This is a genomic window from Psychrobacter sp. JCM 18900, from assembly GCF_904846625.1.
In the GTDB taxonomy this organism is placed as follows: Bacteria; Pseudomonadota; Gammaproteobacteria; order Pseudomonadales; family Moraxellaceae; genus Psychrobacter.
The window spans coordinates 519044-634386 of the sequence record NZ_CAJHBL010000001.1; the positions used below are offsets into that span (position 1 = coordinate 519044).

General features: G+C 42.9%; 88 protein-coding genes and 3 tRNA genes (1 of these 91 cut by a window edge). 22 read left to right on the forward strand and 69 right to left on the reverse strand.

Annotation, left to right across the window (positions count from 1 at the left end; translation table 11 throughout):
- From JMX96_RS02060 to JMX96_RS02145, 18 genes are all read right to left on the reverse strand, one after another.
- A protein-coding gene (locus JMX96_RS02060; protein ID WP_227676852.1) for a metallophosphoesterase crosses the window boundary here: on the reverse strand, positions 1 to 307 show its start. Its footprint begins 491 nt before the window's first position; 307 of the gene's 798 nt are visible here — the first part of the coding sequence; the start codon lies at positions 305 to 307; its stop codon lies beyond the left edge, outside the window.
- 225 nt (positions 308 to 532) lie between these two features.
- Positions 533 to 1231, reverse strand: a complete 699-nt coding sequence (gene pyrF, locus JMX96_RS02065; RefSeq protein ID WP_201566986.1) for an orotidine-5'-phosphate decarboxylase — start codon at positions 1229 to 1231, stop codon at positions 533 to 535.
- Between the two features lie 104 nt (positions 1232 to 1335).
- Positions 1336 to 1749, reverse strand: a complete 414-nt coding sequence (locus tag JMX96_RS02070) for a lipopolysaccharide assembly protein LapA domain-containing protein (protein ID WP_201566988.1) — start codon at positions 1747 to 1749, stop codon at positions 1336 to 1338.
- Positions 1750 to 1811: 62 nt separating this feature from the next.
- The gene (locus JMX96_RS02075) at positions 1812 to 2117 is read right to left on the reverse strand and encodes an integration host factor subunit beta (protein WP_057759195.1); all 306 of its coding nucleotides are present in this window, start codon (positions 2115 to 2117) and stop codon (positions 1812 to 1814) included.
- Positions 2118 to 2441: 324 nt separating this feature from the next.
- On the reverse strand, positions 2442 to 4130 hold the full coding sequence (gene rpsA, locus JMX96_RS02080; protein ID WP_057759193.1) for a 30S ribosomal protein S1: 1689 nt from the start codon (positions 4128 to 4130) through the stop codon (positions 2442 to 2444).
- A 307-nt stretch (positions 4131 to 4437) separates the two neighbouring features.
- Positions 4438 to 5205, reverse strand: a complete 768-nt coding sequence (cmk, locus tag JMX96_RS02085; protein WP_201566990.1) for a (d)CMP kinase — start codon at positions 5203 to 5205, stop codon at positions 4438 to 4440.
- 189 nt (positions 5206 to 5394) lie between these two features.
- Positions 5395 to 5919, reverse strand: coding sequence for a tRNA adenosine(34) deaminase TadA (gene tadA / locus JMX96_RS02090; RefSeq protein WP_227676853.1), 525 nt, complete (start codon positions 5917 to 5919; stop codon positions 5395 to 5397).
- Positions 5920 to 5946: 27 nt separating this feature from the next.
- A complete protein-coding gene (locus JMX96_RS02095; RefSeq protein WP_201566994.1) occupies positions 5947 to 6684 on the reverse strand; it encodes a uracil-DNA glycosylase in 738 nt (245 codons plus the stop codon).
- 179 nt (positions 6685 to 6863) lie between these two features.
- Positions 6864 to 9389 carry an ATP-dependent Clp protease ATP-binding subunit ClpA gene (gene clpA, locus JMX96_RS02100; protein WP_201566996.1) on the reverse strand — a complete coding sequence of 842 codons (2526 nt, stop codon included), beginning with the start codon at positions 9387 to 9389 and terminating at the stop codon, positions 6864 to 6866.
- A gap of 636 nt (positions 9390 to 10025) precedes the next feature.
- Entirely contained in the window at positions 10026 to 10421 is a 396-nt protein-coding gene (locus tag JMX96_RS02105) for an ATP-dependent Clp protease adaptor ClpS (protein WP_101206289.1), read from the reverse strand.
- A gap of 166 nt (positions 10422 to 10587) precedes the next feature.
- Complete coding sequence (locus JMX96_RS02110; RefSeq protein ID WP_201566998.1) at positions 10588 to 11454, reverse strand: hypothetical protein; 867 nt, start codon at positions 11452 to 11454, stop codon at positions 10588 to 10590.
- Positions 11455 to 11557: 103 nt separating this feature from the next.
- Entirely contained in the window at positions 11558 to 12625 is a 1068-nt protein-coding gene (argC, locus tag JMX96_RS02115) for an N-acetyl-gamma-glutamyl-phosphate reductase (protein ID WP_201567000.1), read from the reverse strand.
- 120 nt (positions 12626 to 12745) lie between these two features.
- Positions 12746 to 13882, reverse strand: a complete 1137-nt coding sequence (gene hemE, locus JMX96_RS02120) for a uroporphyrinogen decarboxylase (protein WP_191114928.1) — start codon at positions 13880 to 13882, stop codon at positions 12746 to 12748.
- Between the two features lie 92 nt (positions 13883 to 13974).
- Complete coding sequence (gene proB, locus JMX96_RS02125) at positions 13975 to 15147, reverse strand: glutamate 5-kinase (protein WP_057759177.1); 1173 nt, start codon at positions 15145 to 15147, stop codon at positions 13975 to 13977.
- Between the two features lie 78 nt (positions 15148 to 15225).
- Positions 15226 to 16431 (reverse strand): Obg family GTPase CgtA, encoded by a 1206-nt coding sequence (gene cgtA / locus JMX96_RS02130; protein ID WP_101206151.1) that lies wholly within the window; start codon positions 16429 to 16431, stop codon positions 15226 to 15228.
- Positions 16432 to 16721: 290 nt separating this feature from the next.
- Complete coding sequence (locus JMX96_RS02135; RefSeq protein WP_201567002.1) at positions 16722 to 18164, reverse strand: glyceraldehyde-3-phosphate dehydrogenase; 1443 nt, start codon at positions 18162 to 18164, stop codon at positions 16722 to 16724.
- Positions 18165 to 18508: 344 nt separating this feature from the next.
- The gene (locus JMX96_RS02140) at positions 18509 to 19741 is read right to left on the reverse strand and encodes a lipocalin family protein (RefSeq protein WP_201567004.1); all 1233 of its coding nucleotides are present in this window, start codon (positions 19739 to 19741) and stop codon (positions 18509 to 18511) included.
- Between the two features lie 449 nt (positions 19742 to 20190).
- Positions 20191 to 21327: an NUDIX domain-containing protein gene (locus JMX96_RS02145; RefSeq protein WP_201567006.1), complete on the reverse strand. Its 1137-nt coding sequence runs from the start codon at positions 21325 to 21327 to the stop codon at positions 20191 to 20193.
- Positions 21328 to 21626: 299 nt separating this feature from the next.
- Between JMX96_RS02145 and hemP the strand changes: the two genes are divergently transcribed.
- On the forward strand, positions 21627 to 21785 hold the full coding sequence (gene hemP / locus JMX96_RS02150; RefSeq protein ID WP_227672156.1) for a hemin uptake protein HemP: 159 nt from the start codon (positions 21627 to 21629) through the stop codon (positions 21783 to 21785).
- Positions 21786 to 22108: 323 nt separating this feature from the next.
- Here hemP and JMX96_RS02155 read toward each other — a convergent pair whose 3' ends face one another.
- Complete coding sequence (locus JMX96_RS02155; RefSeq protein ID WP_201567008.1) at positions 22109 to 27103, reverse strand: translocation/assembly module TamB domain-containing protein; 4995 nt, start codon at positions 27101 to 27103, stop codon at positions 22109 to 22111.
- Positions 27104 to 27205: 102 nt separating this feature from the next.
- Complete coding sequence (locus JMX96_RS02160) at positions 27206 to 30727, reverse strand: BamA/TamA family outer membrane protein (protein WP_227676855.1); 3522 nt, start codon at positions 30725 to 30727, stop codon at positions 27206 to 27208.
- Between the two features lie 504 nt (positions 30728 to 31231).
- On the opposite strand from JMX96_RS02160, the gene JMX96_RS02165 reads away from it, so the two are divergent.
- The 7 genes from JMX96_RS02165 (at position 31232) to JMX96_RS02195 (ending at position 40758) form a co-directional block, all read left to right on the forward strand.
- A complete protein-coding gene (locus tag JMX96_RS02165; protein ID WP_201567012.1) occupies positions 31232 to 32563 on the forward strand; it encodes an MFS transporter in 1332 nt (443 codons plus the stop codon).
- 235 nt (positions 32564 to 32798) lie between these two features.
- Positions 32799 to 33437: a 2-polyprenyl-3-methyl-6-methoxy-1,4-benzoquinone monooxygenase gene (gene coq7, locus JMX96_RS02170; RefSeq protein ID WP_201567243.1), complete on the forward strand. Its 639-nt coding sequence runs from the start codon at positions 32799 to 32801 to the stop codon at positions 33435 to 33437.
- Positions 33438 to 33673: 236 nt separating this feature from the next.
- On the forward strand, positions 33674 to 34798 hold the full coding sequence (locus tag JMX96_RS02175) for a tetratricopeptide repeat protein (RefSeq protein ID WP_201567014.1): 1125 nt from the start codon (positions 33674 to 33676) through the stop codon (positions 34796 to 34798).
- A 306-nt stretch (positions 34799 to 35104) separates the two neighbouring features.
- Positions 35105 to 37579, forward strand: coding sequence for an esterase/lipase family protein (locus JMX96_RS02180; RefSeq protein WP_201567016.1), 2475 nt, complete (start codon positions 35105 to 35107; stop codon positions 37577 to 37579).
- Between the two features lie 454 nt (positions 37580 to 38033).
- Positions 38034 to 39530, forward strand: coding sequence for a cytochrome ubiquinol oxidase subunit I (locus tag JMX96_RS02185; protein WP_227676857.1), 1497 nt, complete (start codon positions 38034 to 38036; stop codon positions 39528 to 39530).
- On the forward strand, positions 39530 to 40546 hold the full coding sequence (cydB, locus tag JMX96_RS02190; RefSeq protein WP_201567018.1) for a cytochrome d ubiquinol oxidase subunit II: 1017 nt from the start codon (positions 39530 to 39532) through the stop codon (positions 40544 to 40546). Before JMX96_RS02185 ends, cydB begins: the two co-directional genes overlap by 1 nt.
- Positions 40547 to 40641: 95 nt before the next feature.
- Positions 40642 to 40758, forward strand: coding sequence for a DUF2474 domain-containing protein (locus tag JMX96_RS02195; RefSeq protein WP_101206161.1), 117 nt, complete (start codon positions 40642 to 40644; stop codon positions 40756 to 40758).
- A gap of 182 nt (positions 40759 to 40940) precedes the next feature.
- On the opposite strand, the gene murU is transcribed toward JMX96_RS02195, so the two are convergent.
- Together murU and JMX96_RS02205 are read right to left on the reverse strand one after the other, a co-directional pair.
- Positions 40941 to 41678 carry an N-acetylmuramate alpha-1-phosphate uridylyltransferase MurU gene (gene murU, locus JMX96_RS02200; protein WP_201567020.1) on the reverse strand — a complete coding sequence of 246 codons (738 nt, stop codon included), beginning with the start codon at positions 41676 to 41678 and terminating at the stop codon, positions 40941 to 40943.
- A 46-nt stretch (positions 41679 to 41724) separates the two neighbouring features.
- Entirely contained in the window at positions 41725 to 42828 is a 1104-nt protein-coding gene (locus JMX96_RS02205) for an aminoglycoside phosphotransferase family protein (RefSeq protein WP_227676858.1), read from the reverse strand.
- A 381-nt stretch (positions 42829 to 43209) separates the two neighbouring features.
- Between JMX96_RS02205 and JMX96_RS02210 the strand changes: the two genes are divergently transcribed.
- Together JMX96_RS02210 and JMX96_RS02215 are read left to right on the forward strand one after the other, a co-directional pair.
- On the forward strand, positions 43210 to 46293 hold the full coding sequence (locus tag JMX96_RS02210; protein WP_201567022.1) for an LPS assembly protein LptD: 3084 nt from the start codon (positions 43210 to 43212) through the stop codon (positions 46291 to 46293).
- A gap of 156 nt (positions 46294 to 46449) precedes the next feature.
- Positions 46450 to 47841, forward strand: a complete 1392-nt coding sequence (locus tag JMX96_RS02215; RefSeq protein ID WP_201567023.1) for a peptidylprolyl isomerase — start codon at positions 46450 to 46452, stop codon at positions 47839 to 47841.
- A gap of 473 nt (positions 47842 to 48314) precedes the next feature.
- On the opposite strand, the gene JMX96_RS02220 is transcribed toward JMX96_RS02215, so the two are convergent.
- On the reverse strand, positions 48315 to 49445 hold the full coding sequence (locus JMX96_RS02220; protein WP_201567024.1) for an endonuclease/exonuclease/phosphatase family protein: 1131 nt from the start codon (positions 49443 to 49445) through the stop codon (positions 48315 to 48317).
- 439 nt (positions 49446 to 49884) lie between these two features.
- On the opposite strand from JMX96_RS02220, the gene asd reads away from it, so the two are divergent.
- The gene (gene asd, locus JMX96_RS02225; protein ID WP_201567025.1) at positions 49885 to 51018 is read left to right on the forward strand and encodes an aspartate-semialdehyde dehydrogenase; all 1134 of its coding nucleotides are present in this window, start codon (positions 49885 to 49887) and stop codon (positions 51016 to 51018) included.
- Positions 51019 to 51082: 64 nt separating this feature from the next.
- Here asd and JMX96_RS02230 read toward each other — a convergent pair whose 3' ends face one another.
- Complete coding sequence (locus JMX96_RS02230; protein WP_201567026.1) at positions 51083 to 51733, reverse strand: SOUL family heme-binding protein; 651 nt, start codon at positions 51731 to 51733, stop codon at positions 51083 to 51085.
- Positions 51734 to 52095: 362 nt separating this feature from the next.
- Here JMX96_RS02230 and tgt point away from each other — a divergent pair, with 362 nt between their 5' ends.
- Positions 52096 to 53247 (forward strand): tRNA guanosine(34) transglycosylase Tgt, encoded by a 1152-nt coding sequence (gene tgt / locus JMX96_RS02235; RefSeq protein ID WP_057759140.1) that lies wholly within the window; start codon positions 52096 to 52098, stop codon positions 53245 to 53247.
- Between the two features lie 142 nt (positions 53248 to 53389).
- On the opposite strand, the gene JMX96_RS02240 is transcribed toward tgt, so the two are convergent.
- The 12 genes from JMX96_RS02240 to rimO form a co-directional block, all read right to left on the reverse strand.
- The gene (locus JMX96_RS02240) at positions 53390 to 54742 is read right to left on the reverse strand and encodes a sodium-dependent transporter (protein WP_201567027.1); all 1353 of its coding nucleotides are present in this window, start codon (positions 54740 to 54742) and stop codon (positions 53390 to 53392) included.
- 318 nt (positions 54743 to 55060) lie between these two features.
- Complete coding sequence (lpxA, locus tag JMX96_RS02245; RefSeq protein WP_201567029.1) at positions 55061 to 55840, reverse strand: acyl-ACP--UDP-N-acetylglucosamine O-acyltransferase; 780 nt, start codon at positions 55838 to 55840, stop codon at positions 55061 to 55063.
- A gap of 173 nt (positions 55841 to 56013) precedes the next feature.
- Positions 56014 to 56550 (reverse strand): 3-hydroxyacyl-ACP dehydratase FabZ, encoded by a 537-nt coding sequence (gene fabZ / locus JMX96_RS02250; RefSeq protein WP_057759133.1) that lies wholly within the window; start codon positions 56548 to 56550, stop codon positions 56014 to 56016.
- 52 nt (positions 56551 to 56602) lie between these two features.
- Positions 56603 to 57619 (reverse strand): UDP-3-O-(3-hydroxymyristoyl)glucosamine N-acyltransferase, encoded by a 1017-nt coding sequence (lpxD, locus tag JMX96_RS02255; protein WP_201567031.1) that lies wholly within the window; start codon positions 57617 to 57619, stop codon positions 56603 to 56605.
- Positions 57620 to 57765: 146 nt separating this feature from the next.
- On the reverse strand, positions 57766 to 60183 hold the full coding sequence (gene bamA / locus JMX96_RS02260; protein WP_201567033.1) for an outer membrane protein assembly factor BamA: 2418 nt from the start codon (positions 60181 to 60183) through the stop codon (positions 57766 to 57768).
- A 262-nt stretch (positions 60184 to 60445) separates the two neighbouring features.
- Complete coding sequence (rseP, locus tag JMX96_RS02265; protein WP_201567035.1) at positions 60446 to 61822, reverse strand: RIP metalloprotease RseP; 1377 nt, start codon at positions 61820 to 61822, stop codon at positions 60446 to 60448.
- A 96-nt stretch (positions 61823 to 61918) separates the two neighbouring features.
- Positions 61919 to 63127, reverse strand: a complete 1209-nt coding sequence (gene ispC / locus JMX96_RS02270; protein WP_201567037.1) for a 1-deoxy-D-xylulose-5-phosphate reductoisomerase — start codon at positions 63125 to 63127, stop codon at positions 61919 to 61921.
- 58 nt (positions 63128 to 63185) lie between these two features.
- The gene (locus JMX96_RS02275) at positions 63186 to 63995 is read right to left on the reverse strand and encodes a phosphatidate cytidylyltransferase (RefSeq protein WP_201567038.1); all 810 of its coding nucleotides are present in this window, start codon (positions 63993 to 63995) and stop codon (positions 63186 to 63188) included.
- Positions 63996 to 64184: 189 nt separating this feature from the next.
- Positions 64185 to 64943 (reverse strand): polyprenyl diphosphate synthase, encoded by a 759-nt coding sequence (uppS, locus tag JMX96_RS02280; RefSeq protein WP_201567039.1) that lies wholly within the window; start codon positions 64941 to 64943, stop codon positions 64185 to 64187.
- 389 nt (positions 64944 to 65332) lie between these two features.
- Positions 65333 to 65887: a ribosome recycling factor gene (frr, locus tag JMX96_RS02285; RefSeq protein WP_057759123.1), complete on the reverse strand. Its 555-nt coding sequence runs from the start codon at positions 65885 to 65887 to the stop codon at positions 65333 to 65335.
- Positions 65888 to 65999: 112 nt separating this feature from the next.
- Entirely contained in the window at positions 66000 to 66725 is a 726-nt protein-coding gene (pyrH, locus tag JMX96_RS02290; RefSeq protein WP_057759121.1) for a UMP kinase, read from the reverse strand.
- A 172-nt stretch (positions 66726 to 66897) separates the two neighbouring features.
- Complete coding sequence (gene rimO / locus JMX96_RS02295; RefSeq protein WP_201567040.1) at positions 66898 to 68484, reverse strand: 30S ribosomal protein S12 methylthiotransferase RimO; 1587 nt, start codon at positions 68482 to 68484, stop codon at positions 66898 to 66900.
- A 135-nt stretch (positions 68485 to 68619) separates the two neighbouring features.
- On the opposite strand from rimO, the gene JMX96_RS02300 reads away from it, so the two are divergent.
- From JMX96_RS02300 to JMX96_RS02310, 3 genes are all read left to right on the forward strand, one after another.
- Positions 68620 to 69984, forward strand: coding sequence for a two-component system sensor histidine kinase NtrB (locus tag JMX96_RS02300; protein ID WP_201567041.1), 1365 nt, complete (start codon positions 68620 to 68622; stop codon positions 69982 to 69984).
- Between the two features lie 99 nt (positions 69985 to 70083).
- Positions 70084 to 71865, forward strand: coding sequence for a sigma 54-interacting transcriptional regulator (locus JMX96_RS02305; RefSeq protein ID WP_201567042.1), 1782 nt, complete (start codon positions 70084 to 70086; stop codon positions 71863 to 71865).
- Positions 71866 to 72083: 218 nt separating this feature from the next.
- Positions 72084 to 72168, forward strand: a tRNA-Leu gene (locus tag JMX96_RS02310).
- Positions 72169 to 72381: 213 nt separating this feature from the next.
- Here JMX96_RS02310 and JMX96_RS02315 read toward each other — a convergent pair.
- The 3 genes from JMX96_RS02315 to JMX96_RS02325 all read right to left on the reverse strand — a co-directional run bounded on the left by JMX96_RS02315 (position 72382) and on the right by JMX96_RS02325 (position 74609).
- Positions 72382 to 72780 (reverse strand): ribbon-helix-helix domain-containing protein, encoded by a 399-nt coding sequence (locus JMX96_RS02315; protein ID WP_201567043.1) that lies wholly within the window; start codon positions 72778 to 72780, stop codon positions 72382 to 72384.
- 57 nt (positions 72781 to 72837) lie between these two features.
- Complete coding sequence (locus JMX96_RS02320) at positions 72838 to 73398, reverse strand: DJ-1/PfpI family protein (RefSeq protein ID WP_305080051.1); 561 nt, start codon at positions 73396 to 73398, stop codon at positions 72838 to 72840.
- 167 nt (positions 73399 to 73565) lie between these two features.
- Positions 73566 to 74609, reverse strand: a complete 1044-nt coding sequence (locus JMX96_RS02325) for a protein kinase domain-containing protein (RefSeq protein WP_201567045.1) — start codon at positions 74607 to 74609, stop codon at positions 73566 to 73568.
- A 192-nt stretch (positions 74610 to 74801) separates the two neighbouring features.
- On the opposite strand from JMX96_RS02325, the gene JMX96_RS02330 reads away from it, so the two are divergent.
- Complete coding sequence (locus JMX96_RS02330) at positions 74802 to 75773, forward strand: ATP-binding protein (RefSeq protein ID WP_201567046.1); 972 nt, start codon at positions 74802 to 74804, stop codon at positions 75771 to 75773.
- A gap of 56 nt (positions 75774 to 75829) precedes the next feature.
- Here the strand turns inward: JMX96_RS02330 and JMX96_RS02335 are convergent, their stop codons facing one another.
- The 8 genes from JMX96_RS02335 to JMX96_RS02370 form a co-directional block, all read right to left on the reverse strand.
- Positions 75830 to 76978 (reverse strand): ribonuclease Z, encoded by a 1149-nt coding sequence (locus JMX96_RS02335; protein WP_201567047.1) that lies wholly within the window; start codon positions 76976 to 76978, stop codon positions 75830 to 75832.
- Positions 76979 to 77082: 104 nt separating this feature from the next.
- A complete protein-coding gene (locus JMX96_RS02340) occupies positions 77083 to 77394 on the reverse strand; it encodes a hypothetical protein (RefSeq protein ID WP_201567048.1) in 312 nt (103 codons plus the stop codon).
- Positions 77395 to 77488: 94 nt separating this feature from the next.
- Positions 77489 to 78157, reverse strand: coding sequence for a glutathione S-transferase (locus JMX96_RS02345; RefSeq protein ID WP_201567050.1), 669 nt, complete (start codon positions 78155 to 78157; stop codon positions 77489 to 77491).
- 194 nt (positions 78158 to 78351) lie between these two features.
- On the reverse strand, positions 78352 to 79422 hold the full coding sequence (gene rarD, locus JMX96_RS02350; protein WP_201567052.1) for an EamA family transporter RarD: 1071 nt from the start codon (positions 79420 to 79422) through the stop codon (positions 78352 to 78354).
- A 240-nt stretch (positions 79423 to 79662) separates the two neighbouring features.
- Positions 79663 to 80733 carry an EamA family transporter RarD gene (rarD, locus tag JMX96_RS02355; protein WP_201567054.1) on the reverse strand — a complete coding sequence of 357 codons (1071 nt, stop codon included), beginning with the start codon at positions 80731 to 80733 and terminating at the stop codon, positions 79663 to 79665.
- Between the two features lie 175 nt (positions 80734 to 80908).
- Complete coding sequence (gyrA, locus tag JMX96_RS02360) at positions 80909 to 83701, reverse strand: DNA gyrase subunit A (RefSeq protein ID WP_201567056.1); 2793 nt, start codon at positions 83699 to 83701, stop codon at positions 80909 to 80911.
- 302 nt (positions 83702 to 84003) lie between these two features.
- Positions 84004 to 84183 (reverse strand): hypothetical protein, encoded by a 180-nt coding sequence (locus JMX96_RS02365; RefSeq protein ID WP_201567057.1) that lies wholly within the window; start codon positions 84181 to 84183, stop codon positions 84004 to 84006.
- Positions 84184 to 84291: 108 nt separating this feature from the next.
- Positions 84292 to 85986, reverse strand: a complete 1695-nt coding sequence (locus JMX96_RS02370; protein WP_201555874.1) for an alpha/beta hydrolase family protein — start codon at positions 85984 to 85986, stop codon at positions 84292 to 84294.
- Positions 85987 to 86410: 424 nt separating this feature from the next.
- On the opposite strand from JMX96_RS02370, the gene JMX96_RS02375 reads away from it, so the two are divergent.
- On the forward strand, positions 86411 to 86692 hold the full coding sequence (locus JMX96_RS02375) for a hypothetical protein (RefSeq protein ID WP_201567058.1): 282 nt from the start codon (positions 86411 to 86413) through the stop codon (positions 86690 to 86692).
- 323 nt (positions 86693 to 87015) lie between these two features.
- Entirely contained in the window at positions 87016 to 87879 is an 864-nt protein-coding gene (locus JMX96_RS02380) for a methyltransferase domain-containing protein (protein ID WP_201567059.1), read from the forward strand.
- 33 nt (positions 87880 to 87912) lie between these two features.
- Here JMX96_RS02380 and JMX96_RS02385 read toward each other — a convergent pair whose 3' ends face one another.
- From JMX96_RS02385 to JMX96_RS02415, 7 genes are all read right to left on the reverse strand, one after another.
- Positions 87913 to 89238 carry an ABC transporter ATP-binding protein gene (locus JMX96_RS02385; RefSeq protein ID WP_201567060.1) on the reverse strand — a complete coding sequence of 442 codons (1326 nt, stop codon included), beginning with the start codon at positions 89236 to 89238 and terminating at the stop codon, positions 87913 to 87915.
- Between the two features lie 124 nt (positions 89239 to 89362).
- Entirely contained in the window at positions 89363 to 91039 is a 1677-nt protein-coding gene (locus JMX96_RS02390) for an ABC transporter permease (protein WP_201567061.1), read from the reverse strand.
- A 199-nt stretch (positions 91040 to 91238) separates the two neighbouring features.
- A complete protein-coding gene (locus JMX96_RS02395) occupies positions 91239 to 92363 on the reverse strand; it encodes an extracellular solute-binding protein (RefSeq protein WP_201567062.1) in 1125 nt (374 codons plus the stop codon).
- Positions 92364 to 92630: 267 nt separating this feature from the next.
- Positions 92631 to 93353, reverse strand: a complete 723-nt coding sequence (locus JMX96_RS02400) for a 16S rRNA (uracil(1498)-N(3))-methyltransferase (protein WP_201567064.1) — start codon at positions 93351 to 93353, stop codon at positions 92631 to 92633.
- Positions 93350 to 94906: a 3-deoxy-D-manno-octulosonic acid transferase gene (locus tag JMX96_RS02405; RefSeq protein ID WP_201567066.1), complete on the reverse strand. Its 1557-nt coding sequence runs from the start codon at positions 94904 to 94906 to the stop codon at positions 93350 to 93352. The genes JMX96_RS02400 and JMX96_RS02405 overlap by 4 nt, the downstream gene beginning before the upstream one ends.
- 132 nt (positions 94907 to 95038) lie before the next feature.
- Positions 95039 to 96493 (reverse strand): tetratricopeptide repeat protein, encoded by a 1455-nt coding sequence (locus JMX96_RS02410; RefSeq protein ID WP_201567068.1) that lies wholly within the window; start codon positions 96491 to 96493, stop codon positions 95039 to 95041.
- Between the two features lie 116 nt (positions 96494 to 96609).
- Entirely contained in the window at positions 96610 to 98247 is a 1638-nt protein-coding gene (locus tag JMX96_RS02415) for a cardiolipin synthase (protein WP_201567071.1), read from the reverse strand.
- A gap of 283 nt (positions 98248 to 98530) precedes the next feature.
- Between JMX96_RS02415 and JMX96_RS02420 the strand changes: the two genes are divergently transcribed.
- A tRNA-Val gene (locus tag JMX96_RS02420) sits at positions 98531 to 98606 on the forward strand.
- Between the two features lie 37 nt (positions 98607 to 98643).
- Positions 98644 to 98720, forward strand: a tRNA-Asp gene (locus JMX96_RS02425).
- A 354-nt stretch (positions 98721 to 99074) separates the two neighbouring features.
- Here the strand turns inward: JMX96_RS02425 and JMX96_RS02430 are convergent.
- The 14 genes from JMX96_RS02430 to surE all read right to left on the reverse strand — a co-directional run bounded on the left by JMX96_RS02430 (position 99075) and on the right by surE (position 110444).
- Positions 99075 to 99581 carry a hypothetical protein gene (locus JMX96_RS02430; protein WP_201567073.1) on the reverse strand — a complete coding sequence of 169 codons (507 nt, stop codon included), beginning with the start codon at positions 99579 to 99581 and terminating at the stop codon, positions 99075 to 99077.
- A gap of 9 nt (positions 99582 to 99590) precedes the next feature.
- Complete coding sequence (locus JMX96_RS02435; protein WP_201567075.1) at positions 99591 to 99821, reverse strand: hypothetical protein; 231 nt, start codon at positions 99819 to 99821, stop codon at positions 99591 to 99593.
- 54 nt (positions 99822 to 99875) lie between these two features.
- Positions 99876 to 100577 carry a molybdate ABC transporter permease subunit gene (gene modB / locus JMX96_RS02440; protein ID WP_201567084.1) on the reverse strand — a complete coding sequence of 234 codons (702 nt, stop codon included), beginning with the start codon at positions 100575 to 100577 and terminating at the stop codon, positions 99876 to 99878.
- Positions 100578 to 100623: 46 nt separating this feature from the next.
- Entirely contained in the window at positions 100624 to 101496 is an 873-nt protein-coding gene (gene modA, locus JMX96_RS02445; protein ID WP_201567086.1) for a molybdate ABC transporter substrate-binding protein, read from the reverse strand.
- Positions 101489 to 101980 carry a molybdenum cofactor biosynthesis protein MoaE gene (locus tag JMX96_RS02450; RefSeq protein WP_201567088.1) on the reverse strand — a complete coding sequence of 164 codons (492 nt, stop codon included), beginning with the start codon at positions 101978 to 101980 and terminating at the stop codon, positions 101489 to 101491. The genes modA and JMX96_RS02450 overlap by 8 nt, the downstream gene beginning before the upstream one ends.
- A gap of 77 nt (positions 101981 to 102057) precedes the next feature.
- Positions 102058 to 102339: a MoaD/ThiS family protein gene (locus JMX96_RS02455; protein WP_201567090.1), complete on the reverse strand. Its 282-nt coding sequence runs from the start codon at positions 102337 to 102339 to the stop codon at positions 102058 to 102060.
- A gap of 89 nt (positions 102340 to 102428) precedes the next feature.
- A complete protein-coding gene (gene moaC / locus JMX96_RS02460; protein ID WP_201567092.1) occupies positions 102429 to 102935 on the reverse strand; it encodes a cyclic pyranopterin monophosphate synthase MoaC in 507 nt (168 codons plus the stop codon).
- Positions 102936 to 102965: 30 nt separating this feature from the next.
- Positions 102966 to 103679 (reverse strand): molybdenum cofactor guanylyltransferase, encoded by a 714-nt coding sequence (locus JMX96_RS02465; protein ID WP_201567094.1) that lies wholly within the window; start codon positions 103677 to 103679, stop codon positions 102966 to 102968.
- Positions 103680 to 103736: 57 nt separating this feature from the next.
- Complete coding sequence (gene moaB / locus JMX96_RS02470) at positions 103737 to 104267, reverse strand: molybdenum cofactor biosynthesis protein B (protein ID WP_102078147.1); 531 nt, start codon at positions 104265 to 104267, stop codon at positions 103737 to 103739.
- A 129-nt stretch (positions 104268 to 104396) separates the two neighbouring features.
- Entirely contained in the window at positions 104397 to 105509 is a 1113-nt protein-coding gene (moaA, locus tag JMX96_RS02475; protein ID WP_201567095.1) for a GTP 3',8-cyclase MoaA, read from the reverse strand.
- A 122-nt stretch (positions 105510 to 105631) separates the two neighbouring features.
- Positions 105632 to 106927: a gephyrin-like molybdotransferase Glp gene (glp, locus tag JMX96_RS02480; protein ID WP_201567096.1), complete on the reverse strand. Its 1296-nt coding sequence runs from the start codon at positions 106925 to 106927 to the stop codon at positions 105632 to 105634.
- Between the two features lie 406 nt (positions 106928 to 107333).
- Positions 107334 to 108632: a lytic murein transglycosylase gene (locus tag JMX96_RS02485; protein ID WP_201567097.1), complete on the reverse strand. Its 1299-nt coding sequence runs from the start codon at positions 108630 to 108632 to the stop codon at positions 107334 to 107336.
- Between the two features lie 69 nt (positions 108633 to 108701).
- Complete coding sequence (locus JMX96_RS02490) at positions 108702 to 109490, reverse strand: LysM peptidoglycan-binding domain-containing M23 family metallopeptidase (RefSeq protein WP_201567098.1); 789 nt, start codon at positions 109488 to 109490, stop codon at positions 108702 to 108704.
- 135 nt (positions 109491 to 109625) lie between these two features.
- Complete coding sequence (surE, locus tag JMX96_RS02495) at positions 109626 to 110444, reverse strand: 5'/3'-nucleotidase SurE (protein ID WP_201567099.1); 819 nt, start codon at positions 110442 to 110444, stop codon at positions 109626 to 109628.
- A gap of 539 nt (positions 110445 to 110983) precedes the next feature.
- Here surE and JMX96_RS02500 point away from each other — a divergent pair.
- Together JMX96_RS02500 and JMX96_RS02505 are read left to right on the forward strand one after the other, a co-directional pair.
- Positions 110984 to 111418, forward strand: a complete 435-nt coding sequence (locus JMX96_RS02500) for an MCR_0457 family protein (protein ID WP_057759051.1) — start codon at positions 110984 to 110986, stop codon at positions 111416 to 111418.
- A gap of 500 nt (positions 111419 to 111918) precedes the next feature.
- Entirely contained in the window at positions 111919 to 113085 is a 1167-nt protein-coding gene (locus tag JMX96_RS02505; protein ID WP_101206208.1) for a D-alanyl-D-alanine carboxypeptidase family protein, read from the forward strand.
- Between the two features lie 185 nt (positions 113086 to 113270).
- Here the strand turns inward: JMX96_RS02505 and JMX96_RS02510 are convergent, their stop codons facing one another.
- Complete coding sequence (locus JMX96_RS02510; RefSeq protein ID WP_201567100.1) at positions 113271 to 115241, reverse strand: sensor histidine kinase; 1971 nt, start codon at positions 115239 to 115241, stop codon at positions 113271 to 113273.
- Positions 115242 to 115343 lie beyond the last annotated feature (102 nt).

The window sequence follows — 115343 nt, forward strand, 5'->3', positions numbered from 1 at the left end:
CGATATGCTGACATTGTAAGACGCGAACCCCTTTTTTAGACGCAGTATCATAGTTATCCCAAGTTGCCAGTTTATGGTCAAAGCTCAATACGTCTTCATCAAAGTATTCATGATTACCAGCGATAGTAATCAGGGGAACTTCTAAGCGCGCCGCTTGTTCTTGCAGCCACGGCATGCCTTTGTCGCTATTAGCAGTATCTCCTGCTACTAATACTAAATCTGCATCAGTTTTAGGAATATGTCCAACGGGGTGCGACTGACGTGCATAACTATCAATATGTAAGTCACTCAATATCTGTAATTTCATATTATCCAACATCATTTAGTGGCGTTATTATTAAAAATCTAATTAGCGATAAACACTCATAGCAGTACTACTGATATTTAGCTACATGAGCGTCTTTAATATAGTTATTATATTTTAGAAAGGTTGTAAGAATAAATTTAAGTAGTGTAGCAGCTTTTTCTATACCGTCAAAAAGTAAAAAGACAGCCATTTAGGCTGTCTCTTTTTCTCAACATCTATTCAAACTTAAATACTTTGAAGTATTGTCTGTAGTTTAGCAGCAGGGTCTGAGGCTTGAGTGATCGAACGGCCAATGACTAAATAATCAGAACCGTCTATTAGCGCCTGACTTGGTGTACAGATACGTTTTTGATCATCTGCATTGTCTTCAGCTAAGCGAATACCAGGCGTTACCAGTTTGAAGTCTTGACCACATAATGCTTTGAGTGCCTTTGCTTCTTGAGCCGAACAAACTACCCCATCAAGACCAGCTTGCTTGGTCAATTGTGCTAGTCGGCTTACTTGGGTATCTAAGCTATCAGTGATGCCTGTTTGCATCAACGCTTCACTATCCATAGAGGTTAATACAGTGACTGCGATAAGTAAGGTATCAAGATCTCTATCTAGCAAACGCTGTTTTGCCAACGACATGGCTTCTAGACCTGCGCTAGCATGGACATTCACCATCCAGACACCAAGTTCAGCGGCAGCCAATACTGCTTGAGCAGTAGTATTAGGAATGTCATGGAATTTTAAGTCTAAGAACACTTCAAAATCACGTTGATGCAATGCCTTGATGATATCAGGACCACAACGGGTAAACAGCTCTTTACCGACTTTCAATCGACATTGAGACGGATCTAACTGGTCAGCTAACGCTAGAGACGCCTCTACCGTCATATTATCTAGAGCGACGACAATTGGAGAGTTAATTACATTATTCATGGTTTTACCATATATTTTGAAGTTATCAAAGTATTGTATTTGAGGTCAGTACTGCGATTTTTGAGCTATTACCTAGCAGATCACATAAAAGATTACCTAACGACTTAATCTCGTCTACGCTTAGACAGAGTAGAGCCTTCAGTTAGGCTAGTTGCGTCACTACTTTGACTTTGCACATTGGCAGCAGAAGCACCATAAACAGCTTCATCTACTGTTGGCGCGCTTGCTTGACGATCGATAACTGTATTAGCTTGAGTCAATTGCTCTTGCAGGTTTGCGTTTGCTTTTTGCAGACGTGAGATTTCCCACTTATTCTGTAGCACACGAAAGATAAGCAATGCCAGTAAAATACCAATAACAATACCTAGCATCAAACACAAAATAAGTAGCAACCCTAGATTCATCGTAGGTGCTTGTGAAAACAGCAGGTTGACTCCGACCTCAGTATTATTTGCCAATACCAAACCAAGTGAATAGGCAAAGCTCAAGAATAGCAATACAAATAGTAGAAAGCGCATGAGACAGTTACCTCAGTTTGGAATGATAAATTTTGACGGTTCGATAGTGGGTGCTGGTTTAATTAACCGTTTGCTACCGTATCGTTTACTGCTTCGCGTAGAGCCTTACCTGGCTTAAAATGCGGAATCGCTTTAGCCGGTACAGGTACGCTTTCACCTGTCTTAGGATTGCGTCCCATACGGGCACGGCGGTGATGTAGACAAAAACTACCGAATCCGCGAACTTCGACTCGGCCATCATTGGCTAAAGTATGGGTCATCAAGTTTAAGATTTCACGCACTGCGTCATCAACCACGGTATCTGCCATGTTGTCACAGTTTGCACTCAAATTACTAATAAATTCGGATTTGTTAATCGCTTGCTGCATTATTACGCTTGCCTTGTTGATTGATGGATAAGCTGATGATAAGTCAACGCTCTATAGTACGTAAATGCGTTTGGATAACTAAACTATATATACTGAATCTTTGGAAACTAACATTCAGAATCATATTATGACTATAAAAAGCTTATAACTATCATCTCGTTACTCAATGGTGCAAATGATAGCGGATATTAGCGTAAATGGGAATAAGAGTTTGCCCATTTGGCTAAAAACCTCTATTACTAACTGTGTTAATAAAATCTAATCATAAAAAAAAGCGACCGAAGTCGCTTTTTTTATATTACTTTTATATCAATAGTTTGCAGCTTACTGCATTTGCTCTTTGATCAAATCACCAATAGTTTTTGGTTGTGCATCAGAACCTGGAGCAGCAGTAGTGTTCGTGCTACCAAGATCTTTAATCGCTTGACGCTCTTCAGCTTCGTCTTTCGCTTTGATAGACAAGTTGATGTTGCGTGTTTTACGATCAACACTGATGATTTTCGCTTCAACGTCATCACCAACAGTCAGATGCTTAGTTGCATCTTCAACGCGGTCACGTTGGATTTCAGAAGCACGTAGATAAGCTTCAACTTCGTCAGCAAGTTCGATAGTAGCACCTTTAGCGTCTACTTCTTTTACTTTACCATTAACGATAGCACCACGGTCATTGTTGACTAGGTATTCGTTGAATGGATCAGAGCTTAACTGCTTAACGCCTAGGCTGATACGGTTAGCTTCTGCATCTACAGACAATACCATTGCTTCAACGGTGTCACCTTTGTTGTAGTTACGGATAGCATCTTCGCCAGTTTCGTTCCAAGAGATATCAGATAGATGAACAAGACCATCAATACCACCGTCTAGACCGATAAAGATACCGAAGTCAGTGATTGATTTGATAGTACCAGTGATTTTATCACCGCGCTCATGTTTCTTATCAAACTCATCCCATGGGTTAGCTAGAGTTTGTTTGATACCTAGGCTAATACGACGACGTTCTTCATCGATATCAAGAATCATTACTTCAACTTCATCGCCCACTTGAACCACTTTAGATGGGTGGATGTTTTTGTTGGTATGATCCATTTCTGATACGTGTACTAGACCTTCAATACCTTCAGAAATCTCAGCGAAACAACCATAATCAGTCAAGTTGGTTACGCGAGCTTTTACAACACTACCTACTGGGTAAGTGCCGCCAACGTTATCCCAAGGATCAGTACCAAGTTGTTTTAGACCTAGGCTAACGCGGTTGCGTTCACGGTCAAACTTCAGTACTTTAACTTTTAGGTCTTGGCCAACTTCAACAACTTCAGATGGATGCTTGATACGGCGCCATGCCATGTCAGTGATGTGCAATAGACCATCGATACCACCTAGATCAACGAACGCGCCGTAATCAGTAAGGTTCTTAACGATACCTTCGATCTCGATGCCTTCTTCAAGCTTGTTCAATAGCTCTTCGCGCTCAGCTGAGTTTTCAGCTTCCATAACTGCACGACGGCTAACAACAACGTTGTTGCGTTTCTGGTCAAGTTTGATGACTTTGAATTCTAGCTCTTTGCCTTCAAGATGCGTTGTATCACGGATAGGACGTACATCTACCAATGAACCTGGTAAGAACGCGCGTACTGAACCGATATCTACAGTGAAACCGCCTTTAACTTTGCTTGAAATGATACCTTTAACGATTTCATCGTTATCAGCGATTTTTTCAAGGAAGTTCCAAGTTTCAACACGTTTAGCTTTCTCACGTGACAGCAAGGTTTGACCCATGCCGTTATCAACCGCTTCAACTACGACATCAACGCTATCGCCAACTTCAACTTCAAGTTCGCCTTCTTCGCTTAAAAACTCTTCACGAGCGACGATACCTTCAGATTTAAGACCAGTATCTACTGTGATCCAATCGCTATCGATGGCCACAACAGCACCTGTAATAACCGAGCCACGCTCGATATCTAGGCCCTGCTCTTCAATGCTCGCTTCAAATAGTTCAGCAAATGATTCCATTATGTCTACCTTTGTATAGCCGTATCCTGTCCAGCACAGTACGGATCAAATTTATGATTGTATAGAACGAAATACTGGTTTTATATCCCATGCAATCATATAAAAAAACGTTTGTTGATAGCGAGCTCATCGTAATTAAAACTGACTAACAACAACTGTCTTATATCGAATGCAATATCTTGAATAAACTAAGTTTTTCTTATTGCTTCAATAAAATTTAACTTAACCGTATTATTTTATACTAAAACAATGATTAATAGGAAACTTTTTAGTACTTAATATGTTGTTTTTACTAGCTATTAAATGACTAACTAGTGAAAAATACACCTTTATCTTGGCAATGCTTTTTGACCTGCTCATAAACTGCATCGGCATTAAGCGCTGAACTATCAAGTAATAAAGCATCTGCCGCAGGCTTCGACGGCGCTGTACTACGATTTTCATCACGGTCATCACGCTCTTTTATCGTCGCTAAAATTGCCTCAAAATCTGCTGTTTGACCAGCGTTCAACAACTGAGTCACACGGCGCTCTGCACGTGCCTCAGCACTGGCCGTCAAAAACACCTTAACATCAGCATCTGGGAAAACAACCGTACCCATATCGCGACCATCAGCAACCAAACCAGAACGAGTGGCCATATCTTGTTGTAGCTTGAGCAATGCTTGGCGAACATGTGGAAAGACAGCTATCTGTGACGCATAGCCTCCAACCGTTTCATTGCGTACTTGCTCACCTACTGCTTGTCCATTAACAATGATATCTACACGCCCTGAGTCATTGTTCGGTACAAACGCTATCTCCAAGCTTTCAGTCAATGCTAATACAGCATCTTCGTCAATTGGTTGGCTAGCATCTGCGCTGATTAGACCCGCCTCAAAGGCTTTTAGCCCAACAATCCTATAAAGCGCACCAGAGTCTAACAACTGATAACCCAGTACTTGTGCCAGACGCCATGTAACAGTGCCTTTACCAGCGCCACTAGGACCATCGATACAAATAACAGGATAGCGCACTGATGAGGTGTGGCTATTCTCTGTATTGAGTAAAACATTATCAGGTGTAGAACTAGTCATAATACTTACTCAATAATATGCGTTACTTATATCGCTTATCGTATGTCATTAATAAAACAATATTTATTCGTATGTTAAGTCTTTAATAGCCTATTAAGATGGGTGCTATCAAATAGGGCAATATTATAGCAAAAAATCATCGTGACCACTAGCACCAAGACTGATATCTTGTTTATTAGTATTTTGAGTTTACATATTAGTCTTATTCTTTTTTGCCGCTTGCCTACGCTCACGAAAAAACGTCTTGAGTATTTGACTGCTATGCTCGCTGCATAACCCGCTATAGGCTTGAATACTGTGGTTGTAGAAAGGTTGTAATGATAAGTCCATTTGACTACCAACCATCCCAGCACGCGGTTCACTCGCTGCGTACACCAACTTGTTTACACGCGCATGGATTAATGCACCGATACACATCGTACAAGGCTCTAAAGTGACATATAGAGTAGTCTGTAGCGGTAGTCGATAGTTTTCTAAACGCGTACAGGCGTCTCTCAATGCAACTATCTCTGCATGAGCAGTAGCATCATGGCTAATAATGGGTTGATTAAATCCTTGGCCTATAATCTGCTGATCATGTACCAATACCGCACCTACCGGCACCTCTCCTCGCTCAGCACCTTGCTTAGCAAGTTCGATTGCTTGTTGCATGCATTTGACGTCGTCAGCTGACCAAAAGGTGCTGGCCTGAATATCTAAAGGTTGATACGGCATTAAGCTTATATTCTGTGTATTTTGCATTTATTGTGGTAATTGCCAGTCAATTGGAGTTTGGCCATACTGCACCAAGTAGTCATTTGTTTTAGAAAAAGGTTTAGTGCCAAAGAAGCCGCCACGGTTTGCCGCCAGTGGTGACGGATGTACCGCTGTCAGGATTAAATGCTTATCCGTATCGATATACTTACCTTTCTTCTGGGCTTTACTACCCCACAGAATAAACACGGTATGCTTTGTCTGTTCATTGACGGCATCGATGACGGCATCAGTAAACTGCTCCCAACCTTTATTTTGATGACTATTTGGCTCGCCTTCTCGTACAGTTAGTGAGCTATTGAGCAGTAGAACGCCTTGCTGCGCCCAGTATGTCAAATCGCCATGCGTTGAAGGCCGAATGCCAATGTCATCTGCCATTTCTTTAAGCAAATTATTTAATGATGGTGGCTTTGGAATGGCTTTAGGAACAGAAAATGATAGCCCCATAGCCTGACCTGGACGATGATAAGGATCTTGGCCCAAGATTACCACTTTGACTTGTGATAATGGCGTAAGATTAAGCGCATTGAACATTAATGGTGCAGGCGGATAGATACTATCATCCGACTGATACGCCTCTTTTAAGAACGCGCGTAGATTGTCCATATTCTCAGACGTTAATTCATCTGCTAATGCCGTTTTCCAATCCTCTGGTAAACGGACATTGTCTAAAATCGCTTGTTTTTGTTCTGGAGTCTTGGTTTTCGGTTTATCAAACAGTTCCATAGTGTGTCCTTTTTATACTTGTTATCTTGTTATAAGTTTCATAGCTTTGTTAAAGCTAGTTTACTGTAAATAATCATACTAACAAAAAATGGTGTGCGCTTTGTTGATGAATTATAGCAATAAAAAAACGGCTACCGCAGTAATACGGTAGCCGTTTTTGTCATATTAACACCAGTAACTTAGCTAGCTAGAGACTCAGAATGCGGTTCATGAGTTTCAACGACTGTCAGAATAATACGGCTGTCAACTGAGCCTTTGTCTGATACCTTATCAAGCTTCATCGTATCACTCTCTTGAGAATCATCGACTTTAGGCTCTAAGGTCAGATGCACAACCCCGCCATTGACCAAATCACCAAACAAAATCATACTTGCCAACGGTTTTTTTATTTCATCTTGAATCAGACGTTGCATCGGACGTGCACCCATTAGACGGTCATAGCCTTTATCCGCCAAATAATCACGTACATCATCATCAATCTCTAATGTCACTTGCTTATCATCAAGCTGTACTTGCAGCTCAACTAAGAACTTATCGACAACCGATACAACAACTGACGTATCTAGAGGATTGAACTGAATTATAGCGTCTAAACGATTACGGAACTCTGGCGTAAAGACACGTTTCAATGACTCTGTATTATCACGACTATGGTCTTGTTGAGTAAAGCCCATTGACGAGCGACTGATACTATCAGCACCAACGTTCGTTGTCATAATAACGATGACCTGTTTAAAGATGGCCACACGACCGTTGTTATCGGTCAACGTACCATGATCCATCACTTGTAGTAACAAGTTGAAGACATCTGGATGCGCTTTTTCAATCTCATCAAGCAACAATACACAATGTGGATGCTGATTGATTTTTTCGGTGAGTAAGCCGCCTTGATCATAGCCAACATAACCTGGAGGCGCACCGATCAAGCGTGATGCCGTATGCGCTTCCATATACTCTGACATATCAAAGCGTACTAACTCTACACCTAACAGGTTCGCTAGCTGACGTGATACTTCTGTTTTACCTACACCAGTTGGACCTGCAAACATAAATGAACCAATTGGCTTATCTGGCGCTTTTAATCCTGCACGTGATAGCTTGATGGCATCAGCCAACGTGGCAATTGCCTCATCTTGACCAAATACCAAGTGCTTCAGATCTCGATCTAAATGCTCAAGGATACTCTTGTCATCACTCGATACAGATTTGGGTGGAATACGTGCCAGTTTAGCAATGATAGCTTCGATATCAGCAACATCGATTTTCATCGGTGGCTTTTGACCTTTTGATAACTTCACACCATCTGCTGAGTTAGCACTATCGCTTGCTTTCGCAGTCGCTGCTTCATTCTGCATTTCATTATCTGTATCGCCATCGATATCAGCATCAATCTGCGCATCAAAATCTTGCTCTAAATCAGCAATGAAACTTTCTTCCGCTTCGATATCATCGACATCAGGCACCACACCTAAGCGCTTATATGCACCTGCTTCATCAATTACGTCAATGGCTTTGTCAGGTAAAAAACGCTCATGAATATGCTTGGCTGATAACTGTACCGCTGTGACCAACGCTTCATCCGTATACTCAACATTATGGAACTCTTCATAACGAGGTTTCAGACCACGCAGGATATCGATAGTGTCATCCACACTGGGTTCTTTAACATCGATTTTTTGGAAACGACGCGACAATGCATGGTCTTTTTCAAATACTTGGCGATATTCAGTAAAGGTTGTTGAACCGATACAACGCAGCTCACCGTTAGCAAGCGCTGGCTTGATAAGGTTCGATACATCCATATTGCTGCTCATAGATGAACCAGCACCAATAATCATATGAATTTCATCAATAAAAAGAATAGCATTTGGTTTTTTCTTTAACGCATCAAGCAATGACTTCATGCGTTTTTCAAAGTCACCGCGATACTTAGTTCCCGCAATCAATGAACCGATATCAAGGCTATAAATCACGCAACCATTAAGTGGCTTCGGTGCTTTGTCATTAATGATTAACCACGCCAAACCTTCAGCGATGGAGGTTTTACCTACACCAGGCTCACCTACTAGCAATGGGTTATTTTTACGACGGCGGCACAATACTTGGGCAGCACGTTCAATCTCAGAGGCACGACCAATCAAAGGATCTGTTTTACCTTCAGCGGCTCGCTGATTTAGATTGGTTGCAAATTCAACCAATGGATCTTTACTAGTCTTTTCAGAGGCACTACGACGCTCAGTACCTGCAGAACCGCGTGATTCAGAAGGCTCTTCTTTGTCTTGGCCGTGTGATAAATACTGGGTTAGCTCAAGGCGACTGATGCCTTGCTTTTTAAGCAGGTAGACAGCATAAGTATCATGCTCTGAAAACATAGAGACTAAAATATCAGAGCCTTCTACCAAACGACCACCACCGATCGACTGCACATGAAAAATAGCACGTTGCAAGATACGATCAAAGCTTTGAGTCGGCTGCGGTGACTGTTCTGTATCAGCATCGATGGTTGGCGTGTGTTTATTAATATAAATCTCAAGCTCAGTACGCAACGCCGAGACATTAGCATTACAAGCAGTCAACGTATTGGCAGCATGAGTGTTTTCTAATAAGGCCAAAAGCAGGTGTTCAACAGTGAGATACTCATGCGATTTTTGGCGCGCAAGCGTCATTGCTAAACGTAGAGAAACTTCAAGATGACGACTTAACATAACAACTTCCTACGGTTATATCTATCTTTATAATTGATAGTTTTATGAATGAGTTAGTAAGTAAATCAGGGCGGTAGATGAATTGTTCAAGGGCTATATTCGTATTATTAGAAGTCATGAATAAATGAGGTAAGCGGTAGACTATTGATTAAATACTATAATCTCGCTATCAGCCAACAGTAATCACAACTATCAATGGCCGCTTTTCTTTATATCAACACGATACTTCGACGGAGTCAATCTATTAACACAGACTAAAATGTATCAAAGCGTGCTACAAGCTAGTAGCGACAACCTTAATAACGAATATTAAATGTTGAAAAACTGATTAGATAGAAAGAGAGATTGATATTTGAGAAGCTAGTAATGACATAGTTTTAGCAGGTTCAACGGAGATACTTAGTCTAAAACTATTGGACAGGCTGTTTAATAGATAGGGTTATTAGCTATAAAAATCAATGCTATATGGATAATAAAACTATTTTAAGAGGCAAAGTTCATATATAAGAGGAGTGACTGAAAAGTCAAAAAAGCTCACTATAAAGGTGAGCTTTGATATAGATTACTTAGAAATACAAAATATTAGATAAAGCTTTGATAGAGCCATATATCAGTATAAGAAATTAATAAATTGCTCTACTCGCCTTGGTGTGGTTCAATTTGGGTCAATAACGGATAACCTTCACGATGTGCCAGACTATTTACTTTTTTGGCCTTGGTCTCGGCGATATCTTTGGGATAAATGCCAGCAATACCTTTGCTGCTATTATGAATAGTCAGCATAATCTCGACTGCAGAATCCATACTATGACGAAATTCTGACTGCAATATGTATACAACAAACTCCATCGGCGTGTAGTTGTCATTATACATAACGACCGCATACATAGGCGGTTTGGCTACTTCAGGCTCTGCGACCAATACATCTGCTTGCGGTGAGGTTTCACCATCGGTATCACCGTCTTGTGCACGATGAGCAGGCATATTGGGAAAGTGCCAATCAGCAACCGTTGGCGTGGCTTGTGATATCATTTTTTTCATCATAATCAAAATATAATTATAAGGTAAGTTTAAGATAGAAGAGGTTGTTAAGGCAGGCGATAAGGCATGGTATAAAGCACAACCACTAATTAAGGTCATTGTGCTTTGATTTCAACCACAGCATCGTCACTGAGTATTTCATTAAGACATGAGGTAATTAAGGTACGATAGGACTTTCATCAACTTCTGGTAAATCTAGGAGCGATGGTAGCATGTTATCCACACTATCACCGAGCTTCCAGTCATACAACTGCTCTACTTTCTGACCACCAGCTTGCAAAGTCAGTTTGGCTTGCAATGGTCTAAAGCCTGATGGCATTACAAAGCGACCACGTATCCGAACGATACCTTCGATCATATGGTATGCAGGGTCAAGAGGTACTTCTACAAGATCATCATTGTTAAGTAGCGTCAATACAGGCCTCAAGCGTTTGGCCTGACCATCGCTACTGAGCATCCCAATATCAAAACCATACTCAAAAGCATTTTCAGGTAGTGGAGAAATTTTGGCACCTAATACCTGTAAAGGCATACCACCTTTCTTACGGATGACATCTGAATATAGCTCATTGAGCTGTGACACTTGTTTATTTTCTACCGTTAATTCTTGCTGGCTTTCACGCAGTTCTTTTAAATTAGCCAAACTGATAGCCAGCTCTTGTTTGGCAGTTGCCGCTTGGTTAGTGGCTATCTTATTGCTAAGGCGCAAATCTTCTAGCGCTTGTGTCGCTTCAGTGCTATCGATGATTGCTTGCTTGGCTTCTGTTTCCATCGAATGAAGGCCACGTTGGTAACCAAGCTTATGACCGAATACCAGCCCAACCACCGCTGTCACTAATACGGCTACAACGAACAGTGCCAATACCAATGTAGAAGCGCCGCGTTGTGAGCTAGCAATACCACTTATAGGGACATTATTATTTCTAAAGGAATGCTGTTTGCGCTCCAAGCTAGGTATAACCGAGTCTTTGCACGATAGACGTGCTGGCTGTGAGCAAAAGCGTAGTACGAGCTGAACACGCATTTAGACAGTATCTCTTAAGGGTAAGGGCAAGTCATTATAGCCGAATTTATAATCAATACCTAGCACCGTAAATGTGAATGATTGGAATATGAAGTCGTTGATATTAAGGAACAATCGGTGCAAAGTTCAGCCCCATTGACTCATCAAAACCGAACATTACGTTCATGTTTTGCACAGCCTGCCCAGCAGCACCTTTGACTAAATTATCTTGAACGACAATAACCGTTAGCTCAGCGCGCTCATTGTCCTGATGTACCGCAATGCGTAGACGGTTACTAGCACGAACACTGCGCGTATCGGGATAAAGACCTTTTGGCATGACATCAACAAACAATTCTGACGCATAGCTATTCTCAAACGCTTGCTGCCAATCGATAGCAGCACCAGCATCGGTCAGCTCCATATGAATAGAGCTTAGCATGCCACGAATCATCGGTACTAAATGCGGCAAAAAGCGAATACGATGCGCGAACTGACTGTCTAATAACTGTGCGACACCCTGCTCAATCTCTGGTAAATGACGATGGCCTTCGACGCTATAAGCCTTAAAGCTATCTGTTGTCTCAGCATAGTTAAGTGCAAGTGATGCTTGACGACCTGCACCAGACACGCCAGATTTTGCATCGATAACGATACGAGACTCGATCAAACGCTCTGCTTGCTTATTCTGAGCCTCTATAATTGGTTTTAGACCCAAAATCGCAGTAGTTGGATAACAACCTGGGTTGCCTACTAGTAACGCATTCGCAAGCTTGTCACGATTGATTTCTGGTAGACCGTAGACTGCTGTTTTCAACAATTCAGGGCAAGCATGTGACTGCTTGTACCAATGCTCAAAGTCAGTCAATGACTGCAAACGAAAATCAGCAGCCAAATCGATGACCTTGACGCCAGCTTGAGTAAGCGCTTCAGCTTGTTTCATCGCTACACCATGCGGAGTCGCAAAAAATACAACATCACATTTTTGCAATGCAGCAAGCGTATTATCACCTAAGTCGCTAAAAACGATGTCAGACACACCGCGTAAGCTTGGGAAGATTTCATCAGCACGAGTGCCAGCTTCGCTACGAGAAGTTAATAAATCAATAGAAACCTCAGGATGAGCAGATAATAAGCGAATAAGCTCAATACCCGTATAGCCTGTACCACCGACGATCGCTGCTGAAATCATAAAACACCCTTTTCTTGGTAAATACTAAATATGCACTGATAGATTCTATGTTTGCCTGTAATGCGTGCAATTCTACAAATACAGAACAAAGATAGAATCAGTCTCTAAATATTCTGACTCTTAAATTTTATAATCGTGTACTGCATCCACAAACACTTTGGCATTGTCAGGATTGACCCATTGGGTGATACCATGACCTAAGTTTGCTATGTAACCAGTCTTTTCACCATCAGCGTAAGCACGGTCAAGCATCGCATTGACTTCAGAACGAATTGTCGCAGGCGAGCCATATAACGTCGCTGGATCTAAGTTACCTTGGATAGCCTTGCTGCTTTGCAATTTCTTATGCTTTTTGGTCAATTGACGCTGGCTCTCAGTCAATACTTGACGCGCACGATCAATCGGCATCGTCCAATCTAAACCTAACACATCTGCTTCGCTGTCAGCCTGAATATCAAGCCATAACCCACCACCTTTAGTGAATAGCACTACAGGTACTTGTGGATGACGTTCTTTTAGTTCAGCGACAATACGTTTATTATAAATGTGTGAAAATTCGATAAATTGACGATGGCCTAACGCCCCACCCCAACTATCAAATATCTGAACGATTTGAGCACCAGCGACGATTTGGGCATCTAAATAGTCAATAACTGACGTCGCAAGCTTGTCTAATAACTGATGTAAAAAGTCAGGGTTACTATACAAAAAGCCTTTGGTATAACGATAATCTTTCGAGCTACCGCCTTCTATCATATAAGTAGCCAATGTCCACGGACTGCCAGAAAAACCAAATAGTGGAACTTGACCGTTCAATGCTTTACGAATACTGGTTACAGCACGCATGACATAGTCTAGAGAATCATTAGGCTCAAGCACTGGCAATCTATCAAGATCAGCCTGCTCACGGATAGGATGTTTGAACTTAGGGCCTTCACCCGTTTCGAAATACAAGCCCAATCCCATCGCATCAGGAATAGTTAGAATATCACTAAATAAAATGGCAGCATCTAAATCATAACGGCGCAATGGCTGCAGAGTCACTTCAGTAGCGCGATCTGTATCTTTGCACAGGCTCATAAAGTCACCAGCTTCAGCACGAGTGGCTTTATATTCTGGCAAATAACGACCAGCTTGGCGCATCATCCATACCGGTGTGGTATCGATGGGCTCAAAACGTAATGCACGTAGCAATCTATCATTTTTTAAAGGTGCAAACTGTTGCTGAACCGAGTTACTACCGTCTGAAGCACTCATGTACAAATCTCCAAAACAGCACAATATCCATATTTATAAATGGATATTGTGCTGGATAAAATAAGTTGAATAAAAAAGGTTATATAAAAGCGCTATACAGTTAATGCAAGATTGTCACGGTGTACCATGACGACACGTTCTTCGCTACTGCCAAAGATCTTATCGAACTGTTCGGTACGCTCACGAGCGACGCGGCGCGCATCATTCGATGAAAAGTTTACCTGCCCAACGGCAATACGCTCACCTGTATCTTGATGAATGATTTCTACCACATCACCTTCATCAAATCCGCCCTGCACTTCTACAACACCCACTGGCAATAAACTTCTATTGTGCTCAGTCAATGCTCTTGCAGCACCTGCATCGACGACCAAGCTACCTGACATGCGTAGATGCGCAGCTAGCCACTGTTTACGTGCGATGATTTTATCTTCGTCATTGGTCGTCAACAACGTACCTACAGCTTCGCCTGATACCACACGGGTGATAACGTCATCGATAGCACCGCTGACGATGACGGTAGGACAGCCACCCATAGCAGCAAGGCGTCCAGCACGGATTTTGGTCAACATACCACCACGTCCAAGCTTACCGCCATCTCCTGCAATATCAAATAAATAATCAGCCATTGCACGTTCTTGGCGAATCATCTTGGCGTCAGGGTTATCACGTGGGTTATCAGTGAAGACACCTTCTTGATCGGTTAAGATAATGTACAAATCAGCATTAACCATCGCGGCTGCCATCGCACCCAAGGTATCGTTATCGCCAAATTTAATCTCATCAATCGTGATAGTATCGTTTTCATTAATAACAGGTAGTACGCGCCATTCTAATAACTGTGTCAGCGCCCCAGTCGTATTGAGGTAACGACTACGATTAGACAAGTCATCATGAGTTAGCAGTAGCTGTGAGCTTTGAATGCCATGCTGAATCAAAGCTGACCACCATGTTTCAATCAACCCCATTTGACCAATAGAAGCACAGGCTTGTAGTGCTGCTAGTTTCTTAGGACGTTCCTCAAGGTTCATACGTACCACACCTTCAGCAACAGCACCTGATGATACTAGCAGTACCTCAACGCCTTTTTTGTGCAGCTTAGCAATTTGCTTTGCCCACTCATATATGGCAGTACGATCCAGCCCTCGACCGTTATTGGTTAATAGTGATGAACCAATTTTGACAATAACGCGCTGAATATCAAAGTTGCGAGTTTGCTTAACAAATCTTGCTTCTTCCATCGTGTTTGCTATGTCATCTGCCATATAAACTCCTTTTTTTCATATCAATTGATTGTAGGGATTAAATTCACAATTCAAGTATAACTGCTCAAGCATACTAGCTTAAGGAACGTACATTACCTCAACGCCATCGTCATCATCGTCGTCAAAATCAGACGTATCCAAGCCTTCACGTGCTGCTTTACGAGCTGCACGATATGCCTCACGCTGTGCTTCAGTGTTAAGACGTACTTCAGCTTCTAAACGCTCGAAACGTTCTTTTTGTGCTTCAGCGAAGATAGGATCTTCTATTTCACGCTCACGCTCAAGTTCGATATCATTCATTAGATGATATTTGACCGCATCAACGCCTTCACCAGTTAGCGTTGCCGTACGGAAGACCATACCAGTCCAACCAAGCTCTGCGACGATATGAGTACAAAGCGCATTCAAATCTTCATCATTGACCTGATCGATTTTGTTTAATACCAAAATCTGCGGCAAGTTGGCCAATTCAGGAGAAAAACGCTCAAGCTCATTTAAAATAACGCGAGCATTCTCAACTGGGTCGCTGCCATCAACAGGCTTAACATCAACTAAGTGTAGCAGACGACGCGTACGCGCAACATGCTTCAAGAAGCGAATACCAAGTCCTGCGCCTTCTGATGCACCCTCGATAAGACCAGGAATATCTGCCATCACAAATGAGCGATGACGACCAATATCGACCACACCCAAGTTTGGTACTAGCGTGGTAAACGGATAGTCAGCCACTTTTGGTCTAGCAGCAGAGACTTGACGGATAAAGGTCGATTTACCAGCATTCGGCAAACCAATCAAACCAACATCAGCCACTACTTTTAGCTCAAACTTAAGAACTTTTAGCTCACCTTCAAAACCTGACGTCGCTTTACGCGGCGCTTGGTTGGTCGAGCTTTTGAAATGGGTATTACCCAGACCACCATCACCACCTTTGGCAATCAGTAGTGTCTGGCCGATCTCAATCAAATCGCCCAATACTTCGTCTGTCTCGGTATCAACTACCGTCGTACCAACTGGTACTGGTAAATAAAGATCATCAGACCCTTTACCTGAACAGTTTCTACTATGGCCGTTCTCAGCACGCATGGCGTCATGACGACGCGTATAACGATAGTCAACTAGGGTGTTGGTGTTGTCTTCTGCAATGACATACACATCTCCGCCCTTGCCGCCATCACCACCATCAGGTCCACCACGCGGGACATATTTCTCTCGGCGAAAACTGGCGATTCCGTTACCACCGTCACCTGCTTTTACCGTTACGACGGCTTCATCAATAAATCGCATCTTACGTTCCTTAATTCACAATCCAGTCTATAAACTGGTTACAACCAACGGTTGTATTTTGGGGTTTTGCTATGTTGTTGCGTCGCAACGAGCACTATATAAATACTACTTTTACTTAGTGCCCATTATGACAATAACACCCGATAATCAATCGGACTATCGGGTGTTTAAGTATGACAGTTAAAATCCTACCAAGCTATTCAAAGTAGCATCTGCCACAGCGCCATTCTTATGACACGATAGCGCTACTATACTTGGTATGACGTTATTGCTCTACTGTATTTAGTAATCTATGCTGGAATCTGAGCGTAGCTGATTCCGGCCATTTGCGTCGCCAAACGCAATACCTGAGTACTATAACCTACTTCGTTGTCATACCAAACATATACGATAGCTTGGTTGTCAGTCAAAATAGTAGCTTGAGCATCGATAATACCAACATGAGTCGTACCAACGAAATCCGTTGATACCGCTTCTGTAGAATCTGTATAAGCAATCTGCGACTGCCAAGTGCTGCTGTTAGCCGTTTTGCGCAAGAACTCATTCAACGCATCAGCGCTTGCTGGTGCAGTTTTTAGATTCACGTTCAAGATGGCTAGGCTGACGTTTGGTGTTGGTACACGAATAGCGTTACCCGTTAGCTTACCGTTTAGTTCTGGCAAGGCTTTACCAACAGCTTTTGCAGCACCAGTGCTAGTGATAACCATGTTCATTACAGCACTACGACCACGGCGGTCTGCTTTATGATAGTTATCAACCAAGTTCTGATCGTTAGTAAATGAGTGAATAGTTTCTACATGACCATTTACAATACCGTACTCATCATTCAATACATTCAGCGTTGGCGTAATCGCATTGGTCGTACAGCTAGCAGCACTAACGATCGTATCATCACCAACGGTGTCATTGTTGACGCCATAAACGACGTTTTTGATATCGCCGCCAGCAGGTGCTGTTAGTAGCACTTTTTTCACGCCAGTAGACTGTAAGTGCTTGCCAAGGCCCGCTTCATCTTTCCAGATACCTGTGTTATCGATAACAAGAGCATTGTCGATTCCATAAGCAGTATAGTCGATTTCGCTTGGGTCTTTGGCATAGATAACTTGTACAAAACGACCGTTAACGATCATGCCGTTATTATCATCATCAATGCTGATGCCGCCTAAGAATCTACCATGGATTGAGTCACGCTCAAGCAATGAAATACGCTTAGCCAAGTCACCAGCAGCGGCTGGACGTACAACAATCGCTTTTAGTTGTAGACCTTTCGCGCTTGACGCTTGTGACAATAGCAGACGAGTCAAGATACGACCGATACGGCCAAAACCATACAGCACAACATCCGTCGCGCCGTTTACAGCACCAACGTTGTTGATAGACTGTAGCGCGGTCTGTAAGTCAGTGTCATTAGCAATTAATTGACCAACATCAATACGAGTGGCTTGGATATCAGTATTTTCTGAAATAGCTTTTACCATCGCTAGAGTATCAGCGATATCGATAGCTTTGGCGCCATGGTCGCGTAGTGCTACTTTTTGATGTAAAGCAAGTATTTGACCAACTGAGGTAGAGTCTAGCGTTTCGCCAAACAAAGTCACTTGTACGTCTTGCTTGTTATAGAGCTTGTTTAGTAGCCCCATAAGCTCAATCGCTTGTTGCTCTTGATTGTTGTAGTTGTTCAAGTGGTCTTGATGTAATTGGCGTAAGGTATCAGCGTTGCTCACGAGAAACATCCTTATGGTCAGTAATGTATGATCAATAAAATATGAAGAAGTGTAAAATAGATAGGTCGTGTATGCTCTAAATGGCGACTCTAATATGATAATCAACCACTATCAATATGGGTTATTGACGCTAGAGTATTTGAATCGCCTAGATTTTAGCCTAAAACGCCTCATTTTGCCAGTAGTAACCGATTAGCTAGCGTGCATAATAGGTTTCATTCTCTTATATAGTTCTTATATACAGCTAGTAATGAAAATAAAGGCAGCTATATAGGCTGCCTTATCGAGACGTAATTTAAATGATAATTGCTATAACTCTGAATTAATTAAAGCAGTAATTTCAGTTACATCTATTATGGTGCTAGATTTACTGTTTGGTTGCTCTGTGACGTCAATGTAAACTCTTTTAAGTCATAACCTTGCTGCTGAGCAATTTGACGATATTTGGTATACGTTTCTTGACTAATATTTGGCGAGCGTGCTAGTAGCCATAAGTATTTTTTATCAGGCGTCCCTACTAGCGCAGTTTTGTACTCTGCATCACGTGCCAGCACCCAATAATCAGCACGGCCGACTGGAATCCAACGAATCCACTTCGGTAAAAACGTCACTTTTAGTTTGCTGCCGCTCTCATCAACTGGCTTAGCCAAACCTTCTGCCACAATACCTGAACCGTCCTCGCTCACACATTTATTAGTAACCGTGATTCCTGAGCCGTCACCTTTCTGAGCATAGTTGGCGGTCACATCACCAGCACACTTGCGCTGGAAATACATCGGCAAGCGGCCAATCTCATACCAAGTACCTGCGTAGGTATTTAGATCTACGCTATCTACGGTAGTTGGCGTGCTTGCAGATTTATGAATAATATCGCTTGGCTGAACCGATAGTATATCGGTTGTGGTCTTCTCACTCATCGCATCATCAGACATTCCATTAGTTGCCGAGTTATTAGTCCCCATGTTCACTGGCGGCGTGGCCGCATAGGCTGAGAACGCTGCTAACGGTATAATAATCGCTAAGGCAATGCCTGTATGTTTGATCAGTCCATTCATAAATATGCGCTCCGGTATTTCTTTGTAAAATGAATTATTTGTTGATGCATCACTCATTTGCTCAGCGTCGATGGCGTGTTTAGAACCACTGTTTAGATTATCTATTTGATCCTCTAACAGTCCCGACATTAATGGCTCATCTTCATTTAGCTTTTGTGGCTGCTTATTTTGCGCTGACTTGTAGCCAGATGATTTATAGCCACTAGCCGCGTCATAACTGTCCTCATTGCTATTTTTTAGATCTTTGCTTATTTCATTGTTACTCATAGCTGACTCTTTTGCCCTAGGGCTTTTGTCGGCGCTTTTGTATCCAAAATAGCTGTCTTGCGAAGACGTGTCTTTTGCCAGATGGTGCGAATATTCGCCATTCGAGCTGTCGTGATTATAGCTAGCATCGTTACTAGCTTGGTTTGTCTGTTGCGTGTCATCGCCATATTCATTGTCATTGAGCGATTGCTTAGGCTGCTGAAGTTGAGAACCAGCTGCCTGTGAATCAGTCCATGCTGACTCAGGTAACTTATTGGTTTTCATAGAAGTACCATTCTTAAATAGTGATTGTTAAAAACGCTTTATGTACGGCATCTATTTGGTCTCGTTTTCTAAAAGCCATTTGCTTTGGTATAAATTATTTGTGCAAAACTTGACTCTACAAAAGCTTTTTTATTATTGTATTCTGAACATCACTTTTGATCAGTCACTCGTCTATAGAAATAAGATCAACGTATCGTAGATATGCAATATATATTAAGGACAACTGGACTATTAAAACAGTAGTGCAATGTAGGAAAACGCAACGGTTTGTAAGTAACTATGGGGTTTGAGTGTTGTTTGAACACATCATAACCACACAGTTACTTGCTGGATAACTAAGTTAAAAATCAGTTATTTGAACTTACTAAGCTTAATACGCACGTCTAATACGGGTCACATTCAGGCAAATGGCACGATGGGTTCCCTATAGCTTTCTTGAGTCATGCGGATTATATAAACTGACGAATACCTGCCACACTGATACCGCCATACTGCAATGCTTGATTGAGCATAGCAGGTTCCAGTCCGCCTAACCCAATGACAGGCATATCAGCTAAATTTGCCAACGCTGACCATGCTTCCCAGCCAAGCGGTGTGTCATCAGGATGCGTTTGGGTAGCGAGCACAGGCGATACGAAAGTACCAATCACTGGTGGTAATGCATTCTGTATGCGCATGCTAGCAAGTTGATTGGCTGCCGTTATGCTCGCGATGTCATGGCAGCTAACAATGAGCGGATCGTCTTTAGATAACGACTGTGAGAGAGCTGTAGGATTGCCATCCTTATCAAAGCACTGCATCAGTGTCGTTTGTGTCAGATGCTCGGCAACTATTCGCTGGCCCATTTCTGTCTCATTAGCGGTTAGTGAGCCCTCAACATCTAAAAGTTGCTCATTACCATTAGGTAAAATCGCTAAAATATCTGGACGTGCCGTTATCAATTGCTCAGCAAGATGCTTAGAATTTGCGTCCTTCAAGCGGATATATACCCATGACTCTGATGCTAACTTTTCTTGATGATGCTGTAGCCATGTTGCCGCTGCATCAGTGTGTGTGCCAAAATGTGCCAGAGGATAAGTAATCGCTATCTTCGATGGGAGTTTCAACCATTCAAGGATTGTCTTATTAGCAGCAGGCAGATGATATGCTCCTGCCAAAAGCTGTGATTTGCTTACCCAAGTCAGTGCCTGCCCTTCTAAACCCTGCTCACGGTGTTTGTGCTGCTCGTACTGCTCTGCTATCAACTCAATCTTATAAACCTGTAAGCTGACCTGCTTATCGCCATAATCATGATGCAAACGCCCAAGCTTAACGATAGTGTTATCCTCAAGTAGGATACCAGTCTCTTCCGCTACTTCTCTTATCAACGCCTGCGCTGCTGACTCATTCGCTTCTATCTTTCCGCCGACGAACTCGTAACGATTTCCCTGATGCTGAGTAGAATCTCGAAACCCAAGCAAATACTGATCTTTATAATGAATAACAGCCACTGCAACATTTACAATACTGGGTTTGTCAGTTTGTGCCTTACTATTTGTCTTACTTTCCGGCTTCGTCTCTGATTGTTGATTCGACCCGTTCAACATACTTATATCCTTTATTTCGGTGTTTACTCTGATTATGTTTGATAATTTAATAGTTTTTATAGACTAGATTATTTATTTAGATTTACTACCTAACTTACTAATTCATATAGATAAAATATTCATTCGAGATGATTTATGACAGCAAACTTAGATAAGTTTACATAATAACTGCATTTTATTTTATCAATTGCCTTGCAAATTTATCAAATCTAAATGATAATTATTATCGTTAAAAACAATTACGCTATGGTTAGCCAATTTTATAAGCCACTTTTTTTCAAAAGGAATTTACTATGAGCATGGTCATCTCTCGTTATTTAAACTGTCGTGAAAACCGTCTGCCTACTTTGCAATCACAACATCTATTTGCACTGACTAAAGAGGTACGTATCGAGCATGAAGGCGAAGAGTATCGACTACGCCTAACTCGCAACAATCGCTTGATTCTAACCAAATAACGTCTATTTCAGTGACACCTTTTTCAATCATTCTATAAAAAAACGCCTTCATTATGAGGCGTTTTTTTATAGGCTATCTAACTCAAAAATAATTTCAAAAGCTCTCTCAGTTGACATCAACTAGAAAGCAGTTGTCTTACTAGGGCGTGTCCTCATTTTAAAAATGGTGATCAAAATGAGATAAATCGCAGTCAAACAAGGAAAATAGCGCAGATAATATCGAGATATTAGTCAGCTATTTAACGCCATTTGGCAAGATTTAGCCATTTTTAACCCATTTAGATAACTATCGATTGAATTGAGGACATGCCCTAATAAAAAATTTAGAACTGCCAACTATAGACCACATCTACTGCGTTTTCCGCTGCTGAGCTTGCTTCTACATAGATACGGCGTGTCAGTTGATAACGAACAGAAAGGCTGTTTTGCGCATTGAAAACACCTACACCATAGCGAATGTACAAATCAGGGGTAACGTAACCTGTGACGTTGACATTGGTGTCCTCGCTACTACCTGAGGCATCGACTGTCAGGCTCTGCAAACCAAATGCTTGCCCAATTTGATTGGTCAGGCTACGAGTACCACTCAGACCAAAGCTCAGTCCAGCGGCAGCCAGATTATTGGTCACTTGAGACTTAAACCCTTGCTCACTGATTTGCGTCGCGCTCTTGTTATCGATGCGGCCTGTCACCAACGCGTTCATAGCTTGTTGCTGGGTCAGTCCTGCATTGTTGAAGACGATAATATTGGGGCTTTCAGTCGTTCCTTTAACACGCAGACCGACTGTTTTGCCGTTAATCGTTTTGGCTGCTTCAATACTTAAGCTCGGCTTCATCACATCGCCATTGAAACGCACTTGACCATAATTCAGCTCTAGGCTTTGGCCAAAGGCATTGATATTGGTACGGCGTGAGACCTGTACAACACCTCTGGCACGCATGATACCTGTGCCATTCTGAGTCACATTAATCGCACCTGCCAACGGAATGACGGCGCCAAAACCACGGAAATTGATATCATCACCCAAATCAACACCGATATCAGCATTGATTGACCAAGGTTTTGAGATAGCCAGTACTTCATCGATATTACCAATCAAACGACGATCTAGTACGACTGCGTCCTCAGTCTGAGTGATGATATCTTCGCTGGCTTCAGGCGGACGAATGGTCGCAGACGGCACACTGATCGCCCCTTTTATATCGACATAACGGTCGCCTGGGCGCACGATAATATCAATATCAGGATCAATTTCAGCAACCAGTAATGGGGGCTGAGTAATGACTAGGCCTTCACCGACAATACTCAACTTGGCCTGCAGTTTTTGCTGCCAATTGACTGTCCCTGACAATTCGCCTTCACCTGTACCACTATTGAATGTGCCATCAATGGTCGCTTGTGTGCCGCGGATTTTGGCTGCCGCATTTACTTTGGACAAATTCACTGGCAAATCAAGCATGGCTATACGGCCGTCAGAGAGTTTTACGTCGCCATAGAACTGTGGTTTGGTTAAGGTGCCACCTAGGCCACCAGCCATTGTAATGTTACCTCTTAGGACGCGCATACCAGGGAAGAAGGGCTTAAATATCGCAAGATCAAGCTCGTTTAGTACCAATGCACCGGAGATTGGTTTAGGGTCTTTATAAGGATCAACGATCACTTCAGCATAACCACGTGCCCCGCGTCCAGTATTGATATCAGTACGCAGCTTGATGCCCTCAGGCACAGACAAAGCAATAAGAGAGACACGCTTGTACGGCAAGGTCATTGATGTGCTCTCACCATCTTGAACAAGGCCAATCTTGCCGTTGTCTGAATATAGCGTGGTATTGATAGTTGGCGGACGACCACGTTGCCATCCGACGATTGCTTTACCATTAATCTTACCATTCCAGTCAATATCTTCTGGCAAGAACACTGAGAATAACGACGTATCTAAATTCTGCAACGCTACATTGACTTCACCTTGGTCTGGTGATGCCACTAGTTTTTCTCGTAGACACAGCTTACCGGTTTGATCCGTGGCCTGCCAGCAGTGAGCGGCAAGCTGTACTTTTAGATCACGGTTCTCACCACCCTGATTGTAAGGTAAATTCACAATCAGCTGTGCAGGTTGCAATTGATTCAAAGTCGCATATTTAGATTTGATTCGGCCTTTTCCAATGACACCTGACCAGCTTAGCCTGTCTCGATCAAAACCACCTTTTAGCCTAGCGCCGACATCGAGTTGCTTATTGGCTACATTTAAATCGACCACATGAGACTTTTCGGTACCATTAAAAGAGGCTTTAACACTATCGAAACTTTGACCAGCAGCATCTAGACCTTCAGCAGTTACAATTAACTGACTTGGGCTATTGGCTAAGTTGACGAGCTTGCCGCGTACACGGCCTTGACGCAATATAAAGCCAGGTAGCGCGAGTCGCTCACCGACCAAGTCAATATAAATAGTAGGTAGTGCTTGACCAGCTGGTTGAGACAGCGTGGCACCGCCAGTGACTTTACCAGCCAATTGGCTAGATAGTTGGTCTAGACTGGTGATGTTAATTTTGGTTTGTAGCTGTTTGGCATTGCCGTTAGCCGTGACATAGTTGTCACCCCAACGCAGCACCAGATTATTAGCATTTAAGCTATCAATCAAAGCGTTTACTTGCTTATATTGTGCTTGAGCATCTTGGGTCTGAAGTTGTTTAAAGTAACTTGCTAAATCTTTAGGCAAACGCATTTTCGCTGATAGGCTGCCTTTGGCACTCAGTTGCTGCCCTTTTAGCATGCCATTCAGATTGACTTGTTTAATATTGACAATCTGCTGCGTGTCACTCCAGCGGCCATCTGTATCAATCGTACCAGTGATAAGGCTTGGGGTATCTTTTAGGAAGTAGCCAATGTTAAAACGATCCATGACTGCGTTGATATCCCACGCAACGCCTTGACGCACGTCAACGGTTCCGCTGGCATCGATACTACCTGCCGCACCCACATGACGGAAACGATTGATACGGATCAGCTGACTGTCACCACTAGCTTCTATATTCAGCTTACCTGCTGGCAATTGCTCGGCATCCAATATGCCGTTAAAATTTACGGCAAAGCGCTGCAAGGTACCTGCAGTGTTTTCGCTGTTTTTTGGCGCATTTTGCCACTCGCCACTGGTTTTTAGATTGCCTGTGATTATCGCTGGATTATTGGGTAAGAAGTAACCCAAATTGAACTGGTCAAAACGACCATCTATATTCCAGCCGATATTTTTACGTAAGTCGATGACCCCTTTCGCATCAACTGCGCCCGCTTCACCCTTATAGTTCAGCTTACGAATACTAATCAGCTTCGGCGTACCCGCAGCATCGATAGACAGACGACCTTGCGGTACATCTGCTGTATCAATCCGACCATCAAAACGCGCATCAAATACCGACAGCTCACCACCTACGATATCGACACTGGCATCACCAGCACCGGTAATACCAATAGCACGATCTGCTTGCGACGCATCGAGCTGCGCTTGCATATCGGTATTGTTTAAAGTAATCACATGACGTTGACCGCTGACACCATTTTTAGTGATGTTTAGCAGTCGACCACGCGCACTTATACTACCTGTTAGGCGCTCAAGCGGTAAATCGCTACGATATTTCTTAGGGAGTAAACCTTTGGTACTGGCATCAACCTGCCATGTCAGTGGACGCTGTTTGCTCGCTAACTGAATCTGTCCTGTGCCGGATAAGTCTCCTACTATGCCATTGTAATTAAGACGATTGATATCTATGACATCACCAGCCTTACGTATACGTAGATCATAATTGCCTTTGGGGGCAGCATTTAGCTCATTGATAACGGCATTGGCATCGACTGATAGAGTCGAACCACGAACGATGACGTCCGCCTGACCACTAGGACTGTCGATATTGCCAATATTGGGTACGTTGCGGCGGGTTAGGTTTTTCCAGTTAGCATCAATATACCAAGGCGCGACTTGCTTGGACTTGGCAGAGGTTTTACCGCGAACCATATTGGCATTGATGTGCTCACCATCGCGCTGACGTAAATCTGCATCGATCTGCGTATTACCAGTGGTATTCTGCTGCTGATAACGCAGTGACAGTCTACCGTTTAGAGTTTGCGGGGCATAAGCTTTAAAATCAATATATTCATCCGGAATAGCTTGGCGAATATTAAAGTTGCTACCCGTCGCACGCACTGTGGCCTCAAAGCTGTCTTTCCAATCTAAAATACCTTGTAATGCCAAACGTCCCGCTGGCACGTCAGCGTCCAAGCGATCTATACGTAGCTGACTGTTGGCGATAACGGCACGGCCTTGGTAATGACCTGATGGAATATCTTTGGCTGTCAATTCAGTATTGATACGCAATCGTATCTCAGAGATGACACCAGAAGCTGTGGCTGTACCGCTTTGTAGGCGAATGTTTTGACTGTCAGCGTAAGGGATAAGAATATCATCCCACTGTAGTTTTGCATCGAACGGCGCACCCGCATCTAGCCCCTGCACTACAAAGTTACCTTTCACATCGCTATCGTTATAACGACTACGCACCTTGCCAACAGTACGTTTGAGCGTTCCTGTTGCAGAGATATTCAATGGGTCGATATAGGCTTTTTCAAGAGCGCTGACTTCCGCAATCGCACTCAAATCTAGTGGATAGTCGCCCTGTAGGTCGATCTCTCCTTGTAAGGCACTGACTTTCACAATATCAGCGTACTGCAAGTCACCACGGCCAACGGTCACCGTACTACCTACCCACGTCAGGTCACGCGCCGTAATATCTTGAATAACGATAGGATCTTTGGTTACTTGCTTATAAGTAATTTTCTTAATTTTTGCTTGGTCAAAACGCAAATTCACTGGCAACTTTAAAGTTTTATAATCAAATGGTTCACCAGTAGGTGGTTTTTTATTGATAATCTCTATGGTCTGGATGTCTGCATCGCTTAAATGCACTTCTTTTGCAAATACTGCGCGCCAGCCTATTTTCACATAGGCCTTATCTACCAATATCTCAAGATCTTCAGTCGCTTCAATATCGATATCGGTTACCCAAATACCATCACGCAGGTTACCGCGTCCGTATTTAAAATCAATACCTGTTTCAACACTGATTTTTTCTAATATAAACTTCGTACCAGCGTCCGTCCCTGCTGCATAAAAGAATATGGCAAACATGATGGCTAGTACGATAAGCATCAATACCAGAAGTTTGAGCAGAAATGACAACGGATACCAACGCCTAACGGCACGGGCATCACGCTGTGCTGGATCTTCATCTGGAGCATTATTAGGCGGGGTATTTTCTGTCAGCATGACACTCAACTACGTTAAAAAATGAAGACCAGCAATCGGTACGATAAGTGATGATTAGAACATTTGGAGCTACTAAACATTTGGAACTACTACATTAAGCGATTATAACGGTGAACCAATAAAGAAGTGTAGTCGTACTGGAATGCTTTCCTCGGTCACGCCAGCAGCCACATCGACACGCACCATTCCTACAGGCGATGCCCAGCGGATACCGACACCAACGCCGACTTTTGTCTCAGTCTCAAAATCTTTGTCGTAGGCATTACCGACATCAGTGAAGAATGCGCCACGGAAACCTGGTTTAAATTCATAGTTATACTCAGCGCTACCAACCGCTAGCACCTGCCCGCCCGTTAAATAGCCTTTGTCTAATGGTGACAAGCTCTCATAGTCATAACCGCGAATACTCTGATCGCCACCTGCAAAGAAACGCAACTTATAAGGCACATCGTAAAAATCATCCGCCCAGATATAACCGGCATTGGCACTACCTAATACTTGATGCTTCTTGTCTTCGCCAAAGCTGTAGATACCACTAACGCCTGCGCGAATAATCGCCATATCGGTATCACTGAATGCGCTATCAGTGCCAGCCTCGATTGAGTAGTACTGGCGCATACCCTGCGTTGGGTTGGTCGCATTGTCAGTATCTGTTTTATTCATACCATAGCCAAACAATAGCGCGCGCTGTTTCGGACTTGAAGAGGTAAAGCGGATAGGCAGATCATCTAATGCTGCTCCATCAACCCCCGTTTCAAGCTCATCCAAGCGGTAACGCACAGAGTAGCTGCGATTCCAACCAGTATCACTACGGATATTACGTGCTAGAGCCGCTTTTAGCGTTGTGGTCGACAGATCGAAATTACCTTCGCCTTGGTCAATCACTTCCTCTTCATAAGTAAGACGCCCATCTAACTTATCATTGAGCGGATGATTCCATGGTCGACTGGCGTATACAGCCACGTTTTTGCTGATTCTCGATACTTCTGTTTCTGCACCCGCTTGATAGCCTTGGCGATTGAGCAAGTTATAGTCTATTTTTGCGGTGGCGCGAACGCCAGTATCTGTTCCATAACCCAGACCAACTTGAGCATCACGTGGTTTATCCGCGTATACAAACACATATAAAGGTACTTTTTTGCTTTCTGCAACGTCTTGTGGCGTTTTACGTCCTGCTAGCGTTGGCGGTACAAAGTTCTCGTCAGCGATCAGACTCTTTTCGTCAGGGAATATCTTTTGTGCAACATTACTAATTGAGTCACTGATTTTACCCAATAGGTTATCAGCTTCCTGATCTTTTTCATCAAGCACGCGATCATTCGGCAAGCGGCTTAGTCGCTCTGCTTTTTGTCTGATGGCTTGCAGCTTATCAAGGGTGGCTTCATCAGCCTCAAAATCAATAGCAGCGATATCCGCTTCATTGACCGTCTCGCCACTATTAGCACTCAGAGCATTATCGCTCTCTGCACCTATGTCGCTATTATCATTGACCGTATCTTCTTTGCTAGCAGTCACATTTAAGGCAGCTGCCCCATCATTGCTACTCAGACCTGCGACGCCATCATTGTCTACATTGTTAATATCGTCATCTAATGTGTCGTTACCCTCGGTAGCAGCATTGTCAAACGCTAAGGTACCAGCTTCACTACTATCAGTTGGTGGTAGTATCGACTCGACGTTGACCGTATTAAAGTAACGAGTTGCCGATAGGTCATTACTGAACTTAGTAACTGCTGGACGATAAAACGGCTCACCCGGCGTAAAGCCATAGAGCTGTTGTAACAATGAAAGCTCTACTGGTAGCTTGTCAGGGTCTTGAGTCAGCGTATTGGTTTCTTTGTCGTAGGTAAAAAATACTACATCGTCGAACTCGTAACGATCACCTGTGTTGTAAACCAACGAGACATCTGCTTTATTATCAGGCAAGATGATATCAACAGATTTGTTCAGCCAATACTGATCAAAATAGCCGTAGGTATTACTCAAAGACTCTAAAGCCGCTTTACTGCTCTTATAGACACGATGATTAAAAATATCACCTTCTTGCGGCGGCAAGTCTGCCTCAAGCGATGCAAACTCTTCTTGCTCACTGCCCTCACCGCGAATCTCAATAATACGGCTATCTACCAGTACCGGCTCGCCTAGCTCTTCAATCACAACATTAACTGTATCGCGATCAGGTTGGGTCAAACGCATCTCAACCTCATAGTAACCAACGGCTTTAGCAGCATTCTGTGCTGTTTCGCGCAAACGTGGCAATGCCGCAGTAAAGTCAATAACCGACTGAACTGAAGTATCATCCAGTGCCGCTTTGATGTTTTTCATTGGCTGAATGTCATTATCAGCTTCAACTAGCTGAGCCTTACCATTAGGAGAGTCTTCAGCAGATACTTGCTCTAGATAAATAGCGGTTTCTACATTTGGCAAAGCAATCACGCCACCGTCGTTAAAAAAGCGATTGTACAGACGCGTCACGATATTGCCTCTATTGCGCGCGCGTGGCCGTGGTCTATTGGCTTGTTCGATACTTTGGTCGACGGCCTGAGTATCATTCTGATAATCTGGTAGATAGTCATTCGGATTGATAATGTCTGTTGTCGTACCTTCTACATTGGCAGGCACATTCGTACCAGCTATCACCTCATCACTACTATCATCAGTCGTCAGGCCATTTTCACTCTTAACAATAGCTTCATTACTAACAACATATTCATTGCTGACAGCACCACTCACCTCAATCGGACGTGACATCCCTTCAGCTGTGCTCGCCTGTTCTTGCGTTGTTTCATTTCTACCCAACGTATCAAGATTGCTAGGCGCGGGCAAGTTTGTCGCATCTAGCTCTACATCGAGACCAATTGGTGATGTTGTGTCATCTAACGTAGCGATTGGCGCATCAAAGTCACTGTCATTATTGCTAATATTGATACTATCAATATCTTGAGCATTCTGCGCATCCATTGCCGCTAGCTCACGATCGATCTGCTCAGGGGTCATCATTTGATAACCCTGCTGCTGAATCTCGGTTGCTTGTTGCAACAGGTCATCATTAGAAGCGATTGATTGAGCGTTATTTGGATTATATGAAGTACTTGGACTATCAGTGAAAGTTTCTAAATTTTGAGAGTTATTTCTTTGAGAAGTTGTGTTTTGAGCATTGGCATTTTGCGTCGTCGAGTTTCTAGAGCCTGACTTTTTCGAGTTAGGTTTTTTAATGCCCAAGCTCTGTTCGCTATAGTCGTCCAATACTGACTGATCGATGATGCCTTGTTCCACTGCTTTTTTTAGACGTAGCGCATCTAGAGCCATATCTAGCTGAGTATCGTCATCTGACAATGTAGCTGATTGCTTGATAGATGCTTTATCATTCGCACTTTGACTATTGTTAGTCTGGTTACTAAGCGTTTGATTACTGTCAGTTTGGTCAGTAGCAGATGAGTTGGTGATAGCGGTATTGTTTACATTATTAACAGTATCTGCCATTGCCGCAGGTGCCATACCGAACAAACTGGTCGCAAGCGCAGTGCACAATGCCGAGCGTCTGAAATTTTTACGCGGCGCTGCTGGATACGTACTTGGGTTATTACTATCGTTTTGGATTATGGCTGTGTCACGCTGCATCATGAGACCCTTGCATGCTCGAGTTGAAGGCTGCTTTATCATCTTTACGTCCTATCAGCTCACGCGGCACAATCTTATCAACGATAACAATCGTCAAGTCTGACCGGTGAATAAACTTATAGCAGTTATCTGGAATTAATGGTTTACTACTTTAACTTTATGACTGGTTATCTATAGTGTCGGCTTTAGCAATGTATGTCTACTGCCTTGTAGGTCTACTAGCTTATAGATAGTGTTGATGGGTAGTAGCCTTTGTTTTCACTACTATTTATACCCTAAAACGCAATCACATAAATTTTATAAATCATAACTTAGTTAAATATCGAATCATAGCATTGACTGCATGTATTTTCACCGAAGCCTTGCTATTATACGGCTTAATATTGATAAAACCTATGCTATATCTTGATATAGTTTTTAATAAAATTTACGATTATTCTCATAAAAAAATTGTCGTTCAGCGCCGCTATTTTCTCTATCAGTCGCGATTTATCTGTAGGAATGTCCATGTCCAACCAGTTTCAGTTATTCAAGCGCCGTCGTTTTAGCGCTATGTTTTTTACCCAGTTTTTGGGCGCATTCAATGACAATATTTTTAAGCAGGCGCTCATACTGGTGCTCACTTATACTGCCGCCAGTAAATTGGGCGTAGAGGTCAGTATCCTTAATAACTTGGCCGCCATGTTATTTATTCTGCCCTACTTTTTGTTTTCTGCTTTGGCAGGACAGATTGCTGATAAGTATGAAAAGTCAAAGCTCACGCAGTTTATTAAACTCCTTGAGCTGGTCATTATGGCGGTTGCCGCAGTCGGTTTTGTCTTTGAATGGTATGCACTGCTATTTGTCGCGTTGTTTTTGATGGGTACACATTCGACTTTCTTTGGACCGATTAAATACGCTTATCTGCCACAAGCGATGAAAGAAGATGAGTTGGTCGGCGCTAACGGCCTTTTTCAGATGGGTACTTCGCTGGCTATTTTGGTCGGGATGATTGTCGCTGGTATTTTGACTCAGCTATCACAATCCCTGTATTGGATTAGTGCCACGGTGTTGGTTGTCGCTGTTTTGGGATATTTAGCCGCACGCTATATCCCTACTATGCCAGCGATGCAGCCTGACCTGAAGATTAACTGGAATATTATTACGACCAGCTTGGCCACTGTCCGTTACTTATACTCTTTGCCTTTTTTGTTCTTTATCATTCTTGGTAACAGCTGGTTTTGGTTTTATGGGGCGACGTTTTTGACCCAAGTGCCAGAGTTCAGCAAGGTGATTTTGCTTGGTGATGAGTCAGTCGTTATTTTCTTACTCACATTGTTTTCTGTTGGTGTGTCAATCGGTTCAGTACTGTGCAAAACATTGACCAAAAACAAAGTCAGCTTGCGTCTATTGCCCTTTGGTATTGCTGGATTAAGTATCTTTGCTATTGATTTGTATTTTTCACTTTCAGGTTTAGATATAAATGTGAATAATGACACATTACTTGGCATCGGTGATTTGTTTAATATAAGTGGTAGCTGGCGGGTATTCGCGGATTTATTCTTATTAGGATTCAGTGGTGGTTTGTATATCGTACCGCTATATGCTTCTATGCAAGCCTACGCACCTAAGAGTCATCGAGCACGTATTGTTGGCGCGAATAACATCTTTAATGCGATATTTATGGTCACATCAGCGATTTTTGCGATTGTTATTTTAAATGTTTTAGGATTTACGCTACCACAATTGTTTTTGGTGACAGGGCTATTGAATATTGTGTTTGGTGCATTCTTATACATCAAACTCAATAAACATATTAAGCATGCCATTATCCAAACTAACGATGGTATAGCACCGTAAATATGGTTAGCTCAATAGATACCGTCTAATCGTTGCGCTGATGGTTTCGTAGTTATGATAGCTATAGTAGTTTGCCCACTATCTATAGATTATTTATGGGCTATCTAGACAATAATATTTGAGCCGATAATTTAGATTGTTTGTTATAGTAATACGCATTATGCCGTTACGTTTAAACGGTAACACACTTTATTTTATTGACAGTTTTTAACACCATCAGGAGTGAGTTATGACCCTGCGTCCTTTATCTAAAATTGACCAGTTGTTACTTGGGGTCGATAAGGCATTACGAGCTGTCGTGCCCCATTCCAACACAAGCACGCGTCCGTTGCCCGTCAGTAGCAATGAGATTCCTGAGCTGACCATCACAGAGGCGCGGCACGTCTCAGGTCTTATGCGTATTAATCATACCGGTGAAGTATGTGCCCAAGGTCTATACCATGGCCAAGCGTTTGCCGCAAAAGATAGTGGTGTCAAACAAGCCATGCAACAATCGGCCGAAGAAGAAGTCGATCATTTGGTCTGGTGCGAGACTCGTCTAAGCGAACTTGGTAGCCATGCCAGCGTATTTACGCCGCTTTGGTACGGTATGTCTTTTGGACTCGGTGCAGTCGCAGGCGCGATCTCAAACGAGTTTAGTCTAGGGTTTGTAGCGGAGACAGAAGCGCAGGTCAGCGAGCATCTACAAGATCATATCAAGCAGCTACCTGAACATGATCAGCGCTCAAAAGAGATACTGGCACAAATGGATAAAGAGGAGCTGCATCATCGTGAGCTAGCACTTGCAAGCGGCGGCGCTACCCTGTCTCCGCCAGTACGTCGTACAATGCGATGGATGGCAAATCGTATGAAAGATACCGCTTATCACTTATAGCTTATGGTTACAGGTACTATTGTTAGCTGCTGTTGTCGATTATCTTACGCATCAATGGCTATACAGATTTACGTAGGTTTGCTTAATTCTAGCGATTAACAATCCTACCACAGATAGCGTGAAGCTTAATTTGCTACGGTATTAAAAATTTGTACGATTTTGCAGCAATGCGCTATTTATATTACCGTCCAATCAATGAATAACAACCAAATAAATTAAACAAGGTAACGATTTTTATGAAAGCGATTCTCTCTAGTAGCCACTCTATTAAGTCACCGAAGTTTGCAACGTTGACCGTCATGGCTGCAACCTGTGCCATGCTGTTATCCGCACCTGTGAACGCTGCAGAAACTGATGCCACTGCCACAGCTGTACCTAGTGCGATGGATTCAAGCAAACGTGTGATTCGTCTTGCTCGTCCTAATGCAGCCATTAGTCCTGCTCAAACCAATGCCGCACAAACAAGCTTACCAGCAACACCTGCGAGCAACAGCCAGCCGACTAGTGCGCAAACGACTAACATGCAACTAAGCGGTACTCAGCAAAATAATGCATCTGTCAGTACTGCTCAGCCTCAAACACCACAAATGATGTCGCCTGCTGCTGCACCTGTGATGAACGGCACTACTCGTGTTTATGAGCCTGGTCCAATGACAGCTACCGGTATCGACCTGCGTAGCGGACAACTTCCGAATATTCCTACACCGCAAGTACAGCTCTCAGACATGAGCTTCGTCAAAACTGTACTGATTCCACAACAAAAAGGGCTAGGTACTGATAAGCTTGATGTTAGCTTATTAGACGATTTCATCGCTGACGTATCCCCTAACGCGCGTCACTATCCACCAAACTTCCCTAACCGTTCACAGCGCCATTACACTCGTGAAAAAATCAAAGTATTAGCGGATTGGATCGAACCGTATGCCAAGTCGCCAAATGCTTCTTACGATGTGTTGCTTCGTGCCGCTAAGCTAAACGGTATGGGTCGTAACCTAGACTTGGGTTCAGACTACACGGTACGTGGTGGTCAGTATGTCGATCGCGCTATCAAGCTGCAACCTGATAGTGGTGAGGCTAACTTCCTATACGGTATGATGCTATCAGAAGGTGGCGGTTTCAAAGAAGGTCAAAAGTATCTAGACCGCGCTGTCGCTTTAGGATATACCGAAGCAGAACAAAGTCTGGCACAGTCAGATCTACTTAGTGACCGCCGTGCTAATGCGTTAGAACGCTTACGTCGTCTTGAAGGGCAATACCCTAACAATACTGTTATTCCTCAACAAATCAAACTCGTTGAAGAAGGTAAGTTCTACATTTGGGATATCCCTGCCCCTGACATCAGTGTAAAACCAGGTGTCTAGAAATTCTGTATTTGTTGAGATTAGCTATTGAGGGGTTGATTCATAAGATATTTGTTTCATAAGACTTTCACTAGGTCAAATCTCTAATAAATAATCTAAGCTTCACATACCAAGCGCTTTTGTTTTATCTCTATAAGACAAAAGCGCTTTTTTTCGACCAGCAGAAACCCTTTCGTTTTAAAACATGCTTTTGTAGAACTGCAAATGAATAGTCTAACGCCAAAAGTTGCGCTACACTCATTACTCATTATCAATTGCTACTTTCATTACTCATACTCTCATAACTACCGTTTATTGGACTGACTTATGACTTTCGCTGGCTCTAGCAAACAGACAGTAATGCATACTAATAAAAAAACCCTGCCCATTACGTCACTTATGCTTTTGGCGGCAGCAGTATTGCTACCAGCATGTAGTACGGTAACGGTCGATAAACAAGCCTCGGCCAAGACCATCTCAGCGCAGCGCGGCAATATCGTCACTGACAATGCGCTAAGTAGCGATACAGCATCTGCTTTGTTATCAGCAGGCCTGAATGAGCAAGCCTGTATGCAGCAATTTGACTTATGCTTGACTCAGCTCTCTGACAGTATGCTTAACAGACACTATCGCCCTGCCTTAGCTATTTTTGCAGAACTGCACTATGCAAAAGCGCGTCAACTATCTGACTCAAAAAACTGTCGTAATGCGCTTGCACGCCCGCCACTTGATCCGTATTACGCCAACGCGCCCTTAAGTGAGGATGATGCAAAAACACAGCAAAAAGAGACTGACCTGTGTTTAACCGATTATCAAGCAAGGTTGTTTGATGCCGTCAAATACAGCTACACCTATCTGTTTTATGACAGTTTAACCCATGACTTTGAAGGTGCAGAGCAAAATAGCAATAGGCATCGTGCGCAAAACCGTATTCCGAATGACAATGATATCCAAACCCAAGACATTTATAACGCTGCTAGCAATGATGTTATTACTCAAATTTATCAGTCGACTGAAAACGCCAATAAATTGATGGGTGATACGACAGTAGAGTATTTGCCAATAACCTCTACCAAGCGTGACAACACGGATGAAGCAGCAATTGCCAATCGACCACCACTAAAGGGCAAAGCAACAGACCAAGTTAAAGTCATGAAAGTTACCGTAGATGACTACAATCTTGATATTTATTTGCCAAACGAAAACAACTATCTGCAAAACGCTCATAAACAAACGTCTGCTTTAGCAGACTTATCATCCACTTATGAGCTGCGACTATCTGGTCTCAATTCTGTGAGCAAACGCCCTGGTTTGGGCATCAGTTTGGTGGCGTCATTGGATGATCGCTATACCACCACAATCCGTCAATTGCTAGTCGCCTCCTTATCTGGTCGACTGACAAATGAAGATACAAACACGGACGACAGTGAGCCAAGCTCACGTATTTATCCGACTGGACATCTGCTATTGACTGGTCTGATTAAGCCAGACGGCGATAGTGTATTAGACGCGCTGAGCAGTCGTAAGCTTGATATTCATTTATATAACCCGTACCAAACCGAATCCGTTAATATTCTCAATGATGACTACCCACTGGCAGCCAACTTTTCGGCGGGATATGGCTTATGGCTATCAGAGAACCAGTTAGATGGTGTGGGTTATTTAAACTTGATTACCCGCCAACCAGATGCTCAGCTGCCTAAACTATTCATGCTTGAGCCTTATGATCCTGATAAACGTGTGTTGATTATGTTGCACGGGCTAGCCTCTAGTCCGGCCACATGGGTAAATCTGACCAACGATATTCTTAATGATGACAAGCTGCGTGACAATTACCAAGTTTGGCAAATATTCTATCCAACCAATCTGCCTATTTTAGAAAATCGTTATCAGATTCAGCAGTTAATCAACAGCACCTACCAGCAGACTGATCCTGACGGAAAAAATCGTGCCAGTCAAAACAGTGTGATTATCAGTCATAGTATGGGTGCCATTATTGCTCGCATGATGCTGTCTGATGAAAATTTAGTCGATGATTTAGATAAGCTCAATGATAAAGATATCCTCTCTAGCAATGAGAAACAGCAAATCCGTAACGCGCTCAAGACTTCTTTCGGTGAAGATGAGTTAAAGGAGCGTTTTGAGCTACAGGCGTTGCCGCAAGTAGACACTGCTGTTTTTCTATCTGCACCTTTCCGTGGTACAGATTATGCAGATCGTTGGTTCACCCGTGCGCTACGCCGCATCGTTTACTTACCCGTAGGTCTGGTCAAGACATTCACGGATAACTTAGCGACTATTGCCACACAAGGCGATTTGGCGCAAAACCCACTAGGCGCATTGTATTTGCAGAATGGTGCCAGCCAGTTAAGTGATAAGTCTTCTTTTATAGAATTAACCAAAGACATCACTATGAATGAGCGTATCACTTACCATTCAATCATTGCCAATAACGATGCCGATATCACTAAAGGATTGGCGCAAACGCAACCAAATGGTGCCAAGATTGATTTATCACAAGCGGTAGAAGAAAATGCTGGAAATGAAACGGCGAGCGTTGATGTCAGCGACAATAATGAGACATCACAGCTACCACCTGAGCCGCTTGTTGCTGCTGTAACGGTCAATAATGATATCAGTCAAGCACTGACCGAGCGTTTGTCAGATGGTATCGTTCCTTATAATAGCGCCCATCTCGATGGTGCTGCGTCTGAAACAATTATCAATGGCGGCCATAGTATCCAGACCAATCCGCAGACCATTTTGACGTTGCGAAGAATTTTGCATAAGCAGCTACAATAATGATGTAGATTTTTGTTATTTCACAAGGTTTTTGATGTGCAAATCGTAACCTTTAAATATCAGTTATAGCTTTCAAATAAGCAGTATGTTCACGCATACTACTTTGTTTTTAATAATATTAATTATATTTTTCAATGTTTGAATTATGTTATTTTGATGACTCTTAGGTCTGTAACAGACAGACTGGGTTGCTTGCGTGTATATCTAGGTGAGCGCATAATATATCTATAGCACATGACAGTAATATGTAAATTTATAAGGACATAAATTATTCAATTCAGCTAAACAGTGAGTCGCAAACTTAGCCACAATTTATGTCTAATGGAGCTAAGTCCACGTCACTGAGCTATTGCCCGTAATGCTTGCCACTTTGATCAATGGATAGTTACGGACAGTTACTTGAGCGTTGTATGGAAGTCAGCGCTATTCAGCTAACAGATGAGAGTAACCGTTTATGTTCGCTACATTTATGATTGACCAGCTCGATGCGCTGATGCTTGCGCGTATCCAATTCGCTTTTGTTATCTCGTTTCATATCGTCTTTCCCGCTTTTTCTATCGGTCTTGCCAGCTGGCTTGCGGTGCTTGAATTCCGCTGGTTAAGAACTGGTGAACCTATCTATGCTGAAGTCTACAAGCATTGGGTCAAAATATTTGCTGTCGTCTTTGGTTTAGGCGTGGTATCAGGCGTGGTAATGTCTTACCAGTTCGGTACTAACTGGGCTGTATTCTCTGATAAAGCCGGTAACGTTTTAGGCCCATTACTCGCCTACGAGGTACTGACGGCGTTCTTTTTAGAAGCGTCCTTCTTAGGCATTATGCTATTTGGCTGGGGCCGAGTGAGCAAACGCATGCATTTTGCTTCAACCGCCATCGTTGCTATCGGTACCTTGATTTCAGGTTTTTGGATATTGGCCGCCAACAGCTTTATGCAGACTCCTCAAGGTTTTATGATGGGTGCAGATGGCCTGCTCTATCCTACCGACTGGCTTGAAATTATCTTCAACCCCTCATTCCCTTACCGTTATGCTCATATGATGACCGCAGCCTTTTTGACCACTGCCTTTGTCATCGGTGGTATCGGCGCATATTATATTCAATCTAAAAAGCACGTCGAGCACCGCGCGCATGGTCGTGTAATGCTAGGTATGGCGATGATTATGGCCATCTTTGTTGCGCCGGCGCAGGTATTGATTGGTGATGAGCATGGTCTAAATACCCTTGAGCATCAACCTGCTAAAGTTGCTGCAATGGAAGGGCTCTGGGAGGATGAACGCGGTGCCGCACTACGTCTCTTTGCGATTCCTGACCAAGAAAATCAGACCAATAAGTACGAAGTAAAAATTCCTTATGTAACAGGTCTGATTCTTACCCACTCGTTAGATGGTGAAGTCAAAGGGCTAAAAAACTGGGCACCTGAAGATCAACCACCCGTCATTATTGTGTTTTGGGCATTTCGTATCATGGTTGGTATTGGCATGCTTATGGTACTGATCGGTCTATTCAGTCTATATAAATACTTCAAAAAACAGCAGTTCAATACTGACAGTGTATGGTTCCACCGTGCTTGGATGATGATGACTCCGCTTGGTTTTATCGCTTTATTATCAGGTTGGTTCGTAACCGAGACAGGACGTCAGCCTTGGACAGTTTATGGCGTGATTCGTACTGCTGAAAGTATGTCTCCGCTTGCAGCACAGCAAGTAGCGACTACATTGATTGGCTTTATCGTTCTGTACATATTTGTCTTTGGTGCAGGCAGTTTTTATATCTTACGCTTGATTGCTCAAGGGCCGAAACCTTATACAGATCCTGCAGAAGATAATTTCTACGAGCATTCAGTAACTGAGAGCCAAGGTCGCGCGTTAAGTGGTGATAGTAATCCTGCCAAAGGTACTGAAGAAGGCTTAGATGAGCCTGCAAACGATGTCGATGATGGAGGATTACGCTAATGTTTAACTTCGGTGATGTATTAGATTTACCTCTCATTTGGGGCGGTTTGATTGCTTTGTCTGTCTTTGTCTATGTACTGCTTGATGGCTTTGATTTGGGCTGCGGTATCTTGTTCCCATTTGCAGGCTCAGATAAAAACCGTAGCCGCATGATGAACTCTATCGCGCCATTTTGGGACGGTAACGAGACATGGCTAGTGCTAGGTGGTGGTGGTTTATTCGCAGCATTCCCTGTCGCTTATGGCATCATCATGACAGGTCTATATTTGCCAGTGACTGCCATGTTGTTCGGTCTTATCATGCGCGGCGTGGCGTTTGAGTTTCGCTTTAAATCCTCTTCACGCCGACATGTATGGGATACCTTTTTCTTTGTCGGCTCAGTCGTTGCTACCTTCTCTCAAGGCGTTATGCTTGGGGCGTTAGTGCAAGGGTTAGAAGCCAGTAACCGTCTATATACTGGTGGCCCATTTGATTGGCTCACACCCTTCTCGATTGTGTGCGGATTTGCCATGATTATCGGCTATGCCTTACTTGGTTCAACGTGGCTTATCATAAAAACAGAGCACACATTACAAGTATGGGCGCGCCAAGTTTCTAAATGGATGCTTACTGCATTACTAGTAGCGATGGTTGTGGTCACAGCGTTTATGTATTTCTCAGACATCGACGCATTAGAAGGCTGGTTTAGTTTCCCAGGTTTATTATACCTCGCTCCTATGCCTATCATTGTCATGCTCTTATTCTTTATTATGCGTAAAGACTTAAAAACTGAGCGTGAGTATCGTCCATTTTTACTAACGGTGGCTCTATTTTTAATGGGTTATATTGGGGTTTGTTTTGCCCTATTCCCTTATATCGTACCGTATCAAATGACGATTTATGAGGCTGCTGCTGCCGATACTTCGTTATCATTTATGCTGATTGGCGCCTGTATCATGTTACCGATTATCTTGAGCTATACAGCATTTGCTTACTATACCTTCAAAGGTAAATCTGATCACAATCCGATGTACTAGTCGCTAATCGCGGCGGGCAACGGATCAGCTAAAAAGGATGGCTATCATCGTTTACAGATGGTAGTCATACTTCAAACGCTAATCAGGAGATCTCTATGAAAAAGTTCAGTAAAAAACAATCGCAATGGGCATGGTTCGTAGGCCTGTATTTAGCAGGGTTTTTAGTGGTGTTTACCATTGCTCAGCTAATTAAACTGGCCATGGGTGTTTAGCGTAATTGTCTAATCATACGATTGAGTGCCAGTTAGTTAGCTAATGAGTAGCTTGCTAGATGCTAAGTTTGCATTTTTGTCTTGCCAATATACCTTTTAGACATGTCATAAAAAATATTTCTATATGCATAAAAAAAGCAGCGTTGAGTAATCGACGCTGCTTTTTATTTATCTTAAATTTATCAGTTTGGTTTACCTGCATGCTCGATATCATTCTGTTCGATAAACTGATTGACCTGTGTTAGACGCTCTGGTGTCCCAACGTCTATCCAATTATCTGTTGTCACTTCAGCGGTAATCTGAAACTTTATCATTGCTTGCTTTAGTAGTGGTGCCAATGCAGCAGGCTGTCCTGATACCAACCCTTCTACCAATTTGGGTGACATTACGCTAATACCCGCAAAGGTATACTTATCTGCATCGCCGACCGGCTGTTCACTAGCAAGGCCATTATTAATCGCGAAATCGCCGCCATTATTATGCTCTGGATTGTCAATCAGTAACAAATGCGCGCGCTGATCCGCTCCTAATGTATAGTCTGTTAATCGAGAGAAATCATAAGTAGTCCAGACGTCAGAATTGACCAGAATAAAAGGCTCATCCTTTAGTTTACCTGACTGTAATGCCTGAAAAATGCCGCCTGCAGTTTCAAGTGGCTCATCATCTTCTACTGACCAATGCAGCTTTACGCCATACTGTGAACCGTCACCTAAGCTGTCCATTAGCTTATCTGCTAACCATGATGCATTGACCGTGATATCGGTAATGCCTGCTGCTTGTAGTGCTTTAATATGCCATACAATAAGTGGCTGACCTGCGACTTCAACCAAAGGCTTGGGCGTCTCAAGCGTTAATGGACGTAGGCGTGTGCCCTTGCCCGCTGCCAAAATCATGGCTTGTGTAATCGTAGAGGTAGACATCTGCGCTCCTATCTTTATTATTTAAATTAATTTAGCTGAGCGTCATCTACGCTGAAGCAAACTTCTCTTTATAAGCAGGTAGCACTGCCTCTTGCAGCCATTGATTAAACGGCATAATTGATTGCTTTAGTTCATCGTTGCCATGTTCGGCAAGCCATTTTAATTCAATAATCAAATCACGCATGACTTTAGGAATATCCGCCAAATAGCGGTCTTTGCCATCGCGTTCAGACAAACGAATGAAAATCCCTAATACCTTTAAGTGACGTTGTACGCCTATGACATTCACATCGTTTTCAAACTGCACCGCGCTGTCAGCAGTGATTAGTGATTTTTGTTTTTGTAGCTGCCAAAAGTCATTAATCCATGCAGATATTTGGCTCTCTGGCCATTCAACATAAGCATCGCGAACTAACGACACTAAGTCATAAGCATACGAACCAATGACGGCATCTTGAAAATCAATCACACCCAACTTTGATTGATCTGCTTGATCTTGCATGAGGTTGCGGCTGTGATAATCACGATGAACCACCACTTGAGGCTGTCGCAAAATCTCATTCATTAACGCTGTTTTTAGGTTTCCCCAAACCTGCTCATCTAGCGCGACACCAATATAAGGCATAAACCATTCGCTAAATAAATCCATCTCACGGTCTAATAGTGCTGTGTCATAATCTGGCAGCTGGTGTTGCGACTTTGCCGTTTCTACTGGTACCGTTTGTAGCGCGACTAGTGTCTGCATTGCTAGTTGATAGTAGTCATTGATTTGGTCTGCGGTGGCATCGACAAGCAAATGGGCAAATTCTACTGTGCCAAAATCTTGTAATACCAAAAATCCTTTTTCTACGTTTTGTGCAGTCAGAGTCGGCACGTTGACAGCAGGTGCCATCAGTTTCGCAACATTGATAAACTGCAGCATCGCATCTTGCTCGTCAGCGGAGTCCATGACGATGTAATGCTTGTTGGCGCGATTGTCTGTCTCTGATAGTTCGATACGATGATATCGGCGGGCACTAGCGTCACCAGGTAAGCTGTCTAGACTAAATGTTTGATCTAAAAATACTTGCTGTAACCATTGTTCTAATTGCTGTTGGCGGTTGTTATTTTCATCGATCATATCAGTCTCTAAAGTCGTTTTGTCAGTCATATTGGGCATCGCTGGTTAAATATAAGTCATAAATAATTAAAGTAGTGATAAGTCGGACAAATACTTGCTAAAATAGCGATATGCGGCGGTGCTATATAAGCTGCCACAGACGTATTGCTATATCATTCAATACTTGATGTCGGATAGAATCGCTATCGCTACTTAAAAATCAGCATGGCTATATTATAAATTTTGGTAAATAGTGTAGCTGATTTGGTTTTTTTTGACTATGATTAGTCGTCATTATATGTAAAACATCCGAATTTTTGAGAATACATTAGTCATATTTTAGTTGCTCGTTCACTGCTTTATATCGTTCGGTGATACCGCTACTAAACTCAGTCATGCAATCCAATAAGCTCTGCAATCATAGGTGTGCCCTTGTTATATTCTCCGCTTTACCAAAGCATCCGCTTGATCTTATTTGGTGCCTTAGGTTTATCTAGCCTAACTGTCAGTGCTGCCATTGGTGATGCCAATACGCAAAAAACTGAACCACTAACTACGGACAGTACAGGCAGCTATGCGTCTAATAGTGTGGCGACTAACGCCAATAGTATTAGTCGTACTCAAAGCAATGATGGCTATCAAGAAGCAGATATTCTAAATGATAGCTATCCAGACGATGCTAATTCTGCTAATACGAATGACGCTACTTTATCGAATGATACTGCGTTAGATAGCAGGTTCTCTGAAAACAATAACCTAAATATCACAGAGATTAATGAAGCTGCTGACTCTGAATCTTTTAACAATGAAGTTTCTAATGCTGCTAATCTAAATACAGAAACCAGTAACCAACTAAGCAGTGATACACCAGATAGCAGTGCCTTTGTCCCTAAAGCAATAACAACGGACAATGGCAAGTTAGATCTTAATGACGAGAGTATTCAAGCCAGCCTAATGCGCTTAGCAGAGTTTTATGAGCTAAAACCAGATACCGATGCTTCAACATTAAACAATGAGGCTGTCAGCACTGAGGCGAACAATACTCATAATAATGCAATGCCTGCTGCACAGACGATTCCAAAGGTCGGTAGAGATTTACGTCTGTTGCCAAATGCCGTGGACAGTGCCCAGCGCTGTGAAGGTCAATGGGTATATCCGCAGAGTAACCCCAACTATCAACGCGCTGTGAATGAAGCTGGTACGGCAAACGGACAACCAGCACCAAATGTGGCTAGCGTTCCGAACAATCAAGCCCCTTTATTTACCGAGTCTGATTACGGTTATTACAATAACGTGAATTACGCTGAGCTCTCAGGCAATGTAAAAATTGACCAAGGTACTCAGCATATCGAAGCAGAAAAAGTCATGATTGACTTGAGCAATGGCGTTGCGGCTGCTCAAGGCAAAGTCATGTTTACAGATAATGCGACTGGACAGCGTACAAGCAACGTCTCTACAAACAATGCCGCTACAAATAACGGCCAAGCCAGCTTTAATGATAGAGCGGCACAAGGTGGTCTAATTGGCGTTGCAGATAGCTTGAATTACAATACTGAGACTGGTCAATCAACGGCCAATGATGTGGCGTTTGCCAGTGTCGGTCTACAAGCGCACGGCTATGCCAAACGCTTAAACAAACCTAACGAAAGTGAATACGAGCTGGATCAGGTGATGTTTAGTACCTGTCCACCTACCAACCGCAAATGGCAGTTTGAAGCCAAAAGTATCGATCTAAATACTGATACAGGGCGCGGCGAAGCGTATAACACCACTTTTCGTGTGGCTGACATACCCGTATTTTATCTCCCCTACTTTAACTTCCCGATAGACAGTCGCCGTAGTAGTGGATTTTTATTACCAAGTGCTAGCGTCAGCAGTGAAAGTGGTCTTGAAGTTGATATTCCTTATTATTTCAACTCGGCACCTAACTACGATGCCACTCTTAACACGCATATTTATACTGACCGTAACCCTATGCTATCAGGTGAGTTCCGTTATTTGACTGAGAATTATGGGGAAGGTATTTTAAACGGTTCATACTTACCTAACGATAAAGAGTATGATGACGAAGATCGTACCAGCTTGTTTTATGACCACACTTGGTCGTCGAAAAGCATTCCACGATTAAGTGCTGATGCCGAATACAACTATGTATCAGATGCCGATTACCTTAATGATTTTGATACGTTGGGCTTGTCAGACAGCACCATAAACTTGCCACGTCGTGCCCGCGTCAATTACTACAATGATTATGTCGATGGTGAACTAAAAGTCGAAACCTTCCAGACTCTAGATGCATTCACTAATAGTGGTAAAGCGTTAGAGGACAAAGACAAGCCGTACTCACGCTTGCCACAGCTCAAATTAAATTATCGCCTGCCTTGGGCTGAGCGCTTCGATATCACTGGTATTCATGATTCTGCATACTTCAAAAAATCTATCGATGATGGCTCTGAAAACGAAAAAAGTGGCGCACGTATTTATAATAAACTGAGCGCCGCCTATCCGATGGAAACCTCTTGGGGTTATATCAAACCTAAGCTGAGCTTGCAGCATCTATATACGTCATATGATGAAGATAGCTTAGAAGATAATCAGCTTAGTGAAGAAGATGGCAGTCAGTCGGTTTTTGTTCCACAAGCCAGTATCGATGCAGGTCTACACTTCTATCAAGCAGGCTCACCATTTGGTGCGTTTGACGATACGATGGGTGGCTATCGTTTACTTAGCCCACGCGTAAAATACACGTATTCACCGTATAAGAACCAAAACGACATTCCTAACTTTAATACGCGTATTGCCTCTATTAACTATGAGCAGCTGTTTTCGGACAGTTGGTTTTTAGGTCATGATCGTTTGCAGGATTTGCATTCTATTACGCCTGGTGTCAATTATCGTTACATCGATGCAACGGGTGTGACACGTTTTGATGGTAGCATTGCAGAACAGTTCTATCTAGATGATGGACGTGTAACACTTGATGATGATCAGCCAGTTTTCACCTCGTCTTCTTCAGGTATGGTATGGGATACCAGCACTCAGCCTTATAATAACTTTTGGGTTGATGTCAGCGGTGCCTTAACCAGTAATTATGATTTGAACTACATTACGACTGAACTTCGCTATCAGCCGTCAGACAATAGCTTATTTAATGTGGGTTATGTTAAGCGTCAGCGTGATGACAATACCGATCAGTTGCCATTATCTGCGTTTACCGCTTCCGCTGTTTTCCCTATCAATAACAGCTGGCGTATATTGGCTCAAGGTCAGTACGATTATAATCGTAACAAGATGCTTGATTCACTCATCGGTGTTGATTACGAAGATTGCTGTTTCGGCTTTGCTGTTTATGGTCGTCGCTATTACAATGACTTAAACGTAAAAGACGAGCCAACACAAGCTATTATGGCAGAAGTTAGATTAAACGGTCTTGGCAGCGGTAGTAGCCGCTTGACACGATTGCTTGCTGATAAGATTTTGGGCTTTGAACCTGTACAGACGGCATGGAAAGACTAACCAGTTTTTTGCTAGATTAGAGTTATTTATGTAAATATTTATAAGACACTATTTGAACCCCTATTATGGGAAACGCTGTCGAATATTTTATTATTAAGGGTATCGGATAGAGTTGACCAACTACTATCCGATGCAATGACATTGATGAGGAGCATCATGAGATTTTTTTCTTTACGTCAGACTAGCAGAGCAGTATTGCTATCTATGGCAGGCCTTACGCTTACGTTAAGTGCCAACGCTGCTACTGTAAAACCTGCAGCAGCTCAAGCTTCTACTTCTGCTGCGCAAAACTCAGTTGATCGCTTAACGCCAGCCAATAGCACAGACGGTATTATTGCCCTAGTTAATGAAAACGCTATCTTAAAAAGCGAGCTGGTTGATGCCATCGAGCAAACTCAAGCACGTGCAAAAGCTGCTGGAGAGCCTATCGCAAATTCAGCACAACTACAATCTGAAGTGTTAAACGCACTTATTTTGCGTGAACTACAACTGTCTATGGTCAAACGTGCGGGACTGTCTGCCGATGAAGCAGAAATCAATCAACGTCTTGGTCAAATCGCTCAAGCTGAAGGCCTTAATAGCATTGCAGCATTGCAGCAACGTCTAGATGCGGCACAACCTGGTAGTTATGCCAATCTACGCGCCAAACTGATCGAAGAGGCTTCTATCCAAGCGCTACAGCAGCGTCAAATTACTCGCCGAGTACGTATCAGTGAGCAAGACATTGATGCATTTTTGGCCTCACCTGAAGCCAAACGTCTGAACCAAAGCGAATATCAAACCATTCACGTACGTGTGCCTTATATAGATGACTATAGTCGCCTATCAGCCGCTCAACGTGAAGAAGCATTAAAAGTCGCGCAAGCATTACGTACGCGTTTGCTTGAGCCAAATGTCAACGTCGCTGAAGCCGTTGCTGCTAGCCAAGGTAGCTATCCGATTCCATTGCAAGGTGGAGATATGGGCTTTCACAAGGCAGCCTCGTTACCGACAGAGCTGTCTAGCAAAATTACCAAGTTAGACGTTGGTACTGTAAGCGAGCCATTATTAACTCCTGAAGGGATTGATATCATCAAGCTTGCTGATAAAAAAGCCAGCAATACGATGCTGATACCACAGTGGCATACTCGCCATATCCTAGTCAAAGTCGATGATCTACAAACTGACGCGCTTGCTGAACAAAAAATTAATGATCTATACGAGCAGCTTCGTGGCGGCGCTGACTTTGCTAGTTTAGCCTCAACGTATTCAGACGATCCAGGTTCTGCTGGACGTGGCGGTGACCTTGATTGGGTTAGCGAAGAAGATATGGTTGGTCCATTTGAAGCCACAATGAAAAATACGGCTGTTGGTGACTATTCTGCGCCATTTAAGACGCAATTTGGTTGGCATATCCTAAAAGTCGACGGTAAGCGCGATCAAGATATTAGCGAGCAATATCGTCGCAATATGGCACGTCAAGCACTGTATCAACGCTTAGCACCGCAAGCTCAAGAAGACTGGTTACAAGAGCTACGTGCTGGCGCTTATATTCAGATACTTGGCTAATATGTTGCAATAAGCTAATAGTATTAAGTTAGCTAGAATATTGAATCGATTTAGATAAAGAAGGGTATATGCCATTGCATATACCCTTCTTTATTTTGCGCAGTTAGATATTTAACTGGAGGCTTTAAAAAATCTCAAAGTTAAATAGTTTAAATCTTGATAAACCAAAATCCACACAAAGAAAAACCCCGAACCTAGGGCGATTGGTTCAGGGTTTCAATACTTCATGTTATTGTTATTATCTCTCTTCCGTGCTGACTCATCCTAAGTCATTTAACAGTATTATATAAGACAGCGGGCTGACCTGTGCTTTTATTGATACTGTCTCAACACTACATCCATGCGTATCCTTGTGTTGATGGATGTATTATAGGCCAATGGATTTGGTGCCGATAGAAGCTAAAGACTCTATTTTGCGTAAGCATATGCTTACATCATTTCTATGCATTACAGCTAATAAACGGCCTCTTTTATCAACCAAAACTGCGCTGCTCTTGTCTATGCTCTTCTGACACTTTTTCGCCTTCTTTCTTGCCTTCTTCGATTTTGTTATCAGTCTCTTGGATATCTTCTGCTTGTGCAGTAGGCGCATTGCCTTCTTGCTTGCTTGCCTCTTCTGGCTCATATTGCAAGGTAGTCATCACAGGGAAATGATCAGATCCTACGGATGGCATACGCTGAATATCAACTACCGTAAAGCAGGCACTATGAAAGATATGATCTAAAGCCCAACGTAGAAATGGATATTTAACATGAAAGGTATTAATAAAATGTCGACCAATGCGAGGATCTAGCAGGCCAGAGATACGTTGGAAACGTCGAGTGGTTTTTGACCATGCAACATCATTGAGATCACCTGCCAGTATCGCCGTTTGGTCGTTTTCTTTTATATGTTTACCAACCATGAGCAGCTCAGCATCACGTGTGGTGGACTTATCAGCTTCAGTTGGGCTAGGCGGCATGGGATGCAAGCAATATAACCAAACGACGCGGCCTCCTTGCAAGCGCAATTGAGTATGAATAGAGGGTATATCATCTATCATTAAATACTTAACTTCAGGATCAATCAGCTCAAGCTTAGAATACAAGTGCATACCATATAGATTATCTAGTGGCACTTTCACGGTGTAGGGATAGTCAGACTCGACTTGCTGTAAGGCTTGCTCCCATTTCTTGTCACTCTCTAATGTAATTAAGATATCCGGCTGCTTTTGCTTAACCAAATCGACCAGTTTTTTTGTTTCGTCATTGGGCGTCAATACGTTTGATACCATGATTTTTATTTGATGCGCTTGCCTTTCTGGCTTATCTTTTGCCTTTTGAACTTCTTTTTTCCATAGCTTAGTATACGGCAGTACCATTCTCAGCTGAAATGCTAACGTACCGCTCAGTACAACAAATAATATCCACTGCCCTAATTCCCACTCTGAGAAAAACACTATCATGCCAACCCAAGCGATAATACCAAGCACCATTATTTGGATGCGTGGAAACTCAACACCACGCACCCACCAGTTATCCAGCGGCAGCCAGCCCCAGATTGTGACAAAGGCGATGAATCCTGCTAGACCTTGTAAGGCGTAATATAATAGTGAGAGATCCATAAGTAGGTACTAACCGTTGATTGAAATATTAATAGAGCCGATGATGTATATTGGTTAAGCTTTTGTTTGATAAGAAATATCGTGGTTGTAACTCACCTGACATTAAATAACTAACGTCGAGTAACTGTGTTTGAGACTTACTTTAGCATTTCAGAAGATTCTCGCCTACTGGTGAGTCTCAATTATGTGACAACTATCATAAAACGTTACAATATTAGATTACGCAATGTAATGAGTGCTTTATTAAACACCATATTTTTGAGGTCGTCAGATAGCCAAGTATCTCTTCAATAGTAATAACTTAAAGTTATAGCCGACATAGTTAATAGTGTATGGAAAACGACCAAATAATAGCCAAAACGCCTTGCTTTTTCGCGCCATTCACGGCATTGTTATCGGTTGACGATGCAACAAATAATTGTAAATAGGATTGAACTTCATGAGTGATTTAACAGTAGGTTTGGTAGGCTGGCGCGGTATGGTAGGGTCAGTATTGATACAACGTATGCAGGAAGAAAATGACTTCAACGGTATTACACCCGTGTTTTTTTCTACTAGTAATGCTGGTGGTGATGCACCAAAATTCGATGGTATTGAAACCGGCCAACTAAAAGACGCTCATGATATTGAAGCACTTGCTGCTTGTGATGTCGTTATTACTTGCCAAGGTGGTGACTATACCTCAAAAGTTCATCAGCCATTGCGTGATAGTGGTTGGAACGGCTATTGGGTTGATGCGGCAAGTACGCTGCGAATGAAAGATGACAGCATCATCATTCTTGATCCAGTCAACCGTACTGTCATTGATAGTGCCCTAGCCAATGGCAAAAAAGACTTTATCGGCGGTAACTGTACCGTATCATTGATGTTGATGGCTATCGGTGAGCTGTTTAATAGAGGCTGGGTCGAATGGGTCAGCGCGATGACATATCAGGCTGCTAGTGGCTCTGGCGCAAACAACATGCGCGAGCTCATCAATGGCATGGGTGTGTTACGTGATGCCGTCCAAGACGAATTGGCTGACCCTGCTAGTGCTATTCTTGAGATTGATAAAAAAATCGCTCAGACTCAGCGCTCAGCAGACTTCCCTACACAATACTTCGGTGTACCACTGGCAGGTAGCTTGATTCCTTATATCGATGCACAGCTAGAAAACAAACAGTCAAAAGAGGAATGGAAAGGCGGCGTCGAGACCAATAAGATCTTGGGTAACGATGAAGCCAGTACGATTCCTATTGATGGGATGTGTGTACGTGTCGGCGCTATGCGTTGTCATGCGCAAGGCCTAACGATCAAGCTGAAAAAAGACATTCCGCTAGAAGAAATCGAAGCTGCACTCAAAAACAGTGGCAACGAGTGGTTGGACTTGGTCGAAGATGACAAAGAAGCTACCATGAATCGCCTAACTCCAGTGGCCGTAACTGGCACCTTAACTGTTGCCCTAGGTCGCTTACGTAAGCTTAATATGGGCCCTGAGTATCTAGGTGCTTTTACCGTTGGTGATCAGTTGTTATGGGGCGCAGCAGAACCATTACGTCGTATGCTTAATATCATCCGTGAGCAAAACGTCTAACTCAGATACTTTAGATGAAGCACAAAAAAGACAGCGATTGCTGTCTTTTTTTATGTGCTGATTACTATTTAGATCGATAAGCAATCATCACCTCATTACGACGTAAAAATGGTAGCGTCCAAGGCGGGTTATAACGGGCCAATTCAGGCTCTCCTGTAGGCGTCAAATTCTGGTCTTGCATCCATGTTTGCAGCGCTTCAGTTTTTTCCGCTACTTTATCTTCTCCTGCGAGCCAAGAGAACTTAATCACACCGTAAGTTTGTGCAGGCACTTCTATAATCTCAACGTTTGGATTGTTTGGCTTTGGCAGTGTTTGCATCGTATATTTACTAGGCATCGTAAATTGCACGCGCCACTTACCATCGTCTTGTTGCATACTGACTGGTGCTGTCATGGCAATTTTTTGTGACTCATTATCACTTTTTTTGTTATCAGCTTGCATCGTGACAGGTGCCGTCATACTAATTTTACTACTGTCTCCACTTGAGGCTGTGTTATTACCAAAAATATAGTCCGCTAAAATCTTAAACCCTTCACGACTTGCTGAGTCTTGGTCACCACTCACCCACGTTTGCGCCACTAGCTGCTCATCATAACGACGCAGCTCAAAGTCATCTACTTGGGTCAATACTGTGTATTTCGGCTCTTCGGTAGCCATAGCCCCTCCTGATATCAATAATGAACCACTCAATAATAAGTAAGCTGTCTTTTTCATATTATGTCTCCATCATCTAAAAGCATGGTGTGGCAATAATTATTACCTCACCTGTATAACTTCTACTGTATCAATAGACCTCTAGCACTGTCTGTGTCTTTTGGCGTGCTATCTGTATTTTTTGGTTATGGTAAAGTGGTATTGACCAAAGTGTATATTGCGCGTATATCGATGACACCTAATAGCTATAGTTAAAGAATGCTAAAAATGAGTACAAGGCCGCCGACTGAAAATTGTACAAGTAGTACATTTAGGGAGAGTAACGCCGTAGCAGTTCAGTGATTCTCTGACTATATGTCCAAAAAAACCGCTAACAATGCTATAATTAGCGCCATTTTCATAGCTTAAATAGCGGTTAACATATGCAATTTGTCTTACATAAAACGGCCAGCGGTGCAACGCGTGCACGCCGTGGTACGGTTCATCTCAATCATGGCGACGTGCAAACGCCTGCTTTTATGCCTGTTGGTACTTATGGTACGGTCAAAGGCATGCTGCCACGTGATATCGAAGCCATCGGTGCTGATATTATTCTAGGCAATACCTTCCATCTATGGTTACGTCCGGGTACCGAAGTCATTGATAAATTTGGTGGCTTGCATAAGTTTATGCATTGGGACAAGCCTATCTTGACCGATTCGGGCGGTTTCCAAGTATTCAGCCTCGGCGCAATGCGTAAAATCACCGAAGAAGGCGTCAATTTTAAATCTCCTATCGATGGCGCAAAGGTATTTCTCTCACCAGAAAAATCAATGCAGATTCAGTACAGCTTGAACTCAGACATCGTCATGCAGTTCGATGAGTGTACGCCGTATCCAGCCACTCATGATGAAGCGAAAAAGTCGTTAGAGCTATCATTACGTTGGGGACAGCGTTGTATCGATGAGCACAACAGACTGGGCAGTACCAACGCATTATTCGGTATTGTACAAGGCAGTATGTACCCTGATTTGCGTCAGCAATCACTCGAAGGCCTGTTAGAGATTGGCTTCGATGGTTATGCTATTGGCGGCCTTTCGGTTGGCGAGCCTAAAGAAGAGATGATAGATGTCCTAGACTACCTGCCTGATGATATGCCAGCAGATAAGCCGCGCTATCTTATGGGTGTTGGTAAGCCTGAGGATTTAGTTGAAGGTGTACGCCGCGGCGTAGATATGTTCGACTGCGTGATGCCAACTCGTAACGCGCGTAACGGCCATTATTTTGTGACGGGCGATGCAGACAATGCTGGTGTGGTACGTATTCGTAATAGCCAATATCGCAATGATGAAGGCCCACTAGATCCTGAATGCGACTGCTATACTTGCCAGAACTTTAGCCGTGCTTATCTGTACCATCTTAACAAGTGTAAAGAGATGCTAGGTGCTCAGTTAGCGACCATTCATAATTTACGCTATTACCAACGTTTGATGCAAGGTATCAGAGATGCTATCGAGCAAGATAAATTTGATGAGTTTGTCAGTGAGTTTTATGCCAAACGCGGTCAAACGGTTCCTGAGTTAAACTTGCGTTAATCCTGTTTAATATTCACGACCGTATAACGATATCTGTTGAAATAAAAAAGGGCTTAAGAATAATCTTAAGCCCTTTTTTCTGTGCTGCTTTTATCACTCAATGATTATCACTTAATGATTCGAATAGTGTCCATTTCGACTACTATCCCATCAATGACGTCACAAATACTACAATAACAGCGATTGGTGCGATGAATTTCGCAACGATTTGCCACAGCTGCCATGTACCATTAGATAAACCAAGCTCTTGCTGAATGTTACGTTGATCCATTTTCCAACCAACAAATACAATTGCAGCCAGACCTGTTAGAGGCAATAGGAACTTACTAGTAAGCTTATCTAATGCATCAAAGATACCATTACCCATGATAGTAAAGTCAGACCATAGATTGAACGATAGCAATGCTGCAATACCTAACAACCAGATTACTGTACTTGCCACGATAGTCGATACAGTACGACTCATCGACGTACGCTCTTCTAACAGCTCAACGGTTGGCTCAAGTAACGAGATAGATGAAGTAATAGCGGCAAAGGTAATAAGCAAGAAGAACAATGCACCAATGATAGTACCCGCACCCATGCTACCGAAAGCAATTGGCAAGCTTACAAAGATAAGACCAGGACCTGATGCAGGATCTAGACCATTGCTAAAGATGATTGGGAAGATGGCAAGACCAGCAGCCAACGCAATAACCGTATCCAAAATAACAACGGTACGTGCTGTTTTTAGCAAGTTTACTTCACGGCCCAAGTAAGAGCCATAAGCGACCATGATACCCATACCAATTGATAGGGTGAAGAATGCATGGCCTAATGCTGCAAGCATAACATCAGCCGTTAGTTTGCTAAGATCTGGCGTAAATAGGTAAGCAACTGCTTCACCGAATCCACCGTTCATCACGTTGTACCCAACGATAACGAACAGAATCACACCCAATAATGGCATTAAAATCTTAGCTGTTTTTTCGATACCACTTGTCACACCAATACCAACGATGACAGCGGTTAAAATCATAAATACCGTATGCCAGATCGTCAATGTACCAGCTGATGCAAGCATAGCATCAAAGGTTGCAGCAACAGAATCACTGTCTTGACCAGCAAAGCTACCTGTTGCAACTTTAGTGATATAGTTAAGTGCCCAACCACCGATCACACTATAGAACGATAGAATTAAGAAGCCACCTAAGATACCAGTAGCACCAATAATACCCCAACTACGTGACTTACCTTCAGTCGCTGCTACGTCTGAAAAAGTATTGACTGGGTTTTTTTGACCACGTCGACCAATTAACCATTCAGCAACTAATATCGGAAAACCGACCAGCGCGATACAGAACAAATAAGCAATAACGAAAGCTGAACCACCGCTTTCGCCAACCATGTATGGAAATTTCCATATGTTTCCTAAACCAACTGCTGAGCCTACTGCTGCCAATACGAAGCCAAAGCTTGAGCTCCATTGGGCATGTTCTTGTTTATTGATAGCCATTTTTTCCGTCCTCGTGCTTCAATTAATGTTACTGATAATCTTCCTTGATCAACATAAATAGTCAGCCTTACCATTGAGCTATTTAGTAAACGCTTCGATGTGAAGCGCCCAGCAACATTAAGAAAGAATTGATTACAATATCGTAAACGCTCAGTTTCTGCTAAGCGACCAAAAAAGTCAAGTGCTCATAAATATAAAAAGCCATAACAAATAGTTATGGCTTTCATCTAATTCGCCTTCATTCCATAAGAATTTATCTGATTAAAAGTATCAAACTCATCATTAATCGATTTATGCTTTAATCGAGTTATGCTTTCTTTAGCGCACAACACCGCGGCTGCTATTTTGTAAGGAATCAATAAGTAGCTGAATTTTTGGCTCTTTAGCCAATAGCTCACCATGTAGGACTTCCAACGCTTGTGCAGTAGTCAAACCTGATCTGAAAATCGTACGATACGCTTGACGTAAGACATTAATGGTTTCTTTTGACCAACCTTTGCGGCGCATACCTTCGATATTGAGTCCATGAGCCTTTGCTGGATTGCCAGATACCATCGTAAACGCAGCCACATCTTTTAGAATGAGGCTGGCTCCGCCAATCAAGCTATAGTCATCTACTGTGCAAAACTGATGTATACCTGAGTTGCCACCGATGATGGTATGGTCGCCGATAGTCACATGCCCTGCTACACCAACATTGTTGGCCAGTACGTTATGATCGCCGATGACACAATCGTGTGCGACATGGGTGTTTACCATCAATAGATTATGACTGCCTATTTTAGTCAGCTCGCCGTCTTGCGCTGTACCACGGTGTAAGCTACAGGCTTCACGAATCGTATTGTGATCCCCGATTTCAAGCCAAGTACGCTCACCTGCATATTTCAAATCTTGAGGATCTTCACCGATACTTGCAAACTGATAAAACTCATTGTGTTGGCCAATACGAGTCAGCTTAGTCACAACGACATGTCTATGCAAAACCGTATGCGCACCAATGGATACTTCATCACCAACGATACAATAGGGCCCGATGATAGCAGTCTCGTCAATCTGCGCGGACGGTGAGATGAGTGCTGTAGGATGAATCTGACTCATAAGATGGGCCCTTGTATCATTTGATGCGAGTAAATAATAAAAAAGTATCGCTATTTCAGTGTTACTAACGAAGCTAATACCAGTTGCGTTGTTGAGTTTACATATAGCTGTTTATTGCAGTTATAACGAGCGATTTCAATATCGCTCTTCGTAAAGTATGGCTTATTAAAAACTTAAGCACCCTTCGTGTTAGCAGGTTTTTGCTGCTCTTGGCGTGCAATCATGATTTGCGCACTAGCCGCCAATTCATCTTCGACATGGACAGTACAATCAAACTTATAGATACCATGTCTTTGCATCACGGTTTTTGCACGAATGATAAGCTGATCACCAGGAATCACACGACGTTTAAAACGGACTTTATCCACACCTGCAAACAGATAGAGGTAACCGTCTTCTGCCGTCAATCCTGCACTAATAAAACCAAGCACTCCTGACACCTGCGCCATCGACTCCACCATCAATACCCCTGGCATAATCGGCTCATCAGGAAAGTGACCGTTAAAAAACTCTTCATTAATAGTCACGTTTTTGATACCAGTAATACACTCGCCTGGCGTACAAGCTACAATACGATCTACCAGCATAAAAGGATAACGATGCGGTAAGTAATGCTTAATCGTATGATACGTCAATGGTAGCGTAAGACCTTGCTCAGCCAAGCTTTTAACGTCTTCATCAGTTGGGATATCTATATTGTTATTGCTCATAATGACGCTTCCTTGCTGTGTTTTGAATATCTATTATTTGTTTGTGTTTGCATTAGTTATTGCCTAGCTGACGAAAACGTACAGCAGCACGTCGCCAATTAGCAGTTGGCATTGCAGCAGTACCAGATGAATATGAGCCAGCGGTTTTAATGGATTTGGTTACCATGGTCATACCAGACAGAACAACATCGTCTGTAATCTCAATATGCCCTGTAATACCGACAGCGCCGCCTATTATACAGCGCTTACCTATCGTAGTACTACCCGCAATGCCAGTTTGAGCAGCAATAGCCGTGCCGTCACCGATACGAACGTTATGAGCAACTTGTACCAAATTATCAATAATAACGTGATTGCCAATAACGGTATCATCGATAGCGCCACGATCGATACACGTCTGGCTACCAACTCGTACATGATCACCAATAATGACACGACCTAACTGGGCTATACGCTCCCAACCTGTGGTACTAGTATCTTTAGTAGGCGCAAACCCGAACCCTTCAGATCCGATACTGACCCCTGCATGCAATCTAACGTGATTGCCAATAACACACTCAGGCCCGACAACGACTTGCGACTTAATCACACAATCGGTGCCAATACTGGTATTGGCTTCAATCACGACATGAGCATCGAGTGAGCTACGCGCCCCTATCTGCACATTGTCACCAATTACGCAAAAAGGACCGATATTGACTTGCTCGCCAATAACAGCACTGTCTGCAATCACAGCACTAGGATGAATCCCGTTAGATAAAGAATGACGTGCAAACAGCTGACTGGCACTGGCATAAGCCAAATATGGATTTGAGACGACTAGCGCTATCGCTGAGGTAGGCACTTGGTCACGATATGCTTCCGTCACCAACACAGCACCGGCGTCACTGCTAGCCAAGCTAGAGATATAGTGAGGATCTGCCAAAAAGCTCAACTGCTGCTGACTGGCCGTCGTCAAGCTACCGACGCTACTGAATGGTTGACACAATTGCTCAGTATCAATCTCAGCCTTATTAATAATAGGCTGACGCTGCTCAATTCGAGTAATGAGTTGCTCAATCGTTATCATAATGACTATTAATAAAATATGGTTATAAATGAAACGGTCGCCAAAATAACAATGCGTTTTGACGACCTACTAAGCTCTAATGATATTTCCGTCTATTTGAGACAATCTTTAAAACTGCTCAAATAGATGAGAATGATGTCATTAATTTAGAATGTATTACCAATCTGGAACTGGACTTTTTCAGTCTCATCGCCTTCTTTGTCACCAAATGGCACCGCGTAGCTAAGTGAGATTGGACCAATTGGCGTATACCAAGTGATACCAGCACCAGCACTGTAGCGGAAGTCATTATCTTGGGTTAATAACGGAATGTCTGTATCTTCTCCATTGCTAGGATTGATAAAAGTGCGATCTTCTTTATCAGAGGTATCAAAAACCTGACCACCTTCAGCAAACAATACTGGACGTACCTGATCTGCCCAATCCCCTTTAAACGGCATTGGCAAAATCAGTTCAGCACCAAACGTTGCTAACGCATTACCACCCACTTCTTCTGCAGTGAAGGTTTGATTATTTGAGTCATTGACTGCATCAAGATAAACTTGTGATTTAGGTCCTAGAGTAGATGATTCATAGCCACGTACTGAGCCATAACCACCAGCATAGAAGTTCTCATAGAACGGTAAATCATTACCATAACCAAGCTTAGTATAACCACGCGCGATCACGTCTTTATAAATAGGGTAATATATATTGCCGCTATACGTTAGCTTTTGGTAGTTGGCATCGCCAAGACCAATGGTTGCATCAATTGCATGGCTCATACCTTTGGTAGGGAATACGGGACGGTCTAAAGTGCTGTAGTCCCAACCAAACAATAGATTGTAAGTCTGATAATCATTCTTGAAGCTAGCAACACCATCAGTCTCGACTTCCGGCGTTTTCGTACCGCCCTCGTCTAGAATTTCTTGGACATTAGATATACCTAAATAACGACCACCACGAACCTTTGTGTTGTCTACATTTAGACCAGCACTCAGGCGTTTGGTTTCGTCAATAGGATAACTATAGTTCAGCGTCGCACCATATGAATCTGTTACATAGTTACTAACGTTGTCGTCATCATATTTGGTTTTGCGATAATAACCACTGATACCTTGAGAGACACCGTTTTCTGTAAAGTACGGATCGGTATAACCTAGGCTATAAGAGTCGCGTGTTTCTGAACGAGAAAGCGCAGCTTTAACACGGTTACCGGTACCCATAAAGTTGTTTTGGGTCAAATCCAATTGGAAAGTCACACCACCACTTTGTGAGTAACCGGCTGCAATCGTTGAGCTACCAGAAGGCTGCTCTTCAACCACATAGTTCACATCGACTTGATCCGGCTGGTTAGGTACTGGCTTAACATCGACAGTGACATTTTTAAAGAAACCAGTACGCATCAAACGCGTGCGTGACAGCTGAATTTTGTCATTAGATGACAGTGTGCCTTCTAACTGACGCATTTCACGACGTAATACTTCGTCTTGCGTTTTGATATTACCCGTAAAGTTGATACGACGAACGTAGATAGGACGAGCAGGGTCAATATAGTAATCAACATCGACCATTTTCGTATCGTCATTGATACGTGGTACTGGTCTGATTTGAGCTAGATAATAGCCTTCGTTACCATAGCGTCTTTTAAGAGAAGCAGTGGTTTCGTCTAGTTTTGCTTGCGAGTATTTTTCATTGGATGCAAAGCTCACCAGCTCTTTTAGCTCACTATTTTCAAAGGTAGGTTTACCTAAAAAGTTCACTTCGCCAAACTGGTATTGTTCGCCTTCGCTTAGGCTAACTTCGATAAACACGCTACTCTTGTCTTCACTGATGTTTAGTACGGCATTATCAACTGAAAAACGCACATAACCATCGTTCTGGTATAGCGCCTTTAAACTCTCTAAACTGGCGGCCAGTTTTTCTTGAGCGTAACGATCAGACTTAGACAGTAGACGCGTCCATGAAGATTCTTTTACCGCGAAAACGTCTTTGATCTCTTCATCACTAAAGTGTTTGTTACCAATGATATTGATATCGACAACTTTTGCAGGCTTGCCTTCTACGAAGCGCACATCAAGTTTCACACGGTTACCATCAAGGACTGTTTGATCCACTTCAATATTACTATTGTAGTAGCCTTGGCTAATATATTGCTGTTGTAGCTCATTGGCCACGCCCTGCAAAGTAGACTGCTTAAGTACGTCACCAGCAGACAGCCCAGCATTCTTCAGTCCCTGCTCAAGCCCTTCTTTTGGAATGAGCTTGTTACCTTCAAAGGTAACTTCAGCGATTGTTGGACGCTCAATGACATCAAACCTTAGCTTGCCACCTTCGACACGGCTTTGAATATCAGCAAAGTTTTCAGTTGCATATAGCGCCTTAATACTGGCAGCTAAGCTACTATCATTCACCGTATCGCCTACCGTAACAGGTAAGACCGGATAGAGGCTATCAGGGGTTAGGCGTTGTAAGCCATTAAAACCGATGTCAGTTACTACAAATTCTGCAGCCTGTACTGGCATACTCATCATCGCTACAACTAACGGCAACCCAGCCGCGCTCATAATTAAAGGCGTACGCATAAACACTATCCGTCAATAAAAAAATTGCTTAAGTTAAGTTGAAAGGCACGTATTGTATAACCCGTGCGCATAAGTTTATAAACCCATGCAAGGGTAACTCAGAACACTTTATATAAATTGCATCACAAAATAAACTAAAAATTACGATTAGTACAGAGGCTGCGACACAGAATAGCATGCCTATCATAACAATAATCAGCCTATAATAGGCGTAAAACCATTAGTATATCGTGCTTTATCAGCCATATTGCTTATCAGCCGATCAAAATAGGCGGCTGATGTCATTACCAATTGCTAACACCATGAAACCTGCCAGTAAGAGTAAACCGATATTTAGACCGACCATTTGCACACCTTCAGACAGTGGCTTACCACGAATCAACTCAATAAAATGATAAACAATATGACCACCATCTAATACTGGAATCGGCAAAAGGTTTAAGACGGCAAGACTCAAGCTAATTAGCGCCGCTGTCGACAATACCATCTGCCAACTGATATCAAAGCTTTGTTTGGCGACTTTGGCAATGGTAATTGGCCCTGATAGATTGTCTAAACCAATCATACCTGACAGCATTTTTCCCATCGAGCTTACGGTCATTACTGCGAGCTGCTCAGTCTTTTCAAATGACTTAACTAACGACTCACTAGGACCATAGACCACGGTAGTCTTGTAATCGTCGGGGATAACAATCTCAGTCTGATCCACCATTGCACCAATCTGTCCGTAATCATTACCCAAGTTGTCTTTTTTACCTTGAGGCATAATCTGCAACTGTACAGACTTATCATCACGCAACACCGTAAAGTTCAATAGCGTTTCAGGATTATCACGAATGATACGTGTGGCAGTAATCCAATCTTCGATCGCTGTATCATTAATAGCGGTAATGCGATCGCCAACCTTCAGCCCTTGTCGGCTAGCGGCACCATCGGGAGCCAAACCGCCTACAATCGGCGCAATCTGCGGTTGCCATGGCAACATACCAAAGCTGGTCAATGCGTCTTTGCCTTGAGCCTCGCCTTGCATAAACTGCGTAACTGGTGCTTGATAGGTTTTAGTCGACTGATCGGTTTGGGCGTCTGACTGCAAGGTAATGCTGACATTATCCGTCTCACCCATACGTCCTGCAAGGCGATAGTTAATACCTTCCCATGTCTGCACATCATGTCCATCAATTGCAACAATCTTATCACCGACTGGTAACTGTGCCATCGCAGCAGGCGTATCTGGTAGTACCTGACCAATCTTAGTCGCTAACTGCTCAGATGGGGTCATAAATAGTACCCAAAATAGCGCGATAGCGATAACAAAATTCATGATAGGGCCAGCTGCAACGATAGCAATTTTCTTGAGCGGATGCTGCCGATTAAACGCAAGGTGCTGCTCATCTTTTGCGACATTACCTTCACGCTCATCTAGCATTTTTACATAGCCGCCAAGTGGCAATGCTGAGATACGATAATCAATACCGCTCTTTTTGCTGGTCCAACCAAAAACCTTAGGGCCAAAACCGATAGAGTACGTTAGTACTTTGACACCGCAAAGCCGCGCCACAATATAATGTCCCCACTCGTGTAAGGCAATAAGCGGGCCCAAGACAAATATGGCGGCAAGAAGTGTTAGTAAAAACGTCATGATTTTTTCTCAGTATTGTCTCTCAGCATTTTTATTAACATCTTCACTAATATCGTTTATTAGTGTCATGTATCAGCTAAGAGACGCTTGCTACGATTATGTCAGCTTTGCTACCAACTTATCAGTCAGGTGGCGTGCAATTTTATCGATTGCCAATATATCTTCTATGTCAGCGGTTTCGTTCAATGGTGGCAGCTGTATGTCATTTAAAGCTTGTTCGTTAATATTAGCAATGTCCGTCAAACGTATTTTACCATCGAGGAACGCCGCCACTGCAATTTCATTTGCCGCATTGAGCACAATCGTGGCTTGTGTCCCGACCTGCATGGCTTGGCGAGCCAAACGCAGGCAAGCAAATTTTTGCAAGTCAGGCTCAATAAACTCCAAACCACTAAGTGCGAATAAGTCTAACGGCTGCGAGCCACTATCCATCCGATTAGGGTAACTCAGCGCGTGCGCAATGGGCGTTTTCATGTCTGGACTGCCCAGCTGTGCTAAAAAGCTGCCATCGCTATATTCTACCATTGAGTGAATGATACTTTGTGGATGAATGACCACATTTATCTTATCTTCAGGCAAATCAAATAAGTGACAGGCTTCTATCAGCTCAAGCCCCTTATTCATCATTGTCGCCGAATCGACAGATATCTTTTGACCCATTGACCAATTAGGGTGTTTGACCGCTTCTGCGACGCTTGCCTGCTGCATCTGCTCGAACGACTGCTGCAAAAATGGCCCACCAGAGGCTGTTAACCACAGTTTACGCACACCATGATTTGACTGATGGATTTGTGTATTGTCTTGCTGAATAGCGAGTGGCAAGCATTGAAAAATAGCATTGTGTTCAGAATCGAGCGGCAGTAAAGTAGCTTTATGCGTCTTGACCGCATCAATCATGACCTTACCTGCCATGACTAAGGCTTCTTTATTGGCCAATAAGATACGCTTACCTGCACGTGCTGCTGCCAATGTAGACGGCAGTCCTGCCGCCCCTACAATCGCTGCTACCACCGTATCAGTCTGTGAGTCAGTGGCAATATCTACCAATCCTGCCTCGCCCCCTACGACATCACTATCAATCCCTGCGGCTTTAAGCCTGTTAGCAAAATCATCCACGGCTAACGTAGGCACACTAACGCGTTTCGGCAAAAACTGCTGACAAAGCGCAAATAGCTTATCTAAGCGATGATAGCCTGATAAAGCATAGACTTCATAAGTGTGCGGTTGCGCCGCTAATATTGCTAAGGTGCTATCGCCAATCGAGCCTGTCGCGCCTAGTACGGCGATGCGTTGCGTCATAACCATCAATGCCCATGATACTTAAAAATAATAAAAATAGAATATCGTCTGTTAACTATAAACCTTACACCACTATCAAGCCAAGCTGCTGTATCGCCCAAAAACCAAGGGCAAATATCGGTGTAGCAGACAACAGGGAGTCAATACGATCAAGGATACCACCGTGACCTGGCAAGATAGTGCCTGAATCTTTTACATCAGCACGGCGCTTGAGCATCGACTCAAACAAGTCTCCAAGTACAGAGGCAAGAATAGTGATGGCCGATAACGCTACAAATGCGATTAACGGTATACCGGTCAGCTGTAATTTGAAGACGCTAATGGCTACCACAACTAATAGCCCTGTGACGAGGCCACCAGCCAACCCTTCCATGCTCTTATTGGGTGAGACATTGGGTGCCATTTTTCGGCGACCAAGCTTGCGTCCAACGAAATAGGCGCCACTATCTGCACACCATACTAATAAGAACACATACAGCAGCCACCATGCCGACAATTGCCAGAGATAGAACATCGCCGTAATAGATGCCGTCAAAATAACTGCGCCCATCATTGCCAATTGGTTGCCGTACCATCTTGTTTGTGTTGGGAAGACTCGAACCCAAGACAGCGCCATCAACCATATTACTAATGAAGCCACCCACCAAAACAACCACGTTACCTTGAACATCAGTGAGAATATAGTAAGCGCTAAAATCAATAGAACGAATACCACAGGCTGGCGCCACTTAGGCATTAATTTGGCCCACTCATGAGCGGCGATAATGACCCCAATGGCCAACAGTGGTGCAAATAAAATAGGCGTTTGGCTCGCAAACATTGCAATACCAACGATAATAACGAGAACAATTGCCGTCTTAATTCGTTGCCACATACTTATCGAGCCTTATAATAATGAAGAACAAATGGTCAAAAAATGCATTATAGCAGCTAACTAACGATGGCCTAGTGATAGCATTCAATACCAATTCAAGCCGTTTATCATTGCATAAACCAACCCTATTGACCAGTTATACAATATTAACTGAACTGAACCGACTAAACTTATCTATCAGCTCACTGCTCAGTGCCCTTGCTGCTCTATCACTACTTGCTCGCTGGTTTTGCCAAAACGGCGTTGGCGTTTAGCAAACTCTGCGATCATCAAAGCCAGCTCTTCTGCTGTAAAATTCGGCCATAACGTAGGAGTGAAAAACAGCTCAGCATAAGCGGATTGCCACAATAAGAAATTAGAAATACGATACTCGCCGCCCGTACGTACCAGCATATCTACTGCTGGGGTGTCGGCTAATTGTACGTAGTTACCTAACAAATCTTCGCTGACATCTTCAGCTTTTAATTCGCCATCTTGCACTTGCTGAGCCAGCTGTTGTGCTGCATTTGCAATATCCCACTGTCCACCGTAGCTAATCGCAATCACCAGCGTCATCGCATCAAACTCTGCCGTCTTTTCTTCTGCGTCAGCCATGAGCGTTTGTAATGACTCACTGAGTTGACTGCGATCACCGATGAAACGCAAGCGAATACGATACTCATTCATGCGCGGCATTTGCTCATGAATCGTCGATGTAAGTAGCTGCATCAAAAGTGCTACCTCACTAGGCGGTCTCTGCCAATTTTCGCTAGAAAACGCAAATACGGTCAGTACTTCAATGCCTGTATTGACACAATACTCAACGATAGGATCGAGCGCGTCTTTGCCAGCCACATGTCCTTGACCGTGGCCCAAATCATTGGCCTTACCATAGCGATTATTACCATCCATAATGATGGCGATATGACGAGGAAGAATAGCGGGCGCCAAAACGGCTGAAGTGGACATAGGCGAACTTGCTTATTGTTGAGGTAAAATAATAATAACGTGTGCAACAGCGATTAAAAAGCGCCATTTATATAATTCACTAACTTATCACAATTGCGTCGTTAATTTTTAGTGTTCAGAATGCGATGGACATAGCTCAATCAACCACACCTTTTGCGTGCATTAGATATGGCTTCATATAGTTGATTCAGTTTAAAAGAGAGACAGGCTAACCGAGTGCAGATGTAACTGTGATACTTCAAGCGAGGTTAGCGCTGTCACTCTTTTATAGAGGATTGACTATATCAGTCTACACAATAATAAACAGCCAATAGCTATAAAGTATTGGCTGCTCAATTACAGATAATCTACCGAACTGATTCTTGCTATAAATGGCAAGTATATCAGTATTAAACTTCCATCAAATCGCTTTCTTTCTTACTCAAGCGAGCATCGATTGTTTCGATATACTTGTCAGTGATTTTTTGAATATCATCACTAGCGCGGCGCTCGTCATCTTCTGAGATTTCTTTTTCTTTTGCCAAATCTTTGATGTCATTCATCATGTCACGGCGAATATTACGGATAGAAACTCGGCTGCTCTCAGCTTCACCACGTGCAAGCTTTTGCATATCGCGACGAGTATCTTCTGTCAATGCTGGCATCGGCACACGAATCACATCAGCAGACATTGGGTTTAGACCCAAATCTGCTTCACGGATGGCCTTATCTACTGCTTGTACCATCGTACGGTCAAACGGTTGAACCAGTAAGGTACGTGAGTCTTCGACGTTGACGCTTGCTACTTGGTTCAATGGTGTATCAGAACCGTAGTAGCTGACCATCACACCTGACAACATACCTGGATGCGCACGGCCAGTACGAACTTTACTGAAAGTGCTTTCAAGCGCTTCCAACGTTTTTTGCATGCGTGCTTCGCCGTCTTGCTTAATCTCTTTAATCATTGTGTATCCTTATTTATCGTTACCGATAAATCTTTTATTTGCTATTGGGATATTAATTATTTGTTGCTAATCGTTAGCTATTTACTGACGTTAGTTGCCAGTATCGCATCAATTAATGAAAAACTCGTGTGCCTTCATTTTCACCCATGATGACATTCAATAATGCATTAGGCTTCGTCATATCAAACACTTGTAGCGGCACGTTATGCTCACGACACAATGCTATAGCCGTTAGATCCATGACGCCTAGCTTTTGCTCTAGTACTTCATCAAAAGTCAGACCGTCATACTTGACTGCATCATCATGTAGGCTTGGGTCTTTGTCATAAACGCCATCGACCTTAGTCGCTTTTAAAATCAAACCAGCTTCGATTTCGATACCGCGCAAACATGCAGCGGTGTCAGTGGTAAAGAATGGGTTACCCGTACCTGCGACAAAGATACAAACTTCACCATTTTTGAGATAACGAATGGCATTACGACTGCTATAGCTTTCGGTGACTTCACCAATCGGTAACGCTGACATCAAGCGCGTTTTGATATTGCGACGCTCAAGCGCATCACGCATCGCCAGTCCGTTCATAACGGTCGCTAGCATGCCCATCTGATCACCAGTAACACGGCCAACGAGACCTTCTTTTTGTAACTGTGCACCGCGATATAAGTTACCACCGCCAACTACGATACCAACTTGGACACCAAGTCCACGCAAGTGAGCGATAGACAAGCTCATTTTATCAAGCACTTCGGTATCGATACCCATGTCTTTACTACCAGCTAAGGCTTCACCGGAGAGTTTCAGCAAGATACGAGCGTAACGCGGGTTTTTGTCAGACATGAGGTCACCTTGTTATCATGAAATTATAAAGAAAATTATCGGTAAAATACAAATCGAGTTTGCCCACAACGCTACACTTACAGCTAAGCGTATTAAAAAGGCTAAATTGCGCTAATTGTAGCAAAAACTGCCCGCCATTGGGCAATTTTCACTCGCATATCTTATTGGATATCTAGCCTTGATAACTGGCGAATAGATCATATTCGCTAGCATCGTCGATAGTCACTGTTAAGAACTGCCCCACTTTAACTTGAGAGTTGATGTCATCAACATAGACATGACCATCAATTTCAGGTGCATCAGCATAGCTACGGCAGATAGCAATATTTTCATCGCTATCAATTTCATCGACCAATACCGTTAAAGTCTTGCCGACTTTTTCTTGTAGCTTTTGCGCTGAAATATCTTGCTGTAGCGCCATTAAACGCTCATAGCGAGACTGTTTGACGTCTTCAGGCACATGATCAGGCAAGTCATTGGCCACTGCGCCTTCTACTTCTGAATAAGTAAATGCACCCACACGATCTAGGCGTGCTTCAACTAACCAATCAAGCAAGCACTGAAAATCTTCTTCTGTCTCGCCAGGGAAGCCAACCACAAAGGTCGAACGAATGACGATATCAGGACAGATATCACGCCACGCTTTGATACGGGCCAAAGTGTTTTCGCTATGTGCAGGACGTTTCATCGCCTTTAGGATACGATGGCTGGCATGCTGGAACGGAATGTCCAGATAAGGCAGTAGTTTCTTCTCACCCATCAACTCAACGACTTTGTCTACATGTGGATACGGATAGACATAATGCAGGCGTACCCAAATGCCCAAATTGTTCAATGCTTGGCATAAGTCATAAAACTTAGACTTGAGCGGCATACCATTCCAAAAGCTGGTCTTATACTTTAGGTCAAGGCCATATGCCGAGGTATCTTGCGAGATAATAAGCAACTCTTTTACGCCAGCTTTTTTGAGCGCCAGTGCTTCGTTCATTACATTATCAATCGGGCGCGATACCAAATCACCGCGCAAGCTTGGGATAATGCAGAACGTACAACGGTGATTACAGCCTTCTGATATTTTTAGATAAGCATAATGGCTTGGGGTCAGCTTGATACCCGCTTCATTAATCAAATCTATTTTTGGATCATAGTTGGCGTCCTGACTGCGATTTGGCTTAGGCACATGCTGCGCCACTGCCGTAATTACTTCGTCATAGGCATGCGCGCCCGTCACTGCTAGTACAGCCGGATGCATCTCACGGATTTTGTCTGCTTCTTTACCTAAGCAACCAGTAACAATCACTTTACCGTTTTTGCTAATGGCCTCGCCGATGGCATCAAGCGACTCTTGTACCGCTGATTCAATAAAGCCGCAAGTGTTTACCACGACTAAGTCAGCACCATCATAATCACTGGCTACTTGATAGCCATCACGGCTTAGCTCAGTGATAATACGCTCACTATCCACCAATGCTTTTGGACAACCTAGTGACACAAAACCAATCTTTGGCGCCGCACTAACTGGCATCGTAGCAGTCGCATTGGCCGTCGTTACATCGCTGCTTTGAGCTACACTACGGTTCTGATTGTGGTTGGCTTTATGATGGTAAGGTTGTTTAGTATCTGTTTGACTGGCATCTGCCTGACTCTGCGCTTGTACTATGGTAGGCGCGGCAGGATTGAAGACAGTGGCAGTGTCTTTTACGGCAGATAGAGGAGCTGTTGCTGTCGTATTCACTGACTCGGTAGAAGTTTTGGACATGGCTGACCTTGCTAGAGATAAATTGGCTGAGCGCATTGTACGTTTTTTTTGCAAAAATCACCAGTTTTGCCGCTCTATAGTCTTGATTTGTGGTTAAATATTATCTCAAGCATCTGACTTTTTTGGGCCCTACTGATGAACGCTGATTTTATAACCGCTAAAACAACCCCTGACCTCGCCTTTATATCTCAGCATTTATTCACCGCTATTTTATGGGTTAACGATGAGCTATCAATCACACGGTTGAATGCTCAAGCCGAGCAGCTACTTGCCATTAGTAGCGGCAGATTAATCAATCAATCCATCTTAACCCTGCTCGCACCCGATGAATTGAAGATTAAAGATACTGTATCTATAGATAATGATACAAATGATGCAAATGAAAATGAGCCTTCGAGCGAGCCAGCATACTCTTTGACCGAGCGCTTTGTGCAAGCGCAGAACTATCAGCAGCCTTTTATCGATCATGACCACATCATAAAAACACCGTTAAACGGTAATTTATCATTGTCAGTCGACTATAGCGTTACACCAGTCATCTATGAACAGCAGCCTTATTTTATTATCGAGATGTGGGGTAAAGATCGTCAAAGTCGTATCTCTGAGGAGCAGCGTCAACAGCAGCAATATACAGTGGCCCGTCATATGCTACGCTCGGTGGCACACGAAATAAAAAACCCTCTTGCTGGTATTCGCGGGGCAGCACAACTGTTGCAACGGCAATTCATTAAATTCAGCGACGCATCTACTACTAACACCTCTAGCGCTGATAATGCTTTGATAACTACCAACGCTGACACGCAGCATGATTTGCAAAAAATGAATCAGAAACTGCGCAACTATACGGACATTATTATTTCAGAGACTGATCGATTGACTCATCTTATTGGGCAGCTTCTGGGTTCCAATCAACTGCCAAACTGGCAAACGCTCAATATCCATGAGCCTTTAGAGCATGTCTTAACCTTAGTGACCAATCAGTATCCACAGGTAGTGTTACAGCGTGATTATGATTTATCATTGCCAGAGTTGTGTGCAGATAAGGATCAGCTGATTCAAGTGTTTTTAAACCTTATTAATAATGCTTGTGAGTCGATGACTGAGTTCGAACAAACGCTACAACAGAATAAAATCTCAGAGTCTCAAGAATCCTCACAATCTGCCATACAAACTGAGGGCAATTCTGATTATCAACCGACATTGCATATTCAAACGCGGGTTGCCTTTCAGCATACGATCGTCGGGCAGCAGCACAAGCAAGTGATGCAAATTACTATTACTGATAATGGCTCAGGCATTGATCCAGCCTTGATTGGTCAAATATTTTTCCCAATGGTCACTAGCCGTGCAGCCGGTACAGGTCTTGGATTATCCATCGTCCAAGATATTATCAGTCATCATCATGGTATGATTGATGTGAGCTCGACAAAAGAGCAAGAGGATAAGCAAACCCGATTTACGCTATACCTACCATTTACTCAACCCATCACTGAGACATAAAACAAATTATGAATTTATGAATTAAAGGCTGCTAAGTTTCCTAATGCCCAACTCCCAATCCCCAACTTACTATCAATAATTGCTGATTAGGCCCAATACATGACTGAATATAGCGACGACCTCCAACCTAAAAGCGATGATCAATCAACACAATCACAAATAGTAACTGTGAATAATGCACCCAGCGACCACCCTGCAACATTGTGGTTAATCGATGACGATGCAGCCCTACGTATGGTGTTGGCAGACACGTTTGAAGATGCTGGATTGACCGTTATCAGTTTTACTCAGGCACAAGCAGCATGGACTCGCCTTAATGATGTTTTAAAACAGCAAGAGTCAGCCGAGCAATTACCAGACGTTATATTGACCGATATTCGTATGCCAATGATGGATGGGTTGTCTTTTAGCGACTGGGTCCATCAGCATTTCCCTAAAATGCCAATCGTAATTATGACGGCACACTCAGACCTAACCTCTGCTATCAATAGCTATCAGACTGGTGCTTTTGAATACCTACCCAAGCCTTTTGACTTAGATGATGCGGTTGCAACGATTTATAAAGCCATCAATTATCAGCCTAATTTAGAAACAACGACTGTTTCCCTTGCAGATGAATCCAATACCAATATAACGTCTGATACTTCCATTGAAGACCTGACAAAACCTAAAGCAGCACTTGCTAGTAAGACAACCAAAGACAATAAGAGCAAAGGTGCCGTCGAAAACCAAAGTAATGGTAACCCTAGCGGCATCATTGGACAATCTCCAGCCATGCAAACGGTGTTTCGTGCTATTGGCAGACTGGCTCAATCCCCCATTTCCGTCTTAATCACTGGAGAGTCTGGAACAGGTAAAGAGTTGGTAGCCAGCGCATTGCACCAACACTCCCCGCGTAAGCAGCAACCCTTTATTGCGCTTAATATGGCAGCCATACCACATGACTTGATCGAGTCTGAGCTGTTCGGTCACGAAAAAGGCGCGTTCACTGGTGCAACGACGATGCGTCAAGGCCGTTTTGAGCAGGCAGATGGCGGTACTCTATTTTTAGATGAAATCGGTGACATGCCTTTCAGCACTCAGACACGGCTGTTACGCGTATTGGCCAATGGTGAGTTTTATCGTGTTGGTGGTCAGCAGCCCATAAAGGTCGATGTACGTATCATCGCAGCCACCCACCAAAACTTAGAAGAGCTGGTAAAACAAAGCCGATTCCGCGAAGACTTATTTTATCGCCTCAATGTCATTCGATTACCCTTACCACCACTACGTACACGCCCTGAAGACATTCCTGCATTAGCCCTTTACTTTATGCAGTCTGCCGCAGAGCAAATGGGTACCACCCCGAAGCATCTACATCCTGCCGCATTGCAAATTATGCAGACGTTTGACTGGCGTGGTAACGTGCGTCAATTAGAAAACGTCTGCTTGTGGCTCACTGTGATGGCCACTGGTGATACGGTGATGGCGACAGACTTGCCACCAGAGCTACTTGAAAACATCTCACCTAATACGGTGCTTTATGAAGAGCACGGCCCATCACAGGAAGACGCTCAAGAAAGCTTGGTACAAAGTGGCGATGTATTAAATAGTAGTGCGTTAAACAATCATCAAAATGAGCGAAGTAGCCCGTTGCCTAAAAACCAAAGTTGGCAGCAAGCATTGGCTGATTGGGCTGAGCAGTCGCTAAGCACGGGTGAAACTGATATTTTGCAAACAGCAACCCCTGAGTTTGAGCGTGTTTTATTAACAGCAGCACTCAATCATAGCGGCGGCAAAAAAATAGAAGCCGCGAGCTTACTTGGTTGGGGACGCAATACTCTGACTCGCAAATTGCAGCAGTTGGATATTTCTGCCCCGAGAGTACCAACTAAAGAATAAAGAAACGCATAAAACATGATTTTAAATTATTATTAATATCAATTACTTAAAATTAATATCGAAAATAAATGATAAATAATTAAAAATAATTGCAAATAGGGGTTGCCAAACAATTAAAACTCTATATAATAGCCAACCACTGAGACGCACTACCGAATCAGTTAACTATCTAGATAGCGTTTGAGTTTAATCGCTTTTGATGATAGAGTAACGAAAATGGGGCTGTGGCGGAATTGGTAGACGCACCAGATTTAGGTTCTGGCGCCGCAAGGTGTGAGAGTTCGAGTCTCTCCAGCCCCACCATTTTCGGATAGTACATCTTAGACCAAATATCAAAACCTGCTTTTTAGCAGGTTTTTTTGTGTCTGGAATTTGGTGTTAAAACCATAAAATATCTCATGAGAAGTGTTAATCTACTTTTCTACCCTTTCTAAATCTTTTAACACTTCCTCCATACTCTGATAGCGCCCACTTACCCGCTGCACTAATGCTTTCATGTACTTGCCATAGGCATACCTAATTAATAGAAAGTTTTCCCTCACTATTATTGAATAATGCACTACGTTGATTTTTACGGATGTTTTCACGTTGAATTATATTTTTGGCATCGACTTTTTCTAAAGGTAATCTTGTTTCGCGAGAAAGATCACCATCGGCTATTAAAGACAAATAACGAGAACAACAAACCCTTAAAAAAGAGGTAAAATTGCCAATGTCATGATCAGCATCGAGAGATTCAAGGTATAGCTTAGTGATCAGTTGATTAACCGTCATTTGATCGCGAAATGACAACTCTTCTAATATATCCCAAAAAAACACTTCTAAACGAATTGAAGTGACAACTCCCTGAATTCGAAGTGATTTGGTTTTAGAGCTCCACAAGCTGTCGTCAGCACTAATAAAAAGTTGGCACATATATATCCTCTCCCGATACTGGGGTCTATTGAATGTTCAACAGACCCGAATTAATGCTTATAGCAAGGCAACAAACTGCTTTAGCATCGCTGGGTGGGCAGGCCATGCAGGTGCCGTTACCAGTTGACCATCTGTAATAGCGCCATCCATAGGTAACGTGACATACTCAGCGCCAGCCATTTCTATTTCTGGCTGACACGCAGGATAAGCAGATACTTTTTTACCCTTCAATACGCCAGCAGCCGTCAGCATTTGTGGCCCATGGCAAACTGAGGCAATCGGTTTATCAGTATTTGCGAAATGCTGAATCATTGCAATGACCTTAGCATTCAAGCGCAAGTATTCTGGTGCACGTCCACCTGGTAAATACAAAGCATCGTAGTCTTCTAAATTGATATCGGCAAAAGACGCATTAAGGACAAAATTATGACCGCGTTTTTCGGTATAAGTCTGGTCACCTTCGAAGTCGTGTATTGAGGTAGCAATGCTATCACCTGCCACTTTATCTGGGCAGACCGCATCAACCTCATGCCCCATCGCTAGAAGCGCTTGGAACGGAACCATGTTTTCATAGTCTTCAACAAAATCACCGGTAATGATAAGTACTTTAGCCATGATATTCTCACTGTATTGTAATAAAACATTGTAATGAAATACGGGAACCCAAATTAGTTTATAGCGACTTAGCTTAAAATGAGCCTGAATATCCATTCAAACATAAAAAACAACGACTAGGTAATATGTGAATACTACAAACAATCACTTTTTAAGATAAAATAATAAATTCAGCTATTTTCTAATAACTTTAAATCTATCAATATCTTATCCATCTCCCGATACCGTCTTTCTTCCCGCTTCGCCAATGCTTTGTCGACAATACATTGATAGTGACCATATTCTGATGACAGCTTTGGAATAGGCTGTTGGCAATGCTGAATCGCCCACGCTTTCGATTTCTCATTGCTATTGTCACTTACCTGAAACGGGCGCTTGCCTTTTAGTATCTCAACCATCATTATGCCAAACGCGTAGATATCACTTTGTATAGTTGCCTTCTGTCCTTGCCAACGCTCAGGTGCGAGATACGCTGGTGTGCCAGCAGGATGTGGTTGGCTATTAGCCATCGTCATACTTTGTGATAAAGCAAAATCAGTGAGTAATAAATTAGGCATTGTGCTGCTATTATCCTCACTATTTGACAAGGAACTATCGAAAGAGTCATCTAGTAAAATATTGCTAGGTTTAATATCATTATGTAGCCAGCCAGCCTGATGCAAATTAGCTATCAGGTATACAGACTTCATGATGAAATGATGCTTTTGTGACGCTATCAATGACAGATGTTTTGAAGCGGTCAGCTGACTCGCCAAGCTACCATTAGGATAATAAGGCATGACTACTATAACTAAGTGTTGCAACTGCCCTAGTATTTGAACGTCCACGCAATGATAAGCCAATAGTGGCGGTGCGATAGCATTATCTGTGATTTTCGATGAAGCATTTACAGCAGCTAAAATATCCGCTTCATGAGTTAAATCGGCAGCGATCGAATAAACGCCATCACTCAACTGCCATTTAATCATCACGCTACCAAATTGCGGATGCTGGGCACGCGTTAGACCTTGGAAGTAAGTCTTGTCGATATGTTGCGTTTTAACAACTTGCACATGCTCATCTTGCGTTTGTTCTGTGCTTTGCTGAGCAATACGTTGATGCACTATCTGCCTAAAACATTGTGCGGCCAGTTCTTGGGAAATAATGGGCAATAGCTGCATCGCCTGCGCTTGCAAGGCTTGCGTAATAGATGGATTACTGGCACTATTTTCCATGGTATTGTTTCTCATAATATAGTGAGATTACAGCCTTCCCATTCGTATCATTTCCAAAGATAATAATAGCGCGAATAATGATTACAAGTACTACGATTAATAGGTACTAAGATTGTAGGCACTGAAATTTCAGCAGCGTTAATTGTATTTTTGGGTATGGTATTAAAGACAACCTTAACTGCTAGAGCCACTATGTCACAACCAACTATCCCGACCACGTCATCTGATCAGCCTACTTATGCCCTACCCGCACCATTGCTAGATTTACTCAGTCAGTACTTACAAGAGCGAGTCACACCAACTATTGAAATCGATCCGAGCCAGCTTGCTTATCGCTGGGTTGGTGGACGCACTGGTCACCTCCAGCCTTTGTCGGTCAACCTGTTTTTGAGCTTAGATGACTTGCATGGTATCGATACGCAAAAATCGAAACTGGTACAGAATACGCGTCAGTTTATTAAAGGTTATCCTGCCAATCACGTATTGATGTCAGGCACACGCGGTGCCGGTAAGTCATCATTGATTCGCGCTTTGCTACAAGCCCATCATAGTGAAGGCTTACGTATTATTGAGGTTGCCCGCGATGATCTGCAAGTATTGGATAAGATCCGTGCTGCTATTAATGCCCTACCAGCAGATTGCAATTGCCGCTATATCGTATACTGTGATGATCTCGCTTTTAATGGTCAAGACGAAAGCTATCGTGCGCTAAAGAGCGTTCTCGATGGCTCGCTAGACTCTGAGCAAGACAAACTACTGGTCTACGCCACCAGTAATCGCCGTCGCTTGCTACCGCAGATGATGAAAGACAATGTTGATATCTATAATGGGCAGACGGATGAAGTCAATCCCTATGAGGCCATTGATGAAACCGTGTCATTATCAGATCGATTCGGTTTGTCCCTCACCTTCCATCCTATGGATCAGCAGACTTATCTGCAAATCGTTCAGCACTATCTAAATTTAGAGCAGCAAAAAATCTCAGCTGATATGGATAATGAGGCTAAGGACATTTTAGCAAGTCAGTCTATGCCTGATAAGATCAGAAAGGATGCGCTACGTTGGGCCTCTGAACGTGGCGGTCGCTCAGGACGAGTTGCTTACCAGTTCAGCCGCTTTTGGAGTGGTGAAACACAATTGGCTATCGAAGACAGTAAGCGCTAGGTCGTATTTAACGCTCAATTATATCTAAGCTTAGCCATATCTAAGCTTAGCCATGTCTAATCACTGCGTGCAGAGCCTATATACTGCACGCGATTCTCTTCTTGACTGTCCTTTTGACTGCCCTCTTGATCGCTTACCGACTCAATTGCACCATCGACCATATATTGGTCAAAATCTGCCGCCAGCCAGAGATTGCCTTTGTAGACGCTCTCAGCATCTAAACGAATATTTGCCATGTTTGGCGTCTTGCTATTAGGGTTATCAAAACCCTGATAACGGGCGCTAAAGTGGGTCAAAATTAGATTTTTGAGTCCAGCCGCTTGGGCAAATTCGCCGAGCAATTGGGCGCTACTATGCATCGGATCATAGTCTGGGTTTTTGGCTTGAATCTTAGTCAGCACTTCATGGGTGTAAGTGGCCTCATGCACCAATAAGTCCGCATCTACAACGGCTTTACCTAACAAATTTGGCGCATCATTGTCTCCTGCCACCACCACTCGCGTCCGCTGTATTTCCTCATCAACATAGTCTACTGAGTGCAATTGTCTATTATCCTCAGTCGTGACATCTTCGCCTTGCTGCAACTTACCCCACAGTGCACTTGCTGGAATACCATCTGCCATAAGCTTATCTGTATTAAGGATGCGGCGGCTAATAGTCTGAGTAATACCAAAACCATGAGAAGCGACTCGATGTGATAGCCGCGTGATATCAATATCAAGCTGATGTTGGTCGCTTAAGCTAATGTTAACCTTGTTCGTATCACCTTGCTCAGCTAACACCTCTTCAATCGCTACAAAATTAAGAGCAAAAGGTAGATATAGCTCTGTAGTGGCGGTAATCGCTTCAAGCAAAGTAGCAATCGCTTTTGGTGCAATCAAAGTCAATGATTCACGACGTCCTGACATGGCAGCACTAGCTAGCAGCCCTGGTAGACCGTAGCAATGATCACCATGCACATGAGTGATGCAGATAGCAGCTAATTGATGTAGGGAGAGCTTGGTATGTAGCAATTGCTGCTGCGTGCCTTCACCACAATCAATCAACACCCATGGGCGCGATTTCTTACTCTGATTGTTCTGTTGACGACTTCCTTGCTGTACGCCAGAGGTATGCGGATTCAGACACTCTATGGCCAATGCGGTCACATTACGCTGTTTGGTCGGTACACCTGCAGAGGTACCCAAAAAGGTTAGCTTTAGCATAACGATGCCTTTTATTTATCAGGAGTACTGGCTCAGACTTACGAGAGTACCTCTTCATTATGAAAACAATGACAGAAATAAGATAAACGAAGAATATACCCTAGCTATGACAATTGGCATATCATGGTTTTTTGACCTTCAACCATTTGTCCACCATTGGCAGTACACTCATTTACCATATTTGATTCGTAAGATTTCCAGCCACCATAAAAGCTCGCTGCACACAGAATGACCACTAGAATTTTCTGTGACCACGATTTGATGGAGACTTGCTGGCTATTAATCTGTTGGCTATTATTTTCTTGCATACTGGTATCTTGCTTATTAAGTGATGTTTGAGTTGCTGACTGATTGTCATCTTTGTCTAGGCTATTTTGCTTTATATTGTCTTTATTCGAGGTGTTTAGGTCTGTCATGATATTATCCTAAAAAAGGCTTTGTTTATTCATAAACAAAGCCTTTGGTCTACATGGCTACTTAAGCGTTGAGAGAGGATTATACCAGTATCCTCTAAAAATTCAGACGGCCGCCCTTTTTTTCTGCTCGCTTAAAGGCATCTCGTTCTTCGCAGCGTTTGAGCCAGTTCAAAAGATTGGTATATTTACTCTGATCTAAACCTGCACCAGCATTGGCACCCACGACCGCAAGATGCATTTGAATATCAGCGGCGCTAAATTCGCTACCTGCAAACCAGTGATTTTCATGTAGGTGACGCTCCATCATATCTAGCATCTTCTCCAAACCGCTACTGATCATGTTCTTTTCAATCTGACCTTGGATTTTTTTGCTAATAGGTTTGATTAGCATTGGCGACTGAGACACTACTTTTGTGAATACCAAGCGCATGACCAACAGTGGCATCAATGAAGCCTCTGCAAAGTGTAGCCAAAACGTATAGGCTTCCCACGCTGCTTCGTTATTATCGTCAGGTTTGAACTGCTTTTCTTTATCGTAGTGCTTAATCAAATATTCAATGATAAACCCTGACTCAATCAGCACACGATCGTCCGTTTCTAGTATCGGTGCATTACCAATCGGATGCACTTGCTTTAGGCTATCAGGAGCACGGTATGCCTTGTTGCGCTCATAGCAAGTCAATTTATAATCGGCGCCGAGCTCTTCCAACAGCCAGATAATACGAAACGAGCGCGAGTTTGCTAAATGATGAAGATGTAACATAAACCGTCCTAGTTATATATTGTAGTAAATCAGCCATAATATCTCAGATATAGCACCATACGTTTGCTCGATCGTGGCACTACTGCTCTCGATAATAGCGTAATTTGTACTTCTTTAATACTGTGAGTTGGCAGACATACTAGAAAACAATGCCTACCGAATCGATACTATCTAAGACGGTGTACTCTTTGACATCAATCTAAATGTAATGCTTCAATTTTGCGCGTCATTTTATCTATCTTTTGCTGATATTTTTTGATCTGACGGAATCGATGCGCGATTAGCACGCCTTTGATACGGCGATTTTTCAGACGACGACGTGGTGGAAAACTGCCCACTTGTGGCTCATTGTAGCCATGTAAGCGGTCTTCACGTTTACGCGCCATATAACCTAATGCGCTATCAGCAATTATAATCAGCAGTGCGATGAAAATCATGCTGTACATTAGCATGGAGCCACCATCATGTAAGTTACGATCTAAAATTGCGATTGAGAATATGAACAAGAATATTGGCTCAAGGTAACACAGAGTGCCAAATAGTGAGACAGGCAGCTTCTGACTGGCTACCATCGTCAGTGACATCGCAGCGGTACTAATAATGCCCAATAGTGGCAGCAGATACCAAAGCTTGTGGTTGGTGATTGCTACTTCAAAACCGCCATTCATATACAGCGCGACCAATACCACTGGTAACAACAATACAAGGTCTGAAATCAGACCAGTAATAGGCGGTACTGCAAGTTTGCGACGTAGTAGATAATAAGGAGGATAACCCAAGCAAACAAACAAAGTCGCCCAAGAAATAGCGCCATACTCAAAAATATCGTAAGCGATACCGAGCCCTGCACATACAATGGCAACCCACTGAAGTAAGCTCATGTCTTCGTTGTAAAAGAACCTGCCGACAACAATCATAATCATCGGATATAGGAAGTAACCCAACGTTACCTCAAGTCCCAAACCATTGACTGGCGCCCACATAAATATCCAGATTTGCGCGCCCAAAATCGGTGTGGGTAATATAAATAAAAACCACTCTTTTGCGTTCTTTAATGTTTTTAGATAATCGAAAATGTGCTGCCACTGCTTTAGTACGCTTACCAGCAATACCAGACTAAAAAACATTGTCAGCACGCGCCACGAAGCGACTTGCGTACCTGATAATGGTTGCAGCAGTAGACCAAATAAGAACAGCAATGAGTATAAAAAATTTGCAGCGACGGCAGTGATTGTACCCTGCGAGGTTTGGTTAGTAGTCAGCATCACAACAGCCTTTAAAGATTGGGGCACATCCATGGCAATTTTTAAAAAAAACAAAAGCCTCAGACGAGAACGTCTGAGGCTTTTGCATATAAGGTCGTCGCGCAATCTAAGTTGAACGCTTTTGATGTATTAGGCTTACATCATGGTCGGCATTATGTCAAAGTCAGAATGAATAAGCAATGCCACTGTTCATCTAGTGTCTAAACTTCTGAATTGAGTAAATTTAATTCAGGTAAGTGCTTATTTTGCATCAAGTTGTTGGATTTTTTGCTGTATCTTATCCATCTTCTTTTGGTAACGACGAATCTTACGAAAACGATGGGCTTTTAGCACGCCATCGATACGCTGATTGATAAAGTGACGACGCGGTGGAAAGCCGCCAATCTGAAGCTCTCTATAGCCATGCAAGCGGTCATTACGCTGACGAACGAGATAGCCTTTTATGCTATCAGCCATCATGACCAGTAACGCAAGCGTAATCATGCCATACATAAAGAGCGACCCACCTTCTTCAAGGCTTTGACTCAAAATAGTAATAGACAATACGAATAACAGCATCGGCTCTATATAACTTAGCGCCCCAAACAGTGATACTGGCAACTTGCTACTAGCAATCATCGTCAGCGACATCGCAAGCGCACTAAAAGCACCAAGCAGCGGCAATAGATACCAGAACTTCATGTCTTGCGCTGCAACATCAAAGCCGCCCGTCATATAAAGCACGATGAGCACTACTGGTGTCAACAGCGTCAAATCAAACAATAACCCTGTAATGGGCGGTACAGAAAGGGTGCGGCGTAGCAGATAATACGGTGGATAACCCAAGCATACAAACAGTGTCACCCAAGATACTGAACCATACTGAACCATATCGTACCCGATACCGAGTGCTGCAAATATCGCGGCAGCCCATTGCAAGATGCTCATATACTCATGGTAAAAGAATCGACCAAGCACAATCATCACTAGCGGCAATAAAAAATAGCCCAACGTAACATCGAGACCAAACCCATTGACCGGTGCCCACATAAACAACCAAATCTGCCCACCTAGGATTGGCGCAGGCAGTATAAATATTAGCCATTCCTTGACTGTCTTTAGCGTCTTTATATAATCAAAAACACGTTGCCATTGCTTAGTCAAACTGACCAATATCACCAAACTGAGTAACATCATGAGAACACGCCATGACGCTACCTGCGTCCCTGTTAAGGGCAGCATAAACAGTCCAAACAAAAACATCATCGAGAATAAAAAGCTCGATGATACCGAAGCAACCGTTCCCTGAAAAGTTTGATTGGTCGTAAGCATAACAACAGCCTTAAAAAATAGAACCTTATTTACAGTATTGAAAAAATGAGAGTTAAAAAACAAAAGCCTCCGACGATAACGTCAGAGGCTTTTTCTAGAAAAATGCTAAGAGACTAGACTCAAAAGCTAATTACCAAGACTAATACTCGTCATCGTCTTATGCATAGTTAGTCTATTATAGATTGTCACTTGGTTTATGATCGTTTGCAATATCAATCACATCATCGACGTCGGTAGTTGCAGTATTGTCAGTTGTCGCATCAATATCTATCTGCTCTTGACCTTCTACTTCAAACGTACCGTATTCTCTCATGGCATCGATAAGCTCGTCATCACTTTCTTCGTGCTCAACACGCGCCATGGCAACCAGTTTTTCATCTTTTGACAGACGAATCAGTGTCACGCCTTGCGTATTACGACCAGAACTAGCAACATGCTCAACTGGCGTACGAACCAACGTCCCTTTATCAGAGATTAGAATAATATCATCGGTAGAGTCAACCTTGGTCGCTCGTACTAGTGCGCCATTACGCTCACTGGTCTTGATAGCGATCACACCGCCACCGCCACGATTTTGTGTATTGAACTCATCGATAAAGGTACGTTTACCAAAGCCGTTTTCACAAGCAATCAGGATTTCACGTACATCATCTTCGATAACGACTAATGACTTGATAAATTCATCAGTAGCCAGACGCATACCGCGGACACCTTTAGCCGTACGGCCCATCGCACGCGCATCATTCTCATCAAAACGAATGGCTTTACCACTTGAAGCGAACAGCATCACTTCTTGGCTACCATTAGTAATACGAGCGCTGACCAATTTATCACCGTCTTCTAATCCAACTGCAATCAAACCGTTCGAGCGAATATTGGCAAACTGCTTCAGCTCTACCCGCTTCACTGTACCGTTGGCCGTGGCAAAGAATACAAAAGGCGGCTCTGCTTGGTTGCTATCTTCTACCGGATCGTCATCATTGCTTACTTCTGATACTTCACTTACTACTGATGTATCTTCTACGATTTTTGGAATTGGTAATATCGTCGTAACGGTTTCGTCGCTATTTAGACCAATTAGATTGACCAATGGACGACCACGAGCACCGCGACTGGCAATCGGCACTTCAAAACCACGTAAGCTAAAGACACGTCCACTATCAGTGAAACACAGTACCGTAGAATGCGTTGATGTCACGACTAAGTGATCGATTACATCATCTTCTTTCATTGCCGTGGCAGACTTACCTTTACCGCCACGTTTTTGTGCAACATAGTCATCAATCGGCTGAGTTTTGGCGTAGCCAGTACGCGATACCGTCATAACGACCGTTTGCTCAGGAATAAGGTCTTCGCGACTAAAGTCCATACGTGAATCGATGATATCGGTACGGCGCTCATCACCAAAGTTATCACGAATCTCGATCATCTCATTAGAGATAATAGCCATCAGCTTATCAAAATCGCCAAGAATAGACTCTAAATGCGCGATTTCACGCAATAGGTCTTGGTATTCTTCAGTCAGCTTGTCTTGCTCAAGACCAGTCAAACGATGCAGTTGCATGTCTAAAATTGCATTGACCTGCTCAAGTGACAAGCGATAGCGCTCTTCACCTTCGATCAGACCAAACGGCGCTTTAGGATCTTCGCCATCGATAAACTCAGGACGTACTGACTGACTACCAGCAGCGGTAAGCATCGCAACGACACTACCTGAGCCCCACGTGTTATTTAATAGACTTTCACGTGCTAGACCACGGTTTGCAGAAGCTTTAATCGTCGCAATAATTTCGTCGATATTGGCTAGTGCGACCGTTAGACCTTCTAGCAAATGACCACGAACGCGGGCTTTGTTCAACTCATAAATCGTACGGCGGGTCACCACTTCTTGACGATGACGAACAAATGCAGCGATAAGCTGACGCAAGGTCAATAGTTTTGGCTGACCATTATCGAGTGCCACCATATTGATACTGAAGCTAGACTCTAGCGGCGTTTGTAGAAATAGGTTATTAACGATAACTTCAGCGGTCTCGCCACGACGCAAGTCAATAGCGATACGCATACCGTCTTTATCAGACTCATCACGAATTTCGCTAATGCCTTCGATTTTTTTATCACGAACAAGCTCTGCGATACGCTCAATCAGTTTGGCTTTGTTGGCCTGATAAGGTACTTCGGTAAATACGATGCGCTCACGATCACGGTTGACGCCAGCATTGCTCATCGGCTCGATATGATAGCGACCACGGATATGCAAACGGCCTTTACCCGTACGATAAGCATCTAAAATGCCCGCGCGACCATAGATAATACCGCCCGTAGGGAAGTCAGGACCTGAAATATGTGACATCAACTCTTCAGCTGAAACTTGTGGATTTTCAGCATACGCAAGACAAGCATTTATTACTTCGGTCAAGTTATGCGGTGCCATATTGGTCGCCATACCAACGGCAATACCCGTCGCGCCATTGACCAATAGGTTAGGAATACGCGCTGGCATCACGCTTGGCATGCGCTCAGAGCCGTCATAGTTGTCTTCCCAATCGACCGTGTCTTTGTCCAAATCAGCGAGCATTTGGTGGGTCAGTTTGGTCATACGTACTTCGGTATAACGCATCGCTGCCGGAGGATCATCATCGATCGAGCCAAAGTTACCTTGACCATCAACCATTGGGTAGCGCAAGCTGAAATCCTGCGCCATACGTACGATGGCATCATAGACAGCACTATCGCCGTGTGGATGGTACTTACCGATAACATCACCGACCACACGTGCTGATTTTTTGTACGGCTTATTATAATCGTTTGATAGCACGTGCATGGCATACATCACGCGGCGGTGTACAGGTTTGAACCCATCACGCACATCAGGCAGCGCACGCGAGACGATCACGCTCATCGCATAATCCAAATACGACTGCTTTAGTTCATCTACGATGCCAATAGGACTGACCGATTCGCTCATATACACTCCTTCACTCACATTTTTTCTAACGTTGACACATCGCTTATGGCACCCATAGATCATATAAAAATACTGCCACATAAATGGGCAGTCATGACCAAAATAGACACCATAAAAAACACTGCTACACGTGCAAAACAACCAGAAAATTGTGATACGGTTTTTGTTAAAAACAATGTTTAATAAAAGAAGCTATTTTAGCACAAATTTGCTGATTTAGGGGGCTTTGACCACCATTAAAATCAAGCTAGGCGGTTCATTCGCAGTGATATTTTGAATTATTGACACACACTAAAATAATTCTAATGACAGGTTTTTTTTGATTGGCTTATTTTGCCATTTTTACAGACGAACTTACCATCTGCTGAGCAATGAGACACCCCGCCCATTTTACCTGAACAAGGCGTATTTTGAGCCTGTGCTTGGCTCATAGATGTAAAAGTAAATACTAGGGCGAGTAGCGCTGTGCTGATTGGTTCCATTGTTTATTTTCTCAAGTAGAGAAACATTAAACGTCAAAAAACTGCACTCAATAAATGCAGTTTCTTGACGTCATTTAAATATAAATTATTTATAAACGCTTGGTGATATTAAGTGGGGTTGTTACTTTGATTAAAGTTTTGCTCAAAGAACTCACGCGTGGCTTGCGTGCAAGCCGTACTGACCAGACCACCGTGATAGTTACCCAATACAGCAACGCTTGCAGGTATGCCTTGCTGTGCTCCTACATCTACTACGCGTTGAAGATTTTGAACAAAGTTACTTTGAACGCTTGCTACCACAGAATTAATATTCCATTGGTTCAGAGACGCCTGTCCAATAAGTTGAACATTAGGAGTATTAGGACGATCATTAGCTGTCGTGGCATCAACATCTAATACTGTCACGTTAACGGTAAGGGCTGGATTTTGTGCGACACTCCCTTGAATAATAGCAGCCATTGAACTGCTATTTAGATCGTAATAGACCGTTGGGTCTTGGTTACCACCGCATAATAGGGTTGGCATTTTTGGTATATAACCACGTAGATCATTGGCCTTTAGCGCCTTACGTAGATTATTCTGTGGGTTGGCTGCTGGCAATAACCCTGTACCTACCACTAAGCTGTCTGGATTCTGCAAAGCATCCGTGACATAGGCGGCACGAAAGTCTGTTTTTATCAGATAATTATCGTCTGCAAAACCTAAGAATGCAAATGGCAATTCACTGTCTGGCAGTTGATCTAATAAGGCATTACCAGTGGGTTTTGCTTCAAATAATGCATTATCTGGTAGTTTATTGGCAGCGACCAGCTCGCCGAAGCTTAATAAACTTGGTAATTGGGTGTTTGCATAATTGGCAGTAAATATATCAGCTGTGCTGTTATAGACATTGCCATATGCTTTTTGCAGGCCACCTGCTAATAATGGTGCAAAACGAGACGCACCGATATTGACGTTACCCGAAAAGATTGCATCACCGAATGCTGCTAATGCATACGGTCCTGATAGAGGTGCAATGGCTGTGACTGGCTCATCGTTTTGCTCCAGCATTCTTGCGGTGGCCATTGCCACATGCCCGCCTTGTGAATAACCACTGATGAATAGCTTACCTGAGTCATCAATGTTGGCATAGTCGCTGTCGTTGGCATGTTTTTGTCTGACAATGATTTCACGCGCGCTATCTAATGCATCAGCCATATCAGTGGATTGCTGCTCTGCGACAAGATACGGATGATAATCAAGTTTTGAGTCATCGTAACCTGCATAGTTTGGTGCAACCACAATATAACCTTGCGCCGCAAAGTTTGCGGCAATCAATGTCGACTCACCAACGGCTGGGTTCTGAGTGTTGGCCACTTGACTAAAGTCATAGTCTTTATCAGTAGTCGTGCCATGCGCATAGAGCAAGATAGGTCGGTCACCTTGGCAGTCAGCGCTATCACCACTTGGTAGCATCAATGCTGCGGTCGCATTCGTTCGCTCACCTGCTGCGCCAACCGTTGGATAGCTGACCTTTTTGATTTTGATATCGCATTTAGCAGCAGGGGTAGCTGTACCACTAAGACTAATTTGATCGTCTATTTCAGTGGTACTAAACGCGTTGATACTCTCAACTGACGTATCATTACGAACAATGCTATCGTTATCGTCATCACCACAACCAACCAGTAATAAACTACTGGCAATGGCGATTGATAATAGGCAACGTGACATTATTGGTTTATTGATAGTAATGGAGGTAAGTTGATAAGTATTGGCAAATGACTTGCCATTGGTATCCGTGGTGGATTTAGATTTAATCATGGTTGCTATCCTTAGCAGTGGTAAACCAAAAATATGCCGAAAGTCCTTGGCAGTAGATTTTTTTTGCACGTCTTTTCCATCGATAATTATTAATTAAGTGATTCGGCATGATATTCACTCAATCGTAACTGTTTCTTAAACCTTACTATTTATATCGCAAAATATTATTAAAAGCTACTACAAAGTATGCAAGTAGCCGTCATAGCTCCAGCGCTAGAAAACGAGTAGCTTTAGGCAATTGGCATGTCTTAAAAGCTAATGAAACCGTTGGCTTTCACGATCATATTATTCTCATGAGCACATTATGATTTAAACCACTTTGATGCAGCTATTTTTTGAGTGATACTGGACAAAAAATTTCTAAACGCTACACTAGCTCATCTTTTATAGCACTTACATAACGACCTAACAGGCTACTATTACTATGGATATCATTCTTGCAGTTGTTTGGATTTTAGCAATGGTGCTATACAGCTTTTCGAGCGATTACGTTGCTAGCTTTCCTAACCATAACAATCGCGCTGTCCCTTATGTCCGTTGGGGAGCACTTCTAGTCGCTATGGCTTTATCAGCATACTTGTCAAAAGCCTATCAAGAAAATCTACAAGGCAATGGTATGTGGGTGTTTGTTATCGTGGTATTTGTCGTTATTGTATTAGCGAAGGTCGTTTTTAAATGGGTAATTAACAGACGTTTGAAACGCTAGGGCGTGTCCTCATTTTAAAAATGGTGATAAAAATAAGATAAATTGTAGTCAAATAAGGAAAATAGTGCAGATAATATCGAGATATTAGTCAGCTATTTGGCGAGATTTAGCCATTTTTAACCCATTTAGATAACTATCGATTGAATTGAGGACACGCCCTAGGTTGTACTAAATATTTTTCTTATAGTCAAAGAAATCTAAAACAGCTACAAGCCAGCCGACCGCAGATTGTACGTATAGTACCTCTAGGGAGGGTAACACCGTAGCAGTTTAGTAATTCGCTGACTATACTCTAACCCTCTTAATTATTGATCTAAATACCTATGACAACTAAACATCAAGATAGTCAGCCTGACTCAAACCTTTCTATACCAGCAGAAAACGAGCGAGCAGATCGTAGCTTCGATGCCATTGCCGATCATTTCGAAAAGAAAGTGTATGGTGGTTTAAAAGGCGAGATTCGATTGGCCGTATTACGACGTGATATTTTTGAATATAGCGCGCAGATGAGTGAGGCGCTTGGGCGACCTTTACGTATCTTGGATGTGGGTGCAGGGCTTGCACAAATTGCGATAGAACTTGCTGCTCAAGGTCATAGCGTAGTCATCAATGATATATCAGCAAATATGCTTGAGAAGGCGAAAGCGAGCGCAGAAAAAATTGATAAAAAGCTAGACATAACATGGTATGTTTGCCCTTATCAAGCGCTTAAGGAAAAACTGGCTCAGACAGAGACAGCAAAATTTGATTTGATTATGTCGCACGCGCTACTTGAATGGTTGGCAGAACCAGCGGCAGTCATGGACTTTTTTGATAAGCAATTAATAGATGGTGGCGCACTATCCGTCTGCTTTTATAATCCAGCGAGTTTCGACTATCGCAATCTTATCATGGGTAATTTTAACTTACTCGATAGCTTACTTGATGGTAACGATTACAAAGCGGACAATAAGAAAAGTCTCACTCCCAACCATCCCGTGGCCAAAGAAGAAGTCGAGTCGTGGCTCAAAGCGCATGATTATCAGACGGTACGTAGCAGTGGTTTACGAGTGTTTCATGACTATGCACCGCTCAAACGTGGCGGTCATAACGACCCAGATGCAGTGATTAGAATGGAGTTACGCTACTCACAGTTAGAGCCGTACAAATGGCTTGGTCGTTACTTACACATTTTGGCTAAACGGTAAATTGAGAAGATTGCCCAAGAATGATAAATGCTACTAAACCTCTTCATCCATTCTCGATGATCTATCGTATTCTGACCAAGTAGTGGCATTGATGTCTTTTTCATCGAAGACTACGACATGCTCTAGCAAAGGCAGAATGCCAATATGCGAGCCGATTGCATGATTATGATGACTCGCAACTAAGGATAAGACAGTCTGTCCGTCGTCTAACTGCAGTCGGTACAAATAGTTGGCACCGCGAAACACACGTCCGATAACCAAAGCTGTCTGCGTACTGTCATCATCATGAATAATATCATCAGGGCGCACGAGTACTTTGATTGGCGTACCATTTGGATAATCATATTCGCAGTACTGTGGTTGTCCTGATTCATCATAGACTTCCATGCGGCGATAGATATTCCCCAGTGCTGTCTCAACATGACCTTCTTTGATAATACCGTCTATCATGGCGCCTTCGCCTACGAATTCTGCAACAAAAGGACTGACAGGCTCATGATACAGCTCGCTTGGCCTTGCCCACTGTACCAATCGTCCTTTATCCATTACCCCTACTTTATCGGCTAGCGCAAATGCTTCATTTTGATCGTGAGTGACCAAAATCGCTGTGGTATTGGTACGTTTGAGAATATCACGGACATTCATTGCTAGTGATTCACGCAGCACCACATCTAGATTAGAGAACGGCTCGTCAAGTAATAGTAGTTTTGGTTTGGGTGCTAGCGCTCTTGCGAGAGCCACGCGTTGCTGTTGACCACCAGAAAGCTCATTAGGACGTTTGTCTGCATGTTCAGTCAATTCGACTAAGCTTAGCATCTCAGCCACACGGGCTTTTTTGTCAGCAGCTGACCATTTATTGAGACCAAAGGCGATGTTTTTCGCCACGCTTAAATGACCAAACAGAGCATAGTCTTGAAACACCATGCCCATGCCACGTTTGGCTGGCGCTACTGCAAATGATTGGCGAGCAGTTTTTTCTGTTAAGCGTTGATTGTTTAGATAGATAGTGCCGCAGCGACTTTGCTCCAATCCCGCGATTGCTCGTAGCGCTGTTGTTTTCCCGCAGCCGCTATAACCTAAGAAGCAACCAATCTCGCCTTGCTCCAACATCAACGATAGACCATTAACGACAATAGTATCGTCATAGCCTACAATGAGATTTTGCACACTAAAATAAGGATCTGTCGCGATATGTTTCTCAGTATTTTGTTGTGAGGTATTGCTTTGTTCTATAGTTTTGTTCGGCTGAACTGGATTGACTCTATTTTGTGACAGTGGTGATTTTGCTACAGGCATGTGGTTAGCCCGAGCCTTTTCTGACTTAGAATTTGTAGAGTCGTTCATTGAATCAGTGTACATAGACGGTACCAGTTCGCTATTAGTAAGTAAAACCATCGATAAAACAGAGCAAATTATAATATAGCTGACACTATGAGTGTGCTGTTAAACTTATGTCAAATTATTGCTATTAGCTTTGTTGTTACTAGCTGTGTTTGTCGCTTTGACGCAATAATATCCAAACAGGGAGCAAACCAACCAGCACGATTAGCAAACTCGGCAATGCGGCTCGTCCCCACATACCTTCGCTCGTCATTTCAAATACTCGTACTGCAAGCGTATCCCAGCCTTGACGCCGTGTCATCAGCGTAATGGGCATCTCTTTCATCACTTCGACAAAGCCCATCAATAATGCAGTCAATACGCCAGGGCTAAGTACAGGCAGCATCACATAACGCCAGCGCTGATAAGGGCTGTCACTGAGTAACTTCGCAGCGGCTTCTTGATTGACTGTCAATCGTTGCAATTGCCTATCCACTGGCTGAAAACTCACCGTCATAAAACGTGTCGATAATGCTAGTAGCATAACAATGACACTGCCAGAAAGTACTTGCTGTGACGTAATGCCAAACGCAATCATTTGATTGTCTAGCCACGCTATGGGAATAAATATCCCCACAGCCAATACCGTACCAGGGACAACATAGCCTAAATTGGCCAAAGCGGTCATCAATTTGGTTGATTTATCAGGATACTGCCGTTTGATCCACGCAATAATAATGGCCAAAAAAGCAATGAAAAGCGTGGTCATCCCAGCAATCATAATGCTATTGGTGACAAAATCAATGTAACGCGCATCAAAATCTTGGCGAAAATTCAGTGCTGTCCAATAGATGAGCTGCAAAAAAGGTATTAAAAAGGCAACTAAAAAGATCAGCGTACACAGCAGCGTCATGGCGAGCTTAGCAGGTTTGCTAGCGTCAAAGCGTTGGCTGCTACCTTGGGTCAGTGAGCTACCACGCTTCGCTTGCCAATACTGCTCAAACAATACCACAATGAAGATCACGCCAATGAGCAAGGCTGCTAGCTGAGCCGCTGTGGTCAAACTGAAAAAACCAAACCATGCTTTATAAATGGCGGTAGTAAAAGTATCGACATTAAATACCGATACTGCACCGAAATCCGCTAAGGTTTCCATACTGGCTAGCAACAAGCCACCTATAATCCAAGGCAGTGCCTGTGGTAGAGCCAGTCGAAAAAACACACGGCTACGACTCAAACCTAGCATCTGCCCCGCTTCTATCGCTCGCCTGCCTTGTGACAAAAATGCCTGACGCGCGAGTAAATATACATAAGGGTAAAACGCTAGCGATAATACCAAGCCCGCGCCCCATACATTCCTTATCGACGGTATGGCAGTGCTGATACCAGAATCGCGCAAAGCTGTCTGTAGCGGCCCACTGAAATCAACAATCCCGATAGTGACAAATGCCAATACATAAGCAGGGATGGCAAGTGGCAACATCAGTGCCCATGAAAAGAAACGCTGACCAGGGAAACGGTACATACTAGTGACCCAAGCCAGAGCAGTACCAATAGTGCCTGAAACGACAGTCACCATAAGTAATAAAATCGCCGTGTTTTTGAGCACTTGCGGCAGTACATAATCTGCCATGTGTGTCCAAATCTCTGCCACTGGCTGAGTCCACGACAGCAGCACGATTAAAATCGGTACTAGCATAAACAACGAAATCAGCCCTAAGACTGATTTCGAGATAATACGTTTACGAAGGGCGTGGTCTTGGCTGACAGTCTGCTTGTCGTTAACACCGTTATTGACAGTATCATTTTGACTAACAGACGCATCTGGCGTTGTGATCATATTATCATTACCGTGTCATACGTATAGAGACCTTGTAAGCTTATACCAACCTCAAAATCGTCATTACATGAATAACTGATCTGTAATAACTAACCTTTGAACCCATTCTTTAAAAGCTGTTGTTTAAAAGCTACTGTTTTAAGAACTATTGTCTAAAAGTTATGATTTTGAGATTGGTATCAGTATTACTGGCGATCCCTTATTTATAACCCGCTTTATCCATCATTTGGATAGCTTGAGTTTGTAGTTCACCGAATTTCTGTACATTGATATCGTCTTTTTTGAACTCGCCCCATGATCTGAGCATGTCTGACTCATCGATACCTACTTTTACTGGGAATTCTTTGTCAGAGCTGGCATAAAGACCTTGTGCCTCATCAGATGACAACCACTCTATCAGTTTAAGCGTACCATCTGGATTGTCTGAACCTGCAACCACGCCAGCGCCTGAGATGTTTACGTGCGTACCAGTCGTATCTTGGTTTGCCCAGAATATTTTAACAGGGAAGTTTGGTTTCTCGTCCAATAGACGACCATAGTAGTAGCTATTGGCAATACCTACTTCACACTGACCAGCAGCGATAGCTTCTAACATCGCAACGTCGTCACTGAACACATCAGTCGCTAGGTTATCAACCCAACCTTTGATAACCGCTTCGGTTTTTTCTTCGCCCAAATGCTCCATCATGCTAGCGACAAGCGATTGGTTATAGACCTTTTTAGAGGTGCGTAAGCATAGTTTGCCTTTCCATTTTGGATCGGCCAAATCTGCATAAGTAGATAACTGGTCGGCAGTAACTTTGTTTGGGTCATAAAAGATAGTACGTGCACGTAGTGACAGACCAGTCCACTGACCTTTTGGATCACGGTATTTTGCAGGGACGTTAGCTTCTAATACAGTAGACGATACTGGCTGTAATAGGCCTTGCTCTGCAGCCTGCCATAAGTTACCAGCATCAACGGTCAATAGCATATCAGCTGGAGTATTCTGACCTTCCGCTTGCAAACGCGCCATGAGTGGACCTGTTTTGTCCGTGACCAACTCAACTTTTACGCCTGTTTGCTCAGTATAGCGATCTAACAATGGCTTAATAAGCTGCTCATTACGTGATGAGTAGATAGTAATCGTCTGACTATCAGCAGTCGTAGCTTCGTCAGTTGCTGCTTGCTGCTCAGCACCTGTTTCTGTTGACTCTACTTCTACGCTTTCTTCTGTGGTTGAAGAATTACTACAACCTGCTAGACCCAACATCATGCCAAATACGGCTGCAGGTAAGATAAGCTTCGTAGAGGTTAGATTAGCGCTGATAGCGTTCAATGACATGGTTTTCCCCATAGTAATGCTATAAAAAAGTAAGATGTATAGTGAGACAAAATAACAGTGATTATAACGATGACTTGCTAAGCGCTAGCAGTAATCAGGCCATAATATATTAAAGCAACATACTAATGGAAGTGAGATTAATTATCAATACATTTGTTTAACTGGCAAATATACCTGTGATGAGTCTTTAGCATTAATTTTTAAGAGCTATTTTTAGCGGCCCAGTTCTTTCAATAGTTTGGTCTAGCGACGCATTTTAGTGTCAATCTAAAGGAGCCATTGCCCTAAAATTGCATTGACTGCAGCTTCTGTACGCAAGATACGAGAGCCTATATGTACAGGCGTGCAGCCTTGAGCTGACAGTAGCTCTATCTCATAGTCAATCCAACCACCTTCAGCACCTATGCAGACTATACTCGGTAGCTCTCGTGATGGTTGCTGTTGTAAAAATTCAGAAAATGACTGTTGACTATAAGGATGCGCGACTATTGCTCGCTTGCTTATTAGGCTTGCAAGTGAGTCTTCAACAAATGGCTTAAAACGTTTTTGTAGCGTAATACTAGGAACAATCGTATCGATGCTTTGCTGCAGACCTTCTAATACAAACTCGTCAATCCGCTCAAGCATGGGACTTTGCCAATAGCTTTTTTGAGTGCGGTAGCTATTGATAAGAATGATATCGCGTACACCAAGCGCCGTCATATCCATGATTAAACGCCGTAGCACCTTAGGACGCGGTAACGCCAAAATAACAGTCAGATCTAATTTGGCTGGCGGCGCAGTATTGAGCTGAACGTCACCTAACTGAATACTTTCAGAGGTAATGTCTTCAATAACAGAAGTACCAAGGTTGCCACCGATTTGTCCAATTTTAAGCATATCACCGACTTTTGCGCCTAGCACTTTGGTCACATGACTGACTTGAGATAAGGCATCGATTTTTGCTGTGTCTGCTGAGAAGTTTTTAGCAGGCAATAATATACAGTTCATAAATTATCTTGGTTGGTAGACAGCTCGATTGCGTCTTCAATCATAGTAAATTGACGGGTCAATACCGCTTGCTGCTGTATCGTCATTTGCTCGCCAGCTTGCCCTGCCTGCGCGGCCAATGGCAAATTGTATAGCCAAGTCGCCAGCTGCGTATAAATGCTCACAGCGTCTTCACGGTTATAAGCTGTTTTCTTACGAGAGGATTTTTTATTCGCCTTTAACTGATCATCACTGGCCATCTGTGCATCCGAACTACTTGAGTTATTTGACTCGATTGGACGATAGAAGTCATTATATGGCTGATATAAAGCGCCTACTTCAGCCAATTTGTCTATCACGCTTTGGCAAGACTGAGTACAACGTCCCATCAATACAGGCGTTGCCACACTAGCAGGCTCCACTGGATTATGCCCACCAATATCTACCAGTGAGCCGCCCACAAATGCTACATTTGCCAATGTATACCAAGTCATCAACTCACCCATGCTATCTGCTAGATAGACTTGCGTATCTGCATCAATCATATCTCCATCACTGCGCCGAGCCATATTTAACCCAGTTTTTTGAATGAGATCTGCTACTGCGTCAAAACGCTCAGGATGCCTAGGGACGATAACAAGCAGCGTATCTGCTAATGCAGCTTGAGACAGTAGTTGCTGCTGCAATGACAACGCTGCTGCCTCTTCGCCATCGTGAGTACTCGCAGCTACCCACACAGGACGATCTGCTATACCAAACTCTGCTCGCAGATCAGCTTTCTTATTATAAATACGGTTATCTTCTACCGCTTGGTCATCAGTTTTGGACGCATTGATTACCCACTTTAATGAGCCTGCTACGCGAATTTGGGCGCTACTAGCCCCTAGTTGCCTAAAGCGTTTAGCAGAGTCGCTGTCTTGCGCAATAATTAAGGAGAGGTTTTTCATCATACTGGCGCTGACTGCACCAATTTTTTGATAGCTCTGAAAAGAAGAAGCAGATAGTCGACCATTGACCAGAATACTTGGGATACGATGCTGAGATAATTTGGTCAAGATATTTGCCCATAGCTCTGTTTCTACAAACAGTGCAGCGATAGGCTGTACGTGCGTCAAGAAAGTCTCGATAACAGCAGGACTGTCGACTGGCACATAGCTGTGACTCATCTGACCTTGAGCTATCTGTTCTGCAAAACGACTGGCGCCACGAGCAAAACCTGTCTGAGTCGTATTGGTCAACCATATCTGATAGCCATTAGCCAATAACATATCTAGTAAAGGCGCAACCGTATTGGTCTCACCTAATGAGACTGCGTGGCACCAAATTACCCCTTTATCGATACCAGCATTTACTACTGGACGCGGTGGATATTGCTTACCAAAACGCTGATCGATTTCCTGTTGATAGTTATCGTTTTTATGAGATCGACGCCATACTTGCAGACGATATAGTGGCTTTAGCAGCCCAATAAGAGACTGATAATATAAAGGTGTCTCATATACCGCTCGACTAGACGATAATACAGAGTCAATTGGATTTGCAGAGTGGTCAGACGGGGTATTAGATGATGGCATGGAACAGCCCAAATTAGTTATGAATCAAACAATAAAAGGGTAAAGGTAAAGCGCGCCAATTCTACCTGAATTTAAGCTGTAACAATAAGCTTTTAAAAAGTTACTGAGTAAATAGTTATTAGATAATGATTGTTAGATAATGACTATTATCAATAAAGCGACTGCGATAATTGCACCAATTAACAGCTGATAACGCTTGGTGCTATGCTGCTCTTGCTTCTGTGTGGTCAGCAGCATTTCTGCTTGCTGCCATTGCTTGACCAGATTGGCCGCTTCTGCATGACCATTATCTGCCGCTTGCTCTAACCAGTATCTACCGCTATCTATATCTTGTGATACCCCTACTCCTTGGTAGTACATTTTACTGAGTAGACGCTGAGCACGGCTGTCATTTTTGCTAGCGGCTTGATTGACCCAATCTACGCCAGATTTTTTTTGGTTATCACTGCCTGCTGTCAAACCTTCACCTAACAGTTCATACATGGCCAAACGTAGCATAGCAGCTGTATTACCATCTTCAGCAGCCGCTTGTAGTATTAGAAGCGCTTTGTTTTTTGCCGTGTTGTGATCATCTGAAAATATAACTTGGCGACGAGGTTTGTTCTGCTTGGCAATATGCTGCTCGAACTGATCTAATACTTTGCGTGCTTGCTGATATTGCACATCACCAGTTGGTTGTGGCACCGTTATCTCATCTAACTCTACGAGCAGTTGCGTAAACATCTCTGGCGTTGATGTGTTTTTTACAGGTGACGCAGGCTTGACTGTTGGTTGTGATACTTTAGTCAGCTCAGGCTTTATTGGATTCTCAGACTCAGGAGGTACTACGTTTGCTTGGTTATACTCAGCTCTTATCGATACTTCCTCTGGCTTGTTAAGAGGAGCATTTAATTGGATAGTACCGACATGCGTATTTAAATCTGCGCTCGGAACGATGCTTTCAGTGATTTGATGAGTGGCTGCTTTATGCGTTGTTGCTTTGTTTGTTGTTACTTTATCCGCTGTTAATTCGGAAACTGAATGGACATCTTTGTTTAAAGTAGTTGGTAGTCTAAGGCTAACCGCTTGATATAACCCGCTCTCTACTTGCCCGCCTTGTACTGCGTCAAACTGCCGATCAATATGACCAAACAGACGCAGCCCTATTGGCTCTAGTGCAAAAAACAAGCGTTCTTTGACCACGCTATCATCGTAACCAACAGCCATATGCTGATAAAAATCATCGGTGATCAACGTTAGCTCAGGGTAACGTTTACGCAGCTCAAACTGACCATACCAATGTGGCTTGCTTTGCCACTGCTGCGCCGATACACGACCTGCATAAAACGCCAAAAATACCATAAAATTACGATAGCGCTCATCGACCAGCAACGTCGTCTCATCCCATATACCGCTCTTGATCATATCTCGGCGCACTTGGGACAATAGCGTATCGATACGCTGTAAACTTTCAAGAGAGTCGTCTAGCGTACAAGCGCGCAGCTCAGTTTCGTAAGCGATACCGCCTGCAATAGGACGCTCAGCCAAGAAGTCTTGCCAATAGCCTTCTGCAATATAGTCCAGTGGTGTTAAAGGTGATGCAGACATAGACAGGCGAGACCTCTTTACAGATAGATAAACCAAAAAAGCATAGGCTATAAAAGTGCTACGACTAAGATGATAGAACAATACTAGTAGATTACCTTACCCTAAAAATCTGAGTGCTACAATAAAGGACTGAACAAGCGCACAACATTATCAAACAATCGTTTTGATCCGTGACGCTGTTGCCACTCATCACTATCCAAGATTCGGCAGTTTTCTAAATAGACTTCCTGACAGTCCGCTACTTGAGCAACCATTTCTGGCGTATAAATCGCCAAACTGACTTCCATATTTAGATAAAAGCTGCGCATATCAATATTGACGGTGCCAAATAGACAGTAGTCATCATCGATAACCACTGTTTTTGCGTGTAGCAAACCACCTCTAAACAAGGCAATCGTTACTCCAGCATCCAACAACTCTTGATAATAAGCTTGAGAGGCATGCTGTACCAGAAATGAATCAACCTTTTCAGGAACAATAATCGTCACATCAACGCCGCGCTTAGCCGCTATCGTCAGCGCGCCCGATAAGGATTCATCAGGGACAAAATAAGGCGTGGTAATACGAATACGCTTATTGGCACGATGAATTACGGTAACTAATGTATTGTAAATCACATGAGCCGTTAGCTGCGGTGCTGAAGGTATTAGCTGCGCTAAGACTTTGTCCACGACAGGCATCTTTGGTACGACAATCGAGGTGGCACCTATATCTGGCTGCTCATGATCATCAATCGTATCCGCCAATACCTTCACACGGCTATTTAGATCATTGATGGTCGGATGCATCACATATAACTTACGAGTATAGTTGTTAACCCGTTGATGCAGCTCAGCAAGATTGTCATTACTTTCAGCACCGATGTCGGTAACAATCACCTTAGCCATCGCTGTATTGATACTAATTGAGTGCTGGCTAGTCGTTCGTAGCGCCACATCAATCCATTGACCAACGTTTTTATTTTGCTTAAAAAACCTTGGATCAACCAAATTAAAGCTACCGATATAGCCAATATGTTCATCGATAACCACCATTTTACGATGATTGCGCAAATCAGAACGTTTAAATAATGTCTTAAACAACCCTACTGGCAATGACTGATGGACATAAACCCCTGCTTTTTCTAATTTGCGGTGCACGCTACTATTAATAAAGCTAAAGCTGCCTACACTATCAGCCAATATATGACACTCTACGCCGCGCTGAGCCGCTACAGACAGCGCCTCTATGACTTCTAGCACCTGTCCTTTCGGATAGACAATATAAAACTCCATGAGGACAATACGCTGGGCGGCACGGATATCTTCAATCAAACGTTGAAAAATAGAAGCGGGATCCGTCAACAGCTGCATTTGATGATTGGGAAATACACCAAACCCGGTCCAGCGCGTTCCTATTTGGCTAACACCGCGGTAGTTGGCTGGTAATAAGTCCTGCCCTTTGTCAAAAATCAGATGCTCACGCCTTGCCATATCATTCATCAAGATGCTGGCTTGATCTACGCGTTCACGATAGCGCCGTCCAATCATCGGCTCACCGAGCAGAATGTAAGCCACAAAACCAAATACTGGTAACGTGTAAAGCACCGCCACCCAAGCAATAGACACACCAATATTGCGCTGCACAGAAACCACGCGCAGTGTCATTACTATCATAAGTACAATATGCAGTACCAGACCCAGACCCGCTAAGTCTCCCCAGGTCCAGCTAGTAAAAGTATCTTTAATAGTAAAAGTGTTTATATAGGCCTCCATCAACCGTGTTCAACGAATAAAGCATCCATAGTATAGTAGCTTTTCACCTCTAAACAACAAATAATGATAATAAGTGTATTTTTAGAAATGCTATATAATACATGGCTTTGAGTGCTATTTTTGATAGATTACAAGTCCGATTTATAATTATTTTCTAAAAACATTAAAATAATATTTGACACCCAACAGTAAATCTATATAATACACACCCACAGCAACGGAGCTTAGTGACAAACTAAAGAGCTCAGTTGATGTTGAATAAATTGCCTAGCAATTGTTCGAAGGGTGATTAGCTCAGTTGGTAGAGCGTCTGCCTTACACGCAGAATGTCGGCGGTTCGAATCCGTCATCACCCACCACTTCTTAGCAAGTGGCTAAACAAGCTAAGAGACCTAAGCAGCGGTAGTTCAGTTGGTTAGAATACCGGCCTGTCACGCCGGGGGTCGCGGGTTCGAGTCCCGTCCGCTGCGCCATATTTAAAACGAATTTAAACCTTTGGGTTTAAGCAAGTTTCGCCTCAAGCATTAGATTGTTTGAGGTTTTTTTGTGTCTGTATATTCTGCTTGGACATTGTTTATGACGATAAATACTATTAGATAAAATAAGCAACGAAATTGTAAAAGATGTTGATAAAAAAAGAACTGAATCAGTTGTAATTGAACTGAAAGAAATAGTCGCCAAATCTAATCAGCAACTAACAAAAGAGCTCTACCAAAAACTGCTCACTTAACTAGAGTAGCCCAACAATTATATGTTAAAAAATTAATATGTTTGAAAGCCACCTTACTGCTGATCTTAATGATCAATATATAAATTTCACGAGAAATCTACTTTTTATATAGGCTGTGCATTGAGTTGTATAAAGATTCTACTAAATGAAAAATAGCATCTATATCATTCAGATATTTCCCTTTTTCATGTTGGAAAATATACCTACTTTCTACAAAAACTGATGCATAATCCAATAAATCTTTTTCTAGATTCCTACCTGTATCACTCTTATAGCTATCAATAAGATATCTAAATAATTCTGAATCTTTGGTGGAATAACCGTCAAATAATCTGTCTAGATTATGGCCATAATTGTTGGGATTTACTATTTTTCTATCCTCTAACTTACCTTGATTTTCCACAACTTCCACGTCAAAAGCTTTAAAAAAAAGCTCGGCTGAAATTCCTAATAAGGTCAAAAGCGGATAAATAGTATCGACACTATCAGGTTCTAAATCTTGATAGATTTTTGATGCAGTACGGAAATATTTATCTCCATGAAACAGGATTTCAGCATCATAATAAGCATATCTTATCTTTATTCTTTCTTCGAGATTTTCCATATCTTTACCCTAGAATATATTTGTTAAAAAGTATTCAGATATCATGTCAAAGCGATTTTGCTGATCTGTTTTGTCTAGCTCAATCGCTTTTAGTACCTCACCTCGTGCTTTGCATATCAAGACTAAGCGCCAAATTTCTAAAGCCAACTCGCGCTCATCAATACTCTCATCGTCGTCTTTTTCTGCAAACTCTTTATCACTTACTTTATCGACTAGAAGAAATGCTTTTAAACCCTTCAATCACGATAGCTACTGTGCTACCTAACACTTAACTCGCATATAAATATTTCAGTGCTATGGACGCTGGCTTATTCGGCTCACACTAGCGATTAACGCTACCATCACTACACCCATGATAATTAAAATACTAGACATCATATGCGCCGCCTCATAGTTGAGCGCTTCTACCTGCTCATATATAGCAATCGATACCACCTTAGTTTCGCCTGAGATGCTGCCGCCTATCATCAGTACAACCCCAAACTCTCCAATGGTATGAGCAAAGCTTACCAAACTACCCAAAATAATACCCACGCGCGCTTGCGGTAAAGCCACTTTCATAAAACGTCTCATACGACTTGGTTCTAGAAGATGAGCGACTTCTGTGACACTTTGTGGAATACGCAGAAACTGTGCATAGACAGGCTGTATATAAAAAGGTAACGAGTAAATAATAGAACCAATGACCAGACCTTCAAAGGTAAAAATTAGCGGGCTAATATTATGTTCACTCAACCATTTACCGATACCCACACTAGGACTGAGCAATAACAGTAGATAAAAACCAATCACGGTAGGTGGTAGCACCAGAGGCATCGCAATGATGCCCATGAGCAGTACCTTAAGACGTCCTATTGCTTTTATACGGCTCGGCTTAGCCAACCAGTAAGCGATAGGCGTTGCAAATAGCAATAGACATAAGGTAGTCACGAAAGCGAGCTTGATGCTCACCCAAAATGGACTGAGCATATCTGACATAAGAGACTGGTCGATCATATAATGTCACTGCTCGTTCTATGATGAGAGGGATTAGTCTAACGTATTACTGGACGGCCAGATAGCCTGCTTGCAAGAAGTGCTGCTGCCCTGCTTTTGAGCGCAGGTAGTCGGTGAAGTCTGCTGCTGGGGCGGTGTTATTAACGATTATCCCATCTTGTAAGATAGCTGGATAAGACGCTGGCAATAAGGTAATAAACTGCTCAGGCTTGGCTTTAATCGCAACAAGCTGAGACTGTGCTACAAAACCATAGTCTACACTACCCGTATGCGCATATTGAAATGCCTGACCGATATTCTCTGACTGTATTAAGCTTTTTTGAGCATTTAACTTATCATACATATTTTGTGATTGCAGATAGGTTTTTGCAGACGTACCATAGGGAGCAAGGTCAGGGTTAGCAATAGCTACCTTGGTGTCCTGAGTAAAGTCAGCACTGGTAAACACATCACCTAGCGATGTTGGCGTGAAATCGTTTAAAGGTTTGGTGACACTATAGAGTGCTAACTGACCTCTGGTATACGTAAAAGGCTTGGTTAGCTTATGCTCTTTACTAGTAACACCAGCTGAATTTTCATCAGCCAATTTAGCAGGAAAATCTTGATTGGCAGACAAGAATATATCATACGGTGCCCCTGCTTTGATTTGCGCATATAACTTACCAGAAGAGGCATAAGTAACTTCAATATCTGAGATACCTGAAATATTTTGGACAGATGAGCTGTTATCAGCCTGATAGCTATCAATGATATGAGGTAGTACATCAGACAAGTTAGCAGCCGCAGCGATACGCAAAGTCTGGGCTGGTTCAACTTTGTTTGAAGCAAGCGCTATATTGGCGTCTTCGTCTTGCGTACAAGCATTTAGTGACAATAGCAGACAAGCAGAAACACAGACAGTAACTAATGACTTAACCATTATTGCTGAGCCATTTAGACGAGTCGTCTTCGTAGTACTCTTGCTTCCACACAGGAATGTCCGCTTTGATAGTATCTAATATCCAGCGACACGCATCGAATGCTGGATAACGGTGCGCTGACACTACCCCAACCCACACAGCCACATCGCCAATCTCTAACGCACCGATACGATGTATCGCAATAGCATGCGTAATTTCAAAACGCTTTTTGGCTTCTTCTATAATGGCGCGGCCTTGATTGATGGCCAAATCCTCATAACCATAATAGGTAAGACGATCAACGCTCGTGGCGTTATTATGATTGCGCACTCGCCCTTCAAAACAAACAAACGCACCGCAGCTGTCATTATCTAACGTACTTTTTAGCCTATCTTCGTCTATAGCAATATCTAGTAGCGCAAAACCATCACGCTCAGCGATAAGGTAAGCGTCGTCAGCACTACGTTTGATAGTCATGGAATGATCGTGAACGTTGTCGGTCATTTTTCTTCTCTATTTATTATTTTTTCTTTGTAACTACTGAATAGCCACTGACAATATGGACACTAATAAACGCTTGTCTAACCACCAGCGACTGGCGTGATGAAAACCACGCTATCACCATCGTTTATCTGGTCAGTCCATTTAGCAAAGTAGTCATTTACTGCAACACGTAGCTCCGATTGCGGACGGCTAAAGCGATGCCTTTGACTAAGCTGTTCGTATAGTTCAGTCAATGACGTATCCTGCTGTACGCTTACTGTCTCTTGCTGACAATTGGCCTCGTCAGCCAAACTGGCAAAATACATGACATTAATATTCATCGTTGATTCGATATTAGTTGTCATATCGATAGCATTCATAACCCTCTCCATCTTATGCAAGCTTCCTTGCTTGGCATGTAGCATATCTTTATTAATTGATTAACGACGCACTCTGCAATGTTGTCATTTTAAGCATGACTATAGTCTGACTTACCACCTGTCTTTTTAACCAAATGAATATTATCTATAACGATGTCATGCGATAGCGCTTTAGTCATATCATAGATAGTCAAACAGGCAACGCTGACCGCTGTTAGCGCTTCCATCTCAACCCCTGTCTTATGCGTGACCTTGACTACAGCACTAACCGTGATACTGTTGAGCGCGTCGTTGTACTCAAAGCTCAAACCTATCTTGTCTAGCGGTAGTGGATGACAAAGCGGTATCAGATCATGAGTACGTTTGGCCGCCATGATACCAGCGATATGAGCCGTTTGTGTGATGCTGCCTTTTTTGGTCATCCCATCAGCCGCTTTAATCTGCGCATAAATCTCACTGGGAAAGCGTACTTGTCCAGTGGCATTGGCTTCTCGCGTCGTTGCTGTCTTACCACTGACATCGACCATGGTAATATCACCATCACTATCTAAGTGAGATAAAGTAGATTGTTGATTTATCTGTACGCTGTCACTCATTTATATAACCTTTCTTATGTGATATTTTTATTATTTTGGTAGAGCAGCACATGCCTGCTTAAAATCTTCGGGCGTATTAAAGTTGGTCAAATTGTGCCACTCTTTGATAAATGGTACGGAGTGTACAAAAGGTTGAATAAACTGCACCACTCTACGCTGACCACTATCTATATAGGCCTTCAAATCAGGCTCGATGCTTAACTGATACAGCCCTAATAATGGATATAAGTGACTGTCATCTTTTAAGCAAATTACTTTTTTATCAGCAGCACGGCTTATTTCACATTTTAGTTTTTGCCACAAGTCAGTTGCTGGTATTAAGCTATCACAGCTGATAACCAGTAACCACGATGCTTGTACGTTTTTTGATACGCCTGAATCATTCAAGCTGATCAAATCGTTCAATGTTTGTAAGGCTGATTTTATAGCGACCAAAGCGCCGCCAGTTTTAATCTGCTCATCATGCTCACTAGAGTCAACATCAGCATCATAATCAGCAATATGAATAATAGGCGCATTAGGTTTTTCTAAATAGACATCTAAACCAGTTTGAAAGCCGCGACCATTATCTGCAATCAATATAGGAGCCTGTAACTTGCTTGCATAACGAACATGATAGTCTAGCAGCTGCTCACCTGACGGTAGTGTTAGCATCGCCTTGGCCGTTCCCATGCGCTTAGATGCCCCGCCAGCCAAGATGACCACACCTGCCAATCGGTCCAAATTAGTTGAGCGCTCTGTCATTGTGCCATTACCTATCAGTTTTGATTTAATATCAATCTTGGCTCAATTATTTATAACTCAATCATGGCTAGGGTTTTGTGCCAAAAAATGCGGTACAAAATTGCACGGACGAGTACGACTGTCAAACTGATCCTTTAAGATATTTTCCCAACCCGTACGGCAAGCACCAGAAGAGCCTGGTAGACAGAATATACCCGTACCATTGGCCATGCCAGCCACTGCTCGCGATTGTACGGTAGACATACCGATTTCATCTTTTGAGATTAGACGGAACATTTCACCAAAACCATCGATTGATTTATCAAACAGCACACTCACAGCTTCTGGCATGCTATCTCTAATGAAGAACCCTGTGCCGCCAGTGGTAATAACCGCATGAACGTCTGGACTAGCAATCCAACCACTAATGACTGCACGAATTTGGTAAATATCGTCGGTGATTAGTTGGCGATCTGCCAAATGATGCCCTGCTTCGGTCAAGCTATCTACTAAGTACTGCCCTGACGTATCTTCTGCCAGCGTACGGCTATCAGAAACGGTCAATACAGCAATATTAAGCGGTGTAAATTGTGCAGCAGGCTTACTCATAAATAATCCTTTATAGATGTCATTTTATAATTGTATTAAAAAGCAGTTGTATTAAAAAAATTTATGTAGAAAAACGATTGCACTGGAAGACAATCACTATCAGCGTCATGATTGCAGACTCAAAATATCTTAACCACCAATTATCGATAGATTGTGCATGATGCCACTGTTAGAGTCATGCAGATGATGATGCTCAGGCTTGATTGGCATAAAGCTATGTAAAGTGTTTACCAGTCCTTGGATATCTTCTTGCTGTAAGTATGGACGGATATCATAGTTGCCTTGATCAAACAGACACAAATGCACCTTGCCTTGGCTGCTTACACGCAAGCGATTACAGGTATCACAGAAGTGCGCCGCATATGGGGCAATCATACCGATACGACCGACATACTCAGGGTGGCTATACTCTACTGCTGGACCATCGGCACTACCGCGCTCATGCGGCTGCCAACCATTCTCTAACAAGTAATCAGTGATAATATCAGACTGAGCATGCTGCGCAAAAAACAAATCGCTATTGTCACTGGTCTGCATAAATTCAATAAAGCGATAAGTCACTTGTCTATCTTTGACATAGTCGATCGCCGTGACTAAGTTCTCAAAAGCAGTCTCTGCCATCAAGACACTATTTATTTTCAGTTTGATATCAGTCGTTTCTAACAACGTATCCATGTCAGCCAATATCTGCGGCAAGGTATCAAAGCCTGTCATTTTATGAAAAGTAGCGGCATCAAAACTGTCCATACTGATATTGAGCTGATCAAGTCCAGCAGCTTGCCAGTTGGCTATATGTTTACCCAATTTATAACCGTTGCTGGTCATCGCGACCGTCTCGATACCGTCAGTTTGCTTAATCGTTTCGATAATTTCGACAACATCACGACGAATAGAGGGCTCACCACCTGTAATTCTAACCTTCTTGGTACCTACTTGAGCAAAGCCACGTACCAAAGTGGCAATTTCAGAGATACTCAGTTCATCATCAGGGCGCTTACCTTGATAACCATTTGGCAGGCAATACTCACAGCGAAAATTACAGAAGTCAGTAATAGATAGACGCAAGTAAGTCAGACGCCGTGCAAACCCATCGGTTAGCGGCTGGTGATACTCACTCATCTGCTCAGTAGGCACGACCAAGGAAGGCTCTATGTAGCCGTCAGATAATGCCGGTGCCAAGCTCGGTGAATACAGTTGCGGGCTGTCTATTTTGTGTTTGTCATCTATGTTGTCATCAATCATATGTTACTGCCATCAGTACTGCTTATTATAAGCACTACTTTATTATTCGTGTTTAGCATACCAGTGTAAGGTTACTCTCTAGCATTGTATGACAACCTTACAATAAATTGGCAAACGATGAATTAGCGATGTAGCCAAGGAAACGGTTGTACAACGACGTCCTTACCAGCTGCTACGTTCCCACTATCTTTGTCCAATACAATAAAGCAATTGGCACGGCTCAGCTGTTTGATTCTATGTGACTGCTGTCTTGAGAAACACTCAACTTGATAATGACCTGTATCGTCTCGTGACAATACGCCACGCTGAAAGTCTTTGCGGCCGGGAGATTTTCTGATATCACTGATGAGTTTGGCTTTAATAGTTAGCGGCATCGGCTGCTCTGACACGCTAGCGCCTGACATTTGCCACAATGCAGGTATCACAAACTGTAGCGCACCAACGACTGTCGAAAGTGGATTACCTGGTAGGCCAAAATACAGTACTGGCTTATCGAGATTTTTATTTAACTCGCCAAATACAAAAGGCTTACCAGGCTTCATCGCCACTTTATAATGGTTAATCTGACCTAATGTTTCGATCACAGTGGTCAAAAAATCATAGTCACCAACTGAGACACCTGCTGTCGATATCAGTACATCACAGTCCTGCATGGCCTCGTTGACTGCGATAGTTGTCTGCTCTAGGTTATCAGGGATAATGCCATAATCACGAATAGTGATAGGCAGATCTGATAGCAGGCTTTTGAGCGTTGGGGTATTAGAATTATATATTTGGGCTAGACTTTGTAGCTCATTACCAATAGCTACGAGTTCATCACCTGTTGCCAATACGCCTACGACGAGTGGCTGGAACACGTTCACTTGGCTAATACCAAGGTTGGCGAGTAAGCTAATATCCGCAGGATTTAGTCGTTTACCAATTTTTAACACGGCTTCACCAGACTCAATCTCTTCACCCTGTGAGCGGATATTATTGCCAACTTTGGCGGTTTGCGTGAGCGTGATGTTATAAGGTTGAGATTTATCAACGGTCGCTTTGATATCTGCAAAATTCGTATTCTCTTGCATAATAACCGTATCGCAGCAATCTGGTACGACTGCACCAGTAAAAATCCGCACCCCTTGCCCCGCAGTTGTCTTACCAGTATAAGCACTGCCAGCTTGCGACTCACCAACGATTTCGATATTACTGTTTTCTGATAACTCACTACCTTTAGCAATCGCATAACCATCCATTGCAGATAGGTTTTGTCGCGGTACATCAAAGGGCGAAGCTATATCTTGAGCCAGTATATGGTTTAGGCTGCCCAGCAACTCTAGAGTGTTGACGGCTCTTTTTTGTAGCGGAAAGTCAGTAATATGATAATTATCTATCCGTTGCTGTATCGCAGCTTGTAATTCTTCCATGGTAATCATAAGGTCACGCTCTTTCTATTGTTCTAATTATTTATAATCGAAACTGTTACTAAAAATGGTCGTTGAAAACTGTTACTAAAAACTATGAGTAAAAGTCATCGTTAAAAAACACATTATCTAGAGTCTATCATTCAAAGTATCAACTTTCTTGTATTAACCTTGTCCTGATAAGTTTTGAATAAAGCCAGATTACACTGGTCTTAATATTTGATATTTATTGCATTGTCCATGGCGTTAAAGATGTCAGCAAAATCAGACATAGATTGAGACAAAAAAAGCACCTTGGCAAGGTGCTTTTTGTAGAACAAAGTAAATTATCGTTTGATGATTAGTGGCTGATGCATAATAGCTAAGCACGATTAAAAAGAGCCACTTTTATACGGTGTATAAATACCGTCAGTTTACCTCACCATCCAGCTAGTGAAGACGCACTGTTTTGAGTAATGAATCCGTCTGGCGCTTGACCATTATCTGCTTGCCAGCGCTGGAATGCCATACGAGTATTGGTACCCACGATACCATCAGCGCCTTTGGTATCGTAACCCATACTAGTCAGACGACGTTGTAAGTTAGTCACTTGCGTAGTCGATAATGGACGCTCATAACGAGGCCAAGATTTTTGCAAACCGCTTTGTCCATTGATCGTTTTGCCTAGCAAACTAACACCCAATGCATAACTTGATGAGTTGTTATAGACTTTGATCACATCAAAGTTTGGGCTTAACAGTAACACTGGACCGTCTTTACCAGCAGGTAACCATAGCTCCATCTGAGTATTGGCATCTAAGTAAACGTCCGCTATCGTATCGACACCCATCGCAGCCCATCTAGCAGCAGGCTGCTTACTACCAACCACTGAGTAATCAAACGATGCTGGCACCGTTGCTTCATAAAACGGCGCTAAGCCACGAACCCAACCTGAATTGCTAAGATAGTTGGCAGTCGAGGCTAGTGCATCACCAGTAGCCCATGGATTGCGATGTCCATTACCATCACCATCGACCCCTTGTTTGAGCCAAGTCTCAGGGATAAACTGGGTTTGTCCCATACCACCTGCCCAAGAACCGTCGAGCTGTGACCATGATACGTCACCGCGTTGTAGCAGTGTCGCTAACGATAGCAACTGTGTTTCGGCAAACTCTTGACGACGACCATCATAAGCAAGGCTGGCAAGCGAACTTGGCAAATCACTATTACCGGTCACAGCACCGTACGATGACTCCATGCCCCATATCGCAGCGATAATCTCTGCATTAACCCCATATTGAGACTCTAGCTGAGACAAATAAGCACGTTGCTCAGCAAATTTGCGTTTACCTACACTGACGCGTCCACTTGATACCGCAGAATCTACGTATTCCCACGGCATCTTAGAAAACTCAGGCTGACCTGAATCTAATGAGATGACTTGCTGATTTAGATAAGCAGAATCGAGCAATCTACCAATCACTTGGGCATCATAGCCTGACGATATGGCCCGCATAGAAAAGTCTGACTTCCAATCAGAAAAACTACTGTAGCTAGGCTTTGGCGCAGGCTGCGGCTTTACGACTGGCGCAGGTGTTGGTTTGACCTGAACAGTTTGGGTTTGAGTAATCTCAACGCCGCCTTGACGAACAGGCTTACTTTGCATTGCCTGCTGGCTTGTACACCCGACCATCACTAATGCTGGCATAAGGGTGAGGTATTGCTTTTTTAATCTCATAAAAAATCTCAAACATGAATAAATAAAATGGCTCACAGTGGCCAAGCTATCCGTAGCTATTATTTAAGTCTAACGCCCAAGTACGCTACGTGGGTCAATAGGATTACCATTTAAGCGAACCTGAAACTCTAAGCCTACCTCATTGGTCTGACCACTACTGCCCATACTAGCAATACGTTGACCACGCTGTACTGTATCGCCCTCTTGCACCAATAATTGGCTATTGTGCGCATAGGCTGTGATGTAGTTATCACTATGACGAATCATAATTAGATTGCCATACTCTGGCAGACCGTTGCCTGAGTAAAGCACAGTTCCTGATTGGCTGGCAAGTACTGGATCACCAACTTTGCCTGCAAACCACATTCCCATATTGCCCGCAGCAGGGTCAATGTTACGAGTCACTGGATTACGCGTAGGGTAATCATAACCAGAGGTCGAGTTGGCAGTAGCTTCATAAGCTGGTGCTTGAGACTGGGTCACAGGTGGCGTATAAGTTGGCTGCGTTTGAACTGGGGCACTATAGCTATTGTTACTTGCAGTGGTTGCCGCATTGCCTTGCCATAGTTTGAGCCATTGGCCACTATAGATGGTGTATTTACTATCTAGATTGTTCATCGCTCCGATTTGACGATAGTTCAGACGATAGCGCGCTGCAATCTGGCTGACCGTATCGCCGCGTTGTACACGGTGATAGTTAGGGACGCCTTGCGCATTAGTAATAATCTTAGGACCTGCTTGGTTTGCTGATTGATAGGTAGGCTTCGTTGCACAGCCAACGACAGATAGAGTAGCGACTGCCATAGTACCAATCAACGCGGCTTTAACAAGGTGCGATCCAGCTATGATTTTTTTCATACAAGGTTCCTATTCTTTGTGTTGCTCATTCATTGTTTAATCATTCAAAAGCTCTTAATGCCATACAAGAGTCTTTTGATATTCTCATAACACGTCAGTGTTTAATAAGCCGGTATGGATTATATCTTATAGAATTTATAGCGCGAGTGTTGATAATCTATCCAGCGCTTCCGTTGGCGTATGGTGTAGGCGTACTGGTGATAAACTGACATACCCTGCCGCTACGGCCTGATAATCTGTCATCATATCCTGATTCGCTTGTACCGCATCGATTGACGTCTCTGATGGTCGCTCATTTTTACCTTTTCGTAGAGACAACCAATATGCATCTCGACCGCGTGGGTCTATCATATGGCGTACTGGCTGAGCAGCCTGCTTATGGCCTAGCGAGGTTATTTTTCGACCCTTGATATCATCAGCATGCTGCACATCAGGAATATTAACGTTTAATACATGATAGGGCAAACTTTTGAGCATCTCTAGAATCGAAGTCTCAGTAAGCAGCTTGACGATTTCATGTGCGGCCACTTGATAATCACTGGCTGATTCTTGCCCGCCGTTTTTGACACCCCCGCCTACCAAAGACGTAGCTATAGCAGGGATACCAGATAGTTGCGCAGTCAATGCAGCACCGAACGTACCAGAGAACATCACATCCTGTCCAAGGTTAGCCCCTGAGTTGATACCTGTAATCACGCAGTCAAAGTCACTATCGCGATATAACTCATGCAGTGCCAAATAAACACAATCAGCTGGTGAGCCATTTACCGCTACAAATCCAGAAGGCAGCTGATGCGTATGCAGTGGTCTTGAGACACTCAGCGCACTGGCATAACCGCTTTGTTCATCGTTCGGGGCGACGACCATCACTTCACCAATAGTCGATAATGCTTGAGATAGTGCCAATAATCCTGGCGCATACACACCGTCATCATTACTAATTAAAAATCTCATTTCTGCTCAGTATGTGGTTAATATTTTATTGCCGATTTTTCTACATCTCTATTTGATCATTCTGCTATCGTGCCATGTCTGTTAAAGATAGCCATCAAAGAACGATGCCCATGTCTAAAATGAAAACATGATACTCTAATTCTTCAATGACATGACGTCACAGTCTAGAGAAAAATATTCATTTTGACAGCATGGGCGATTATAACTGAATAATATAAAGACACGAACCCTGTCGTTAGCAAAGTATCGTGTTCTTCTTATGCTGATAATTATACGATGAAAGTAGCGTAACAAGATCTGTATCAAACGAATAACAACCAGTAGATTAAGCATCGCGTTACAATACGCAACACCCCACAACAATACAAACCGATGTACTGATACTGAAGTAACGTCATTAGGGTATGCTACTGATATGTTGCTAAAAAATGGTGTTGGCTCACAAGATATCTACACATAAATCAATATTTTATGTGACTTTTGTTTTTTTACCGATTAACATATGACCATTAAATAAAGACGAGCGAGTGTAATACTGAATGAATAAACAATCGATATTATCTATAGCTTCTGTGATAGCAAATACTGCCTCAAAAGTTGGGATTGCAGGACTGATAACGTCTGTTGCTATGCTGTCTCAAGCTTCTAATGCTGCGAATAACTCTGGCACTACCATTCCGCTAGACATGTCTGGCATCAACATTACTAAGCATGAAATTGCGGTAATGCAGGTACTATCAGAGATATGCCCACCAATGCTAAATGGTAAACAAAAACAGCGGTTCTATAAGTCGTACACTGTGCAGCTGCATGAGCTAATGCCTTCTCTAGAAGATCCCAAAGCGGCTATTCAATATTTATCTACACAGCAAGACTATCGCCAGATACTACAAGGTATTCGTAGTTGGACGATGGGATTCTCAAAGCAAGAAAACAAAGCACTATGTGAAGATTTGGCAAACGCGGATTATTAAACAACTAGCTAGTTTAATTCAATGACTAGCGTCCTCTGCTTAATGTGTTAATAATATTGGTATCAATGATAATAAAATAAAAGCTATGTACTCTTTATAACATCGGTTAAGCAAATATTATCAACTGATTGTTTAGATATCTGTAGCATCAAAGCTTGCTGTCACTTTACTTGTTATTCACAAGCAGTGCAGCAGGCTTTTTTGTGAGCGTTAAATTTTTATTACAGAGACTGGTCAGATGCTAGTTAAAACAAATATATGATAGGCCTTCATTTTTCTTTTCAAACTTGCCTTATTTTTGCATTTATCGATTCCCCATCGGTAGTCATTTTGCTAAGATAAGGCGTTAATTTTATGTCTATTGTGTAGGCGTTACTATTTTCATCGATACATTATTTTAAACACTGCATTTAAGACATGCTGCTTAAAATAATGTATGGAAATAGGTACAAAACATAAGCGATAGATACATTTGGTTCCATGATGCGGTGTAATGATATATGACAGTAAAGCGTGTAAAAAATCAGCTGATACAGCTGGTAGTTGGTGTAAGTATCTCGATGAGTGCAGTAGTGGCAAACGCAGCCATACAACCACCTGAAATGGACAATACTGCCTATGTGTTGATGGACTATAACACTGGCGAAATCTTGGCTCAAAAGAACGCCAATGAGGCGCTGCCGCCAGCATCTCTGACTAAGATGATGACCAGTTATATCATTGAGCAACGCTTAGCATCAGGCGACCTGAAAGAAGATGAACAGGTATTGATGAGTCCAAACGCGTGGTGCCGTGGTAGCAGCAGCCAATCTTGTATGTATGTGCCTGTGAACAAAACTGCCAGCGTCATCGATATGCTACGCGGTATTATCATTCAATCAGGTAATGATGCATCAAAAGCCATGGCTGAACATATTGCTGGCAGCGAAGCCTCGTTTGCAATCTTGATGAACGAACAAGCACAAAAGATTGGCATGGAGAACTCTAACTTTGTCAATGCTACGGGTATGCCTGATGAAGGTCATTTAGCGTCTGCTTTAGATTTGTCTAAACTTGCTCGTGCTATTATCAAAAACAGCGGCGACTACTATAGTATCTACGCAGAAAAAGAGTTCACTTATAATGGTATTACCCAAGGTAATCGTAATGCTCTGCTGATTACTGACCCAACCGTTGATGGCCTAAAAACTGGCCACACTGATGCGGCAGGCTACTGCTTGGTTGCATCAAGCAACCGTGAAGGCATGCGTCTAATCTCTGTCATTATGGGTACCAAGAGCCAACAAGCTCGCGCCGATCAGTCACGCGAACTACTTAACTGGGGTTTCGGTCACTTTACAACGGTTACTAAGGCGCCTGCTGGACAGTTCGTTAGTAAGCTTCCAGTATGGTTTGGAGAAGCTGACGAGGTAGAACTGGCAACTGGCGACAACTTGCAGATTCTAACCAGCAAAACACAGAAAAATAAAATCACTACAGTGGTCGACATTCCTGAAAGCTTAGAAGCACCGATTAAAAAAGGTCAGGAAGTTGGTAAAATGATGGCTGTCATTGATGGTAAAGCGGTAGCCTCAGTTCCAATTATCGCAACCAATGATATCGAACAGTCAGGCTTTATGAGCCGTACGTGGGAACATATCGTACGCTGGGTAAAAAATCTTTTCTAAGAGAAACTTTTAAAAAGCAATTCTAGCTAAAAACTGTTTAAAAAAAGACGCCTCAAAATGGGCGTCTTTTTTGTTTTTATGCCTACTTTATTTTAAAAGTGCTTCGATATTGAAAAGTAGAAAATATAAAAAATGCTACCTAATAAAATGAACCTAACTAGGAACACGGATTTGGTAGAACAGCTCTACGTCCAAACCAACCATTGTTTTAATAAGTCGCTTAACGCTTTGTCCTTATAAGTAGCAATATGACAATAGTCAATGCCAGCTGCCTTTAAACCATACTCAAAACTGTCTACATGGCGCGCCCGATGCTGCGGATACCAATATACCAATAACGCACGATGCTCGCTCTTACTACCCTCATCGCTTTCATACTGACGAATACGTTTGGCTAGTATCTCAGCTTTTTCTGGGAAAACATCTTCAGCAAACATGACCATGTCAACTTTCTGCTTACGCATCTCCTCTATGACGAGTTGATTACCTTGACGACAAATAATCATAGCACCTAGATACTCCAATTCATCTAACAAGGAGCCTGTCTCATGATAATAATAATAAATAATCGTTAGGCCAGACAATAGTCGCTGCTGCTTTGATTGCTGTTGATTGGGCATCGCTATGGTCAGTGTAAACTGTGTACCTACGCCAAGCACACTATCAACATCAATAGCAGCACCCATAAGCTGCGCCATTTGTCTAACAATCGGTAAGCCAACCCCTGAGCCTTCGTACTGGCGAGTTTGCGACGAATCTACCTGAAAGAACGGATTAAATATATCGTCTAGGTGCTCATTATTGATACCAATACCCGTATCTTTCACGCTAATCTGCCAACGATTACTTTTATTAAAATGTGTCAGTTGCGACGTAATCGTAACTTTCCCGACAGGCGTGAACTTAATCGCATTATTGAGCAGTATCGATAGTATCTGATGTATTTTCTCTGAGTCACCGTAGAGACTATGGTCTATATGATGAATATTACTAATCAGCTCTAACCCTTTTTGAGTAGCTATATTTTCAAACTTGGCTAATAGATCAGCGATTAACTGTAATGGATTAAACTCATTTTTATGAATTCTTATCTGACCTTTTTGGATCTGGTTCAACTGTATAATATGATCTAAAGACAATACCAATTTATCACTGCCACTACTGATAATCTCTACTGCGTCTTTTTGCTCTCTGCTGAGAGTCTCATAATCTAACAGTTGTAAACCGCCTACAATTGCATTCAATGACGTTTTTAACTCGTGAGAAATCATGCTTTGAAAATTGTGCAACTGCACATCTAACGATACATCTTTATTGTGTAATTGCTGTTCAAAAGCCGCAAGGGTTTCATAACCTTGCCTTGCTTCTTGTAATCGATTGAATAACACAATTAATGCTTTCTTGATCTGGGTCAGTTCTTGGAAATTGAATTGTTGCGGAATAACTGGCAACTGCTCTACATTAGAGTTACTTATAACAATGTCACAAACATCGGTCAATGCTTCGATATCTTTAACTGGCCAATTAAGTTTTCGGAAAATGTAAAAAGCAAAAATAATAATCAGCACAACTGTTGTTAGCCATAACCATAGGATATTTTGGAACCAATATAAACGGATCAACTTTACATCTATCGTAATATTAATATAACCAATTAGTGTACTATTTGTAGTGGTCTTACCAGCCAACTGATCTGGCGCTGATGACTCGCTCATAACATTCGATAGAACCATTGCCAACTGTTGATTGGTATCAGACTTATTAGATGTGACACTACCGGCATCAATACCCTTACTAACTACTGGATAGTTAAAACTGACAGTATGCGCAAACAAAGCGTTTTTCCAGTCATCAAGCGACTGATCTATATCTTCAATCGGCTCAGAGGTTGAGTAAAATACAATACTTTGAATAGTGGGCTCATTCTCTAACAAGATATTAACTTGCTTAGCCACAACCTGTGCCCCATCTGCAGTGGATGCACTAGTCGTTAGTAATGCTGCCAGTTGTTGGATATGCTGGTTTTTCTCTTGATAGTAATGTACTAAGCCATAAATAAAAGGCAACAAAAAGCCTGCCAGCACTGCCAATATGACAGCTTGTATGACAGAACGCCAGATAAGCATATGGATGGTTTGAGACGAACGCTTGTTCATATCACTCTACTAAGTCGCGGGTAGCTTTCGTTTATAGTACAAGTGTTTTGAAGATGTGATAAGTAAAACATTTGAGTATTTTTTGAAGTACTAAGCAAGATA

Excerpts from the sequence above, each read along its gene's own strand:
- frr (WP_057759123.1), bottom strand. The coding sequence starts at position 65,887 with ATGATTAAAGAGATTAAGCAAGACGGCGAAGCACGCATGCAAAAAACG.
- JMX96_RS02185 (WP_227676857.1), top strand. The coding sequence starts at position 38,034 with ATGTTCGCTACATTTATGATTGACCAGCTCGATGCGCTGATGCTTGCG.
- clpA (WP_201566996.1), bottom strand. The coding sequence starts at position 9,389 with ATGTTAAGTCGTCATCTTGAAGTTTCTCTACGTTTAGCAATGACGCTT.
- JMX96_RS02400 (WP_201567064.1), bottom strand. The coding sequence starts at position 93,353 with ATGAACTGTATATTATTGCCTGCTAAAAACTTCTCAGCAGACACAGCA.
- moaC (WP_201567092.1), bottom strand. The coding sequence starts at position 102,935 with ATGAGTGACAGCGTACAGATAAATCAACAATCTACTTTATCTCACTTA.
- cgtA (WP_101206151.1), bottom strand. The coding sequence starts at position 16,431 with ATGCGATTTATTGATGAAGCCGTCGTAACGGTAAAAGCAGGTGACGGT.
- JMX96_RS02095 (WP_201566994.1), bottom strand. The coding sequence starts at position 6,684 with ATGGAACTGTTTGATAAACCGAAAACCAAGACTCCAGAACAAAAACAA.
- JMX96_RS02105 (WP_101206289.1), bottom strand. The coding sequence starts at position 10,421 with ATGATATCACAAGCCACGCCAACGGTTGCTGATTGGCACTTTCCCAAT.
- JMX96_RS02380 (WP_201567059.1), top strand. The coding sequence starts at position 87,016 with ATGACAACTAAACATCAAGATAGTCAGCCTGACTCAAACCTTTCTATA.
- JMX96_RS02300 (WP_201567041.1), top strand. The coding sequence starts at position 68,620 with ATGAACGCTGATTTTATAACCGCTAAAACAACCCCTGACCTCGCCTTT.
- JMX96_RS02510 (WP_201567100.1), bottom strand. The coding sequence starts at position 115,241 with ATGAACAAGCGTTCGTCTCAAACCATCCATATGCTTATCTGGCGTTCT.
- gyrA (WP_201567056.1), bottom strand. The coding sequence starts at position 83,701 with ATGAGCGAATCGGTCAGTCCTATTGGCATCGTAGATGAACTAAAGCAG.
- JMX96_RS02305 (WP_201567042.1), top strand. The coding sequence starts at position 70,084 with ATGACTGAATATAGCGACGACCTCCAACCTAAAAGCGATGATCAATCA.
- JMX96_RS02155 (WP_201567008.1), bottom strand. The coding sequence starts at position 27,103 with ATGCTGACAGAAAATACCCCGCCTAATAATGCTCCAGATGAAGATCCA.
- JMX96_RS02230 (WP_201567026.1), bottom strand. The coding sequence starts at position 51,733 with ATGAAAAAGACAGCTTACTTATTATTGAGTGGTTCATTATTGATATCA.
- uppS (WP_201567039.1), bottom strand. The coding sequence starts at position 64,943 with ATGTCCACTTCAGCCGTTTTGGCGCCCGCTATTCTTCCTCGTCATATC.
- JMX96_RS02315 (WP_201567043.1), bottom strand. The coding sequence starts at position 72,780 with ATGTGCCAACTTTTTATTAGTGCTGACGACAGCTTGTGGAGCTCTAAA.
- JMX96_RS02135 (WP_201567002.1), bottom strand. The coding sequence starts at position 18,164 with ATGTTTCTCGTGAGCAACGCTGATACCTTACGCCAATTACATCAAGAC.
- rimO (WP_201567040.1), bottom strand. The coding sequence starts at position 68,484 with ATGTCCAAAACTTCTACCGAGTCAGTGAATACGACAGCAACAGCTCCT.
- surE (WP_201567099.1), bottom strand. The coding sequence starts at position 110,444 with ATGAGATTTTTAATTAGTAATGATGACGGTGTGTATGCGCCAGGATTA.
- pyrF (WP_201566986.1), bottom strand. The coding sequence starts at position 1,231 with ATGAATAATGTAATTAACTCTCCAATTGTCGTCGCTCTAGATAATATG.
- JMX96_RS02165 (WP_201567012.1), top strand. The coding sequence starts at position 31,232 with ATGTCCAACCAGTTTCAGTTATTCAAGCGCCGTCGTTTTAGCGCTATG.
- glp (WP_201567096.1), bottom strand. The coding sequence starts at position 106,927 with ATGATTACCATGGAAGAATTACAAGCTGCGATACAGCAACGGATAGAT.
- JMX96_RS02140 (WP_201567004.1), bottom strand. The coding sequence starts at position 19,741 with ATGAAAACCAATAAGTTACCTGAGTCAGCATGGACTGATTCACAGGCA.
- JMX96_RS02405 (WP_201567066.1), bottom strand. The coding sequence starts at position 94,906 with ATGCCATCATCTAATACCCCGTCTGACCACTCTGCAAATCCAATTGAC.
- JMX96_RS02180 (WP_201567016.1), top strand. The coding sequence starts at position 35,105 with ATGACTTTCGCTGGCTCTAGCAAACAGACAGTAATGCATACTAATAAA.
- JMX96_RS02455 (WP_201567090.1), bottom strand. The coding sequence starts at position 102,339 with ATGAATGCTATCGATATGACAACTAATATCGAATCAACGATGAATATT.
- JMX96_RS02330 (WP_201567046.1), top strand. The coding sequence starts at position 74,802 with ATGTCACAACCAACTATCCCGACCACGTCATCTGATCAGCCTACTTAT.
- JMX96_RS02345 (WP_201567050.1), bottom strand. The coding sequence starts at position 78,157 with ATGTTACATCTTCATCATTTAGCAAACTCGCGCTCGTTTCGTATTATC.
- JMX96_RS02390 (WP_201567061.1), bottom strand. The coding sequence starts at position 91,039 with ATGATCACAACGCCAGATGCGTCTGTTAGTCAAAATGATACTGTCAAT.
- JMX96_RS02490 (WP_201567098.1), bottom strand. The coding sequence starts at position 109,490 with ATGAAAAAAATCATAGCTGGATCGCACCTTGTTAAAGCCGCGTTGATT.
- JMX96_RS02335 (WP_201567047.1), bottom strand. The coding sequence starts at position 76,978 with ATGCTAAAGCTAACCTTTTTGGGTACCTCTGCAGGTGTACCGACCAAA.
- JMX96_RS02505 (WP_101206208.1), top strand. The coding sequence starts at position 111,919 with ATGACAGTAAAGCGTGTAAAAAATCAGCTGATACAGCTGGTAGTTGGT.
- lpxA (WP_201567029.1), bottom strand. The coding sequence starts at position 55,840 with ATGAGTCAGATTCATCCTACAGCACTCATCTCACCGTCCGCGCAGATT.
- JMX96_RS02070 (WP_201566988.1), bottom strand. The coding sequence starts at position 1,749 with ATGCGCTTTCTACTATTTGTATTGCTATTCTTGAGCTTTGCCTATTCA.
- JMX96_RS02205 (WP_227676858.1), bottom strand. The coding sequence starts at position 42,828 with ATGACTGACAAAACGACTTTAGAGACTGATATGATCGATGAAAATAAC.
- cmk (WP_201566990.1), bottom strand. The coding sequence starts at position 5,205 with ATGACTAGTTCTACACCTGATAATGTTTTACTCAATACAGAGAATAGC.
- JMX96_RS02430 (WP_201567073.1), bottom strand. The coding sequence starts at position 99,581 with ATGGAAAATCTCGAAGAAAGAATAAAGATAAGATATGCTTATTATGAT.
- hemP (WP_227672156.1), top strand. The coding sequence starts at position 21,627 with ATGGTCATCTCTCGTTATTTAAACTGTCGTGAAAACCGTCTGCCTACT.
- rarD (WP_201567054.1), bottom strand. The coding sequence starts at position 80,733 with ATGCTTACGACCAATCAAACTTTTCAGGGAACGGTTGCTTCGGTATCA.
- JMX96_RS02365 (WP_201567057.1), bottom strand. The coding sequence starts at position 84,183 with ATGGAACCAATCAGCACAGCGCTACTCGCCCTAGTATTTACTTTTACA.
- JMX96_RS02375 (WP_201567058.1), top strand. The coding sequence starts at position 86,411 with ATGGATATCATTCTTGCAGTTGTTTGGATTTTAGCAATGGTGCTATAC.
- JMX96_RS02385 (WP_201567060.1), bottom strand. The coding sequence starts at position 89,238 with ATGTACACTGATTCAATGAACGACTCTACAAATTCTAAGTCAGAAAAG.
- modA (WP_201567086.1), bottom strand. The coding sequence starts at position 101,496 with ATGGTTAAGTCATTAGTTACTGTCTGTGTTTCTGCTTGTCTGCTATTG.
- fabZ (WP_057759133.1), bottom strand. The coding sequence starts at position 56,550 with ATGAGCAATAACAATATAGATATCCCAACTGATGAAGACGTTAAAAGC.
- pyrH (WP_057759121.1), bottom strand. The coding sequence starts at position 66,725 with ATGTCTGACAAAAACCCGCGTTACGCTCGTATCTTGCTGAAACTCTCC.
- argC (WP_201567000.1), bottom strand. The coding sequence starts at position 12,625 with ATGATTTCAGCAGCGATCGTCGGTGGTACAGGCTATACGGGTATTGAG.
- JMX96_RS02075 (WP_057759195.1), bottom strand. The coding sequence starts at position 2,117 with ATGCAGCAAGCGATTAACAAATCCGAATTTATTAGTAATTTGAGTGCA.
- asd (WP_201567025.1), top strand. The coding sequence starts at position 49,885 with ATGAGTGATTTAACAGTAGGTTTGGTAGGCTGGCGCGGTATGGTAGGG.
- JMX96_RS02465 (WP_201567094.1), bottom strand. The coding sequence starts at position 103,679 with ATGACAGAGCGCTCAACTAATTTGGACCGATTGGCAGGTGTGGTCATC.
- JMX96_RS02110 (WP_201566998.1), bottom strand. The coding sequence starts at position 11,454 with ATGCGTGTTCAGCTCGTACTACGCTTTTGCTCACAGCCAGCACGTCTA.
- JMX96_RS02415 (WP_201567071.1), bottom strand. The coding sequence starts at position 98,247 with ATGGAGGCCTATATAAACACTTTTACTATTAAAGATACTTTTACTAGC.
- lpxD (WP_201567031.1), bottom strand. The coding sequence starts at position 57,619 with ATGATAACGATTGAGCAACTCATTACTCGAATTGAGCAGCGTCAGCCT.
- hemE (WP_191114928.1), bottom strand. The coding sequence starts at position 13,882 with ATGAGTGCTTCAGACGGTAGTAACTCGGTTCAGCAACAGTTTGCACCT.
- murU (WP_201567020.1), bottom strand. The coding sequence starts at position 41,678 with ATGTCTACCTCTACGATTACACAAGCCATGATTTTGGCAGCGGGCAAG.
- JMX96_RS02220 (WP_201567024.1), bottom strand. The coding sequence starts at position 49,445 with ATGGATCTCTCACTATTATATTACGCCTTACAAGGTCTAGCAGGATTC.
- modB (WP_201567084.1), bottom strand. The coding sequence starts at position 100,577 with ATGATCGACCAGTCTCTTATGTCAGATATGCTCAGTCCATTTTGGGTG.
- JMX96_RS02410 (WP_201567068.1), bottom strand. The coding sequence starts at position 96,493 with ATGTCTGCATCACCTTTAACACCACTGGACTATATTGCAGAAGGCTAT.
- JMX96_RS02340 (WP_201567048.1), bottom strand. The coding sequence starts at position 77,394 with ATGACAGACCTAAACACCTCGAATAAAGACAATATAAAGCAAAATAGC.
- bamA (WP_201567033.1), bottom strand. The coding sequence starts at position 60,183 with ATGCGTACGCCTTTAATTATGAGCGCGGCTGGGTTGCCGTTAGTTGTA.
- JMX96_RS02240 (WP_201567027.1), bottom strand. The coding sequence starts at position 54,742 with ATGGCTATCAATAAACAAGAACATGCCCAATGGAGCTCAAGCTTTGGC.
- JMX96_RS02160 (WP_227676855.1), bottom strand. The coding sequence starts at position 30,727 with ATGATGCAGCGTGACACAGCCATAATCCAAAACGATAGTAATAACCCA.
- JMX96_RS02145 (WP_201567006.1), bottom strand. The coding sequence starts at position 21,327 with ATGTTGAACGGGTCGAATCAACAATCAGAGACGAAGCCGGAAAGTAAG.
- JMX96_RS02215 (WP_201567023.1), top strand. The coding sequence starts at position 46,450 with ATGAGATTTTTTTCTTTACGTCAGACTAGCAGAGCAGTATTGCTATCT.
- JMX96_RS02485 (WP_201567097.1), bottom strand. The coding sequence starts at position 108,632 with ATGAGATTAAAAAAGCAATACCTCACCCTTATGCCAGCATTAGTGATG.
- moaA (WP_201567095.1), bottom strand. The coding sequence starts at position 105,509 with ATGATTGATGACAACATAGATGACAAACACAAAATAGACAGCCCGCAA.
- rseP (WP_201567035.1), bottom strand. The coding sequence starts at position 61,822 with ATGACGTTTTTACTAACACTTCTTGCCGCCATATTTGTCTTGGGCCCG.
- rpsA (WP_057759193.1), bottom strand. The coding sequence starts at position 4,130 with ATGGAATCATTTGCTGAACTATTTGAAGCGAGCATTGAAGAGCAGGGC.
- JMX96_RS02195 (WP_101206161.1), top strand. The coding sequence starts at position 40,642 with ATGAAAAAGTTCAGTAAAAAACAATCGCAATGGGCATGGTTCGTAGGC.
- tgt (WP_057759140.1), top strand. The coding sequence starts at position 52,096 with ATGCAATTTGTCTTACATAAAACGGCCAGCGGTGCAACGCGTGCACGC.
- moaB (WP_102078147.1), bottom strand. The coding sequence starts at position 104,267 with ATGAGTAAGCCTGCTGCACAATTTACACCGCTTAATATTGCTGTATTG.
- tadA (WP_227676853.1), bottom strand. The coding sequence starts at position 5,919 with ATGCCGTATCAACCTTTAGATATTCAGGCCAGCACCTTTTGGTCAGCT.
- proB (WP_057759177.1), bottom strand. The coding sequence starts at position 15,147 with ATGGCAGATGACATAGCAAACACGATGGAAGAAGCAAGATTTGTTAAG.
- cydB (WP_201567018.1), top strand. The coding sequence starts at position 39,530 with ATGTTTAACTTCGGTGATGTATTAGATTTACCTCTCATTTGGGGCGGT.
- JMX96_RS02325 (WP_201567045.1), bottom strand. The coding sequence starts at position 74,609 with ATGGAAAATAGTGCCAGTAATCCATCTATTACGCAAGCCTTGCAAGCG.
- JMX96_RS02500 (WP_057759051.1), top strand. The coding sequence starts at position 110,984 with ATGAATAAACAATCGATATTATCTATAGCTTCTGTGATAGCAAATACT.
- JMX96_RS02370 (WP_201555874.1), bottom strand. The coding sequence starts at position 85,986 with ATGATTAAATCTAAATCCACCACGGATACCAATGGCAAGTCATTTGCC.
- JMX96_RS02275 (WP_201567038.1), bottom strand. The coding sequence starts at position 63,995 with ATGTGGCAACGAATTAAGACGGCAATTGTTCTCGTTATTATCGTTGGT.
- rarD (WP_201567052.1), bottom strand. The coding sequence starts at position 79,422 with ATGCTGACTACTAACCAAACCTCGCAGGGTACAATCACTGCCGTCGCT.
- JMX96_RS02395 (WP_201567062.1), bottom strand. The coding sequence starts at position 92,363 with ATGTCATTGAACGCTATCAGCGCTAATCTAACCTCTACGAAGCTTATC.
- ispC (WP_201567037.1), bottom strand. The coding sequence starts at position 63,127 with ATGGTTATGACGCAACGCATCGCCGTACTAGGCGCGACAGGCTCGATT.
- JMX96_RS02175 (WP_201567014.1), top strand. The coding sequence starts at position 33,674 with ATGAAAGCGATTCTCTCTAGTAGCCACTCTATTAAGTCACCGAAGTTT.
- JMX96_RS02450 (WP_201567088.1), bottom strand. The coding sequence starts at position 101,980 with ATGACCGACAACGTTCACGATCATTCCATGACTATCAAACGTAGTGCT.